The organism is Lacrimispora sp. BS-2 (genome assembly GCF_040207125.1).
In the GTDB taxonomy this organism is placed as follows: Bacteria; Bacillota; Clostridia; order Lachnospirales; family Lachnospiraceae; genus Lacrimispora.
Map to the genome: position 1 here is coordinate 1784000 of NZ_CP157940.1, position 115343 is coordinate 1899342.

At 45.2% G+C, this 115343-nt stretch carries 108 protein-coding genes, 2 pseudogenes and 2 other annotated features (2 of these 112 running past the window's edge); of the genes and pseudogenes, 28 read left to right on the top strand and 82 right to left on the bottom strand.

The genetic code is table 11. From position 1 onward, the window contains the following. The 3 genes in view from dcm to ABFV83_RS08455 are tightly spaced (each overlapping or abutting the next) and all read right to left on the bottom strand, a layout consistent with a single transcriptional unit that may run on beyond the window. Positions 1–567, bottom strand: partial view of a DNA (cytosine-5-)-methyltransferase gene (dcm, locus tag ABFV83_RS08445; RefSeq protein ID WP_349948894.1) — the start only. Its footprint begins 741 nt before the window's first position; the window shows 567 of its 1308 coding nt (coding positions 1–567); the start codon lies at positions 565–567; its stop codon lies beyond the left edge, outside the window. Then, positions 554–1810 (bottom strand): site-specific DNA-methyltransferase, encoded by a 1257-nt coding sequence (locus tag ABFV83_RS08450; RefSeq protein WP_349948442.1) that lies wholly within the window; start codon positions 1808–1810, stop codon positions 554–556. Before ABFV83_RS08450 ends, dcm begins: the two co-directional genes overlap by 14 nt. Continuing rightward, on the bottom strand, positions 1791–2240 hold the full coding sequence (locus tag ABFV83_RS08455) for an RNA polymerase subunit sigma-70 (protein ID WP_349948443.1): 450 nt from the start codon (positions 2238–2240) through the stop codon (positions 1791–1793). The genes ABFV83_RS08450 and ABFV83_RS08455 overlap by 20 nt, the downstream gene beginning before the upstream one ends. Positions 2241–2629: 389 nt before the next feature. Between ABFV83_RS08455 and ABFV83_RS08460 the strand changes: the two genes are divergently transcribed. After that, positions 2630–2866, top strand: coding sequence for a SymE family type I addiction module toxin (locus ABFV83_RS08460; RefSeq protein WP_349948444.1), 237 nt, complete (start codon positions 2630–2632; stop codon positions 2864–2866). Between the two features lie 152 nt (positions 2867–3018). On the opposite strand, the gene ABFV83_RS08465 is transcribed toward ABFV83_RS08460, so the two are convergent. The 21 genes from ABFV83_RS08465 to ABFV83_RS08565 form a co-directional block, all read right to left on the bottom strand. Next, entirely contained in the window at positions 3019–3372 is a 354-nt protein-coding gene (locus ABFV83_RS08465; protein ID WP_349948445.1) for an HNH endonuclease signature motif containing protein, read from the bottom strand. Positions 3373–3556: 184 nt separating this feature from the next. Further along, positions 3557–4042 (bottom strand): hypothetical protein, encoded by a 486-nt coding sequence (locus ABFV83_RS08470; RefSeq protein ID WP_349948446.1) that lies wholly within the window; start codon positions 4040–4042, stop codon positions 3557–3559. Next, complete coding sequence (locus ABFV83_RS08475) at positions 4020–5387, bottom strand: DEAD/DEAH box helicase (RefSeq protein WP_349948447.1); 1368 nt, start codon at positions 5385–5387, stop codon at positions 4020–4022. Before ABFV83_RS08475 ends, ABFV83_RS08470 begins: the two co-directional genes overlap by 23 nt. Continuing rightward, positions 5368–5652, bottom strand: coding sequence for a VRR-NUC domain-containing protein (locus ABFV83_RS08480; RefSeq protein ID WP_349948448.1), 285 nt, complete (start codon positions 5650–5652; stop codon positions 5368–5370). The genes ABFV83_RS08475 and ABFV83_RS08480 overlap by 20 nt, the downstream gene beginning before the upstream one ends. A 260-nt stretch (positions 5653–5912) precedes the next feature. After that, positions 5913–8294, bottom strand: coding sequence for a virulence-associated E family protein (locus ABFV83_RS08485; RefSeq protein WP_349948449.1), 2382 nt, complete (start codon positions 8292–8294; stop codon positions 5913–5915). Between the two features lie 13 nt (positions 8295–8307). Next, complete coding sequence (locus ABFV83_RS08490) at positions 8308–10248, bottom strand: DNA polymerase (protein ID WP_349948450.1); 1941 nt, start codon at positions 10246–10248, stop codon at positions 8308–8310. Between the two features lie 66 nt (positions 10249–10314). Continuing rightward, positions 10315–10866 carry a DUF2815 family protein gene (locus tag ABFV83_RS08495; protein WP_349948451.1) on the bottom strand — a complete coding sequence of 184 codons (552 nt, stop codon included), beginning with the start codon at positions 10864–10866 and terminating at the stop codon, positions 10315–10317. 5 nt (positions 10867–10871) lie between these two features. Next, positions 10872–12002 (bottom strand): DUF2800 domain-containing protein, encoded by a 1131-nt coding sequence (locus tag ABFV83_RS08500; protein ID WP_349948452.1) that lies wholly within the window; start codon positions 12000–12002, stop codon positions 10872–10874. Continuing rightward, on the bottom strand, positions 12002–12328 hold the full coding sequence (locus tag ABFV83_RS08505) for a hypothetical protein (RefSeq protein ID WP_349948453.1): 327 nt from the start codon (positions 12326–12328) through the stop codon (positions 12002–12004). The genes ABFV83_RS08500 and ABFV83_RS08505 overlap by 1 nt, the downstream gene beginning before the upstream one ends. Then, the gene (locus ABFV83_RS08510) at positions 12329–12712 is read right to left on the bottom strand and encodes a hypothetical protein (protein ID WP_349948454.1); all 384 of its coding nucleotides are present in this window, start codon (positions 12710–12712) and stop codon (positions 12329–12331) included. It abuts the gene before it with no gap. Further along, positions 12675–13031, bottom strand: coding sequence for a DUF4406 domain-containing protein (locus tag ABFV83_RS08515; protein ID WP_349948455.1), 357 nt, complete (start codon positions 13029–13031; stop codon positions 12675–12677). The genes ABFV83_RS08510 and ABFV83_RS08515 overlap by 38 nt, the downstream gene beginning before the upstream one ends. After that, positions 13028–13174: a hypothetical protein gene (locus tag ABFV83_RS08520; protein ID WP_349948456.1), complete on the bottom strand. Its 147-nt coding sequence runs from the start codon at positions 13172–13174 to the stop codon at positions 13028–13030. The genes ABFV83_RS08515 and ABFV83_RS08520 overlap by 4 nt, the downstream gene beginning before the upstream one ends. 75 nt (positions 13175–13249) lie before the next feature. After that, a complete protein-coding gene (locus tag ABFV83_RS08525; protein WP_349948457.1) occupies positions 13250–13660 on the bottom strand; it encodes a sigma-70 family RNA polymerase sigma factor in 411 nt (136 codons plus the stop codon). 147 nt (positions 13661–13807) lie between these two features. Further along, complete coding sequence (locus ABFV83_RS08530; protein WP_349948458.1) at positions 13808–13987, bottom strand: hypothetical protein; 180 nt, start codon at positions 13985–13987, stop codon at positions 13808–13810. A 118-nt stretch (positions 13988–14105) separates the two neighbouring features. Continuing rightward, complete coding sequence (locus ABFV83_RS08535) at positions 14106–14897, bottom strand: hypothetical protein (protein ID WP_349948459.1); 792 nt, start codon at positions 14895–14897, stop codon at positions 14106–14108. 7 nt (positions 14898–14904) lie between these two features. Beyond that, positions 14905–15294 (bottom strand): helix-turn-helix transcriptional regulator, encoded by a 390-nt coding sequence (locus ABFV83_RS08540; protein ID WP_143321006.1) that lies wholly within the window; start codon positions 15292–15294, stop codon positions 14905–14907. Between the two features lie 213 nt (positions 15295–15507). Continuing rightward, complete coding sequence (locus ABFV83_RS08545) at positions 15508–16446, bottom strand: HTH domain-containing protein (protein WP_349948460.1); 939 nt, start codon at positions 16444–16446, stop codon at positions 15508–15510. Between the two features lie 374 nt (positions 16447–16820). After that, positions 16821–18179 (bottom strand): 23S rRNA (uracil(1939)-C(5))-methyltransferase RlmD, encoded by a 1359-nt coding sequence (gene rlmD, locus ABFV83_RS08550; protein WP_349948461.1) that lies wholly within the window; start codon positions 18177–18179, stop codon positions 16821–16823. 154 nt (positions 18180–18333) lie between these two features. Beyond that, on the bottom strand, positions 18334–18627 hold the full coding sequence (locus tag ABFV83_RS08555; protein WP_054791834.1) for a hypothetical protein: 294 nt from the start codon (positions 18625–18627) through the stop codon (positions 18334–18336). A 217-nt stretch (positions 18628–18844) separates the two neighbouring features. Beyond that, entirely contained in the window at positions 18845–21133 is a 2289-nt protein-coding gene (pcrA, locus tag ABFV83_RS08560; protein ID WP_349948462.1) for a DNA helicase PcrA, read from the bottom strand. 34 nt (positions 21134–21167) lie between these two features. After that, positions 21168–22028 carry a patatin family protein gene (locus ABFV83_RS08565; protein WP_349948463.1) on the bottom strand — a complete coding sequence of 287 codons (861 nt, stop codon included), beginning with the start codon at positions 22026–22028 and terminating at the stop codon, positions 21168–21170. 138 nt (positions 22029–22166) lie between these two features. Here ABFV83_RS08565 and ABFV83_RS08570 point away from each other — a divergent pair, with 138 nt between their 5' ends. Continuing rightward, entirely contained in the window at positions 22167–22274 is a 108-nt protein-coding gene (locus ABFV83_RS08570; protein ID WP_349948895.1) for a hypothetical protein, read from the top strand. Here the strand turns inward: ABFV83_RS08570 and ABFV83_RS08575 are convergent. From ABFV83_RS08575 to ABFV83_RS08620, 10 genes are all read right to left on the bottom strand, one after another. Beyond that, the gene (locus ABFV83_RS08575; protein WP_349948464.1) at positions 22251–24026 is read right to left on the bottom strand and encodes an ABC transporter ATP-binding protein; all 1776 of its coding nucleotides are present in this window, start codon (positions 24024–24026) and stop codon (positions 22251–22253) included. The genes ABFV83_RS08570 and ABFV83_RS08575 overlap by 24 nt on opposite strands. Then, complete coding sequence (locus ABFV83_RS08580) at positions 24002–25744, bottom strand: ABC transporter ATP-binding protein (RefSeq protein ID WP_349948465.1); 1743 nt, start codon at positions 25742–25744, stop codon at positions 24002–24004. The genes ABFV83_RS08575 and ABFV83_RS08580 overlap by 25 nt, the downstream gene beginning before the upstream one ends. A gap of 482 nt (positions 25745–26226) precedes the next feature. Further along, the gene (locus ABFV83_RS08585; RefSeq protein WP_349948466.1) at positions 26227–27714 is read right to left on the bottom strand and encodes an aldehyde dehydrogenase family protein; all 1488 of its coding nucleotides are present in this window, start codon (positions 27712–27714) and stop codon (positions 26227–26229) included. Between the two features lie 446 nt (positions 27715–28160). Further along, positions 28161–28400 (bottom strand): hypothetical protein, encoded by a 240-nt coding sequence (locus tag ABFV83_RS08590; protein WP_349948467.1) that lies wholly within the window; start codon positions 28398–28400, stop codon positions 28161–28163. A 52-nt stretch (positions 28401–28452) separates the two neighbouring features. Further along, the gene (locus tag ABFV83_RS08595) at positions 28453–28815 is read right to left on the bottom strand and encodes an MmcQ/YjbR family DNA-binding protein (RefSeq protein WP_349948468.1); all 363 of its coding nucleotides are present in this window, start codon (positions 28813–28815) and stop codon (positions 28453–28455) included. A 23-nt stretch (positions 28816–28838) separates the two neighbouring features. Continuing rightward, positions 28839–29252, bottom strand: coding sequence for a DUF3788 domain-containing protein (locus ABFV83_RS08600; RefSeq protein WP_349948469.1), 414 nt, complete (start codon positions 29250–29252; stop codon positions 28839–28841). Next, on the bottom strand, positions 29219–29485 hold the full coding sequence (locus tag ABFV83_RS08605; protein ID WP_349948470.1) for a VOC family protein: 267 nt from the start codon (positions 29483–29485) through the stop codon (positions 29219–29221). Before ABFV83_RS08605 ends, ABFV83_RS08600 begins: the two co-directional genes overlap by 34 nt. A 51-nt stretch (positions 29486–29536) precedes the next feature. Then, positions 29537–29866 carry a cupin domain-containing protein gene (locus ABFV83_RS08610; protein ID WP_349948471.1) on the bottom strand — a complete coding sequence of 110 codons (330 nt, stop codon included), beginning with the start codon at positions 29864–29866 and terminating at the stop codon, positions 29537–29539. Between the two features lie 35 nt (positions 29867–29901). Beyond that, positions 29902–30210: an NUDIX domain-containing protein gene (locus tag ABFV83_RS08615; protein WP_349948472.1), complete on the bottom strand. Its 309-nt coding sequence runs from the start codon at positions 30208–30210 to the stop codon at positions 29902–29904. 149 nt (positions 30211–30359) lie between these two features. After that, positions 30360–30719, bottom strand: a complete 360-nt coding sequence (locus ABFV83_RS08620) for a heavy metal-associated domain-containing protein (RefSeq protein WP_349948473.1) — start codon at positions 30717–30719, stop codon at positions 30360–30362. A 657-nt stretch (positions 30720–31376) separates the two neighbouring features. Between ABFV83_RS08620 and ABFV83_RS08625 the strand changes: the two genes are divergently transcribed. From ABFV83_RS08625 to ABFV83_RS08655, 7 genes are all read left to right on the top strand, one after another. Continuing rightward, positions 31377–32588 (top strand): helix-turn-helix domain-containing protein, encoded by a 1212-nt coding sequence (locus ABFV83_RS08625; RefSeq protein WP_349948474.1) that lies wholly within the window; start codon positions 31377–31379, stop codon positions 32586–32588. Between the two features lie 14 nt (positions 32589–32602). Further along, complete coding sequence (locus tag ABFV83_RS08630) at positions 32603–34408, top strand: heparinase II/III family protein (protein WP_349948475.1); 1806 nt, start codon at positions 32603–32605, stop codon at positions 34406–34408. Positions 34409–34552: 144 nt separating this feature from the next. Beyond that, the gene (locus ABFV83_RS08635; protein WP_349948476.1) at positions 34553–35083 is read left to right on the top strand and encodes a DUF4489 domain-containing protein; all 531 of its coding nucleotides are present in this window, start codon (positions 34553–34555) and stop codon (positions 35081–35083) included. A gap of 158 nt (positions 35084–35241) precedes the next feature. Continuing rightward, on the top strand, positions 35242–35820 hold the full coding sequence (locus tag ABFV83_RS08640; protein ID WP_349948896.1) for a DUF4489 domain-containing protein: 579 nt from the start codon (positions 35242–35244) through the stop codon (positions 35818–35820). Positions 35821–35831: 11 nt separating this feature from the next. After that, positions 35832–36569, top strand: coding sequence for a hypothetical protein (locus ABFV83_RS08645; protein ID WP_349948477.1), 738 nt, complete (start codon positions 35832–35834; stop codon positions 36567–36569). A gap of 555 nt (positions 36570–37124) precedes the next feature. Continuing rightward, the gene (locus tag ABFV83_RS08650; protein ID WP_349948478.1) at positions 37125–39935 is read left to right on the top strand and encodes a hypothetical protein; all 2811 of its coding nucleotides are present in this window, start codon (positions 37125–37127) and stop codon (positions 39933–39935) included. A gap of 819 nt (positions 39936–40754) precedes the next feature. Then, positions 40755–42623 (top strand): collagen-like protein, encoded by a 1869-nt coding sequence (locus ABFV83_RS08655; protein WP_349948479.1) that lies wholly within the window; start codon positions 40755–40757, stop codon positions 42621–42623. 729 nt (positions 42624–43352) lie between these two features. Here ABFV83_RS08655 and ABFV83_RS08660 read toward each other — a convergent pair. From ABFV83_RS08660 to ABFV83_RS08675, 4 genes are all read right to left on the bottom strand, one after another. Next, the gene (locus ABFV83_RS08660) at positions 43353–43622 is read right to left on the bottom strand and encodes a helix-turn-helix domain-containing protein (RefSeq protein ID WP_349948480.1); all 270 of its coding nucleotides are present in this window, start codon (positions 43620–43622) and stop codon (positions 43353–43355) included. A 10-nt stretch (positions 43623–43632) separates the two neighbouring features. Then, entirely contained in the window at positions 43633–44505 is an 873-nt protein-coding gene (locus ABFV83_RS08665) for a hypothetical protein (protein WP_349948481.1), read from the bottom strand. 389 nt (positions 44506–44894) lie between these two features. Next, entirely contained in the window at positions 44895–46445 is a 1551-nt protein-coding gene (gene cls, locus ABFV83_RS08670) for a cardiolipin synthase (protein WP_349948482.1), read from the bottom strand. Between the two features lie 165 nt (positions 46446–46610). Further along, on the bottom strand, positions 46611–47894 hold the full coding sequence (locus ABFV83_RS08675; protein WP_349948483.1) for an aminotransferase class I/II-fold pyridoxal phosphate-dependent enzyme: 1284 nt from the start codon (positions 47892–47894) through the stop codon (positions 46611–46613). A gap of 147 nt (positions 47895–48041) precedes the next feature. On the opposite strand from ABFV83_RS08675, the gene ABFV83_RS08680 reads away from it, so the two are divergent. Beyond that, positions 48042–49148 (top strand): DUF362 domain-containing protein, encoded by a 1107-nt coding sequence (locus ABFV83_RS08680; RefSeq protein WP_349948484.1) that lies wholly within the window; start codon positions 48042–48044, stop codon positions 49146–49148. A gap of 58 nt (positions 49149–49206) precedes the next feature. Here ABFV83_RS08680 and ABFV83_RS08685 read toward each other — a convergent pair whose 3' ends face one another. The 6 genes from ABFV83_RS08685 to ABFV83_RS08710 form a co-directional block, all read right to left on the bottom strand. Then, entirely contained in the window at positions 49207–51135 is a 1929-nt protein-coding gene (locus tag ABFV83_RS08685; protein ID WP_349948485.1) for a sulfatase-like hydrolase/transferase, read from the bottom strand. A gap of 179 nt (positions 51136–51314) precedes the next feature. Next, positions 51315–51803: a zinc ribbon domain-containing protein gene (locus ABFV83_RS08690; RefSeq protein WP_349948486.1), complete on the bottom strand. Its 489-nt coding sequence runs from the start codon at positions 51801–51803 to the stop codon at positions 51315–51317. A 72-nt stretch (positions 51804–51875) separates the two neighbouring features. Beyond that, positions 51876–54053, bottom strand: a complete 2178-nt coding sequence (locus tag ABFV83_RS08695) for a DUF6449 domain-containing protein (RefSeq protein WP_349948487.1) — start codon at positions 54051–54053, stop codon at positions 51876–51878. Beyond that, entirely contained in the window at positions 54028–54927 is a 900-nt protein-coding gene (locus ABFV83_RS08700) for an ABC transporter ATP-binding protein (protein ID WP_349948488.1), read from the bottom strand. The genes ABFV83_RS08695 and ABFV83_RS08700 overlap by 26 nt, the downstream gene beginning before the upstream one ends. Further along, positions 54893–55318 (bottom strand): GntR family transcriptional regulator, encoded by a 426-nt coding sequence (locus ABFV83_RS08705; RefSeq protein ID WP_349948489.1) that lies wholly within the window; start codon positions 55316–55318, stop codon positions 54893–54895. Before ABFV83_RS08705 ends, ABFV83_RS08700 begins: the two co-directional genes overlap by 35 nt. Before the next feature lie 88 nt (positions 55319–55406). Continuing rightward, positions 55407–56282: a DUF4397 domain-containing protein gene (locus tag ABFV83_RS08710; protein WP_349948490.1), complete on the bottom strand. Its 876-nt coding sequence runs from the start codon at positions 56280–56282 to the stop codon at positions 55407–55409. 315 nt (positions 56283–56597) lie between these two features. On the opposite strand from ABFV83_RS08710, the gene ABFV83_RS08715 reads away from it, so the two are divergent. Beyond that, positions 56598–56939: a DUF805 domain-containing protein gene (locus tag ABFV83_RS08715; RefSeq protein WP_349948491.1), complete on the top strand. Its 342-nt coding sequence runs from the start codon at positions 56598–56600 to the stop codon at positions 56937–56939. Positions 56940–57117: 178 nt separating this feature from the next. Here ABFV83_RS08715 and nifJ read toward each other — a convergent pair whose 3' ends face one another. After that, on the bottom strand, positions 57118–60657 hold the full coding sequence (gene nifJ, locus ABFV83_RS08720) for a pyruvate:ferredoxin (flavodoxin) oxidoreductase (protein ID WP_349948492.1): 3540 nt from the start codon (positions 60655–60657) through the stop codon (positions 57118–57120). A 197-nt stretch (positions 60658–60854) separates the two neighbouring features. Then, the gene (locus tag ABFV83_RS08725) at positions 60855–62585 is read right to left on the bottom strand and encodes a VanW family protein (protein WP_349948493.1); all 1731 of its coding nucleotides are present in this window, start codon (positions 62583–62585) and stop codon (positions 60855–60857) included. A 182-nt stretch (positions 62586–62767) separates the two neighbouring features. Here ABFV83_RS08725 and ABFV83_RS08730 point away from each other — a divergent pair, with 182 nt between their 5' ends. Continuing rightward, positions 62768–63622 carry a PHP domain-containing protein gene (locus tag ABFV83_RS08730; RefSeq protein ID WP_349948494.1) on the top strand — a complete coding sequence of 285 codons (855 nt, stop codon included), beginning with the start codon at positions 62768–62770 and terminating at the stop codon, positions 63620–63622. A 24-nt stretch (positions 63623–63646) separates the two neighbouring features. Here the strand turns inward: ABFV83_RS08730 and hemB are convergent, their stop codons facing one another. Beyond that, entirely contained in the window at positions 63647–64630 is a 984-nt protein-coding gene (gene hemB / locus ABFV83_RS08735) for a porphobilinogen synthase (RefSeq protein WP_349948495.1), read from the bottom strand. A 235-nt stretch (positions 64631–64865) separates the two neighbouring features. Between hemB and ABFV83_RS08740 the strand changes: the two genes are divergently transcribed. After that, positions 64866–65120, top strand: a complete 255-nt coding sequence (locus tag ABFV83_RS08740; protein ID WP_349948496.1) for a hypothetical protein — start codon at positions 64866–64868, stop codon at positions 65118–65120. Here the strand turns inward: ABFV83_RS08740 and ABFV83_RS08745 are convergent. From ABFV83_RS08745 to ABFV83_RS08755, 3 genes and pseudogenes are all read right to left on the bottom strand, one after another. Next, entirely contained in the window at positions 65117–65293 is a 177-nt protein-coding gene (locus tag ABFV83_RS08745) for a P1 family peptidase (RefSeq protein WP_349948897.1), read from the bottom strand. The two genes, ABFV83_RS08740 and ABFV83_RS08745, sit on opposite strands and share 4 nt — an antisense overlap. A gap of 64 nt (positions 65294–65357) precedes the next feature. Continuing rightward, a pseudogene (locus ABFV83_RS08750) lies at positions 65358–65468 on the bottom strand (S58 family peptidase); the annotation flags it as partial. After that, positions 65468–65629, bottom strand: a complete 162-nt coding sequence (locus ABFV83_RS08755) for a hypothetical protein (protein WP_349948497.1) — start codon at positions 65627–65629, stop codon at positions 65468–65470. The pseudogene ABFV83_RS08750 and the gene ABFV83_RS08755, both read right to left, overlap by 1 nt. Before the next feature lie 165 nt (positions 65630–65794). Here ABFV83_RS08755 and ABFV83_RS08760 point away from each other — a divergent pair, with 165 nt between their 5' ends. From ABFV83_RS08760 to ABFV83_RS08770, 3 genes are all read left to right on the top strand, one after another. Beyond that, entirely contained in the window at positions 65795–66034 is a 240-nt protein-coding gene (locus ABFV83_RS08760) for a hypothetical protein (RefSeq protein WP_025232640.1), read from the top strand. A 223-nt stretch (positions 66035–66257) separates the two neighbouring features. Next, entirely contained in the window at positions 66258–66818 is a 561-nt protein-coding gene (locus tag ABFV83_RS08765; protein ID WP_349948498.1) for a PadR family transcriptional regulator, read from the top strand. Further along, on the top strand, positions 66815–68395 hold the full coding sequence (locus ABFV83_RS08770) for a flavodoxin family protein (RefSeq protein ID WP_349948499.1): 1581 nt from the start codon (positions 66815–66817) through the stop codon (positions 68393–68395). The genes ABFV83_RS08765 and ABFV83_RS08770 overlap by 4 nt, the downstream gene beginning before the upstream one ends. Before the next feature lie 48 nt (positions 68396–68443). Here the strand turns inward: ABFV83_RS08770 and ABFV83_RS08775 are convergent, their stop codons facing one another. Both ABFV83_RS08775 and ABFV83_RS08780 read right to left on the bottom strand, forming a co-directional pair. After that, complete coding sequence (locus ABFV83_RS08775) at positions 68444–69580, bottom strand: AI-2E family transporter (protein WP_349948898.1); 1137 nt, start codon at positions 69578–69580, stop codon at positions 68444–68446. Positions 69581–69592: 12 nt separating this feature from the next. Further along, positions 69593–70747: an alanyl-tRNA editing protein gene (locus ABFV83_RS08780; protein WP_349948500.1), complete on the bottom strand. Its 1155-nt coding sequence runs from the start codon at positions 70745–70747 to the stop codon at positions 69593–69595. A 152-nt stretch (positions 70748–70899) separates the two neighbouring features. On the opposite strand from ABFV83_RS08780, the gene ABFV83_RS08785 reads away from it, so the two are divergent. The 3 genes from ABFV83_RS08785 (at position 70900) to ABFV83_RS08795 (ending at position 72340) form a co-directional block, all read left to right on the top strand. Next, positions 70900–71154 (top strand): hypothetical protein, encoded by a 255-nt coding sequence (locus ABFV83_RS08785; protein WP_349948501.1) that lies wholly within the window; start codon positions 70900–70902, stop codon positions 71152–71154. A 282-nt stretch (positions 71155–71436) separates the two neighbouring features. Then, positions 71437–71994: a hypothetical protein gene (locus ABFV83_RS08790; RefSeq protein WP_349948502.1), complete on the top strand. Its 558-nt coding sequence runs from the start codon at positions 71437–71439 to the stop codon at positions 71992–71994. 58 nt (positions 71995–72052) lie between these two features. After that, positions 72053–72340 (top strand): hypothetical protein, encoded by a 288-nt coding sequence (locus ABFV83_RS08795; protein WP_349948503.1) that lies wholly within the window; start codon positions 72053–72055, stop codon positions 72338–72340. A gap of 72 nt (positions 72341–72412) precedes the next feature. Here the strand turns inward: ABFV83_RS08795 and leuS are convergent, their stop codons facing one another. The 7 genes from leuS to ABFV83_RS08830 form a co-directional block, all read right to left on the bottom strand. After that, complete coding sequence (gene leuS / locus ABFV83_RS08800) at positions 72413–74827, bottom strand: leucine--tRNA ligase (RefSeq protein ID WP_349948504.1); 2415 nt, start codon at positions 74825–74827, stop codon at positions 72413–72415. 104 nt (positions 74828–74931) lie between these two features. Continuing rightward, positions 74932–75175, bottom strand: a binding site (T-box leader). Positions 75176–75221: 46 nt separating this feature from the next. Continuing rightward, complete coding sequence (locus tag ABFV83_RS08805; RefSeq protein ID WP_349948505.1) at positions 75222–76136, bottom strand: CPBP family intramembrane glutamic endopeptidase; 915 nt, start codon at positions 76134–76136, stop codon at positions 75222–75224. A 263-nt stretch (positions 76137–76399) separates the two neighbouring features. Beyond that, entirely contained in the window at positions 76400–78502 is a 2103-nt protein-coding gene (locus ABFV83_RS08810; RefSeq protein ID WP_349948506.1) for an elongation factor G, read from the bottom strand. A 152-nt stretch (positions 78503–78654) separates the two neighbouring features. Then, positions 78655–79575: a BadF/BadG/BcrA/BcrD ATPase family protein gene (locus ABFV83_RS08815; protein WP_349948507.1), complete on the bottom strand. Its 921-nt coding sequence runs from the start codon at positions 79573–79575 to the stop codon at positions 78655–78657. Positions 79576–79596: 21 nt separating this feature from the next. Continuing rightward, positions 79597–79851: a hypothetical protein gene (locus ABFV83_RS08820; RefSeq protein ID WP_349948508.1), complete on the bottom strand. Its 255-nt coding sequence runs from the start codon at positions 79849–79851 to the stop codon at positions 79597–79599. Then, the gene (locus ABFV83_RS08825) at positions 79832–80818 is read right to left on the bottom strand and encodes a reverse transcriptase family protein (RefSeq protein ID WP_349948509.1); all 987 of its coding nucleotides are present in this window, start codon (positions 80816–80818) and stop codon (positions 79832–79834) included. The genes ABFV83_RS08820 and ABFV83_RS08825 overlap by 20 nt, the downstream gene beginning before the upstream one ends. Before the next feature lie 309 nt (positions 80819–81127). Next, positions 81128–82138 (bottom strand): hypothetical protein, encoded by a 1011-nt coding sequence (locus ABFV83_RS08830; RefSeq protein ID WP_349948510.1) that lies wholly within the window; start codon positions 82136–82138, stop codon positions 81128–81130. 482 nt (positions 82139–82620) lie between these two features. On the opposite strand from ABFV83_RS08830, the gene aroF reads away from it, so the two are divergent. From aroF to aroA, 3 genes are read left to right on the top strand one after another with little or no spacing between them, the layout of a single operon-like run. Next, complete coding sequence (aroF, locus tag ABFV83_RS08835; RefSeq protein WP_349948511.1) at positions 82621–83634, top strand: 3-deoxy-7-phosphoheptulonate synthase; 1014 nt, start codon at positions 82621–82623, stop codon at positions 83632–83634. Then, on the top strand, positions 83634–84731 hold the full coding sequence (locus ABFV83_RS08840; protein ID WP_349948512.1) for a prephenate dehydrogenase: 1098 nt from the start codon (positions 83634–83636) through the stop codon (positions 84729–84731). The genes aroF and ABFV83_RS08840 overlap by 1 nt, the downstream gene beginning before the upstream one ends. Positions 84732–84745: 14 nt before the next feature. Continuing rightward, positions 84746–86023: a 3-phosphoshikimate 1-carboxyvinyltransferase gene (gene aroA, locus ABFV83_RS08845; RefSeq protein WP_349948513.1), complete on the top strand. Its 1278-nt coding sequence runs from the start codon at positions 84746–84748 to the stop codon at positions 86021–86023. Between the two features lie 117 nt (positions 86024–86140). Here the strand turns inward: aroA and ABFV83_RS08850 are convergent, their stop codons facing one another. The 3 genes from ABFV83_RS08850 to ABFV83_RS08860 form a co-directional block, all read right to left on the bottom strand. After that, on the bottom strand, positions 86141–86653 hold the full coding sequence (locus ABFV83_RS08850) for an isochorismatase family cysteine hydrolase (protein WP_349948514.1): 513 nt from the start codon (positions 86651–86653) through the stop codon (positions 86141–86143). A gap of 200 nt (positions 86654–86853) precedes the next feature. Beyond that, positions 86854–87954, bottom strand: coding sequence for a hypothetical protein (locus ABFV83_RS08855; RefSeq protein ID WP_349948515.1), 1101 nt, complete (start codon positions 87952–87954; stop codon positions 86854–86856). Then, the gene (locus ABFV83_RS08860; RefSeq protein WP_349948516.1) at positions 87881–88072 is read right to left on the bottom strand and encodes a hypothetical protein; all 192 of its coding nucleotides are present in this window, start codon (positions 88070–88072) and stop codon (positions 87881–87883) included. Before ABFV83_RS08860 ends, ABFV83_RS08855 begins: the two co-directional genes overlap by 74 nt. Before the next feature lie 255 nt (positions 88073–88327). On the opposite strand from ABFV83_RS08860, the gene ABFV83_RS08865 reads away from it, so the two are divergent. From ABFV83_RS08865 to ABFV83_RS08880, 4 genes are all read left to right on the top strand, one after another. After that, a complete protein-coding gene (locus ABFV83_RS08865) occupies positions 88328–89062 on the top strand; it encodes a GNAT family N-acetyltransferase (RefSeq protein ID WP_349948899.1) in 735 nt (244 codons plus the stop codon). A gap of 658 nt (positions 89063–89720) precedes the next feature. Then, positions 89721–89964, top strand: a binding site (T-box leader). Between the two features lie 94 nt (positions 89965–90058). Further along, positions 90059–91129 (top strand): ABC transporter substrate-binding protein, encoded by a 1071-nt coding sequence (locus ABFV83_RS08870; RefSeq protein ID WP_349948517.1) that lies wholly within the window; start codon positions 90059–90061, stop codon positions 91127–91129. A gap of 38 nt (positions 91130–91167) precedes the next feature. Beyond that, entirely contained in the window at positions 91168–92052 is an 885-nt protein-coding gene (locus ABFV83_RS08875) for an ABC transporter permease (RefSeq protein WP_349948518.1), read from the top strand. Continuing rightward, positions 92045–92818, top strand: coding sequence for an ATP-binding cassette domain-containing protein (locus tag ABFV83_RS08880; protein ID WP_349948519.1), 774 nt, complete (start codon positions 92045–92047; stop codon positions 92816–92818). Before ABFV83_RS08875 ends, ABFV83_RS08880 begins: the two co-directional genes overlap by 8 nt. A gap of 75 nt (positions 92819–92893) precedes the next feature. On the opposite strand, the gene ABFV83_RS08885 is transcribed toward ABFV83_RS08880, so the two are convergent. The 4 genes and pseudogenes from ABFV83_RS08885 to ABFV83_RS08900 all read right to left on the bottom strand — a co-directional run bounded on the left by ABFV83_RS08885 (position 92894) and on the right by ABFV83_RS08900 (position 96641). Further along, positions 92894–93919 (bottom strand): sugar kinase, encoded by a 1026-nt coding sequence (locus ABFV83_RS08885; RefSeq protein WP_349948520.1) that lies wholly within the window; start codon positions 93917–93919, stop codon positions 92894–92896. A 72-nt stretch (positions 93920–93991) separates the two neighbouring features. Further along, positions 93992–95024 (bottom strand): annotated as a pseudogene (locus ABFV83_RS08890) (sugar kinase). 97 nt (positions 95025–95121) lie between these two features. After that, positions 95122–95769: a bifunctional 2-keto-4-hydroxyglutarate aldolase/2-keto-3-deoxy-6-phosphogluconate aldolase gene (locus ABFV83_RS08895; RefSeq protein WP_054741795.1), complete on the bottom strand. Its 648-nt coding sequence runs from the start codon at positions 95767–95769 to the stop codon at positions 95122–95124. 110 nt (positions 95770–95879) lie between these two features. Further along, complete coding sequence (locus ABFV83_RS08900; RefSeq protein WP_349948521.1) at positions 95880–96641, bottom strand: IclR family transcriptional regulator; 762 nt, start codon at positions 96639–96641, stop codon at positions 95880–95882. A 215-nt stretch (positions 96642–96856) separates the two neighbouring features. Between ABFV83_RS08900 and ABFV83_RS08905 the strand changes: the two genes are divergently transcribed. Beyond that, positions 96857–97858, top strand: a complete 1002-nt coding sequence (locus tag ABFV83_RS08905; RefSeq protein WP_349948522.1) for a LacI family DNA-binding transcriptional regulator — start codon at positions 96857–96859, stop codon at positions 97856–97858. A gap of 29 nt (positions 97859–97887) precedes the next feature. Beyond that, positions 97888–99291: a glucuronate isomerase gene (gene uxaC, locus ABFV83_RS08910; protein WP_349948523.1), complete on the top strand. Its 1404-nt coding sequence runs from the start codon at positions 97888–97890 to the stop codon at positions 99289–99291. A 116-nt stretch (positions 99292–99407) separates the two neighbouring features. On the opposite strand, the gene ABFV83_RS08915 is transcribed toward uxaC, so the two are convergent. From ABFV83_RS08915 to ABFV83_RS08990, 16 genes are all read right to left on the bottom strand, one after another. Then, positions 99408–100196: an RnfABCDGE type electron transport complex subunit B gene (locus tag ABFV83_RS08915; RefSeq protein ID WP_349948524.1), complete on the bottom strand. Its 789-nt coding sequence runs from the start codon at positions 100194–100196 to the stop codon at positions 99408–99410. A 15-nt stretch (positions 100197–100211) separates the two neighbouring features. Next, entirely contained in the window at positions 100212–100790 is a 579-nt protein-coding gene (rsxA, locus tag ABFV83_RS08920; protein WP_313583106.1) for an electron transport complex subunit RsxA, read from the bottom strand. A gap of 12 nt (positions 100791–100802) precedes the next feature. Then, positions 100803–101597: an electron transport complex subunit E gene (locus ABFV83_RS08925; RefSeq protein WP_349948525.1), complete on the bottom strand. Its 795-nt coding sequence runs from the start codon at positions 101595–101597 to the stop codon at positions 100803–100805. Between the two features lie 11 nt (positions 101598–101608). Beyond that, complete coding sequence (locus tag ABFV83_RS08930) at positions 101609–102220, bottom strand: RnfABCDGE type electron transport complex subunit G (RefSeq protein ID WP_349948526.1); 612 nt, start codon at positions 102218–102220, stop codon at positions 101609–101611. A gap of 1 nt (position 102221) precedes the next feature. Further along, positions 102222–103145 (bottom strand): RnfABCDGE type electron transport complex subunit D, encoded by a 924-nt coding sequence (locus ABFV83_RS08935; RefSeq protein WP_349948527.1) that lies wholly within the window; start codon positions 103143–103145, stop codon positions 102222–102224. Positions 103146–103156: 11 nt separating this feature from the next. Further along, positions 103157–104479 carry an electron transport complex subunit RsxC gene (gene rsxC / locus ABFV83_RS08940; protein ID WP_349948528.1) on the bottom strand — a complete coding sequence of 441 codons (1323 nt, stop codon included), beginning with the start codon at positions 104477–104479 and terminating at the stop codon, positions 103157–103159. Positions 104480–104998: 519 nt separating this feature from the next. Further along, entirely contained in the window at positions 104999–106870 is a 1872-nt protein-coding gene (locus ABFV83_RS08945) for an ABC transporter ATP-binding protein (RefSeq protein WP_349948529.1), read from the bottom strand. After that, complete coding sequence (locus ABFV83_RS08950; protein WP_349948530.1) at positions 106870–108609, bottom strand: ABC transporter ATP-binding protein; 1740 nt, start codon at positions 108607–108609, stop codon at positions 106870–106872. Before ABFV83_RS08950 ends, ABFV83_RS08945 begins: the two co-directional genes overlap by 1 nt. A gap of 4 nt (positions 108610–108613) precedes the next feature. Further along, positions 108614–109117 carry a MarR family transcriptional regulator gene (locus tag ABFV83_RS08955; protein WP_349948531.1) on the bottom strand — a complete coding sequence of 168 codons (504 nt, stop codon included), beginning with the start codon at positions 109115–109117 and terminating at the stop codon, positions 108614–108616. 190 nt (positions 109118–109307) lie between these two features. Continuing rightward, positions 109308–109934 (bottom strand): hypothetical protein, encoded by a 627-nt coding sequence (locus ABFV83_RS08960; RefSeq protein WP_349948532.1) that lies wholly within the window; start codon positions 109932–109934, stop codon positions 109308–109310. 138 nt (positions 109935–110072) lie between these two features. Further along, a complete protein-coding gene (locus ABFV83_RS08965) occupies positions 110073–110258 on the bottom strand; it encodes a hypothetical protein (RefSeq protein WP_349948533.1) in 186 nt (61 codons plus the stop codon). Positions 110259–110420: 162 nt separating this feature from the next. After that, the gene (deoD, locus tag ABFV83_RS08970; RefSeq protein ID WP_349948534.1) at positions 110421–111134 is read right to left on the bottom strand and encodes a purine-nucleoside phosphorylase; all 714 of its coding nucleotides are present in this window, start codon (positions 111132–111134) and stop codon (positions 110421–110423) included. Between the two features lies 1 nt (position 111135). Then, on the bottom strand, positions 111136–112641 hold the full coding sequence (locus ABFV83_RS08975) for a sulfatase (protein WP_349948535.1): 1506 nt from the start codon (positions 112639–112641) through the stop codon (positions 111136–111138). A gap of 41 nt (positions 112642–112682) precedes the next feature. Next, positions 112683–113546, bottom strand: coding sequence for an ABC transporter permease (locus tag ABFV83_RS08980; RefSeq protein WP_349948536.1), 864 nt, complete (start codon positions 113544–113546; stop codon positions 112683–112685). Then, entirely contained in the window at positions 113543–114622 is a 1080-nt protein-coding gene (locus ABFV83_RS08985; protein WP_349948537.1) for an ABC transporter permease, read from the bottom strand. Before ABFV83_RS08985 ends, ABFV83_RS08980 begins: the two co-directional genes overlap by 4 nt. After that, positions 114619–115343: the final stretch of an ABC transporter ATP-binding protein gene (locus ABFV83_RS08990; RefSeq protein WP_349948901.1), read on the bottom strand. The gene runs 790 nt beyond the window's last position; 725 of the gene's 1515 nt are visible here — the last part of the coding sequence; the start codon falls outside the window, past its right edge; it ends in the stop codon at positions 114619–114621. Before ABFV83_RS08990 ends, ABFV83_RS08985 begins: the two co-directional genes overlap by 4 nt.

The following is a 115343-nucleotide window of genomic DNA, read 5'->3' on the forward strand; positions in this document are numbered from 1 at the left end:
CTGTTCAAGAGTTCTTCCGTCTTCTCCGGTGACAGATAATATTTTCCGTCTGCCTCTGCTTCTAAGATTTGCGATAAGGAACACCCTCTCCCGGTTCTGCGGGACTCCGAAATCCTTGGAGTTGAGCACCTGCCATCTTGTGTCATACCCTGCTTCATCCATTTCAGACAAAACAGCGGCAAAATCGAATCCTCCATTAACTGAGAGCAGGTTCTTAACGTTCTCAACAAGTAAGTATGTGGGTTTACCACCTTCTTCTTTGCCTTTGACAAGGTCAATGATGTTGTAATAGATTCCACTTCGCTTTCCACGCAGTCCCCGCTGTTTCCCGGCAACGGAAATGTCCTGACATGGGAATCCGAAGCACCAGATATCTGCGTAAGGCACATTCTCCGGCTTAAGTTCTGTGATATCATCTGCAAACCACTCTCCCTTTGTGTCGTACATGGCTTCATAGGAAGCCCTGGCATATTTGTCATACTCACAGTAACCGATACATTTATGTCCTGCATTTTCCAGCCCAAGCCGGAATCCTCCGATACCTGAGCATAAATCAAGGAAGGTCAACTGCTTCATCAGCTCCACCTTCCCTTTTCAATTCCTCATATTTTATTTTCTGTCCGCTGCGGATGACAAAGACCTGCTCCGCTGAACCGACCTGCTCCACATAACGGCTCACAATAACATCCACGAACTTCTCATCCAGTTCTGCCATATAGCAGATGCGGTTGGTCTGTTCACATGCAACAAGCGTAGAACCGGAACCTCCAAAGGGATCCAGAATGATACAGTTACTCATGCAGGAATTCTGGATTGGATACGCCACAAGTCCCACCGGTTTCATGGTCGGATGATCCTTTGACTGCTTAGGACGGTCAAACTCCCAGATGGTGGTCTGCTTCCGGTCGGAATACCAGTTATGTTTCCCGCCCTTTTTCCAGCCAAACAGAACCGGCTCGTGCTGCCACTGGTAAGGGCTCCTTCCAAGGACCAGACTCTGCTTTTTCCAGATGCAGGTACCTGACAGATAAAATCCTGCTGCCTTGAATGCGCTGCGGAAATTTAATCCTTCCGTGTCGGCGTGGAATACATAGATAGATGCGTCCTGCTCCATACTCGCTTCCATATTTACAAAAGCGGCAAAGAGGAATTGATAAAACTTTTTATCCTCCATGTGGTCATTCTGAATGCTCCCAGCAGTTCCCTCATAATTCACATTGTAAGGAGGATCAGTTACCACCAGATTTGCCTTCTTCCCATCCATCAGCAAATCATACGTTTCCGGCAGAGTGGAATTACCGCATACCAGCCTATGCCTGCCAAGCTGCCACACATCTCCCTGCTTTGCCACTGCCGGTTTCTGCAGCTCCGCATCCACATCAAAGTCATCTTCGGTGATATTTTTGTCATGGACCGTATTAAAAAGCTGTTCAATCTCCGGCGGTTCAAATCCGGTGAACGCCACATCGAAATCGGATTCCTGCAAATCCCGAATCAAGTCTGCCAGCAGTTCCTTATTCCATTCACCCGTAATTTTATTCAGGGCAATATTGAGTGCTTTCTCCTTGGTCTTATCAATCTCCACCACGATACAGTCAATTTCCTCATACCCCAAATCGGATAAAACCGTAACCCGCTGATGACCGCCAATGATGGTCAGGTCAGAATTAACAATGACCGGCTCCACATACCCAAACTCCTCGATGGAACGTTTGATTTTTTCATATTCCTTATCCCCTAGCTTTAGCTTCTTCCTCGGATTATAAGAAGCAGGTACCAGGTTCTTGATTTTAATTCTCTGAAACTCCATTCTCTTCTCCCCTCCAGAACCTGTATTTGATGTAGCAGTTGTGACAGCAGTATTTCCGTTTTCGGTTTCCATAGGAAATAAACTCCCTGTCACAGTGCGCACAGGTCATTGTGTATAATGCGGTATCCTTTTGCTCAGAAATCTCCGGGTGTACCCTCCACCATCTTCTCCGGCAGGTTTCCGAACAGAACTTCTTCGGACGCCCGGTGGCAGACTGCTCTATTTCCTTTCCACAGTACAAGCAGGCTTTGCCCTGGGAAATCTGTTCCGATACATTCTTTTCCAAAGCTGCTGCGTATCCAGCCATTCCTTGGCTCCTGCAGTAATTTCGGACAATGTCACGGGACAGCCCTGCCTCCGTGGCAATCCTCCGGTAGCCTAAACCTTTCAGTCTCAGTTCCCGGATTATGGTTTCCTGCACCTCTGTCATTTCCTTTCGCACCTCCTTACAGAAAAAACCGGGAAAAGCAGATAATTTCTGTCTTTTCTCGGCTTAAAAACATGGATTTCCGGTACTTTTTGGCAAAATCCCCTCTAAGCAATTCAGCGAAAATCATATATTTATGTACAATAAGGCACCTATTATCCTATCCCCCCTGACGGTTTCTGCGAAAATTCCCGTCATGGGGGGCGGCGGTTTCCAGGGGGCGGGGTTCTGGAGATTCGGACTCCCCCTCCCCTTCTTCTCTCCCACAAATTCACAACCTGAACAATTATAACGGATAATATTTGTCTACGTTTCACTCCCAAATTAACTGGATAATTTGTTGTTTTTGATTTACTATGGCTCTACCAAAAGAAAGAAGGAGGAAATACTTTATGAAAACAAAGCAAATGAAAGTTCTTTATGCCAGCCGTTCAAACTCCAAAAGATATACTGGCGGTAATACTTATACCTGCACGCCAAAGATATCTATGGAAGGAAAGTGGCTGGAGGAATTGGGATTCCATATCGGGGACGCAATCCAGGTATTCTATGAGGACAACTGCATCCGCATCGCTCCCGCCATGGTATGTGAAGAACAGGCACAGTACGAAGCAGAGCCGGATAGATGAAAAAGAAGAGATAACATTCAGAACTGAAAGTTCCCTTCTCATATCTCATTTCAAACACCCTGCCCTTTTCACCTTTTCCCGGTCCAAGATACTGCAAAAACAAAAAAACATTCAGATGAGAAGCCCTGGGAACCTCCCAAGGCTTCTCTCTGTCAGTATTTGTATTCCTGATAACGGTCTTCCGTCATCGTCTTTCTGTCATGGCAATTCTTACACAGTGCCTGCCAGTTGGACTCATCCCAGAACAATTCTTCCTTTCCACGGTGCGGAATAATATGGTCCACAACGGTGGCTTTCACCAGCTTCCCACGTTCCCGGCACCGGACACACAGCGGATGTTCTTTCAGATACCTGCGCCTGGCTTTCCGCCAGCGTCCGTTATAGCCCCTCTCTGATGCTCCGGCACGCTCTGTCTGATACAGATAGCTGTGTTCTTCACAATAGGCTGACTCTGTCAGGTTCGGACATCCCGGATACCTGCAGGGCTTCTTCGGCTTTCTCGGCATCTGAATTCACTCCTTCCGTATGTAGTGGCAGGGTGAAAGGATAAGTCCCTGCCAGTGCAACGGCATGAAAAAAAGCCTCATGGAATTAAATCCACAAGACTCTTTACATTTCTTCGCAGCTTAATCATAGCACAGGATCCGGTAAACTTTCAATCAACTCATTGTCTACACTTAGTCTACCCATTCAGCTTAACAAATAGGAATCTGTCTGCTGCCCCCGCAGTTCATAAATCCGGTTCAGTTCCTCCACGGCTTTCTTCCTGTACTTTCCAACCATGGCATGGCTTACATTGTATTTTATCATTAGCTCCTGCCAGCTTGCCTGTTCTATAATCATATCCCATATAATCTCAGGCAGACGACCACTCAGTTGGCGAATAGCATATTCCAGGAAATCCATTTCTTCTTTTATCTGTTTATAACGTCCCAGTAAAAAATCAAACCACTCATCATCCAACCTTTCCTTTACCTGTCTGTAAACCATGGCGGTCATTCCTGTTTTATCGGAAGTACCGCTGGTTTGTACACGCTCACCCTGTGGTTTTGAAAAACACATGCTCTCGATAACGTCCTCATATCGAATTCCCTGGAATCTGCCCAACTCAAATTCTAACAAGATCAGGTTACGTTTCCACTCCCGGTATTCTTTAAAGATTCTTTCCACATCCATCCCGGATACCTCCAATCCTGACCTTTACCGCATCCACCAGTGCGGACTGCCCGGTATTTTTTCTCTCTAAAGAAGCAAACACCTGCTCATCCATGGTACCTTTCGCTATCAGGTGATGAATCACCACCGTTTCTTGTTGTCCCTGTCTCCAAAGTCTGGCATTCATCTGCTGATACAGTTCCAACGACCAGGTCAGCCCGAACCAGATCAGCGTAGAACCTCCTGCCTGCAGGTTCAGCCCATGCCCGGCAGATGCCGGATGAATCATAGCAAGTGGTATCTCACCGTTGTTCCATTTCTTAAAATCCTGTGTGGTGTCCAGTTCCACTGCCTGAAACCGTTCCTTTATCCGCTGCTTATCATGCTTATACCAATACGCCATCAGCACCGGCTTCCCATTTGCCGCTTCCAGTAAATCTTCCAGAACGTCCAGCTTTCGATCATGGATATGCCGCATGTCCCCGTTTTCATCATAAACTGCTCCGTTTGCCATTTGTAACAATTTGTTAGAAAGCCCTGCCGCATTGACTGCATCCACATCCCCGGCTTCAAAAGGAAGAAGCATCTCCTTTTCCAGTTTCCGGTACAGGTCATATTCTTTCTTACTCAGATTCACCTCCACCCGGTTATAAACACACTCCGGCATTTTTAGATAATCGATAGCCTTCATACTGATAGCGATGTCGGAAATCAACCCATAGATTTGTTCCTCTGCTCCATCTTTTAACTTATAGGAATATACCATATCCCGGCTCCGCCTATCCGGCAGAAAGAACCGCTCCCGGTATGCCCCGATAAACCTTCCAAGTCTCTGCCCCATGTCCAGAATACCAATTTCCGCCCAAAGGTCAATCAGACCGTTTGGAGCGGGAGTTCCGGTCAAGCCCACAATCCGGTGTGCCTTCGCCCTTACTTTTCTGAGAGCTTTGAACCGCTTTGCCTTGTTGGATTTGAAGGAGGACAGCTCATCGATAATAATCATATCAAAATCCCAGTTGCCCTGCCCTACCAGCCATTCAACATTCTCCCGGTTGATCACATACACATTCGCCTTCCGGCTTAATGCCGCTTTTCTCTCTTTCTCCGAGCCAAGAATAGGAGAAAACATCAATCCATTTAAATGATCCCACTTCTCATACTCCCCAGGCCAGGTATCCCTTGCCACACGCAAAGGTGCAATTACGAGAACCCGCCTGACTTCAAAGTAATCCAACAGCAGCTCCCAAAGGGCGGTCAGTGTGACCACAGTTTTCCCTAACCCCATGTCTAAAAGAAGCAGGCTCACCGGATGCTCGATGATGAATTCCTTTGCGTAATCCTGATATTCATGTGGATTGTATTTCATCCAGTACACCTCCAATCATCTCAGTTCTGTCTATGCAGTAAACCGGAAAGCCCAGGGCTTCCAGTTGTGTTCTCCTTTTCTCCTGCAGAGGACTTAGCTTTTTTCCGGGAGCCTTCAGCTCCACAAAAGCACATCTCCCGCCCGGCAGAAGCACCAGACGGTCCGGCACCCCAGCAAAACCCGGAGAGGTGAATTTCACAGCCCTGCCACCACGCTTTTTTGCCTGCCGTTGCAGAGCCATCTCTATCTGTCTTTCTTCTGCCATAATTTTCAGCCTCCCTTCCAAATGTTCTGCTGCCAGTTTGCTGTTCTTATGTGTATATAACGAAAACACGCATTTGCACTACATTTGCACTACATTTTCCTCTATCCTTTTTTCGTTTCATAAATATAAGGTGGTATCAGCAACAACAGCAACATATACCCGCTAACGCTCATCATTACTGGCTTTACGCTGTTGCTCCTCTGATTCATTTAAGGCAACTATCTCGGCAACAGCAACTGTTTTCTTTGTTGCCCACCCGGCTAATTGTTGCCTTTTGCTGCCGTAACACTCTCCTCTCGGCAATATCCTCTAACTACACCATAAATGGGAAACCGGATTTTTGCATCCGACTTTCTCCAGCCATCTATATTTGCCATAATTGCCGTAATCTCATTGGCATCCTGGCGTTTGAGATTCGAGCGTTCTTTTCCAAAGCACTCACACCATATTTCCATATTACACACACGCTCTCGCTTTTTCAGACCTCTTTCCAGCTGTTCGCCGAACTCAGTACCATTCACATAATTCCGGCGGTCATAAAGTTCCATGCTCTCCCAGTTCTCCGGCAGCAGCTTTTCTAGGTATTCCTTCACAATGCCTTCCCGCTCGTCAACCTCCATGGCAATCTTCTGCTCCTTGATTGCCATCTGTTCCACCGCTTTATCCAGACACAAGGATTCCCCTGCTTTGTAATATGACAATGCCTCAGCCCAAATCTGGTGGACGTCCTCCTCGGTCAGTTCCCAGGATGACTTCGCTGCATCACCGGGTATTTTCACCGGCCAGAACCTCCGGTTACCTGCGGTATCCCGAAGATATCCGTTCTCCGCATTTGTTGTTCCAATAAAGATACACTGCCTTGGATGCGGCGTTGCCCTGCGTCCAAAGGATGCACGGTAAATGTCAATCTGCCTGGAAAGGAACCCACGAAGTGTTTCAATCTCCGTTTTCTTCAGACCGGCCAACTCTCCGATTTCCAAAATCCAATAACCCTGCAGTTTTTCCGCAGCGGTCTTATCCCTAGTGTCATTTAATAGCAAAGAGTCATTGAACCATTCCCCGCTCAGCTTCTCAATCAGCGTAGACTTTCCTTTCCCCTGCGGACCGTTCAGTACCAGCATGGTGTCAAATTTACGTCCTGGATTCATCACTCTGGCTATCGCTCCGCATAATGTCTTTCTGGTCACCGCACGCACATAGGCATTGTCAACCGCACCCAGATAATCCACTAAGAGAGTATCTACCCTGGGTATTTTATCCCATTCCGGCAGGGAGCTTAAGAATTCCCTGACCGGATGATAGGATCGGTCATCCACCACCTTCGTCACAGCAATGTCATAGTTCCTGGCAGAGAAATTCCCATAGTTTAAATCTACATAGGAAACAAGCTGGGAATCATCCGCATCCCTCCAGAACTTTCCCGGATGTTCCCAAGGCACCTCCCCTTTAATCTCCATACCATCACTAAACTGGTTAAACACAATGGACTTCAGTTTTTCATCATGGTTCAAAATCATCAGGAGATTTTTCAGGTTGTTGACAAGCACGCCCTGGCGGTTGTATTCCAGTCCCAGCCTCCAATCTTTTTCCGCAGCAAACTCTCTTTTTACTGCCTGTTCTTTTTCTTCCAGTAGTTCCAGTTTTACCTTGTCATCAGATACGGCGAACTCGCTCATAGCTTTGAAGGACGGCAGCTTACTGCTCTCCGAATCCTCATCCGCCTTTTTATCCAGTTCCCCGAATTTATGAATCCGAACCATGTCAAAGGCATTCATAAGCTGACCGCAGGCCGGATCCGTGGCATGATGGGAATAGGCGAACTTTCCCGCATAGATTACAACACCTGCTTGGGAATCCGCCGAGACGTAGTCATACCGTCCCGGTATCTCGCTTGTAGTATAGATGTCGGAAAGAAAGGCTTCGATGGCATATTCAATGGAGTACGCCCGGCAGAATGCCCCGATGGTTCCTTCCTTAGTAAGAGGATCCGCCTGCTTTTTCATTTCCCGCTGTACAATGGTCTGCTGACGGCTGCTCACTGGCCACTGGGAAGAATCATGCCAATTCTCATATTTCTGCAGAACAGTATCCGGATTCAGAATCTCACCTTCAATCACCCGGAATATGAACTCTCCATCTGCGGAAGTGCTTGGCCAGTACATCAGCCGGAAAGGTTCATAGGTGGTATCATCAAATAACTCCATACCGATTTCTTCAGCCATTTTCCTTGCCACTGCCTGGTACTCATCCGGTGTGACATTCCTGGAAAGCGGAATCACCAGCCGGAACCTTGGTTTCTCCAGGGTATGTTTATGTGTGGAGTATAAGTAACAGTGAAAATCATGAAATAGTTCAAGCTGGACTGCAATATCTTCGGAAGCATAATCCATATCCAAAGTCAGCCCGGAACGGAACACCACACAATCCTTCTTCCTCCGGCCGCCCTTCAGCTTCCCAAGCACAAAACCGCCCACATCTTTGATATCATCCTGCCTTGCCCTGGACAGTTTCCTATACCGCTCTACTGTTTCCGAGGTTCGGATAGTTGTGGCAATCCGTTTCCTGAATTCCTCCAGTTCCATATCCATGCCATTCCACTTTTTGTCTTTCCTGGAATTACCCACTGAGACATACAATTTCATTTTCCCAGCCTCCTCAATCTTTTTTATAAAAACTACACTCATAACCGTCCGCCCGGAGTGGCAGACCATCTGCCCATACTGGCGGTACTGCCATAAGCCTGCACAGTTCTTCCACGGAGCCGCTTCCTTCCGGTGCTTCTGCTATGATCTCATCATGACAGTGCATGATAATTTCATACCCTGCTTTATCCACCCTCAGCATAGCTTCCGCCAATAAATCCCTGGCAGTCCCCTGCACGATGTTCTCAACCAGCTTCGGTCCATAGGTTTCTATCCGGCACCATTTCTTGCTCCCGCCGATTCCCTCATAGGTCAGTCCTCTCCGGTCAAACTGATTCATTTCCATTCTGGGTTTTACATAGGACAGCTTCCTGCCCGAAGGAAGAATGACAAAAAGAATCCCGCTACGGTATTCAAACGCAATCCTTCCTGCCTGCGTCCTCTTTTTCTCGGTGGCTGCCTGGATTGCAGCCTTATCCACCTCCCACCAGAATTGTGTGATATGGGGATTGGCTTTTCTCCAGGTTGAAACCAGGGATGAAAGTTCTTCTTCCTTAATCCCCATGTCCAGCGCTCCCATGGAGATAAGCGCACCTGCGGCTCCACCGTAACCAAGAGCCAGCTCCGAAATTTTCCCTTTCTGACGCAATGGGGAGCCTTTCGTAACCTCCTCCATCGGCACATGAAACATGGCGGAAGCGGATGCCTCGTAAATCTTGCCATGCGAGGCAAACACTTCCAGTCTCCACTGCTCCCCCGACAGCCATGCCAGCACTCTGGCTTCAATAGCAGAAAAGTCCGCTACCAGATACCGACAGCCCTCCTTTGGAATAAAAGCGGTGCGGATAAGTTCTGACAGCACATTTGGTATAGACTCATATAAGAGCTCCACCTCTTCAAACCGCCCATTCTTCACCATCTTCCTTGCAAGTTTCAAATCAGGGAGATGATTCTGAGGGAGATTCTGTACCTGCACCAACCGCCCAGCCCAACGGCCGGTACGGTTCGCACCGTAAAACTGCAATAACCCATGTACCCTTCCGTCTGAACATACGCTGCGCTCGATAGCTTCATACTTTTTCACTGAGGTCTTTGCCATCAGAAGCCGTAGTTTCAGCAATTCCTGCACTTCCCCTTCGGACTCCTGAATCAGTTCCTTGACCGCCTTTTTCGCCAGGCTTTCCACCTCCACTCCCTGCTCATTCAGCCATTCCTTCATCTGTGCAACGGAATTGGGATTTTTCATTCCGGTCAATTCATATGCCCGATTCGTCACCAACTCCTTATGGAGCAAATCCCCGGATACTGCCTGCCTCACCAGTTCCCTGTCCACCAGAACACCCCGGTCATTGATTTTCTGATCCAGACGATAAAGTTCCATCTCACGTTCAGGAATAGGAAAGTTTTTCAGTTTATTCCTGATTGCGTATTCTACATCCACATCCCGGATACAGTAGGTTTTGAATAATTCCCACTTCTCCGGTGCATGGATTGGAAGATTTCTGGTTCTGTCCCCATTACTTTTCTTTGGCTTGCAGGGAATGCAAAAATAGCGGATTAAATCACTGCCCTCTTTTAGCTTCTGCCTTTCCAGCCCCAGTAGCGCCCCAACGTCCTCTAAAGACCGGGGAAGGGCAAGCAGTGCCGCCTGAACCGCACTGCAGTGCCAGAAATACGGCGACAAACGGACTCCGAAATAATTACTTAGACAAGTCCGCTCAAAGTTGGCATTAAAAGCAGTTTTTACTACAGCAGCATCAAACACCGCTGCCTTTACTTCCTCCGGCAGCTCCTCCCCCTGAGCCAAATCTACAATCCTGGTGTCTTCATCATCAAATTTATAAGCAAACAAAAGGACTTCAAATGCAGGGCTGTCCGCATACGCATAAGCTCCGCATTTTATCAAGTCCACATCGGAATAAGTCTCTATATCAATCGCCAGTGTCCGTTTCATCTGCATCACTTCCTTTCCTGGTTCTCCCTATGTAACCGGGCGGATACTCCGTCCACCCGGTACCATTTATCCAAGAAAATCTCCCTCTTCCACAGCTTCAAAGTCATCTTCCGCATTCGTTCTGCCGCCAAGAGGTTCTCCGTCCTTTAACTTCTGGATATTCCCAAGACCTGCGGCAATGCCGCGGTTTCCATTATTGTTGAATCCATAGAAGTTGACGGAAATCCTGCCGTAACAGCCGGAGTACACCTCGGACTGGTCTAGGATTGGCTGCACGTTCTTATCGACCACCTGGGGAGCCTGTCTGGAATTGGCATTGAAGAAATAGCTGTCTGCATAAGCTTCATCCTCTAGACGGTCAATGTTACCGTCACGCAAAGGCAGTTTCAAATTGGCAGGAATCTTCCCTCCCCACTTGGAAAGGGAATCCTTCGTTGCCTGCTCAATGGCTATTTTGATTTTCTCAATGGTTTCCGTATCCGATTTCGGAATAATGGCTGATACGGAATACTTCGGTTCCCCGCCATCTACTGCATTCGCCTCCCAGCAATGCAGATAAGAAAATCTGCAAGGTACGATTACTTTTGTGATTGGTGCATTTTTATTCTCAACGTTCATATGGTTTACTCCTCCTTAAAATCCGCTTCTGCGGCTGCTGTTTCCACCGGCTGTCTTTTGTCCGACTCCGGTGCCAGTGTAAGCTTGCCCTGTGGCTTATACACAAATTTTCCAAGTATCTGGACAAACTTCTTTTTCCCCATCAGCTTTTCCATCTCCGTAATACCAATGAGTGCCTGTTTATAAATATCTGTATACCCGGCTGCCTTTGCAGCTTCCGCTGCTTCCTCATCACTGCTGTACTTCCGGTTGCTCCTGCCCTCCACCAGCTTGAACCCATTCCAGTGTTTTCCATGGGTGATTGCCTCATCCTGGGCATAGGCATAGATATCTGCCGCCCATTTGGCAAGCTCATCTGCTTTTTTCAGTACTTCTGCAATTTCTTCATCGGTTAGCAGGGGTGGCTGGCGAAATTCCATTTGCGCCAGTTCCAGGAAGTTCTCCGCCCTGGCCCTGCACTGATTCCTTGCTTTGCAAAACCTGCACCAGGAACCGGAGACAAATTCGCCCTGTCCTTCCTTTGCCAGTGCTGCTCTTGGAATCAGGTATTCTTCTGCCCATTTTTTCAAACCAGCCACCGTAATCTCCCAGGTACTGACAGATTCCAAACGGGGCTGATGAATAGTAAGGCTGACTCTTTCAATATCATAAATGGCATCGAATAGCTCCAATGCCCCCAACGCATACAGCATCATCTGGGGATTTTCCTCCGCTTCCACGGCAATGCCTTTTCCATACTTTAAATCAATGATGAACAAGGTTCCGTCCGCCACAATCACTAAATCCCCAGTACCAAACCCTTCTGGTACATACCGGGAAAAGTCCAGATGCTGTTCAATAAGAATGACGGGGGCCTTGCAGGACTGTTTCGCCTTCTCAATCTGTTCCATGGCAAAGGAAACATATTCATCTGTACAGTCTTCCATCTCATCACAGTCATAATCAGATACCGGACGCCTGGAACGTTTCTTAAGCAGACGTTTCAGCTTATGCTCCGCCAGAGCATGGGCGGCGGTTCCTTCTTCCGCATAAATACTTCCTCCGTCCTCTGGGAACTGTTGCTCCAGCCTTGCAGACGGAGTACAGTTCAGCCATCGTCTGGAAGAAGATGCGGATAGCAAAGCATGCTGTCCCATTACAATTTCTCCGCATCGGCAAGCAGTGCCGAAAAATTTTTCTCTTCCACGGCAGACAGCTTCACAGCACCATATTTTTTCAGAAGTTCTTTAATCTGTGCTGTCTTTCCGTCCTGGGATTTCTCCGCCAATACTGCCCGGATCTGCTCTACGGTCACTTTCTTTTCTTTGGTATCTGTTTTTGCAGTATTTGCCTGCTTCTCCTGCATTGTATTCTCTGCTCTATCTGTACATGGATTTGCCATCTCTGTCTGCCCGGCAAGCATCCGAAGACTCTCTGCTACCATGGAGAATCCTTCTGCCATCTTCAATAATTCACTGCTCATCTAACATTCCTCCATTTCTTCCAATCGTTCCATTATTTCCTCAGAGAACATGGTACACAGCAATAATTCCTCTCCGATTTCTCTTGCATCAAAGTATTTCGCCCGACTGCCATATTCCAGGCAGGCTTTCTCTATCAGACTGCGTTTTTCTTCCTCTTTTTCATTTCCAAATACCCATATCTCGTCCACCTGTTTTGCCAGCCTTAAAGTCAGCAATTGTTCCACCGCGGATCCAAGTTCATCCATGAAAATGTTATGGAAATTCAGATAAGAGCTGATGGGCAGGACTCCCTTATGGGCGGCAAAACGGCAATATTCCAAAGCCCTGGCCCGGTCATTTTCCTCATTACCTGTTATCTTTGTTACAACCATTACCAGCTTCATCCGGCATTCCTCCTTCCTGTGTCTCTTTGAACCAGACCGGGATCCCATGCTCTACGGCAAACTTCACTTCCTGCGCCATGCCCTCCGTTGTCTTTCCATATACCCAGACTTCATCACACTCCTGCATCAGTTTCATTCCCATGGAAATCCCATCCGTTCGCTCTTTGAGACTACCCTCATTCAGAAATTGAGGAAACATAAGATGCGGGGCAATCGGGAGACAACCTTCCTCATATGCCTTTCTACAGTACCTTGCAGCTTTTTCACTGTTCCCTTTTAAATCTCCACGAAAGGGGCTGCATATAAAAATCTTTTTCATCTTTTCCTGCTATCCTTTCCGCACATGGCTGATGACTTCTTTTTTTCTGAAAGAAACGACAGGAATCCCTTTTTGGTTTTCTCATTCGTTACCATAATTCTTGAACAATCCTCTCCACTTACAATAATCCGCACTATCCTCATGGCTAAAAACCTCCTTTCCTTTTGAGACATTTTCAAAGCCTCTATCTTATAGCCACGGGAAAGTGATCTTTTAAACTAATCCAACAGTTTTTTTATCTTATCCGGGATTTTTTTCAGTCTCTTGGATACGGCCATTGCTGTAATGCCTAATTCTTTTCCGATTTCTACCATGGTCATATCCTCAAAATAATATTTCTGAACGATTATGGAATCCTTACTATTCAGTTTCTGAATGGCCCGGTGCAGCCTTTCTTTCTCATCCGAATGAATGATGATTTGTTCTACATCCGCCCTATTGTCAGCAAACTGCATTGGACAATACCCATCACGGTTTTCCTGCATGAATTCCAGAGAATTATGCCGTCTCGTTTCGGCACGGTTCCTCCTGGACTGCATTTTCTCCATTTCGATGATAACTTCACCAATATTGTCATCCACTTCTATTTCAAACTTCTCTCCGGTTATAAACTCATAACTGATTCTCATGCTGCTCCTTTCTTTACCCGTGAGTAAAGCGGTAGCAGCAGATATAGAAAAACAGGCAAAAAAAATAGCCGGAGTAAGCTGGTATTCCGCTTTACTCCGGCTATTTGGTGTCGCGCTTATGCGGACCCTTTGCTCGGTAGATTTCTTTTAATATGTTACGAATTCTTCTTTCATTTTCTCTTTCTGAATACTGCAAATCCTGTAACGAACCTGTATGATATTCCTGCAATGGGGACACTTCAGTTCTACCCATATATCCCCTTTTGCAGATGAGCATATATCAAATGCCCGCTTCCGGCATATAGGGCAGTTCATTTTCTCCTTCATCCTGGTATAGCTCCTTTCCTGTCAATGAGTTAGTTGACATATGGTACAAAAAAATAAGCCGTATAAAAATGCCAACTATGTACCTGACACGCTCCCTTTAAAATCAGCACTCTGTCTTTCACAGAGTGCCTGGCATCTGCCGGAATATGTTAAGCTGTCTTTCATCATGAGTATTTGCGTTCTTGCCTGCATATTGGGTGAATCCCAACTGTGATAACCGGATACTGGCAGAAATGGGTGATACCTGAAATATCCCTGAAAGTTTCTCTGCTAAATCTGATTCATTAAAATAAAGGGTGGCAGTCAAGTCTGATACTGCATTGATAAACGGTGTTTTCGGCATCAATATAGCGGCACTGAAATATTTCGCATGATGTTCCAGCCAGTCTATATCAGTAACCAGCCTTTTCTTCCCGACTATCTCCAATCCACCCTCAATATCTGTCTTTTTACATCCTACGATTCCTGATGCTGTTATTTTTTTCTGGCTATTTCTGCTTTTGGCATATGCATAAAAGTCCGAATGAAATACCCAGTGCCCGCATTCATGTCCTATCGTGGAGCGGAGCCGGTACTCCTTCCAGTCTTCCAACACTGTATTGTCGATGAGCATGGTACCTCTCTTTGCATACAGATAATCTGCACATTTTTCTTCTGGAAGATAAATAGGGACCCTTTCTGTCTCCTGGAATACCATCCTGCCTAAAATCAACCCGCAATGGGAAAGGTACGTATAATCCAAGGTCAAGTCCAGATAAAATTCTGCAAATTCTTCCATGTTTACCGGCTGTGGGATCTTTAATACGGAAGGATTGTAGTCTTTTAAAAATTCTTCTGCATGAGCATCGATCTCTCCATTACACATGATGGGAACACCATTTCTTTTTTTCCTTAACTTTGCTTGGTACATAATCGGTTCACCCTTTCCTTGCCTTTAATTCATTCAGCAGAACCTGCCACTCTTTTTCCCCTGCACCAGTTTCCATCGACAACCGCAATGCTTCTATCACATAGGAATTGCAGAGCATATAATCTGCACAGTCCTGGGGTGTTGTAATATCATTAGATGACCGAGATTCTGCTGCCATATCATAAAGTGTATGGGTTTGCTCATCGTCCAGCATTAAAAAATATGCCAGTGATTTCAGCCTTTCTGAGGTAAAGGTGCTGCTTCTCCCTTTCTCCACCTCGCTGTAGAACTGTGGCGATACTTTTATGGCTTTCGCCGTTTCCCGTAGAGATTTTCCTTTGCTTTTTCTAAGTGTCTCTACGTATTTTCCAAATCTTAATCTATGGTCTGTATTCATTGCCTTTCTCCCTATAAAGAATTTTATATGGTAAGCATTGCCATGAATACAAACATCTATTCGTCAACTTGTTAATTGACAAAAAATTTTTGTTGGTATTGGTATTTTGAATTTGATAGACAACGTCAGATTAAAAAATCCCCTGCTGCCTGCTAAATATTAAGCTGACAGTGGGGATATAGGACTTGAATTAGAATTGTTACTGGCAGAGATTCAAGACAGGATTCCGCATTTTAAAGCATACTGGCACATCTGCTCTTCTTCGGTGTAGGTTTCATCATATTTACTCTTAATCTTTCCTACTTTAATATCTTCCATTAAGTCATCCAGGAACTTCTTAAAGTCTGGATTGCTGTCGACCAAACGGTTAATGGTATCCCAGTCAAGGGATTCCTTTTCTTTTGCTGAGAACAGGATTTCACTTTGCATGAAATGCTCCGCATCTAACCGGATTACTCCAATCCCAAATGCATTGTTTAAACGGCGCATTTCATCCATTAATTCGGGATTCTCCGTAATATGTAGTGCTACTAGATAGCCTTCGTGCGCCCAACTGGAATTGGATACCGCCTGGAAATAATACTCCCGGAGGTTGGCAAGATTCACGTTGATTTTCATTTCAAAGGAATACAGCTTATAAGGATTTACTTTTAAAATATCAAATAGCTTAAGAGTATTTGGTGTATAAGATTCAAAAGGGAAATGTACCCCTACAAGATCCGGGTGCAGCCATTTGTTCTTACCGCTCTTTTCACGCTTAGAGACTTCATGGTAAATGGTTTTTGTCGAGCATTTAAAATGTTCATCAGAATTTACAAAACTGGAAAGCAGGATGTGTAAGTCCCGTTCTGCAAATTTAAGTCTCTTTGCTGTCCGTTCCTGCCTGTCCTCATACTCCTGTAATCCTGCCGTTTGACCTTTCAGGAAGAACTTTGCCGGGCGTTTACTTACCTGTTCAAATATCGTATCCTGGTTATTCTTGATATCTACATAGATTCTGGCTGACAAGGTACGGATAGGGGTCTTGCCGGAGGAAGAAAGTTTCTCCAATAAGCCATATCTGCCCGCCGCTTCCCACATCTCCTCAACTGACAGCGGTATGTTTTCGTGTTCTAATACATCTTTTGCTAAATCTAAAAAGCTATAACCCATAAATCAAATTACCCCTTTCGTATTTCTATATTAATTTTCTAATTGTAAATATTATTGTTTTTGGAAATATTGAGAGAATCCTCGATAAGAATATGCGTGATTAAAAGTACTTTTATTTTATACCAAAGGTATACCAATATCAAGTGCCCTCTGCCAAAAAAGTAATCTATCTGGTTAAATGTTTTTATCTTTAAATAAGGATTTCGCTAATTTATATGTACATTTCAGCGAAACCCCTATACGTTTTGGCAAAAGCAGTACTTTTAACAATCTGGCATTACCCCATCCCCATGAAAGAAAATATAAATTTATCTTTGCCTATATAATAACACAGGTTCATTTTTTACTTGATATTCCCTCAACACCGCATAAAATCAAGATTTTCTTGAAAGCAGACAAACGATTTCCACATTCGCCGTCGAAGGAAACATATCCACACAACAAACCTTCTCCACCCGATACCCTCTCTCCTGAAGAGTAACCAAATCCCTTACCAAACTGGTAGGCTTACAGGAAACATACACCAACCTGTCCACGCCAAAATCAATGATCTTCCCCAACGCCTTAGGATGAATCCCATCTCTAGGCGGATCCAAAATAATCAAATCCGGCTTATCCACCAATTCATCAATAATCTTAAGTACATCCCCGTCAATAAATTCACAATTCTCAAGACCATTCAGTCTTGCATTCTCCCTTGCCGCTTCCACCGCTTCTTTCACAATTTCCACGCCCACAACCTTTTTGGCAACCGGAGCAATAATCTGAGCAATCGTACCTGTTCCGCTGTATAAATCGAACACTACCTTATCCTTTGTCTCTCCCACATATCCTCTGACCGTCTCATACAGGACTTCCGCTCCAAGGGAATTCGTCTGGAAAAAAGAAAACGGAGAAATCTTAAATTTCAGCCCTAAAAGCTCCTCATAAAAATAATCCTGCCCATATAAAATCTCAGTCCTGTCACTCTTAACCACATCTGCAAGACTGTCATTTAAAATATGAAGAATTCCCACAATCTTTCCATTTAAAGAAAGCCCCAACAGCAAATCCGTAAGCGGCTTCAAGTCCACTTCTTCCTGTGTTGTAGTAACCAGAGCCACCAAAATCTCACCAGTATTCACAGCCCGGCGTACCAAAAGATGACGCAGATATCCCGTATGCTGCATCTTCTTATAAAAACCGGTTCCTAATTGTTCGAAATACGCCTTTACTGCCTTTAGGATATTACAGAAGTCCGGATTAACAATCCTGCATTCCGTAGTCGTCACCACGTCATAAAAACTTCCCCTCTTATGCATTCCCAAAGCCAGGGGACCATCCTTGTATTCATCCCCAAAGGAAAATTCCATTTTATTCCGGTATTCCGCTTCCACAGGGCTTGGCCGTATCCCTTCAAATTCATAATCCTCACAGACTCCGTCTATAAGATCCTTTACCTGCTGCTCTTTGATCTTAAGCTGCTCCTCGTAGGGAATTGTCTGATAAACACAGCCTCCGCAGCTGCCAAAATGAGGGCAGGGATTCTCTGCCGATTCCAGGCTTGAATGCTCCAATACTTCAAGAATCCGCCCCTCACAGCGTCCCCCTCTTTTTTTATTTATCATAACCCGGACCTTCTGGCCGGGAAGTGCATGCTTTACTGTGATTTTCCCTTCCGGGAGTTCAATAATTCCTTTATCAGGAAAATCAAATCTTCCAATCCTACCTTCGTATATCTCACCCTTTTTCACTATACGTGCTCCTCTTCTATCTTTATTTCTGCAAGCAATAAGCCAGGCGCAGGAATGTTTGCATTCCATTCCTGCATCTGGTAAACGCCATTCCATTCGAGCAAAAAAGCGTGTCTCACTGTCTGAGGCACGCTCTCTCTTTATAATGCCGATCTTACTCTTCAGAACCTTCGCCCGGTTTGTCGTCTTCAAAGAAATCGTCATCGAAATCATCATCAAAATCGTCTTCGAAATCTTCTAAATAGTCCGGTGTGAAGAAACGGTATACGGTATAGGCAATTCCTGCCACCGCTGCCACTGCACCTATGATAGCCAGTATCCAGAGGATACAGTTTTTCTTCTTTTCTTCCTGTTCCCTTCTATGAAGCAATTCATTCACTCTGCTTGAACTCATAAGATCTTCCAGCTTACTCATGGCTTCTTTACTCATTGCATCAAATCTGTTCATATCTCCACGTCCTTTCTGAGAGCCCTGCTTTTTTTATGCCCATTTTTTCAGGGCAGAGCCCACCCCGCTTTATTGGGTGTAAAGGTATGCCTGTAAGGCAATTCCTTTAAATCTTCCGGCTAGGTTTTAGTCTCTCTGCCTGTTGCAGTTATTATACCATTATATTGATTCTTTTACTATCATTTTTGCTTTTTTTTAATAAATTATGTATTTTACATCAAACTCGTACAAGTTTCAGCTTTGCAAAGGAAGCAAACATTTTTTTGATGCCTGCCTGATCAAAACGGACGGTGACTTCAAAATCCCTGCCTCCATCCTTGATCTCCAATACCTCGCCTTCCCCAAACTTCACATGGCTGACCCGGTCCCCTTTTTTATAGTTTAAAGAAGCTGCCTTTTCTACGGTAAATGCTTTGCCAAAGCCAGGTGTTGACGCAGGGGCTGCGGTTTTTGATGCATATGCATTGTTCCCAGGACCAAAGCTGCTGACACCTGCCTGCCGTCCAGCTGATTTTGCTTTTCCCCATGGCAGACTGCTGTCATCGTAATCAACCGTACGGCCAGAAGACATCCTTGGTTCCAGCTTACTTGAATCCAAAAGCCCGCCAGGAATTTCATCTATGAAACGGCTTACCTTGGAATATCTGGTTTCTCCATTGACCATACGCTGCCTTGCCGCCGTCATCATCAGGAAATTCTGGGCTCTTGTAATTCCCACATAGCAAAGCCGGCGCTCTTCTTCCACATCTTCTTTATCATCTGAGGAAATGGACATCATGCTTGGGAACAGCCCGTCTTCCATGCCGCTTAAATACACTCTTGGAAACTCAAGTCCCTTGGCGCTGTGCAGGGTCATAAGAGTCACTCTGTTTTCTGAATCATCCATCCGGTCTACATCAGCCACCAAAGCGACCTCTTCCAGAAATTCATTTAAGTTAGGGTGCTCGTGCTCCCCTTCAAAGCTGACCGCTTTATTAATAAGCTCTTCTATATTTTCCAGTCGTGTCTGGTACTCAATTTCACCCTCTGACTCTAATTCCTTTAAGTAGCCGGTTTCATCCAGAAGGTCTTCAATCAGTTCATGGATAGAATACGTCTCTTCTTCAAGCCTTTTCCGGAAATCCTCGATCAGCTCCGTAAACTTAAGGACCTTGTCCGCCGTTTTTCCAAGTCCAGGCACAGCCTTTGCCCGGCAAAAGGCACTATAAATAGAAAACCCATGTTCAGAAGCAAAGGCCTGCACTCGTCCCAGGCTGGTGGCTCCAATTCCCCGCTTTGGCACATTGATAATCCTTAAAGAGGATAAATCATCCTGTCCGTTGGAAATGGTCTTTAAATAGGCCAAAACGTCCTTGATTTCTTTTCTCTGATAGAAATTCACGCCTCCCACCATACGGTATGGAACATTGTGTTGAAGGCATTTTTCTTCAATCAGACGGGACTGGGCATTAGTTCTGTAAAGAACGGCGCAGTCCTGGTAATCAGAAGAGCTGTTTAAAATGTCCCGGACAATGGCATCCGCCTCTTCCGGAGCGTTTTCAAATTGCTTAAACTGTACCAGAGGGCCTTCCTCATTGGCGGTCCACAGGGTTTTGTCCTTTCGTCCCCGGTTATGGCGGATCACCTCATTGGCTGCATTTAAAATGCTCTGGCTGGAGCGGTAGTTCTGTTCCAGCTTAATCACCCTGGCCCCTGGATAAGCTTTTTCGAAGTTTAAGATATTTTCAATGTTAGCACCGCGGAATTTATAGATGGACTGGTCATCATCTCCTACGACACAAAGATTCCTGTATTTACCTGCCAGCAGGCTTATAAGCTTAAACTGGGCCGTATTGGTATCCTGGTACTCATCCACCATGATGTATTTAAAACGTTCCTGGTAATAATCCAGGATTTCCGGATTATTCTGGAACAGCTGCACGGTTTTCATGATCAAATCATCAAAGTCCAGGGCATTGTTCTTTTTTAACTGGTTCTGGTATTCTTTATAAATCAGCGCCACTTTTTTCTGCCTGAAATCACCGCCGGCATTCAGTTCAAATTCCTGGGCCGTCACAAGCTCATTTTTTGCCGTGGAAATAAATCCCAGCATGGCCCGATCCTTATAAATCTTCGGATCCATATCAAGGCCCTTTAACACATGGCGCATCAGAGTTTTCTGGTCATCGGAATCATATATTGTAAAATTCGTCGAATAGCCAAGGCTTTCAATGTGCCTCCTGAGAATGCGCACACAGGATGAATGAAAGGTGGAAACCCAGATGCTGTCCGCACCAAAGCCCACCAGACGGTCTACACGCTCCCGCATCTCACCCGCCGCTTTATTGGTAAAAGTGATGGCCAGGATATTCCATGGATTGATATTCTTCTCCTCTATTAAATAAGCAATACGGTGCGTTAAAACTCTGGTCTTACCAGACCCCGCTCCTGCCAGCACAAGAAGCGGTCCCTCCGTATGGAGTACCGCTTCCTTTTGCATTGGATTTAATGTATCATAAATACTCATAAATTATACCGTACTTTCCTTTCCGGACATTTCCTTACTCTTTAATCTCCAAATACTCTTTCAACTTCCCCATATGTTCTTCCGCCAGACGCCGCCCTTCCTCGTAAAGGGCCTCCAGCTTTCGCTTATCTTTTTCAGTTCTCTGGACCGTAACATGCTTATCAGGACGGATGACATAGATCTTCCCTTCTTCTTCCAACCGGTCAATCTCCTCCTGCATCCGGTTATACCGGTCCGGGACCTCTAACAAGGCTTTCAAAAACTCAGGCAGCGGAGCAAAATATCGTTCATATCCTCTTTTCGTCCACTTATCAAGCTGAGGTTTCCGATACCCGTGCTCCCTGGTAAGTACCACAACGATCTTTCCATATCCCAGATCAATGGCTCTCTGATATGCAATAGGCAAGGCACAGCCCCCATCCAAATACTTTTTCCCTTTTATAGGAATCATGCTGGACATAATGGGAAGGCTGCTGGAAGCCTTTATAGCGTCAATAAAATCATCACAGGAACTCTTTTCAAAGTATTCCGGTTTTCCTGTCTTGCAGCGGGTGGCAACCACCTCAAAGGTCTGCTGGGACTTCCAAAAGGTATCATAATCAAAGGGAACCAGCGTATCACACAATTCCCCGAACAGGAAATCAAAATTAAAAATGGAGCGGCTTTTCACCATATTCCGAAAGCTTAAAAACCGTTTATCATTGACATAGTCCAAATCCACTTTAATGGTACGGCCGATCTGTTTGCTTACATAGCTCATGCCGCACATAGAACCGGCTGATACTCCGTTTACATAGGACATCTCAATCCCCTGTTCCATGAATACATCCAAAACCCCGGCCGTAAATACGCCCCTTAAAGAACCTCCTTCTAAAACCAATGCTCCTTCTGTCATCTTATCTCACCTCGCCTTCTATTCTATTGCATTTCCACAATCCGGTCAATCCTTTTTCCAAACTATGGCATATCTGAACGCTCTTTACTCAACCTGCAGGCCCCACTTTGGGGTATATTTGCCCCAAATTCAGTTTGCATAGTCCACTACTTCTCCCTTCATTTGAAACAAATCGCCCACAAAGTATACGCCCATCTTGGGAAGAGCATTTTTCAGACGCACCTAGGAAAACTGGCTCTGGTGTAGTTTATAGTAGGCGCCTTTTAATTCCATCAATTCCTCATGGCTTCCTGACTCCATGATATTCCCCTGGTCAATGACAAAAATGCGGTCGGCCTTGCGGATCGTAGAAAGGCGGTGGGCAATGACAAAGGATGTTCTGCCCTTTAAAAGGGCGTCGATTCCTTTCTGTACCAGAAGCTCAGTATGGGTATCAATGCTGGAGGTGGCCTCATCAAGAATCAAAATCCCGGGCATTGACACCATGGTTCTTGCAAAAGCCAGAAGCTGCCTCTGTCCGATGGACAGGCCTGCCCCTCTCTCGCTGATCACCGTATCGTATCCATTTTCCAGCTTCATAATGAATTCATGGGCATTGACTGCTTTGGCCGCCTCCATTACTTCCTCATCAGACGCTTCCAGACGCCCGTATTTGATGTTATCCCGTATGGTTCCGGAAAACAGGAAATTATCCTGGGTCATGATTCCCATCTGGCTTCTTAAGCTTTTTAAGGTCACTTCTTTGATTTCATGACCGTCAATAAAAATTTTTCCATCGGTTGTTTCATAAAAACGGCTGATCAGGTTTACAATGGTAGTCTTTCCTGCGCCTGTTGGGCCTACCAGTGCAATGGTTTCCCCTGGCTTAACAGAAAAATTCACATCATCAAGAATCAGCCGGTCCGGCTCATCCCCATAAGCAAAGGATACGTGCTCAAAGACCACCTCACCTTTAATCTCTGGTAAGGGCACAGCGCCCTCCTGATCCGTTATTTCTGCTTCCGTGTCAATAATATCAAAAATACGTTCTGCAGCGGAAATGTTAGTGGTCAGTTTATTGTAAAAGTTAGCCAGATTCCGGATAGGACTCCAGAACATGGCGATATAGGTCGAGAACGCGAGTAAGGTACCGATTCCGATTTTCTCCACTCCAACGATCCGGATTCCTATGAAATACAACAGGAAACCGCCCAGGCCCCAGGTTATTTCTACCAGCGGGCCAAAGCCGTCCGCCACTATGACCGCATCCATGAAGGATTTGTAATGCTGGTTTACCAGATCATGAAATACCTCTTTTGTCTCCGGTTCCGCTGCAAAGCTCTGTATGATCCGGATGCCGGATAAATCTTCATGAACATAAGCATTTAAATTTGATGTTTTTTTACGGTAGATCTGCCACCTTTTATGAACCGTGGTTTCAATCAGGAACATGCCCACTGCCAATATGGGAAGAGTCAGCAGTGCCGCCATTGCCAGGCGGTAATTCTTTACCAGCATGATGACCGCCACACAAACGACTGTGAGAAGGTCCGGTATCAGCTGGGTCACACTGTCTGACAGTACATCCTTTAAGGAATTCACATCTCCAATAATCCTTGCAAGCACCTTTCCCGTAGGCCGGCTGTCGAAAAAACCAAAGCCAAGGGTCTGAATATGCTTATAAAGCTCTTCCCGGATATTCAAAAGCACCCGGTTGGACACATCCGCCATAATGCGCATACGCATCTTGGTTCCGGCAAGGAATAAAAGAAACAGCACCATTGCACCAGCCCCCAGCCATAAAAGACCTGCCATATTCTTTTTAGCCACGCATGAATTGATGGCATATTCCATCATAAGAGGTGCCGACATGCTGATGGCTATAGTTCCGGCCATGATAAAAAGAACGATGACGATCTGCTTTTTATAATCCAGGAGATACCGGTACAGGCGAAGCAGGGTATCCTTTTTGAATACTTCTTTCTGATCCTCATCTATTCTGCTTGAATTGACTGCCATTTCATCTCCTCCTCTCCATACTGTACCTGATAGGTTTTATAATATTGCCCCCGCATTTCCATAAGCTCCTCATGGGTCCCCCGTTCCACGATCCGTCCTTCATCCAGGATCAGGATCTCATCGGCACGGCGCACCGCTGAAATGCGGTGGGCGATAATGACTTTTGAACTGTCCTTTAATTCTGTAAGATGGGCCTCAATCTCCTTTTCCGTCTCCATATCAAGAGCCGAGGTGGAATCATCAAGAATTAAAAGAGGTGTTTCTTTTGCAATAGCCCTGGCTATGCTGATCCTCTGCTTCTGACCTCCGGAAAGCCCGACTCCCCGCTCCCCGATTACCGTATCATACTGTTCTGAAAGCTTCTGGATAAAGCCGTGGGCTCCTGCCGAGATGGAGGCCTGCTGCACACTTTCCCATTCTGTTGCATCCTTATTTCCTGTCTTAATGTTTTCCGTAATGCTGTCTGAAAACAGGAATACGTCCTGCATGACCACCGATACCTGACCCCTTAGGAATGCCAGAGGAAGATCCTTTACATTAATCCCGTCTAAAAGGATCTCTCCTTTTGTTACGTCATAAAAACGCTCGATCAAATTGACAATGGAGCTTTTGCCGGAACCGGTCACGCCCATGATGCCAAGGGTCTTTCCCTTTGTTAAAGTAAAATCAATGTCGCTTAAAATGCTCTTCCCGTCCAGTTCAAAGTCCACATGGTGAAAGGCCAGTTCTCCCTGGATAGTTTCCGGCAGGACCGGGTTTTCGGGATTGCAGATGACCGGCTGCTCTTCCATGATCTTTTTGATCTTCTTATTGGAGGCCACAGCGGCTGCAATATCGTTGCTGAGCCAGCCCACCATTTCCATTGGCCAGATAATATTATTAGCGTACTCGGAAAATGCGCCCAGATCTCCAATGGTCATCTTATCGTTAATGACCAAAATACCCCCTATGACAATGACTGACATTAACAGCACCTTTGACAAAAAGGATATGTTTGGCTGGTAACGGACGATCAGTTTGGCCTGCTGCATATTTAGATTATAATACTGCTTGTTGTGCTTCTTGAATTTCTCAATTTCATAATCTTCTCTTGCAAAGGCCTTCACGGTACGGACTCCTGCCAGATTCTCCTGTGCCACCGTGTTTAATTCAGCGGTCTGCTCACTGATCTTATCGTAAACATCTCCCAGGCCGTTTTCCATTTTGACCGCATACCAGGCGATCAGGGGGAGAATCACCAGCGGAATCAGGGTAAGACTGGGGCTTAAACGGTACATGCAGACAATAACGATGACCGTATGAATAGAACATTCCAAAACCAGCATTCCCACAAATCCAAAGGCGTTCCAGATACGTTCCGCATCATCCTTGATCCTTGCCATTAATTCCCCTGTGTTGTGGTTGTCAAAATACCCCATGGACAGGGTCTGGATATGGTTAAATAAATCCTTCCTTAAACTGCAGCCGATCCCGGATGCAGCATAGTCAAAAATAAATTCCTTTGTATACTGAAGTACCGCTCTTCCAAGTCCAATTCCCAGAAGCCCTAAAAGCAGCCTCATGAGAATCTGCATCTGTCCCCCCACAATGACATCATCAATTATATGTTTTGTGATCTGGGGAGCCATTGCATCCAAAAGGATGCTGACGACCATGGCCACAATCGCCAAAACATACAAGAAACTGTACTTCTTTCCATACTTCCATAGATTTTTCATACTTTTCCTCCTTTACTTACTGCAAGCATGAATGGGTTATCAGCCCTTTTATGTAAAAAAAACCGAAAAAAACTGCATAGTGCGGTCTTTTCCGGTAAATTGCAAAAAAATAACCGCAGTCCATCCAGACTGCGGAAAAAACTCATGGAAGCAGCTCCTGATTAGAGCCGTTACTCATCCCATGACACCTATGATCACGAGATTCTATCTTCACTGAGGCAGACTGAATTAATATAAAATAACTTTCCTGCTTTATTCATTCTAATTGCGCTATAGTTACGTTTCATAGTTTCTGCCTCCTTTTCTTAGAATTATTGGTATTTATTGTACAATTACTAGAATACTGCCAATTTTTTATTTTGTCAAGCAATATATCACTTTTCTTTATCTATTACATTTCTTCGATCCGGTTAACCTTTTTCCCATGCAAAAAGCAGCTTTGGAACTATGTACTCCAAAACTGCTTTCTGCCTGCATTCTATCTATTTGACCGGATAAAAACCTGAAGGAGATTCACTTAAATTAATCAAGATATTCTTTGTCTGGGTGTAGTGTTCCAGAATGACCTTATGTGTCTCACGGCCGATTCCCGAGGTCTTGTATCCGCCAAAAGGAGCTCCCTCAGGAATAGAATTATAGGTATTGACCCACATACGACCGGTCTCCACCGCTCTGGCAACCCGTATTGCCCGATTGATGTCCCTGGTCCACACTGCTCCGCCCAGTCCGTACTGGCTGTCATTGGCCATGTCCACAACCTCATCCTCTGTCTTAAACTTAATAATACATGCCACAGGTCCAAAGATCTCTTCCTGTGCCACCCTCATGTCGTTTGTCACATTGCCAAGGAGTGTAGGTCTTAAAAAAGCTCCGTTTTCCAGTCCGTCCTCCAGAATCTGCTCTCCGCCACAAAGTACAGCAGCTCCTTCCGATTTTCCTATCTCTATGTAGCTTAAAATGTCCTTCATATGCCCTTTGCTGATCTGACTTCCCATCTGGGTGTTTTCATCCCACGGAAGGCCCACCTTTACCTGGTTAAACCGTTTAACCGCTTCTTCCACAAACTTGTCGTAAATGCTTTCCTGCACAAAGACCCTGGAACCCGCACAGCACACCTGGCCCTGGTTAAAGAGAATACCCAGCTGTAAACCATCCATGGCCATCTCCCAATTACAGTCCTCAAAGAAAATATTGGCTGATTTGCCGCCCAGCTCTAAAGTAGCCGGAATCAGCTTTTCCGCTGCTGCAAGGGCCACGTTCTTTCCTACTTCCGTTGAGCCGGTAAATGCCAGCTTCCGGAAACCTTCGTGTTCCAGAATATACTGCCCGGACTTGGAACCTGCTCCGGTAATAACATTGAACACCCCTGCCGGGATCACATCCTGGATCAGCCTTGCCAGTTCCAGAACGCTGAGAGAAGTGGTGCTGGAAGTCTTAAAGACGGAACAACAGCCGCTTGCCAGTACCGGTGCCAGCTTCCAGGCCGCCATCAGGAAGGGAAAATTCCAGGGAACGATTTGCCCAACCACGCCGATAGGCTCTTTGAGGATCAGACTCAGGGTATTTTCTCCCAGCATATTGGCACTGCCCTCTTCCCCAAGAATGCAGCCTGCAAAATAGCGGAAATGCTGAGCTGCCAGAGGTATATCGACCGCCATTGTTTCCCTTATGGGTTTCCCGTTGTCCAGGGTTTCAACCATGGCAAGATATTCCATATTTGCATCTATGATATCCGCAATCTTATTCAGAATGACAGCTCTCTGGTTTACCGATACATGCTTCCAGGTCTCAAAAGCCTTCCATGCTTCCCGGACCGCCTCATCCACATCCTCCTTTGTTGCCTCGGCGCACTCAGTCAGCATCCTCCCATCGGCCGGACAGATACTTGGAAATGTTTTTCCATCGGAAGCATCCTTCCACTGTCCACCTATGAATAACTGATATTTCTTTTGAAGCTCTACGTTCTGCATAATTTTAACTCCTCTCCTTTTATTTTCTTTGGTTCCAATATCTTTATTTATGTAACCATTATAACCTCGGATTTTAATCTGTCAATTTAAATATTATTTTAACATTATTGATAATTAATTATCTTATAATGTCTATTTTTTAACATTATTTGATATTTTTGCTTATTAAATAAATTCATTTAGGAACCTATATTTTCAAACAGGATTCAATTTATCAGTGTTGTTGAATTTTTTTCTATCCCAATCCGAGTTAATTTTATTTGATAATTTGATATCTTTTTCACATTTTAGTTTTTTCAGCATAAGATTTCTTTAAGGTATTTTCAATAAAAAAAACCGCAGTTCAGCCAGACTGCGGTCTAAAATTTATAGAAGCGGCTCCTGATTAGAGCCGTCACTCATCCCACCAGGCCCCCCATTGCCAGATCTTTGATCCTGGCAATATGCTATAAAACTAATGCCATGGTTTCATCCTTTCCAGTTGGCATGATGGCGTACTCATCTGCCTTTCGATCTCCAAGAAGTCTGTCCACTTCATTTTCTTCCCCTTCCGACACTTCTGAAAGGTGAAGCTCCCTGTGCAGGTCTAAAAAAAGAGTTTTTGCCTGCTTGATTTCATCTTTCTTACGTATTATTTTACTTAAAGCTTTATGCACACCGCTTAAGCCTTCTCCAAAATATTTCAAATGTTCCACCTGTATTCCACACTTTGTTCACTGGGGAATCCTATAGAAATATCTACTCTCCCACCAATTCTTTTTGTTTCTTCTTCGGCAGCCCGGCTAATACCAGACGATATGATTTTTCCAGTAAATCCTTCAGCAGATCATCAGGAACGTTTCCATCTGCTTTTATGGAATTCCAGTGAACCTTATTCATATAGTAGCCGGGGATAATATCTTCATACTGCTGCCTTAAAAACTGTCCTTCTACCGGCTCCAGCTTTAGTGTGATCAAAGAATCCCTGCCCTGGTCATCCTTGCACACCGCCGCAAACATCTTATCACCAAGAAGATACCTGGTCCAATTCCATTCCTCCTTGAAATCACTGGATACACCATTCATTGATTTCAAGTATTCATCAATCCAATGATACCTCATATGCTTCCTCCGAATCGTTTTAATTACTTTTTATTGGGCCTTCTCTTTATCTTTAATAGCTGGATCATATCATCAAATAAGGATTGATCCTTGATATGAAACATCATCCATTTTCCATCGTGGTAGGTTGTTGATTCATCGTATACTTTCCTGACCTCCGGGGAATAATTCTGCCGTTCCCGCTCAAAGAGTTCCCGTTCCCCTTTTCCCATAATCACCATGAATCCAAAGCAGTTCTCTTTCGCATACAACGCGCAAAGAGTTTTTCCGCCTCTGCGGTATTTATACTCGTATTTCCATGCTTTTCCGCCGTTATTCCACTGGCATTCCATATCATATTTCTCTTCAATTCTTTCACAAAGGCTTTTCCATAACTCAGATAAAGTCTCCCCCATCAGGGAAGTCATTTTTTCTTGTGATGGTATATTTTCCAGCATAAAATCCCCTCTTTTAACATGTTTTCTGTACATAGGTTACCGGTACGTCCATTCGCTTTGCTGTTTCTTCCATAGTCAGTCCACTGTCCGGAAATCGTCTGCAGGGCTATGCCCCCAGTCAGGGTAACATTAGCTCCTAAATCCATGGTCACATTTAACCCCAAAACCTCTTTATAGAATGTTTTTGATTTTTCCAAGTCTGTTACTACCAGCAAAGGACATTGAAGCTTCATAGCTCCTCCTTTTCTTTGGAATTATACCATCCCAAATATGACAACAGTATGTCACTGTTGAGGAACAACTGCAAAGAAAATCAAATCAGCCTTACTATCATTGACCAGGCTGTGAGCATATCCTTTGGGACAATAGTGACACATTCCTGCCTGTATGGCTTCCTCTCCGCCGTCAAAAAGCATTTTTCCTGATCCCTGTAGGAAATATATGATTTCACTGCTTGTGTCGTGGGTATGCATTCCTATGGATGCGCCTGGCTCCAGTTTTCCGTAGAGAATCTTATTGCTTTTATCTGCAAACATTTTTGCCTTAAATTCCTTTTCTCCGCCATTAAAGTGGGGGAGTATGGTTTCCTCTATTCCTTCAAAATTAATAATCATTTTTTTCTCCTTTTTTTAACTTCATTCTCCCTGTCTTAGCGCCTTTTCTTCCCGGCCATTAAAGAGGATAACTCTATTGAATGCTCCCCGTTCTCATCAAAATTCCGAACCGAATACCCGCTGACCTGCTTCAGGGTATATTCTGCTGCTCCTGTCTCCTCATATAGTTCCCTGTTTGCGGCGGCTGCGATATCCTCCTCTTTTTCCCGGTGTCCTCCCGGAAATTCAAGGGTGTTCCGGTCCTTGTGCTTACAAAATATCCATTTATTCCGGTAACGGGAAACAATAACTGCAAAATCCAGTAAATGATTCTCTACGGAATCATAAAATGTAACTTTTATCATCAGATCCCCTCCTATCTGTTATCAACTTACCATGTATGAAAAGGAAAAACAATCCATTCTTTTAAAATATTTGGAAAATAAAAAAGCAGCAGACAATAATGGATTTGCAATAAAACCATCTTTGTCCGCCGCTTTCTTTAATCAACTCTTTACTTGATCTTCCCGGGAGTGTATCCTGCTTTTCTCACCATCTCTTTCAGTTCATCCTCCGGCATCTGCTCTTTCATATGTATGACTGCCAGTTTTCTCTTTAAATCCACGGAAGCATATAATCCTTCCCGGCTATTAAACTCATTCTCCACTCTCTGTTTGCAATTGCCGCAGGTCATTCCCTCTACCTCCATGATCCGCGTATAAGGATAATGGGAAATATTTTTATCAGCAGCTTTAATTTTCTTCATTTCACTGCCGCCGCTTCCGCAACAGCCATATTTTGTTCTCTTTATGGTGCTTTTTAATCCAAAGTAGCAAATAACAATTAAAATTACGCAAATAATTGCAGTAGACATCCTGTATCCTCCTCTATTCTTTTTCTTTATTTTGCATATAAATGAATCTTAAAGATATGCCTGTACAGCCAGTTGACGCCCGATGAAGCAGGGCGCGCTGTTCACAAACTCAAGATTGAAAGATTTGTTCTTTCAATCTTCCCGGCTTTATCTACACTTTCTGCAACTCATTCTGCTTTCTGCCGGTTCAATTCTATTATAATACAATATCATGGAAAAGGTATGAGATTTCCTGATTATTTTTATCAACAACTTGTATTTCCCGTTCATTAAAAAAAGCGGCAGACCGTAGAGTTTTTAAACTCCTGCCGTCTGCCGCCTGCATTTATGATATTCCTGTGATTTACACGATTAAATTATAACGCCTGACCGGGGCTTTAAAAATGGAATTTATCTTTCATAATATTCACTTTTTATTCACACTTCTTTACTTTTTGTTAAAACATGCACTTTTTTATGATAAACAGCAATATTTTTCTTTTGTATACAAATTGACTGTTTGTATATAAAAACCAGCCGGTTTTTCATTGACATTTTATATGAAATGGGATACCTTTGTAAATATTAAAACCATTATCACAGGCTATCCAGTGAAAGAAGGGATCTTATTTTATCATGTAGAACAAACTCATCCCAAAAACCATACGGGATAAAATCATGGTTCTCACGACAATTACCCTGCTCATCACCATTCTTGCCACAACGGTCTGTTTCTCGATTTTCCAGTCCTTTTTAAGGAAAAACCAGATTCAGTCTGTGGAATTAAATGCAAAGGCCCTGGAGGAGGCAGTTAAAAAGGCCCTCTCCCGCTTAGAGAGCCTTCAGGTCTCCATGGAATACAAGAATTCAGGGCGCCCTTTACTGCAGAGCTATTACGAAAAATTCTTTATGCGGCTCTTGCATAACCTCTTTGACAGCGAGGAACAGTTTGAGCTGCAGACCAGAGATTTAAGGCTGGATTTTACGGAAGCCTGTTATTTTACCGCTCTTTGCCAGATCCGGGAGGAAGCCGGCAGGGATATGGATTATGGCAAACTCATGAACCTTTATAACAGTGCTCTGCAAATGGCAAAGGAAATTATCGGCAGGCATCTTCCCGCCTATGTGGTAAGTCTGGATATGAAGCACTTTGCAGTGGTATTTCATCTCCCTGAATTAGAGGACTATCGGGAAGAAGCTGTTTTTGATGCATTACAAAACGCTGCAGATATGATCCGGAACTATTTTAATGTAACGATTCTTACAGGAGTCGGAACTCCGGTCAGCCAGCCTTTAAAAATAAGCGAATCCTACCAGGAAGCCCATCCCCTGCGTTTTTCCCAGGCAGCAGACGGAGCCTGCAACATCCTTTACCTGGCTCTTTCCCTTCTTCCAGACGGGGAGGAGAATATGGCAGAGATTTTTTCTTCCTACAGCGACGGTTACCGCTCCATTTACCGTTTTACCAATGTAGAGCAGATCGCCGAATGGATGACAATTTTCCGTGACGGCCTTTGTAAGGTACTGAAGTCAAAACGGAAAACCTACAAAGCTCATGTCATAACCAATGTGCAAAAATACATCAACAACCACATATCGGAAAAGCTGACCTTAAACGAGGTGGCAGGTGTATTCGGCTTAAGCCCCAATTATTTAAGCATCCTGTTTAAGAAAAACTGCCCGATGGGTTTTTCTGAATACATTGCCCAGGCAAAAATCAACAGGGCCAAAGCCCTCCTATTGGAACAGGATATGAAAATCTATGAAGCTGCCGACCGGCTGGGCTTTGAAAGCGCCTTTTATTTCAGTAAAGTTTTTAAAAAAGTCACCGGGCTTTCTCCCCGTGAATTTATACAGCAAAATACCGCCAATCCTGACGAAGACAAATAAGGAGCATGCATGCCATGATTACAGAACTTACAAATGAACAAAAGAAACCTTTATCCTGTTTTTCACCCTTTCCCCATGCCTCAGACCGGAATTCCTGGGATTCACTGCCAAAGGATCTGACAGGACGTCTCATAAAAAACGGAGAAACTTATCTAAATTTTGATTACCCTTCTTTAGCTGCCGCAGATTACATGGAGTTTACCAGAAATGGAAACAGAAGCCGTTTTCAGGATAAGCTGTTTTTAAGAAGAACCGCCCTTAATTCCCTGGTCCTGGCTGAATGCGCGGAATATAAGGGACGCTTTCTTGATGATATCATCAACGGGCTTTATCTGATATGTGAGGAAAACGCATGGCAGCTTCCTGCCCATAACTCCTACATCCGCGACACACCTCCCTTTATCCTTCCTGATGTCACCCGCCCTGTCATTGATCTGTTTGCAGCGGAAACGGCCTCTGTACTGGCCGTGGCAGAGTATCTTTTAAGGCAGGAGCTTGATTCCGTCACCCCCTTCCTCTCAAAGATGATCAATAAAAACCTTGAGGAACGGATTTTTACCCCTTATCTTAACGAACACTTCTGGTGGATGGGCGACGGGGTCAGCCCCATGAACAACTGGACTGTCTGGTGCACCCAGAATGTGCTTCTCTCCGCCTTTACAAGAGAACTTCCACAGATCAAAAAGGAGGAAATATTTAAAAAGGCGTGCAAAAGCATTGACTATTTTCTGGCGGAGTATGGGGAAGACGGCTGCTGCGATGAAGGTGCCCAGTACTACCGCCACGCAGGATTATGTCTGTTCAACTGCCTTGAGGTTTTAAATGGAATTTCAGACAACGCCTTTCTTCCTGCATACGAAATCGAAAAAATCAAAAACATAGCCTCCTACATCCTGACCGCCCATATTCATGATGTCTATTACGTGAATTTTGCCGACTGCTCTCCCATTGCCGGACGGTGCGGAGCCAGGGAATTCCTCTTTGGCAAGCGGACGAAAAATGAGGAGCTTATGTCCTTTGCTGCAGAAGATTACCAAAGCAGCGAGGATCCCTTAACCCTAGAAGAACATAACCTGTTTTACCGTTTACAGACCGTCTTTACCCACAGGGAAATGACTTCCTTTGCCAAATCTCCCATTGTCCACCGGGATTTCTGGTATGAAAGCGTGGGACTTTTCATAGCAAGAGATGATCATCTTTATCTGGCCGTAAAAGCCGGGGATAATAACGACAGCCATAACCATAACGACACAGGAAGCTTTACCATTTACAAGGATGGGAAACCCATGTTTATCGACATTGGGGTGGAAACGTATACAAAAAAAACCTTTTCAAAAGACCGCTATGACATCTGGACCATGCAGTCCCGGTATCATAACCTGCCAACCTTTTTTGACGGAGAGACCCAGATCATGCAAAAGGATGGAGCCGATTACCGGGCGGAAAACGTGGTCCATCAATTAGGAGACTCAGTCTGCCGGATTTCCATGGACTTAGGGGCAGCTTATCCGGATGAACGGATCAGATCCTATACCAGGAACGCTGTACTGGAAAAGGGAAAAGAAATCACAATATCCGATCATTACGAAGGAGATCTCCCATCCCCTGTATTATCCCTTATGTTTTACGAGGAGCCTATTGTAAAGGAAGATACCGTGCAGATCGGAGATTTGGGCAGTCTTCTCATTGAAGGTGCATCGAGGATACAAAAAGAAGTAATTCCAATTATTGATGAACGTTTGAAAAATTCATGGAAACATGATGTATACCGGTTACTGATCACCATGGAAAACAAAAATCTGACCTTAAGAATCCAATAATTGCAGAAAATGGGGCAAAGAATGACAGTAAGACAAATATTGTCTAGTGAGTTGTAGCATATTTTCTTCTTGATAATATAATGTAGTATACCATGATGGTATAACGAAACATTCCTAATTATTAAGCAAAATGGAGGTCACATCATGAATGATCTTGATATGAGAATATGTGAATGCGAATGTGATGAATGTGAGGACTGTACGTGTAACTGCACATGCGAACGGCCCAGAAAGCACTTAAAACCCAACAGAACAATATTAAAATGCGGCAGTCAGGGTGGAGTAACTCTACCTGCATTAACAGTTGCAGGTGCTGCGTTTACTGTGGCTACTGTAAACGTAGATTCCAAAGGTTTAAAAAACCCGTGCATTAAATTTGAATTTGCAAGTAATATTGTAACAACCGGTGCTGTTATCTCCCTGAATTTCCAGGTATTCAAACAGTGCAAAGGCATATTGACTCCTATTCCAGTAGGACCAATCTGGACTTTCTCACGGCTTGTAGCTATTACTGATGGCAACACCTTCTCCTTCTTCGTTTGCGATTGCGATGTGTGCAACGATGACTGCTGCACTTACAGTGTAGTTGCTACGGTTGCCGGCGTTGCTACAGTTGGTGTTACTGCCATTAACAATGCAACTCTTTCCGCAATTATCGTAGATAACGACTGTTAATTTCAGTTTTAAATGGCGGGTACAAGGGATGTATGCCAATAGCTGCATAAAATAACTTTCTATCATAGATAGAGTGTTTGGCCGAACCCGGCCGAACGCTCTATCTATGAGCATTCAAATAAGGAGCTGTGGTCATTATGTATAACCGTTTATTCGGTATGTCATGCCGTCCCAATTGTCCATATCGCAGTACAGCCAATAGGAATCCACAGCCTATCCAGTCTACCCAGCCCAAAAACCTTGACCAAAGCCAGTGTTTACAAAATAATCAGAAGAGTTCCTGCGATTCACCTCCTGCAAACCAGGTTTTAATAAAGAGTTCTGCTGCGGGAGGAATCATTTTACCCGAACATACAGACAAAAACGCTACATATAACGTAGCTTCAGTTAATATAGATACTTTCAGCTACAGGAACTTTTTAATTCATTTTAATTTTTCCTGTAATATCCTTACCATCAACGCCCGTATGCATCTCAAGTTTCAACTGTTTAAACAAGGAAACGATCAGACGGCTCAGACTCCTGTCAGTTCCAGCCTGGTTTACAGCCGAAATGAGAATAGCAAAGAAACAAATACCTTTTCTTTCATGGCATATGATCATGACTCCATAGGGTACAAATGCTGCAATTACAGTGTATATGTTGAAATTATGGGCTTTGATACCATGGGCACCATTATGATTACAAATCCAGTTCTCATTGCATCTATCATTGAAAATAATAGTGGAATTGTTTAGAGGAGAGATTCATGACAAATCAAACGAATATAAGATTTATAGACTCTACCATAACTATTGAAAAAAATACGATTAGATGGGATAATCATATGATCAAAACTGCAAATATTTCTCATATATGGATGGGAAGCTGCGCTGAGAAACCATTTCCTTTCCATTTTGTTCTTATTTTATTACTCATAGCTTTGTCGGGTTCCAGCCCTGCAAGCATCATTGGTATCCTGCTGGCTCTGATCCTGTACCCCATCGCCTGGTTTTACTGGAATCGGAAACAGGAAAGTTTCATAGGTATCAATTTTGAAATCAGTTCCGGTAAAGTTTATTCTTTTATCTGCACTAACAAAGAATTTACCCTTCAGGCCTACGACCTGATCAGCGATCTTATTTCAAAAAACAGTACGGGTTCAAGCCTTCAAATCAGCTTTTTGGGGGATGGAAAGATTATTGATAACTCCGAAACAAAAGAGGAACCTTCTTCCGGCGCCCAAATGATGAACGTCATGACAAGTGCAATAAATGAACCAATCATCAGGGAACTGCAAAAATTAGCTATGCACTATACAAAAAATAGTGAAATTAATAATGAGATTTTGAGTTTGATCGAAAAAACAATCCAATCATTAAATATGAATGATAAAAATGAGGTCAAAAAATTCTTTAGCAGTTTTATCACTATGGGACTTATTAACGATTGCAATGAATTAGGGCTGCATGCTCTGATTGGTCAAATAAAAGAGAATATCTATTGACAGATATTTATTATAAAAGTTTTTTTGCCTTATACCTGAGGAATAAAACAACTTATATATTTACGATAGACAGCTCCTTTTTGATAAGTTTTTTATTATTAAAATTCTTATCGAAAAGGAGTATTTCTTTTTATTATGGTCCTTACTTTCCGAAGTAAAGACCACTGCTCTGCGTGCAGAAAGCTTTTCAGAATTCATGGTGTATCAAATGCCAGGAAAATACATACTCCTTGGAATTCCCGGCTTTATTGGTTAAATTATCTGAAATTATACAGAAACCTCCCAGATCTATGGGGCAAGTTTTGGCTATGCTGACGTCCTTAATCATCTATAAATTCAGTAATCTTCCTACAATTATCCCAGAATATTTCCTTCCGGTTCGCAGTGATCTTAGCATCATTATTAAGTTCAGTTATTTTCTAACAAACTTGTCATTCAATACATATCATAAGGTATAAAGGAGTTCGAAGTTCCTTTATATTCTGATTTTAATCTTGTATAGAACGCTTATAAGCAGAAGATCAAAATATCATACCTTAACGGGAGGGAATCATAATGAATAATTGTAGAAATTGGGACGATAATCGCTGCTGTGATGGATGCGGTTGTTGCCCTGGTCCGCAGGGACCCAGAGGCTGTCCAGGACCCAGGGGACCGCAGGGACCGACCGGACCCAGAGGGCCACAGGGACCAACTGGACCTAGAGGGCCCCAAGGACCTCAAGGACCTCAGGGACCTGCAGGGCCTCAGGGGCCAGTAGGACCTCAAGGACCTCAGGGAATACAAGGACCAACCGGGCCAACTGGTGCGACCGGTGCTACTGGTGCCCAAGGACCTCAGGGACCAACTGGCGCTACCGGCGCTACCGGCGCTCAAGGACCAACCGGACCAACTGGCGCTACCGGCGCTACCGGGGCCCAAGGACCTCAGGGACCACAAGGACCGACTGGACCGACTGGAGCTACCGGCGCCCAAGGACCTCAGGGACCACAGGGACCGACTGGCGCTACCGGCGCTACCGGGGCCCAAGGACCTCAGGGACCACAAGGACCGACTGGACCGACTGGCGCTACCGGCGCTACTGGTGCCCAAGGACCTCAGGGACCACAAGGACCGACTGGACCGACTGGCGCTACCGGCGCTACTGGTGCCCAAGGACCAACCGGACCGACTGGCGCTACCGGCGCTACTGGTGCCCAAGGACCTCAGGGACCACAGGGACCGACTGGACCAACTGGCGCTACCGGCGCTACTGGTGCTCAGGGGCCAACTGGACCGACTGGTGCGACTGGCGCTACCGGGGCCCAAGGACCGACTGGACCTACCGGACCACAGGGACCTCAGGGACCACAAGGAATTCAAGGACCTGTTGGACCGACTGGGCCAACTGGGGCTACCGGCGCTCAGGGACCAACTGGACCGACTGGCGCTACTGGTGCCCAGGGGCCGCAGGGACCAACTGGACCGACTGGCGCTACCGGCGCCCAGGGACCGCAGGGACCTACTGGACCTACTGGTGCGACTGGCGCCCAGGGACCTCAGGGACCGACTGGCGCTACTGGTGCCCAGGGACCGCAGGGACCTACTGGACCGACTGGCGCCCAGGGACCGCAGGGACCAACTGGCGCGACTGGCGCCCAGGGACCGCAGGGACCAACTGGACCTACTGGCGCTACTGGTGCCCAGGGACCGCAGGGACCTACCGGACCGACTGGCGCTACTGGTGCCCAGGGACCGCAGGGACCTACCGGACCTACTGGCGCAACTGGCGCCCAGGGACCGCAGGGACCAACTGGACCGACTGGTGCTACTGGCGCCCAGGGACCGCAGGGACCTACCGGACCGACTGGCGCTACTGGTGCCCAGGGACCGACTGGCCCAACTGGCGCTACTGGTGCGCAGGGGCCGCAGGGACCTACCGGACCGACTGGCGCCCAGGGGCCGCAGGGACCTACCGGACCGACTGGTGCTACTGGCGCCCAGGGGCCGCAGGGACCAACCGGACCGACTGGCGCTACTGGTGCCCAGGGACCGACTGGCCCAACTGGCGCTACTGGTGCGCAGGGGCCGCAGGGACCTACCGGACCGACTGGTGCTACTGGCGCCCAGGGACCTCAGGGACCTACCGGACCGACTGGCGCGACTGGTGCCCAGGGACCGCAGGGACCTACTGGACCTACTGGCGCTACCGGCGCTCAGGGACCGACTGGGCCTACCGGCGCTACTGGTGCCCAAGGACCTCAGGGGCCAACTGGACCTACCGGACCTCAAGGGCCGCAGGGACCGACTGGACCTAGCGGTGCTACTGGTGCTCAAGGACCGACTGGACCTACCGGTGCTACTGGTGCTCAGGGACCGACTGGACCGACCGGTGCTACTGGCGCTCAGGGACCGACTGGACCGACTGGTGCCACCGGCGCTACTGGTGCTCAGGGACCGACTGGACCTACCGGCGCTACTGGCGCTCAGGGACCGACTGGACCTACTGGTGCCACCGGCGCTACTGGCGCTCAGGGACCGACTGGACCGACTGGTGCTACCGGCGCGACCGGTGCCCAAGGACCTACTGGACCTACCGGACCACAGGGACCTCAGGGACCACAAGGAATTCAAGGACCTATTGGACCGACTGGGCCAACTGGCGCTACCGGCACGACTGGCGCTCAGGGACCGGCTGGACCAACTGGACCGACTGGTGCTACCGGCGCTACTGGTGCTCAGGGACCGACCGGACCTCAGGGAACAGTAGGACCTCAGGGACCACAAGGAATTCAAGGACCTGTTGGGCCGACTGGACCTCAAGGAGTAGAGGGACCAACTGGACCTACTGGACCAGCTGGCCTTGCATCAGGATATATTATTCCCTTTGCAACAGGTTATATAAACGCAACTCCTGCCACAGACTCAACCGGTGCATCATCCGCTATTTCGTTAACTGGCTTTGGAGAAAGTGCAACAACATTGACCCTGACATCCGCAACCACGTTTTCAATTAATACAGCAGATGGATGGTATGGCTTTACAATGCCAACCAATGGTACGCTTCAGTCAATTTATGCAAATTTTGCAACGGTTGCAGGATTTACACCTTCTACTAATATAACACTATATGTGGCTATTGCAACCGCCCCATCGAACAGCAATAGTTATACAATTATTACTAGTTCCATTACCCCTGCAACCCAGATTTATGCACAGGGAACTGCTTATCCTATTTATACAACCCGAGCAGGCTTCTCCACCGGGCTGAACATCCCCCTTACAGCAGGAACTCAGGTTGCAATCGTACTGGGATTCACAACAAGCGGCGGTACTCAGACACAAAGCTTGCCTTTCTTCTATTCAGGAGGCCTGTTTATTCAGTAACAAAAGGCAAACGAAAGGAATCCACCCAATTTAACTTCTAATAGTGAAAGTCTCCGCCACCCGTAAACGGTTGCCAGACGAACGGTAATAAGCCTTTATTGCCAGGCCAGCATCTTAAAATGCTGGCCTTCACTTTGTTAAAACCACGATGCATTTGACTTGTCGCAGCTCCTGAAAGGGCATTTGTACTGATTAGCCTTTAACCCATAAAAGAGAGCTGGCATTCTACAATGAATCTGGCGTATAAAACTTTTAATTTCCTGCCTTTACGCCTTGTAGACATTGGTTACTCTTTACATTAAATTCCTTGTTAAATATCTCCTTCCGCCATCCTTGTATCCCATTTCTTAATCCCATCATTTATAAAAAAATATACTCCCTAAATAAATAGTGTTTTTTCTGTCAGCTTAGAAGTTATTACATCACTTAACCAGTGAATCCTGATTTCACATGAGCCCATTTTTCTATTAAGAAACTCCCCATATTCAACAATCTAAAAGTCCATACCAAGAACCGGTCTGAACGACAGAACTTCCTGGGGGGCTGGCACTTGGCATACCGATGGGATTCTATCTCTCACACTACTTACCTACCAGTTTGTTTGCTGTTCCTAAAAAATTCATGAAATATTGATTTGATATAGCAGGAATCAATTAATGATAAATTATACGTAGCCGTTGATTTGTTTCTAACAAACTTGTCATTCAATACATATGATAAGATATAAAGAGGTAAAAAACCCTTTATATACTTTAGACTTTTATAGAAGATTTGTAAGCAAAACATCGCAATATCGCACCTTAACAGGAGGGAATTATAATGAATAATTATAGAAATTGGGATGAAAATCGCTGCTCTGACGGATGCGGTTGCTGCGGCTCAGCAGGATCGCACGAGTTCAGATGCTGCGTTGGACCTACTGGGCCTCAAGGGCCTAGAGGCTGCCCAGGACCACAAGGACCCAGAGGGCCTCAGGGACCGACTGGACCTCAGGGACCTAGAGGGCCTCAGGGACCGACTGGACCTCAGGGACCTAGAGGGCCTCAGGGACCGACTGGATCTCAGGGACCACAAGGACCTCAGGGACCTGCTGGACCTCAGGGACCTGTTGGACCTCAGGGGCCTCAGGGAATACAAGGACCGACTGGACCGACTGGTGCTACCGGTGCGACTGGTGCTCAAGGACCTCAAGGACCTACCGGACCAACTGGTGCTACTGGTGCACAAGGACCTCAAGGGCCTCAAGGACCTCAAGGGCCTCAAGGACCTCAAGGGCCTCAGGGACCTACCGGCGCGACTGGCGCTCAAGGACCTCAGGGACCACAAGGACCTACCGGACCTACTGGCGCTACTGGCGCGACCGGTGCTACTGGCGCTCAAGGACCTCAGGGACCACAAGGACCTACCGGACCAACTGGCGCGACCGGTGCCACCGGTGCGACTGGTGCTCAAGGACCTCAGGGGCCTCAAGGACCTACCGGACCAACTGGCGCGACCGGTGCCACCGGTGCGACTGGTGCTCAAGGACCTCAGGGACCTACCGGGCCAACTGGCGCGACCGGCGCGACTGGTGCTCAAGGACCTCAGGGACCTCAAGGGCCTACCGGACCGACCGGCGCAACTGGCGCAACTGGTGCTCAAGGACCTCAGGGACCTACCGGACCTACCGGCGCGACCGGCGCGACTGGTGCTCAAGGACCTCAGGGACCTCAAGGGCCTACCGGACCGACCGGTGCGACTGGTGCTCAAGGACCTCAGGGACCTACCGGACCTACTGGCGCGACCGGCGCGACTGGTGCTCAAGGACCTCAGGGACCTACCGGACCTACTGGCGCGACCGGCGCAACCGGTGCTCAAGGACCTCAGGGACCTACCGGACCTACTGGCGCGACCGGCGCGACTGGTGCTCAAGGACCTCAGGGACCTACCGGGCCAACTGGCGCGACCGGCGCGACTGGTGCACAAGGACCTACTGGGCCGACTGGACCTCAGGGACCTCAGGGACCGCAGGGAATTCAAGGACCTGTTGGACCTACTGGACCAACTGGGCCTGCCGGTGCTACAGGTGCGACCGGCGCGACCGGCGCTCAGGGACCGACTGGGCCTCAGGGACCGCAAGGGGCCACTGGCGCAACTGGCGCAACTGGCGCAACTGGCGCTCAAGGACCTATTGGGCCGACCGGACCTCAGGGACCGCAAGGACCTGTTGGACCTACTGGGCCTACCGGTGCTACCGGTGCCCAGGGACCTACCGGACCTATTGGCCCTCCAGGACCATTTACCCAATTACGGGGATTTGACCTGCAATTCACTGGAGGTACCTCAGTGGCAAATGGAAGCCCTGTTATATTTAATACCATTTTAAACAACCAGAGTCTTAATATCGCTTATAACACATCAACAGGTGTTGCAACACTTAATGCAGAACAAAATTACTATGTATCCTGGTGGGTATCCACAGAAAGTGCAGGCTCATCTAATTATGTAGAATTTTCATTACAGATAAATGGAAGCAGTGGTATATCTTCAAGCTCGCCGATCGTCAGAGGCCAGTTAAGCGGAGTCGCCTTAATTACTGTGGGCGCAATCCCATCCACGATTGCACTCGTTAACACAACCGGGCAGACCGTAACATACGGTGCGACCCCAGTTATTGCACACATGGTTATTTTTGAAGTATCTCAATAGTAAGCAGCACAAAGTCATTTAAAAGATCTATGATCTTATAAAAATGCGCCGGAAGCATATGCTTCCGGCGCATTTTTGCATAAACAGCAGTATATATTCTCATTACCGCGCGGTAACCTCTGATATGCACATATGCACTTTTCTGTTCAAATTAACCGTTCATTCCGCATAAGATCAGTAGTTAATTTACCTTTTGGGTGCCATTGGGATGTCAATGTAATTATTTTGCAGCCGGTCTACTAACTGTACAATCCTAATTGTTGCGATATCGCAACTGTCAAACTGTCGCTGCCACGCTCCTTGTCTTAATAAAATAGTGATTTAAATTATTTTCGCCGAATTAGATATGTGGGAAAGTGGTTTGCTGACTTGGAAAACAAAGTACGGGTGACTATCCAACCAGCTGACTTAGGCATAGAAATTAATTCATGGTTTTTCACCTTTGTCTCCTTTCACAAACTCTTCACAGATTCATCAAACTCCCGTCACAATTTACAGGTATATTAATAATTATAAAGAGGCCAGAAACCCTTTAAAATAAAACTTTTTTTCATACAGCCGGCAGGATTCCCCCATCTTGCCGGCTCCTCCCTTTTATCAGACAAAGTACATCTGCTCCTGATTCTTTCAATCTTAATTACTTTATATTCCTCTGTTCCACTCCGGCCACAGTAGCCTTTGGTGATCGTCTTAAAAACTACACTAAAAATGCTACTATTTAATTTATTCTTAGCCTTTCGCAGATTCCTGAAGCATTTCCTTTATCTGCGGTATGGTTTTTCCGTTCTGACGCATTTCCCTTATTTCCTCAATGCGAGTAATTGCTTCTACACGTTTGAATCTCCTGGTCAGATTCATTTCTGCCTGTTCAAAAGGCAGCATTCCCTCTTCTGTATAGAACTTTAGGGTACTGTATCTGACATTGGTTAGCCGCACCAATTCTCCAATTGATACATATTCTGATTCCATTATTTTTTCAATTGTTCGTTGCCTTGACATATCCAGCTCCTTACAGATTGTAACGACGTAATCTTACCCCATGAACAGGCATTCTGCCGACGATAGCTTCAGGGATTAGTTCATATTTAATATTATCAATTTTTACAATCGGAACTGCACCTTCTCTAAGTACCTCATATACATGCCCCTGTGAAGATATTCGATCCAATACATTCTTCAATCGCAGCTGTGCGTTTGGAAAATATTCTTCTGTATCGATAAAGATCGATTGTTTTCTTTCAAAGAATGGGAATATGAAATTAAAGCCTTTTCCTGTCTCAGTAGCAGCTGCCTGGCTTTTCAGCCGTAGAAAAACAGCCACTATAGTCCCCCATAAAGAACGTATTTCAATGGGATAAAGTGCTTTTGCCAAGGTGCTTTCATTGCGAAGACCTGCCATACGCGCTGTGATTTTATTCTGTTCATAGACAGAAAAGACCTGATAGAAGCATAGGGACTCTAATAGCAGCCATATCAAAATAGTACTTTCCTCTGAGATGGGTCCTTCTTCTAAAAACTCAGCCCTTAACAAATCTAACTGACATTCAAACTCCCTTGCATCGCTTACATAGGTTTTTAGCTTAATATTTTTATCGTAATATAAATCACAGCCTAGCAAATTAGGAACCTTAGAAAGAAGCTGTTTACTTTGTAAGCGTTCGGCGTAAGTTCGTTCTAATTCTTTTTTATTTGCTTTTTTTATGGCATCTTTCATTCCTTCTTCATTAAAGTTCCATTTATCCGTCGCAAGATTGTAGTTTTCCTCCAAAAATACAGCAGCACCTAATACCTTTAATACATTCTGCTTAGCAGTTTCTCTATGCTCGCTCTCACAACCGTTAAAGCCAATCAGTGCAAAACGTTCTGATAATGTTAAATCCATGATATTCCTCCTTTAACTGCATTTACTTACTACTTACTACTTATTACTTATATTATCACTTTGTGAATAAAGTTACAATATCTTTAGATGTTAATTCCAGATAGTTATTTGAATTATAGGATTATATACATTTTCCCGTTAGAACGCGCCCATGGCACGCAAACCTAAAAAAGTAGCCCCTATAATAGGTGCTACTTCTATTAAAACTTATCCCAAAATTTTTAGAAAAATATCATTTAGACTTTCCCGATCACGCTTTCTGTCATCTGAAATATCTTCCACATAGGCCTTTTTGTCTTCCTGTTTCATCGATAATAAAATCCCTGATAATCGGAATCTGCATAAACACCAGGGTTCCCGAAACTGTTTGTTATTCGAACTCTATTACTCTACATAAGCGGTGCAAACAATCTCAACGCCCGCCCTGCAAACACCTCATACCATGGATAACTTCTGCAATCTTCCATAGTGATTCTACGGCATTGGGCCAGAGTGTCATGAAAATCCCTTTGTATATCCCGTATCACCTCGTTCCGATACAGGTAGACCGCACATTCAAAATGAAGATAAAGACTTCTGAAATCCATATTAATGGTACCGACCACAGCCTTGATATCATCGCTTGCATATACCTTGGCATGGATAAAGCCTGGTATGTACTCATAAATCTGTACCCCGGCCCTTATCAGTTCTCCATAGTGAGACCTTGCAAGCAGGAACGCATATATTTTATCCGGTATCCCAGGCATGATGATAACGACCTCCACTCCCCGCTTGGCGGCAAAAGTAAGAGCCTGGACCATTTCATAATCCAGAATCAGATAAGGCGTCATAATGTGGACATAATGCCTTGCAGAATTTATGATATCCAAATATACCTGTTTTCCAACTGATTCCTGATCTAAGGGACTGTCCCCATAAGGGATCACAAATCCATCCATGCTCAGCTCCAGGGGATAAAAATATTCCGGATCTTTTAAATATTTCCCATAGTCCTCAGGAACCTTTTCAAAAATGTTCCACATTTGCAGAAACATCATGGTAAAGCTAGTAACGGCATCACCTTTCAGCATGACTCCTGTATCCTTCCAATGGCCAAAACGCACGCGCCGGTTGATATATTCATCTGCCAGGTTTACTCCTCCGGTAAAAGCCGTAAGGCCGTCCACAACCAATATCTTTCTATGATCCCGGTTATTCTGGTAAGTGGTAAATGCAGGCTTAATGGGAGAGAACATCTTTGCATTAATTCCCTTTGCATGTAATTCCTTTGGATAGCTAAAAGGAAGCAGGGCCAGGGAACACATCCCATCGTACATGAACCGTACTTCCACCCCCTCTTTTGCTTTTCTCTCCAGGATCTCCAATATGGCATCCCACATTTCCCCTCGTTCCAGGATAAAGAATTCCATGAAAATAAACCGCTTTGCGCCCTCCAGCTCCTTCTTCATCTCTTTAAACATGGTTTCGCCCAGCGGAAAATACTGTACATTGGTGTTTTTATATGCCGGGTAATGACCTGAATTTTTGATATAGTAAGCCAGATTGGCATTCCGCCTGCTGATTCTGGACAAATCCTCCATGACCTTAGGACTTTGAGCCAGATAGGTTTCCGTATTTTCTATATTAGCCCGCAGCCTTTTATTTGCCAGCTTTCCCACAATCTGCAGCTCCACAAACAGATAAAAAAGCGTTCCAAACACAGGAATCGCTGCAATCGGGACCATCCAGGCCAGCTTAAAGCTGGGATTTTCCTCTTTATTCAGAATATAAATGATAACAAATGCACCGAGCAGAGCAAAACCACCGTAGAAATAGGCAAGGTAGCGGCTCAAAAAGCGGTAGGCCGTAAAAAGAATAGCCACTTGTACGATAAGAGAAACGACCGCAAACGTAGTCCGGCCAAAAATAATTCTCAGCATCCTCCTGATCTGTTTCATCCTGTGCACCTCCCATGCTGCCAATTCAATGAATCATATCTTTTTAATTATACAGCCTGTCTCTTTTTCTTGCAACCTCAGAGGCCCTGTATTCTTTTCAAAGATGTTAAAAACAACGGGAAAACCGCTGATACCGCAGTCTTCCCGCCGCCTCTTTTTCTTCTCTTACCGTTCCAATGCCTGCCCAATATCTTCCATAATATCCTCTGCACTTTCGATGCCAACACTCAGACGGATCATGGACGGGTCAACCCCGGCTTCAATAAGCTGTTCATCAGTCAGCTGTCTGTGGGTATGGCTGGCCGGATGCAAAACAGAAGTACGGGCATCTGCCACATGAGTCACAATAGCCGCCAGCTTCAATCCATCCATAAATTTAACCGCAGCTTCCCTCCCTCCCTTTAAACCAAAGGAGATTACGCCGCAGGTGCCATCAGGCATGTATTTTTTTGCCAGTTCATAATATTTGTCCCCTTCCAGTCCCGGATACTTGATCCACGCCACGTCTTCCCTGGAGTTTAAATACTGCGCCACCTTTAAGGCATTTTCACAATGACGTGGAATCCGAAGATGAAGGGTCTCCAGACCAAGGTTTAAAAGGAAGGAGTTCATTGGAGAAGGAATAGCTCCCAGATCTCTCATTAACTGGGAAGTTGCTTTCGTAATATAAGCTTTTTTACCAAACTTTTGGGTGTATACAATGCCATGGTAGGATTCATCAGGCGTGGTAAGCCCCGGATATTGTTCTGCATGGGCCTCCCAGTCAAAATTTCCGCTGTCAACGATACAGCCGCCTACGCTGGTAGCATGTCCATCCATGTATTTCGTAGTAGAATGAGTTACTATATCCGCTCCCCATTCAAAGGGGCGGCAGTTAATGGGGGTTGCAAACGTATTATCCACGATCAGAGGAACGCCGTGCCTGTGTGCAAGCCTGGCAAACTTCTCAATATCAAGAACAACAAGAGACGGATTGCCGATGGTTTCCCCAAATACTGCTTTTGTATTGGGCTTAAACGCCTTCTCAAGCTCTTCTTCCGTAGAATCCGGATCCACCAGAGTGGATTCAATTCCCATCTTTTTTAAGGTTACGGTAAACAGATTGGTAGAGCCGCCGTAAATCGTCGCAGAACTGATTACATGGTCACCCTCCTGGCAGATGTTAAGCAGCGCATAAAAATTGGCAGCCTGTCCGGAAGAAGTCAGCATAGCCGCCTCTCCGCCTTCCAGCTCACAGATTTTAGAAGCCACCGCATCGTTGGTAGGATTTGCCAGCCTGGTATAAAAATACCCCTCATCTTCCAAATCAAACAGCCTTCCCATCTTATCGCTGTCATCATACTTAAATGTTGTGCTCTGAAAGATCGGAAGCACCCTGGCATCGCCGCTTTTCGGCTGCCAGCCGCCCTGTATGCAAACCGTCTCTCTGGAACGCCCGTTCTGACCCATCTTTTTTCCTCCTGTAAACCTTAGTCATATGCTTCTCCTAGTTTAGCATAAATGAGGCTGGAAATAAAGTCCTAATTGCCTTATTGAATTCCCTGTTTGTTTACAGTATAATAGGCGGTATCATATAACTCATTAAAGGAGACCGTAATGGAAAAATCAAAGGTTTACTATACAAACTTCCATGCTACCTTTCGGGAAAACCTTCCTCAAAAACTCAAAAGACTGATAAAAACCGCCGGAATGCTGGAGCAGATTGATTTTCAGAACAAATATACTGCCATCAAAATACACTTTGGAGAGCTGGGAAACCTGTCTTTTCTCCGTCCCAATTATGCCAAAGCAGTGGTAGACCTTGTAAAATCCCAGGGCGGTAAACCATTTTTAACGGACTGCAACACCCTGTATGTGGGAAGCCGCAAAAATGCCCTGGACCATTTAGATACCGCTTATGAAAACGGCTTTTCCCCCTTCTCAACCGGCTGCCACGTTTTGATTGCCGACGGCTTAAAAGGAACTGACGAAAGCCTGGTTCCCATTAACGGGGATTACATAAAAGAAGCAAAAATCGGACGGGCTGTTATGGATGCTGATATCTTTATTTCTCTTACCCATTTCAAGGGCCATGAGAGCACCGGCTTTGGCGGAGCATTGAAAAACATTGGTATGGGCTGTGGCTCACGGGCAGGAAAGATGGAGATGCATAACTCTGGAAAACCTCATGTAAGCGAAGAAACCTGTATCGGCTGCCATGCCTGTGAAAAGAACTGTGCTCACAGTGCCATCTCTTTCCAGAATAAAAAGGCCTCCATTGACCATAACAGGTGTGTAGGCTGCGGCCGCTGCATCGGAGTCTGTCCTGTGGATGCCGTTGAGACAGACTTTGATGAGTCCAACGACATCCTGAACTGCAAAATAGCAGAATACACCCAGGCAGTTCTTGAAGACCGGCCGCATTTCCACATCAGCCTGGTCATGGATGTATCTCCTTACTGCGACTGCCATTCCGAAAACGATATCCCCATTATCCCTGATGTGGGCATGTTTGCTTCCTTTGACCCGGTTGCTCTGGATATGGCCTGTGCAGATGCCGTGAACCGTCAGCCGGTTATGGCAGGAAGCATACTGGAAAAGCGCGGCAGCCATCACCATGACCATTTTAAAGACACCCATCCTGGCACGAACTGGAAATCCTCCATTGAACATGGGGTGAAAATCGGTCTGGGAAATGCGGAATACGAACTAATTACACTTTAATGCGGATCATAAAAGGGAGAGCACATCATTTTTGTGCCCTCCCCTTTTGTTTCCCTGCTCAATTTAAAGCCCTGATCCGGCCAGTCCTGTAACGGGTTATATCTTCTCCTAACGGTACCTTGTCCCTTCCAATCTGCCAAACGGAAAGCTCTGAATCCTTCATCTTCTTTTCGGGAACATTTTTGGCTATAATAAGCTCCGGCCAGACAAAGGTGGTTTCCACCGCCTTTCCCTCAAAACAGATCCTGGAATAAGGAGTAAAATTCTCTCCGTAAACCAAAACATTGGAATCATTGTACACCACATCATCAATAACGATATCATCAATTCCCATCTTAAGGTTTGTGGACTGGTAAGGGCTTTCTCCGCCGTACACTTCACGCCCTCCGTAGAGAATATCATATTCCAGAGTCTTCATATCTTTTAAATAGCTTTCTTCCTCTGTTTCAGGGCTGCTGAAATATTTCTGATGAAACCTCATCATAGTCCCCTCATGAATGTCAAGCATGTCCAATACATGAGCTGCAAGCTGATAAGCCTCCACATTCTTTTTCTCCACAGGAAGATTCATGTTATTCCAGACCACATATTCGGTCTGAAACAGGGATCGGTTCTTCATCTCATCCTCTGACCACTCAAATCCAGGCAAATGATCCCCGTACATGACCAGAATAATAGGCTCCTTCCTGGTCCGCAGGGTATTGACAAGGGAACGGATAAACTGGTCCATTTCCCCGATCTGCTGGCAGTAATACTCAAAGCTTGGATATTTCCCATGCCCCTGAACGGAAATGGTATAGATAAAATCAGGGCCTTCCGTGGAATCCAATGTTCTGATGATCTCTCCGGTGAGAATTTTGTCCTTACACCAACCCGTAGGATTTCTTTCTATGTTATTCATATATTCAATGGGGGTAAAGGTATCAAAGCCAAGCTGGGAAAAGACCCTGTTCCGGTCGTAAAAAGTGGCTTCATTGTTATGGATTGCATGAGCGCTGTAACCTAAGTTTTTTAAATCAAAGGCCACGCTTTCACAGGGAGTTTTCTTTAATACGGTTTTATACGGATATTCTCCCGGACCGAAAAAATCCAGATTCATGCCTGTAATCGATTCAAATTCCGTATTAGCAGTACCTGCACCGACAGAAGGCACGCTTAAATAGCCCCCCGGATAATTTTTCTGAAGCTGATGGAAAAACGGGATCGGATCATAATTTACGGGGTTGTTTTTCCATAAGGCAGGGTCAAAAAAGGATTCCAGCTGGATCATGATCACATTAGGCTTTGTGTCCTCAGACAGAGCATAGGTATTATCCGGAACCAGCTCCTCATCCCGAATCTCTTCCATTGTCTCAGTCCCATATCCCTCCGGCTTGGAAATTCCGGTGTTAAACAGAGAATTGGAAAAGCAGTATGGAAATCCATAGCTTTTAAACGCCTCTCCAATATTGCCGAAATGAACTGCCACTAATCCTGTTTTCATAGCAGCGCTTGTCAGTCCCAGCACCATCACCCCGCTTATGGCTATAAGCCCTGCTCCAATGCCGTACCGGATCTTTTCCTTCGAAATGGGCGCCTTGCGCCAGACTGCGGCCAAAAATATAACTGCAGACACAATACCGGCCCCAATGAATATAATCTGCATCCAGGTAAAGTAAACCGTTGCCAGACTGACCGCATACTTCACCAGGCGGAAATCAGCCGCAGTAAAAGGAGTGGTTCGGAAAATGAGCAGAATACCGTTTACCACTCCCATAAAAAGCCATATCAATGATATGGTAATGCATGTAAAAGCCTTGCGCTTCGTCACAAATACAATCGTAAAGGGAAGGGCGATGATCAGGGTGTTCAATATAAAAACCGGAAAGCTTCTCCAGATATAAGAGCCAAAGCTTATCAGAGATTTCCTGCCAGCCAGTTCAATAAACACATTTATCATGGCAGAAAGCGCGAAAATCCTCCCAAGCCATTTGACATATAGTTTCATGGTATACCTCGTTGCACCTTTTTTCTTTTCAGAGTCGGATTTAGTCTATCACATTTTGCAGAAAATTTACATACTTTTTTAAGCGGAAATAACAAAACAAATACCGACACTGCTCTTCGTGGACAGTGCCGGTATTGTTTTCTTATGTCAGCGGTCCCTAAGGCCGGCCTTTTAAGTAATTATTCCTGTTCTTCTGTAGGTTCAAATGCGTCTTCACTAACCGTATTAATTCCAGCTGTCGGATTTACTTCCTCTGCAGGCGCTGCCTGTTCCATTTCTTCCACATTCTCATCTTCTGTATCATCCTTCTGAGATGCTTCCTTTACAGTTGCTCCGCACTTTCCACAGTAAAAGGAATTCTTTGGAACCTTGGCTCCACACTCCGCACAGATATGGGTTCCCTCGCTTTGGCTAAGTTCAATCTCCAGAGCGGCAATTCTTTCCCGGCTGGCCCTGACAGCTTCATAAGCCTTTGCATAGGCTTCCTCCGGCTCGCTGTTCGCTTCGTAGTATTGTTTACCGATGACCGCATAAGCTTCTTCCAGCTTCGTTTTTTCCACACTGATCTGCGTCTTTAGCTGTATCGTCTCAGTCAGCGCTTTTGCCTTGGTTGCAACCTCTTTGCCGGTACCACTAAGTGTCTTTCCCAGCTCTTCAAAAAATGCCATCTGTGATTCCTCCTTTGACTTATGCTCCTACCATTTTAACTTCATTGGAAGAAAAAGTCAATGAAAGACTGTTTACACATCTTTTTTTATCTTCTCGATCTCACTTTTAACAGACTCCGGCAATTGATTAAATGGGATGGTACAGGAAGTCTCGGTTCTTCTTCCGCCGGCTTCTACAACAGCAGAAAAGCTGACCCGCCTCTCTCCCCTGCCGCCATAAGGATTCATGTTGGAATACTCATCGATCGCCCCGTGACTCATGATCTGCCTGATGTCCTCCTCATCGGTAATTGTCAGGTATTGGGAGTCTTTATCCCCATATGTGGATTGATAGCCATTGAACTGATAGGAATCAATATTGATCTCTTTTATATTTTCCAGGCTATTCCAGCCTTCTACGTCGACCTGACACTCTTTTAGCAGCTCCAGGGTGTGTGTAAAGGAAGGATAGACCGGATAATACCCTCTTGAAGTAATCTCACTGTATTTCCAGGAGCTTTGGATTTCTTCCCGCTTTGTTTCCGCCTCTGCCTGCATTTTCGTTAAAAACTGTATGGTAGCTATTGGATTTTCTTTTTGCATGGTTTCCACTTTTAAGCTTTTTAAATCCTCCTGATAAGCAAGGAGTAATTTTTCAGTCATGGCTTTCTCTGTCCCGTTTCTGTCACGGCTGACAACATTGGTCTGCTCTCCCCTGCTCACCCTTACCCAGGCAGTCTCTTCTGGGGTCTGGACAAGGATGGGATATACCGCTTTCATAAACTCCTGGTTCTCAAAAATCTCTGCGATCTCCGGCCGCATTTCATCTCCGGACAAATGATAGGAGCGGTAAATATTCTTGCCGTTTTTCAGCGTATATTTTATGGAAAAATTATAGCTTATGCTTCCATCGTCCCAGGTCTCATAAAAATCATTATTATGATGCAGCTTCCGGTTTCTGGCTACCGCATCACGCACCAGAGCCAGGACCGGCGCCGTATCCGTAAGCTTCATATGGCTAAATATATATTCGTCAGAATCCTCATACTGCCAGTAATATTCACCCATGGAATTCTGCTGTGCGCTTCCGTAAGAGACCCAGTAATTCACATCCGGCATGGATACTGCAACGGATTCAATGGAGTCTTCAGACGGTATATATCCGTCATACCCAAACAGATCATATCGGAAGCCACAGAATATCACTGCCGCCAATAAGGCGCAGGCCACCATCTGTTTCCAATGGGAAAACAGCCTTCTGAATTCGAAATGATAAATGATCTCAATGACGCAATGTGACAAAAACATTCCGCAAATCAGTCCGAACACCCCCCAGCCTATGCTGGAATGCATGGACCAGAAGAAAATGCTTCCGCTAAGAGACGACAAAACCACAATGGGAATCCGGATTACCGGCATACTGATCTTAAAAGCCATGGCCCTTCCCGCCGCCTCTGAGCCTCTCTTTTTGTATAGCCAGAAAGATAGTAGGGTCAATACGATTGTCACGGCCAAAACCGCCAAGATCCTGACAGCCTGGGTTCTTGCCGGAGCCCCCGGCTGCAGACGTTCCATATTCATCATGAACAGGACAAATGCCGAGCATTTATCCATGAAGCGGTTAAATATATTTCCGCCTCCCCGGTAGCTGGTATAAAAAAAGTTGGTGTGGCAGAATTCCAGGACTCCTATCACACATATAAAATAAAATTGCAGTACCAGGTTTCCAAGAATACCGACCAGAACATTTCCTGTAAGAATCATGGATATCACAGTCACGGAATACATCATGCAGTAATGGATCATAAACAGCAGGAATCCCGTAATGGCCGTTTTCCATACCTCCCCAGGAGAAATGCCGTTTACTGCAATCACTCCCATGGCAATAACTAAGTTCACCCCATATACGGCCGCTGGAATAAGAATCCCATTAAAATAATTCACCCAGAACAAATGCTTCCTGTTTACAGGAATGCCATGATAGAAATCCACCTTCTGCCTGGAGTGAAGATAAGAGAAGCTGGTTACTCCCATGATAAGGGACAGTAATATAATCAGTGCCGCCATCCAGCCGTTCTGAAAGCCCAGCCAGGATTCCAGAATGGATACAATATACGTATAATCAATATTTTCTCTCACCCGTTCACTTAAGGAAAGAGCAATCCCCACCGGAAAGGTAAAGAAAAACACTAAAAATGACAGTGCCATGGACCAAAGGCGTCTTTTTCCATCTTCTCTTAATAAATTATAAAATAAGCTTTTTGATGTCATATCCTGCCACCTCCGTCTCACTAATAAATATTTCTTCCAGAGATAATGGGATGATTTCATAAAATACCGGCTGGTACGATTCCATCAATCCTTCCACTTCTTCTCTGGTTCCTCTTACTGTTATGGTATAGAGTTTTCCTCTTGCTTCTGTCTTAATGCGCTGCAGAGCCGTTAAGTCCTCAGCAGTCATTCCATCCTTTAAAACGCACTGCAGCTTATGGATGTTAAGCTTCATATCATCCAAATCCCTGGAAAGGAGTATGCCTCCCCTGTGAAGAAGGCCCACATGATCGCAGATATCCTCTAACTCTCTCAAGTTATGGGAAGCAATGATAGGAGTTAAATTTCTCTCAGACATATCATTTGCAAAAATGCTCTTTACCGCCTGGCGCATCACCGGATCTAGCCCGTCAAAGGTCTCATCGCAGAAAAGGTAGTCCGTATTGGCACATATCCCGCATATTACGGAAAGCTGTTTTTTCATGCCCTTTGAAAAGGTGTGGACCTTTCTCCGGGCTTCAAGCCCAAAGCTTCCTAAAAGATTGTGAAAGCGTTCCTTGTTAAATTGAGGATAGATCCTGCTGTAGAACTCCATCATATCAAGGGGCGAAGCGTTGTTAAAATAGTACTGGTCATCGGAAATATAAAAAAACCGGCTTTTTACCCTTTCATTTTCAAAAATCTGTTCTCCATCAATGGTAACGTTTCCTTCATCAGACTTTAAAATGCCGCTCAGCATTCTCAGAAAGGTACTCTTTCCCGCTCCATTGGTTCCAATAAGGCCAAATACGCTTCCAGGCCGTATCTGCGCGCTTACATGATCCACTGCCACTATATCGTCAAATTTTTTTGTCAGATTCTCTGCTTTTATCATCCTCTCTCTCCTCCCCTGTCAAATATTCCTGTCTTACCCATTCCTCAGCAACCCATGTATGAGCCTTATCCTCTGTCAGGCCTGCCCGTTTTGCTTCCTGGATCCAGCTTACAAGATCCTTTTTCAGCTCACTGTTCTTAAGCGCCCGAATGGAACTGGTATCCGCCACAAAGCTGCCTCTTCCTTTGACGGAATAGATGAACCCTCTTCGTTCCAGCTCCGCATAGGCCCTCTGTATGGTATTGGGATTAATGGATAAATCGGTTGCTAAAGCACGGACAGACGGCAGCTGCGCATCCTGTTCCAATACGCCGCATATCATAAGATCCTTTAGCTTTTCCACAACCTGCTCGTATATTGGCCTGCGGTCTTTATAATCAAGCAATATCATGTTCCACCTCCTATTCTGTATTAACACTCTTAATACACTTAGTATAACAAAGAACCTCTGATCTGTCAATCAGAGGTTCCATTTTTTTCTAATTTCTTCGGTCTTCAACTATCAGGATACGAATGGCATCCTCTACATTTCTCCAGTTAAATACGTATAAAGTATAGGAGGCATTGCCCCGTATATATATATTAGAGGTTAAAATAATGCTTCCGCTATAAGCATCACTGTTGGATACAGCAACCAGATAAAGGCCCGCTAATGTATACTGGAAACTAGTTACTTCCTTATAATTCACATCAAAAAACGTTACCACTCCACCGTTCAGCACCACATGAACCTTACGGTTTGTTATGGATAAATTGCATGCACGGAAACAGCCTGATTTAATACCTCCATTGCAATACACATCCTCAATTTCCATTAAATCCAGTCCATAATCCGTATTGATGATTGCAACAGTGACTGCACGGTCAACTAAAACCGTAATCTGCTTTTCAAGATAAACATATCCGCTCTGCCCGCCTACGGTTATGGTCTGTTTCCCGCCGGAAACCCGGCCATACTGGCTCATTTCTCCGTTATCCAATCCATTTACTGCCAGCTGATTGCTTATATAAATTAAGAACGGATTATAGCCGGCTGCTGCATTTAAAAAGCGGACAAGGCCATTTTGATTGTTTTCACAGAGATAGCATGGGATGATTGGTTTGGGAAATACCGTAATAACAGAAGTCCCTGTGTCGCCAGGGCCTTCATTCGTAATAGGGAAATCGGAAACAGGCTGTTCCTTTTCAAGATTGAGCGGAGGTGCATTCTCGCTATTTTCTTCTGGCGGCTGCTCTCCTGTTTCATCTGTATTGTTTCCGTTTTCTTCATCTATTGGAAACCCGTTTTCTTCCGGATCTGTCATCGGATTCGGCTCCATATCCATATCATTTTGTGTAAAAGATAAAATTTCCATAGAAACCCTCTTTTATGATAGTTTATATAGTAAGTTTATTCCCGCATAAATGCCCAGTGCCTGTCTTGTTTTAAATGTTCATGTCTTTTTGTGGAAGAGTCTGTGAAACCACAAAAAGTTTGATCTTCCTCAAAACATCTTGTTGTATCTATCAGTAAAAAATATAGTAGTATTATTTAAATCAACAAATCATAAAACAATATAAATTTATTCTAAATAAAGCTTATGTTGTTATAAAATTACCATATATTTTATTAATTTTTTATGATATAATGAATATGCATAGTACAAAAGAAAAGAAAGGTAACAAAAATTATGAATGAATATGCGGCAATGTGGAAAAATTATTTTAACTTCAAGGAGCGCACAACAGTAAAGGGCTATTGGATGGCTGTATTGTTCAATGTCCTCGTTATATTACTATTAGCAGTGCTGGGTAACATTTCGGATATATTAGGATTACTCTCTACTATTTATGGTATTGCAGCCCTGATTCCTGGTATCGCTCTTGGAATACGCCGGCTTCACGACATTAACAAATCAGGTTTCTGGATACTTATTGCATTTGTTCCCTTTATAGGAGCCATTCTTCTTATCGTCTGGTATTGCTCTCAGAGCGTTGACGAAGACAATCGTTTTGGTACAGAACAGGTTTAATTACATATTTTTAGGAAACTATGCATCAAAAGGCGCTCCCCTGACAAACGTTTCTTCCTGTCAGAGGGAGCGCTTTTTTCTTGTAATTTCTTTACAATTCAAAAATCCAAATTTTGTATTTCCCAAAAACAGGCCCGGATGGTTCATCCGGGCCTGTATCTTATTACATGAAGATCAATTAATCATTACCGTATAAGGTAACCAGCTTCTGCAGGTATTCATACCGCTCTTTAGCATCTGCTTCATTCTTTGCAAATAATTCAGTTGCTCTCTCAGGATTCTTCATAGCCAAGGATGCATAACGAACCTCGCCCTTTAAGAATTCCTGATATCCTTCTAATGCAGGAGCCTTGCTGTCTAAAGTGAACTTCTTCTCAGCAACAGGATTGTAACGGAAGTTGTTCCAGTAACCGCACTCAACTGCCAGCTTCTCTTCTGTCTGAGCCTTGGACATGCCCTTCTTGATACCATGGCTGATACATGGAGCATAAGCGATGATCAGAGATGGTCCCGGATATGCCTCTGCCTCAGAGATTGCCTTAACAGTCTGTGCATAATCAGCACCCATAGCGATCTGTGCTACATACACATAACCATAGCTCATGGCAATGCTGGCAAGATCTTTCTTTCTTGTTTCTTTACCGCCTGCTGCGAACTGTGCAACAGCACCTGTCTTGGTAGACTTTGAAGACTGTCCGCCGGTATTGGAATAGATCTCTGTATCAAATACCATAACGTTAATATCTCTGCCGCTTGCAAGCACGTGGTCAACACCGCCGAAGCCGATATCATATGCCCAGCCGTCGCCGCCGAATATCCACTGAGATTTCTTAGCCAGGAAATCCTTGTCCTTAAGGATAGACTTGCAGGTATCACACTCAATGCCTTCTAATGCTGCAACTAACTTATCGGTTGCTGAACCATTGGTTGCACCTGTCTCAAAGGTATCCAGGTATTCCTTGCAGACTGCCTTGATTTCATCAGAAGCCTTTTCGGAATTCATAATCTCTTCAACCTTTGATTTTAAGCCGCCTCTGATGGCAGTCTGAGCCAGCATCATACCGTAACCGAATTCAGCATTGTCCTCAAATAAGGAGTTAGCCCATGCAGGACCCTGTCCTTTGGCATTTACGGTATAAGGTGTGGATGGAGAGGAGTTACCCCAGATGGAGGTACATCCGGTTGCGTTTGCAATATACATTCTGTCACCGAATAACTGGGTGATCAGTTTTGCATAAGGTGTCTCGCCACAGCCTGCACATGCTCCTGAGAACTCAAGAAGAGGCTTCTTGAACTGGCTGCCCTTAACGGTATTTTCTTTAAATTTGTCGATAACTTCCTGCTTGATAGGAAGTGTCTGGCCGAAATCATATACTTTCTGCTTGTCTTCGCAGTTTTCTTCCATGCCAACCATAACAAGAGCCTTCTCGCCCTTCTTTCCTGGACATACGTTTGCGCAGGAACCGCAGCCTGTACAGTCAAATGCGGATACAGTCACAGCGAACTGATATCCTGGCATGCCTGTCATTGGAAGAGTCTTCATTTCTTCAGGCTTTCTTGCTGCTTCTTCCTCAGTCAGAGCCACAGAACGGATAACTGCATGAGGACATACATAGGAACAGAAGTTACACTGGATACAGTTTTCAGGAACCCAGCCAGGAATAGTAACTGCAATACCGCGCTTCTCAAATGCAGCAGATCCGGATGGTGTGGAACCATCGACATAATCGCTGAATGCGGATACAGGCAGGGAATTTCCTTCCTGTGCATTTACCTTGGACTGAATGTTATTAACGAAATCAACAACATCCTTTCTGCCTTCCTTGATAACCTTGTAATCAAGGCCTTCATCCTCGCAGTTTTTCCAGCTTTCAGGAACATCTACCTTAACAACGCCCTTTGCACCAGCATCGATAGCTGCCCAGTTCTTCATAACGATTTCTTCGCCCTTACGTCCGTAGGTAGCCTTTGCAGCCGCCTTCATCAGTTCGTTTGCTTTCTCAGAAGGAATGATTCCGGTCAGTTCAAAGAATGCGGACTGAAGGATGGTGTTGATACGTGTCTGGCCCATACCGGTCTCAATACCGATCTTCACACCGTCGATGGTGTAGAACTTAATGTTGTGGTCAGCGATGAACTTCTTCACCTGCCCTGGTAAATGCTTCTCAAGACCAGCCGCATCCCATGAACAGTTCAATAAGAAGATTCCGCCGTCAACCAGTTCCTGAACCATGTTGTACTTACGGATATAAGACGGATTGTGGCATGCCACAAAGTTAGCCTGACGGATCAGATACGTGGATTTGATCGGCTTGTGTCCGAAACGTAAGTGAGACATGGTAACGCCACCGGACTTCTTGGAGTCATAATCAAAGTAAGCCTGAGCGTACATATCCGTGTTGTCACCGATGATCTTGATGGAGTTCTTGTTGGCACCTACCGTACCATCTGCACCAAGACCCCAGAACTTACAGTTTGTGGTTCCTTCCGGAGTTGTAACGATTGGTGCGCCTGTCTCAAGAGAGAGATGAGTCACATCATCCACAATACCGATGGTAAACGGAGTTTTCTCCTTGTTGCCATAAACAGCAACGATCTGAGTTGGTGTGGTGTCCTTGGAACCTAAGCCATAACGTCCGGTTAAGATCTTAACCTGATCGAACTTTGTTCCCTTAAGGGCTGCAACAACGTCAAGATATAAAGGCTCGCCTAAGGAACCTGGCTCTTTTGTTCTGTCTAATACGGAAATAGTCTTAACTGTATCCGGGATCGCATCAATGAAAGCTTTTGCAGAGAACGGACGGTATAAGCGGACCTTTATCACGCCTACCTTCTTTCCTGCTGCCATCAGATAGTCAATGGTTTCCTCAATGGTATCGTTTACGGAACCCATGGAAATGATTACATGGTCTGCATCAGCAGCTCCGTAGTAGTTGAATAATTTGTAATCAGTTCCGATCTTTGCATTAACCTTGTCCATATATTTCTGAACAATTGCAGGCAAAGCGTCATAATATGGGTTGCATGCTTCTCTTGCCTGGAAGAAGATGTCAGGGTTCTGAGCGGAACCTCTTAACTCCGGATGGTTTGGATTTAATGCACGGCGACGGAATTCGTCAATGGCATCCATACTTACCATCTCTTTTAAATCCTCATAATCCCAGGTTTCGATCTTCTGGATCTCATGAGATGTGCGGAAACCGTCGAAGAAGTTGATAAATGGTACTTTGCCCTCGAGTGCTGCCATATGAGCAACCGGAGTCAAGTCCATAACTTCCTGTACGCTGGATTCGCATAACATAGCGCAGCCTGTCTGACGGCATGCGTATACGTCGGAGTGGTCACCAAAGATAGATAAAGCATGGCTTGCAACTGCACGTGCGGATACGTTGATTACACCTGGTAACTGCTCGCCTGCGATTTTATAGAGATTCGGGATCATGAGTAAAAGACCCTGAGAAGCTGTATAGGTGGTGGTCAACGCACCTGCTGCTAAGGAACCGTGTACTGCACCAGCTGCACCTGCCTCAGACTGCATCTCCGTAATCTGTACTTTCTGACCAAATATATTGGTTCTTCCGTCTGTCGCCCATTCATCTGTTGCTTCAGCCATGGGTGAAGATGGGGTAATCGGATAGATAGCCGCTACATCAGTAAATGCGTATGACGCATGAGCTGCTGCATGGTTACCATCCATGGTTTTCATTTTTCTTGCCATTCTTGATTTCCTCCTGCAAATGTGAATAATGTATAAATTGGTTCCCGTATAGGGAAAGTGACCTGACATTATTATAACAATTATTCAACAAATTGCAAATATTAAAACAGGAAAATAAAGTATTATTTTCAAAACAATCCGATAAAAAGGGACTGGAAAGAATATTCTGTCCAGTCCTGTCTGATTTTGTGTAGTTTTTAATTAAAAGGGTTGGGAGGAATGACATTCTGGCCACCCTCACCGCCAGCTGCTTCTGTGGTAGAAGATGGTCCCTGAGGCTGGGTAGGCTGGGTTTCCGGTGTTCCCGGCTTTTCACCCGGTCCCTGAGCCCCGCCGGAATTCCCGGTTGTCTCTTCATTGTGAGGTGCAGTGGTCTCTGTATTTCCCTGGGAACCTGCCCCACTGCTTTCAGGGGCGGAACTTTCCGGATTTGTGGGCGGAATGACCACTCCTGACTTGTTCCGCTTGATGGTCGCCGGTTTTCCACGGTACGTACTGTTATGGAAAAACTCATCACTTACCACAACGCCATTCTTCTTGGTAACCAGGTTGGTGACCCAACGGCTTCCCTTTGTCTCCGCCTTAACGATTTTTTCTTCAGTAGGCTGAAGCGTCTGGTCTTCCTCGTAGACTGGTGCCGGAGCATCTAACTCCGCTGTTTTCTTCGATGTCATGGATAATGTAACGCCTTCCTCCAGAATCGGAATTCCCACAATGGAGATTTTCAGCTTCCGGTCGGCAAAGCTGCTCCTGATGGCTACGGCAGTGGAAGAATTATTGACGAACTTCATATCAGGTCCGCCGTAGCTTACCATGGCATCCTCACCTGGTGTTACATAAGAAGGCTCGTAGCTGTGGGCATGGCGCTCAGTCGTCGAAAGACCTGCAAACACCACCGCATTATATAATGTGGAGGACACCTGGCATACGCCTCCGCCTGGCTCTTCTACTAATTCTCCGTTCAAATATGCGCCTGCCGGACGGTATCCCTTTGCAGGAGAACGCTCCCCTGTGGCTTTATTGAAGGAAAACTCTTCTCCCGGCTGCAAAATCAGGCCGTTTAAAGCGTTGGAAGCCAGTTCAATATTCTTATTCCTGGCACTGTTAGCCGTGGTGGTTGTTGAATAAGTGCCTATGACCTTATACATTTCCTTTGCCTGGGCCTCGGTTATCTTAGGGGCAACTGCCTTTCCATCCACCTGGATAACTGCCTGGAAATTCTTAGCCTTAAGCTGGGTTAAAATGTCTGATGCCAGCTTATCCTGATCAATCACTACTCCGTTCTTCTCTCCGGAATAAACAAATTTCCCGGTATCTTTGTCAAATCCTGATATAGAACCGTTCTTGGCTGCAACATCCCATTTTCCTGCAATGGCTTTTACCTCTGCCTGAACGTCCTCATCCAGTCCGTCAAAATCGAGTGTATAGCTTTCCTTTGGTTCCCCTGAATAGATCTCTTCAAGCAGGGGGTCTATCTTTTTGTCCAGCAGATTCTTAAGTTCGTACTGGTCTTCATGATAGGTGACCTTCATCTCCCATGGGTACTTCTCTTCAATGGCAGCCCGGGCTTCTTCCCTGGACATGCCGGTGATGGTGATTCCATCCACTTTAACTTCTTTCTGTAATTCCGGCTCTGAAACGGTTGTGGGATTTACCTCCGTCTCCTTTGCCTTATGGCCTCCAATAAGCTTAACAGCCGCCATAACACAGATAAAAGCAATAACAGCCAAAATGATTCCCAAAAGTATCTTTGTGATGTTATACTGAGGCCCTTTTTTTCTTCTCTTTCCCCGCCTTTGCTGATAGGAGCCGCCTGTTCTGTAGGCCTGTCCAGTCCTGCGGCTATTTTCCGATGCACTTTTGCCGCTTCCATTCCGGGAAGAATAGGCTCTTCCCCCACCTTTTTGTCTGTTATCTATTTGATTCATTTACTTCACCTTTTTACATGATTTTGTATCTTTACATTGAGTAGTATACCATACTTTGTGGGAAATGCTATTACGATTTTATGAATTTTCTTAATTATTTTTCGCCTTTTTTCAACATTTTACAGAATGGAAAAAACATGTTACTATAGTGTTACCAAACTATTTCATTTTGGAGGTTTTTTATGAAATTTGTCGATTTGCATGTTCATTCCAATGCTTCGGATGGCACGTTCACTCCCTCTGAAGTAGTAACCCTGGCCGCAGAAAAGGGACTTGCGGCCATTGCACTGACCGATCACGATACCATTGACGGTCTTTTAGAAGCACAGGCTGCCGCCGCCGGACTTCCAATTGAAATCATTCCTGGAATTGAACTCTCCTGTGTGTACCAGGGAGAAGAAATTCACATTCTGGGGATTTATGTCGATCCCACGGACCGGGAATTTATCTCTGAAACGGATGCTCTTAAAGAAATTCGAAAAAAAAGGAATGAAGAAATGATACGCCGCTTCCAAAATGCCGGCATTTCCATCACATTAGACGAGGTAATGGCAGGAAATCCTGACACTGTCATAACCCGTGCCCATTTTGCCCGGATCCTTTTTGAAAAGGGCTACGTAAAGAACATGGACCAGGCATTTAAAAAATATCTGGACCACAGTGGTCCTTACTGTCCCCGGAAAGAGAAAATCACCCCGGAGCACGCCATGAAAATCCTTACCCGATGTAAGGCTTCCCCTGTTTTGGCCCATCCATACCAGTATCACCTGGGTGATAAAAGGACGGAGGAGCTGGTCCGCTATTTAAAGGACTTAGGGCTTCACGGTCTGGAGGTCTACCACTCTTCCAACAATCAGTATGAAAGCGGTAAATTAAGAAAACTGGCAAGGCTTTACGACCTTTTTCCCACAGGCGGCTCTGATTTTCATGGGAGCAACAAGCCTGATATCAGCTTAGGAGTCGGACGGGGAGGCCTTCGGGTAACCGCGCTTCTTCTTGACGACATTAAAAGGATACGGCGGGAGAAGGGTCTTTGACCCCTTCCAGGCCGTCGGCTTCCATCAGCCGATTTTTCCCTCGTCCATAAAACGGGCAAGCTCTATTGCGTAATATGTAATAAGGATATCCGCGCCTGCACGGTATATACTCACCGCCGACTCGCATATAATCTTTTCTTCGTCAATAAAACCGGCTTTGGAAGCCGCTTTTATCATGGCATATTCACCGCTTACGCTGTATGCTGCCACAGGAAGGTCATGGCGGTCCGCCACTTCCCTTATGATATCCAGATAAGAAAGAGCAGGCTTTACCATTACGATGTCAGCACCTTCCGCCACATCTAACTCCACTTCCCTTAACGCTTCTTTCCTGTTATGGTAATCCATCTGATAGCTTTTCCGGTCTCCAAAAGACGGGGCAGACCCGGCGGCCTCCCTGAATGGTCCGTAAAATGCGGAGGAATATTTGGCTGAATAAGCCATGATCGGCACATTCACAAAGCCTGCCTCATCAAGGGCCTGTCTCATGGAACCGATCCTGCCATCCATCATGTCGGAAGGGGCCACCATATGAGCTCCTGCTTTTACATGGGATAGGGCTATCATGTTCAAATATTCCAGGGTCTTGTCATTATCAACCGATTCTCCGTCAAGGATTCCACAGTGTCCATGGGATGTATATTCACACATGCACACATCCGTAACAATGTATACCATAGGATAATGTTCCCTGATAAAGCGGATGGCGCGCTGTACGATTCCCTCTTCATCATATGCCTGGCTTCCACAGGCGTCTTTATGAGCCGGGATTCCAAACAAAAGGATTTTTTCCACACCGGCCTTTACCAGCCGGTCCATAATCTGAGGGAGCCGGTCCACGCTGTAGCGGTATTGGCCTTCCATGGAAGGGATTTCTTCCACAATTTCTTTTCCATCCACCACAAACAGAGGATAAATAAGAGATTCCTTTGAAACTCTGGTTTCCCGTACCATCTTTCTCAAGGTATCTGATGCTCTTAATCTTCTGGGTCTGTATATCAAATCCATATCCAATCAATCCCTCCATTTTATTTCTGCTGGCAATGATCCAGGCGCAAAAATGCCTGTATTCCTGCATCTGGTAAATGCTGCTGGGGGCAAATATCCTGTCGTTTCCTGCGAGATTTTGACCCTGTCCTATTATACACCCTCTCAAAGAAGATTCAAGTAATTCTTGCAGCAATGGAAAAGATTGCTTATAATAGTATTCATATAAAATGAATCAGAAACGAGGTACTGCTTTATGGAAGAATTCTATCAGGCAATCGAAGGAACCATCCGCATGACAGGCTATAAAGGCCCGGTGGACGGAAAAGAAATCTACAACGAGATCAGCGACGAAATTGAGGACAAGGAACCGGGAGCCTATGTATTTATGTCTAAGAAAACGGATGACACTTTTTTCGAATACAAAATACAGATTTTCGAGGACCAGTTTAATTTAAGTGCCATTGACATCCACACTCCTGATCAGGTTTACCACGCAGACTTTGATTAAGGCTGCCCTTTAGAAAGCCACAGGTCCGTCAGGGAATGTACCACATTACCTTTGCAGCTTGTGGTTGTTTTTGCCATGGCAAGAGAATTGAGGACCGCTTCCTCCGTCGCTTCTGCCGCAGCCGTGAAAGCCGTCTCCAGAGCACTTTCTTTTAGAATGCGGATGGAAAGCAGTTCTTTTTCTGCCTGTTCTGGAAAGCCCTACACCGGCCCGCTTTATAATTCTCTTTAACTGACGGTCTGAGACAGGAAGTTCCGTAGCTATGACGGTCATGATAGAGCCTCTGTCCAGAACCTGCGGCTCTGTTATCCGGGCAATTTCCTCTCCAACAGTCCGTCCGCCTATCATCAGGTTCTCGGTGCTTCCATCTGAATCAGTCCCTGGCTTTTGCCAAAACCATTATGAATATAAGCCGCTGCCACCAGAACGCCTTCCACATCCGTGATTTTATCAAGGGGTCCCGGAGCCAGTCTACCCGTAATGATGCCATATTCCCGTATCCTCTTCATGATCCTATTCTCCCTTTTCACATTTATGTTCTTATTATACATAATAAACAGTAGTTTGACTTCCTTTTCTTGTTTTTTCCATATTGTACCAGAGAAAGAACACTGCTATAATAAGGACGTAGGAAATGACATTCATTTCACGGACATTTCAGAGGAGGGATTCACATGAAAATTCAAAATATCACAGACGTAGAAAAATTTTTCAAGGTAATCGAGCAGTGCAAAGGCACCGTTGAGCTGGTTTCCAAGGAAGGTGACCGGATCAACTTAAAGTCCAAATTAAGCCAGTACTTATCCATGGCCACCATTTTTTCCAACGGCAGCATCATCAATGAACTGGAGTTGGTTGCTCATGACCCGGAAGATGTAGAAAGACTCATTAAATACATGTATCAGGGAGAATAACAAAAAAAAAGAGATTATGTTTCTGATAAAAACCGTAGGATCATTGTGTCCTGCGGTTTTTATCTTGCTCTAACCCCTGCCCTTTTTGCGCTCTGACAGACATAAGATCATGCACGCCTCATAGTTATCTGAAAAAGCGTGAAAAACAGCAGGTTGAACTTGACACTATACCCCCTTTGTTATATAATCAACTTGTTGAATATATAACAAAGGGGGTATATGTATGTCACTGAAGCATGGTCTGCTTGGATTGCTGAATTATGGCTCAATGACGGGCTATGAGCTGGATAAGGCATTTAAGGATTCTCTTTCGTTTTTCTGGCAGGCAAAGAACAGCCAGATTTACCGTGAACTGGATGCCATGGAGCGTTGCGGCTGGCTGACCAGCGAGCGTGTGATCCAGAACCAAAAGCCGAACAAACGGGTGTATAGCATAACAGACAGCGGAAAAGAGGAACTTGGCAACTGGCTGTCCTCGCCGGAATCGGATATTGCCGACGCAATGCGTATAAGAAGTGCATTTCTGATGCGCGTATTCTTCGCTGGAGAGACAGATATCGATCAATCATTGGAAATGCTCCGCACCTATCGCAAACAATGTATGGAAAGCAGCAAGGAAATGAGCGCCGCCCATGATATAATCTCTGAATATGGAGCAATTGTCGGCGACGAACGAAAATCAAAATATTGGGAAATAGTAGCGCTTTACGGAGATGTGTTTTTCGACGCCGGACTTAACTGGGCAGACAAGGCGATTGCTATGTTAGAGGAGATGAAACGATGAAAATTTTAGTTTTGAATGGTTCTCCCAAAAGTAAAAGCAGCAATACCATGTACCTTACCCGTGCATTTTTAGAGGGAGCCCAATGGGAAGATGCAGAGATTATTGACGTAGCAAAAGCCAACATAAAGAGCTGCCTGGGATGCTTTGCCTGTTGGAGTAAAACACCGGGAATGTGTGTCATAAACGACGATATGAGTGAAATTCTCGCCAAAATGATTTCAGCCGATGTGATCATCTGGTCTTTTCCGCTGTATTATTTCGGCGTTCCCGGCGATTTAAAAAATCTCATTGACCGGCAATTGCCACTGAATTTACCTTTCATGGCTGAGGGAAATGAAAGCGGAAATCATCCGGCAAGGGTTGATTTGACCCATCAAAAACACCTTGTTATTTCAACTTGCGGCTTTTGGACTCAAAAAGGTAATTATGACGCCGTTATAGCCATGTTTGACCACTTATGCGGCAAAGGCACCTATACGTCAATTCTTTGCGGGCAGGGAGAACTGTTTCATTTTCAGGAATTAAAAGACCGCACGGATGCGTATCTGGATATCGTCCGCCGTGCCGGGGCGGAATATGCCGCCGGTGGAATCCGTTCCGGGACACAGGCAGAGCTTACGGAACCTTTATATCCCCGGGATGTGTTTGAAAAAATGGCTGATGCCTCCTGGGGTATTTCTAAAAATGATGATACTGGTACGGAAGATGACAGCTTAAATTTTACGATTCAGATGTCGGCTCTATATAGACCGGACGGCGTGGAACGTGTACTGGAGTTTTATTATACCGACATTGATAAAACCTATCAGATCATGCTGACAAAACAAGGGGCCGAGGTCATAACGGACGGTTTCAAACCTTATACCACAAGGATTGAAACGCCGTATTCCCTCTGGCGTTCTATCTCCCGGGGTGAAATTTCCGGACAGGATGCGTTATTTAAACGGCTTTATAAAATACTCGGCGATTTTAATCTCATGATTAAGTGGAATGAGTTGTTTGGTACACCGCCATCAAAATCAACCAGCAAAATACCGCAGCGCAAAACCAACATGATGACCTTTCTCCTACCCTGGATTGTCATTTGGACAACAATAGCCATAAATCCCACGATCGGTGCTGCAGCCGGCATTGTCGCGGCTGCGTCTGTGACCTTATTATGGTTTGTGTTTCAGCCTGTTATCTATGAGCAAATCAGCATCCCGATTGTAACCGGACTTTCGCTGGCAGTCTTATTCGGCGCAGATACGAGGCTGGTCGTTTCCGGCAGCTATTTGATATTCGGATTGATATGGATCATCGGTGCTTTTCCCAAAATACCACTGACCGCCTATTACAGCGCAGCGCACTATGGCAATGAAAACGCATTTTCAAATCCGCTGTTCATGAGAACAAACCGCATTTTGACCGCTGCCTGGGGAGGCTTATATGTAATTACTCCGATTTGGACCTATATTCTGATGGGTACTGATTACTCATCTTATATCGGTTTAATCAATTCCGCTTTGCCTGCGTTTATGGGTGCTTTTACCGCATGGTTCCAGAAATGGTATCCGGCGCGGTGGGCGAGAGGATAAGAACAGAAAGCTGCCCTGCTGGCCGATAGAACCAGCAGGACAGCTTTTTTATTTTTTGTTTTTAGACTTCTTCTGCTTTTCCAGCCTTTTATTCACGATTTCCCGGAGAATGGCATACACCACGGAACAGAGAGGAATAAAAATCAGCATTCCCACAATTCCCATGGCGCTGCCGCCGATGGTGACTGCAACCAGGACCCAGATGGATGGAAGTCCCACGGAATTTCCCACTACATGAGGGTAGATAAAGTTTCCTTCCACCTGCTGAAGCACAAAGAAGATGATTAAAAAAATAAATGCATCCAATGGCCTTACCATCAGCATTAAAAACGCCCCGATGGCACAGCCGATAAATGCTCCGAACATCGGGATCAGGGCTGTAAATGCAATCAAAACGCCGATAAGTATCCCATATGGAAGGCCAAAGGCCGTCAGGGTCAAAAAAAACATACTCCCAAGAATGACTGCTTCCATGCACTGTCCCGTAAGGAAATGGGAAAAGGTTTCAGAAACCAGCGTTAATATCTCAAGCGTCCGCAAGGATACCTCTTCCGGAAGAAATGCCTTCATCAGCTTTTGTATCTGCCGTGAAAGAGTTTCCTTCTGAAGAAGAATATAAATGGCAAAGACCAGGGCGATTAAAAAGGCGGTCATCCCACTGATAATGGAAAGAGCGGCCGACACGGTGGAAGAAAGTACCGAACCCGCTCCGGCGGATAAAAATCCAACCACCTTTTCCAGAAAGGATTTCCAGTCAATCTCAATGCTGTTGATATAATCCGTGATTTCAGGGTTCTGGACAAACAACCTCTCCGCTTCCTCTTTAATACCTGCAAGAAACGCCGGAATGCTGTTTTGCAGGCTTATAGCGGTATCAATAAGCTGAGGCAACACAACAAAAATAACAAGCAGCAGGAGTCCAATTACAAACACAAGGGTAAGGCAAAGGCTTAATGGCCTGCGGATTTTGTTATCTTTCCTTACCGGCAGCAATTGTTCGATCCTGCGCATCGGCACATTGAGGATAAAAGCCATAACGCCTCCCAAAAGAAAGGGCGAGATAAATCCCACCATCTTCATCGCCAGGGCAAACAGGCTGCGATAATTCCAGCCTGCCACCACAACGATTACGGCAAATACGATCAGGCCCCGTATTTTTTTAATTGTACTGTCATTAAATTCCATCATACTCTCCTTTTATGACTCCTCTTCAAAAGCTTGTCTGATATCTTTCTGTAAGGCCTGAAAGGTGCCCTGGGCCATCAGGGAGCTTCCACCTCCCCGGCCATTTAATCTTCCATTTAATGCTTTGCTCAACACTCTCATGTCCTTCTGACCGCTTCCAAGTGCATACTGAAAGACACCCTCATCTCCGGAACATGCCAAAACAACGCTTCCCTTCCCTCCTTCATACAGCATCGTGCAAAACTGTCTCAGCTGTACCGGGGATAAGTCACGTTCAAAAACCAGAAGAGGCGCATCCTGTTCGGGATAATCTTCGGCCTTTCTTTCTAAAAGTTCTTTGGAAAGCTGTCCGATTCTTCCATCCTTTTTCTGCCCTTCTTCTTTCAATCTGTCAACTGCCTCCAGGAGATGATCCGGTTTTGCCGACAGCAGGACGGAAATTCCGGACACTGCCTTCTGTTTTTTGCGGTAATCTTCCAGAGCCATCCTTCCACACAGCATGGTCACCCTGACACCGCCCTTATAATGAATCATCCCGGTCACTTTCAGAATGCCGATTTCTCCTGCAGTCATCACGTGAGTTCCACAGCAGGCACACACATCACCTCCCGGGAATTCAATCAGCCGGACTTGTCCGGTCAATTCCTTTTTGCTCCGGTAATCGATGGTTAAAAGCTCCTCCTTTGACGGATAAGATTCAAGAACCGGAATATTCCGCCAGATGAGTTCATTCACTTGTGTTTCTGCCGCTTCTATCTGTTCCATGGTCAGGATTCCGTTAAAATCAACGGTCACCTCATCCTTTCCCATGTGAAACCCTACGTTATCAAGGCCATAATTCTTATGTACGATTCCCGACAATAAGTGCTCTCCGGAATGATTCTGCATGTTGCAGAACCTTCTCTCCCAGTCTATGATTCCAGTCACCCTGCTGCCCGCCTTTAATGGCTTATCCGTAATATGGACAATGCCTTCCGGCCTTTCCCTGACATCAAGGACTGCCGCCTCCCCAAGAGTTCCTATATCAGCCGGCTGGCCGCCGCCCTCAGGGTAGAAGGCTGTCCGGTCCAAAAGCACTTCAAATAAACTGTCCTTTCCCTGCCTGCAGCCAGTTACCTCCGCTTCAAATGTTTTAACATAAGGTCTGTTATAATATAATTTTTCCATCTTTTGCTCCTTATTTCTCTGTTGTACTAATTATACACAACAATTGGATAAGTTCAATCATAACAAATCTAAAATTTTAAGAAAAAATGGAAACAGTGGCAAGCTGACATTCATACACTTACATTGTAAACAAATTATTTGGAGGAACCAATATGAGTGATCTGGCAGCAACTAACTGTGGGTGCGGATGCGATTGCAACACCGGAGGCAACAGCGGATGTGGATTTAATCTAATTTGGATTATCCTTATCCTGTGCTTCTGTGGCGGCGGCAGCGGCGGTTGCGGCGGCGGTTGTGGCGGTTGCGGCGGCGGTTGCGGAAATGATGGATGCAGTTGGATTTGGATCATCATTCTTCTGTGCTGCTGTGGCGGCGGCGGCTTTGGCGGAAATAACTTCTGCTGCTAAGCGAAACATAAAACAGGGCCCGATCTTTTCACAGATCGGGCCTTGTTTTTATTTGCTAACGACTCTGACCATTATTTTTTACAGGCCTTTGAAAAGAGCTCTGGCTGTTTACTCCTTTTAAAGGGCTCCTGTTCTGTTTCTTTTTCATACAATCCTCATCAATTTCATATACTGCATTACCATCTATGATCAATCGGCTTTTCATATCTAAATCACTCTCCTGTAATACTAATATATGCAGACGCATATATTGTCAACAAGAAAAGTAAGGAATCTTATGCCATGAACAACGAGCAAAATGTACGTGCAAATGATCTGGACTCCCTTATCGGCGATAATCATCTACAGATGGTGAAGGCTGCCCTGCCTTATATGAATGTTCCCCAGCAGCGTTTTATGTCCTACTTCGTTAAAATAAACGAGCTGCGCCGCACCGTTAATCTTTTTGAAGAAGGAGAAGTCGCTGCCATGGGGCTGGGTTCTTCCGGGGAGAATGACCGGGCCAACGACCCCATTGACATGCTGAATACCATAAAGCCCTTTGCAAATCCGTCGGAACAGGATTTCATTGACCTTATCATCAACTTCTCTCAGGGCCTTCGGATGGCTAACTCCTACCCGGACCCAGGCCCGGTACCAAGTTCCACCATTCCGGTTCAGGCCCAGGCCCAAACCCAATCCGAAACACCTCCAAACAAGCCTGCGGGTAACCACCGGCAGAATAATAACCCATTTGGGCGGATACCTCTGGACCAGCTCAAGAATTTCATGCCGCCGGACCAACAATCCCGTTTTGAAACCATGCAGCTTATGATGTCCGCCATGCAACAGATGAATTAATCCATATTTTTTCCCTGGCTCCCTTACCAAATCCCATAGAAAGGAAGAAAAATAATCCATGAACTTCAACTGGAAACAAGACCCCAGACTAAGAAACATGAATCCGCAAAAGCTTTCCATGCTGTCTGAATTTGCAAAGCGGGTAGAATCCACTCCAAAAGACCAGCTTGTTCCAACCCTTCTAAACTTAAATGCGGAAGCAAGCCGCAAAGGCATTCAATTTAATGATGAAGAAACCGACCTTCTCATCTCCATTATGAGCGCAAACATGAGTGCTAACGAGCGGAAGCGAATAGAGACCATGCGGATGCTATCTAAAAATTTCATGAAGCGCAATACAAAATGATAATAAGGACATTATGGGCGATACCAGTGGGGCTCCGCCATAATGTCCTTACTTTGCGCAAGCAGTCAAAAATTATTTGCAAACAATATTCACAATTCTTCCAGGAACATAGATTTCCTTAACAATCGTTCCGGTTATCTTATCCGGGATCAAAGCCTTACCTGCTTCAATGGCCTCTTCCTTTGATACGCCTGCAGGAAGCTTTACCACTGCTCTGGTCTTTCCGTTTACCTGGACTGCAACCTCGATCTCATCATCCTTCATGGCCTCTTCATCGCATTCCGGCCACTGTGCGTGGAATACGGAAGTCACGCCGCCAAGCTGCTGCCACAGCTCCTCGCCAATATGAGGAGCAAAAGGCGCAACCAAAACCACAAAAGCCTTTAAAGTTTCTTTGTCAATGCCGCCGGTCTTTTTAGCCAGATCGATCAGTTTATTGTTATATTCCATGAATCCAGAAATTACCGTATTTAAGTTAAACTGGTTGAAACGCTGTTCAATATCAAAAATCAGCTTGCTGCGCAGACGAAGCATTTCCCTGGTAGCTTCCACATCCTTATTGCTGCTTTCCACAACCAGATTCCAGAAGCGGTGTAAGAAACGGCTGACGCCTTCGATTCCTCTGTCATCCCACTCTGCATCTAACTCCGGCGGCCCTACGAAGAGCTCATACATACGGAGAGCATCGCAGCCATAGTCACGCACCAGATCATCGGGAGATACCACATTTCCCTTTGACTTGCTCATTTTGATTCCATTTTTTCCGTTGATCATACCCTGATTGAACAGCTTGGTAAATGGCTCATCAAAGTCTACCACACCGATGTCGTTTAAAAACTTGGTATAGAAACGGGAATACAGAAGATGAAGTACAGCATGCTCCACGCCGCCGATATACATATCCACGGGAAGATACTTTTTCGCTTTTTCCTTGGATACCAGTTCATTTTCGTTTTGGCTGTCCACATAGCGGAGGAAATACCAGGAGGAACCGGCCCACTGAGGCATGGTGTTGGTCTCTCTCTTAGCAGGAGCGCCGCACACCGGACATGTGGTATTCACCCATTCCTCAATATCTGCCAGTGGAGATTCTCCCGTACCGGTAGGCTGGTAGCTTTCTACTTCCGGAAGGGTAAGAGGAAGCTGGTCTTCCGGAACCGGTACGTTGCCGCAGTGCGGACAGTGGATAATAGGAATAGGCTCTCCCCAGTAGCGCTGTCTGGAAAATACCCAGTCACGAAGCTTAAAGTTTACGGTTTTCTTTCCAAGGCCTCTTGACTCGATCATTGCAGGAGCCTCTTTTTTAAGGATGGAGGATTCCATTCCGTTCCACTCACCGGAATTGATCATGGTTCCGCTGGCATCCGTGTAGGCTTCTGTCATGTTTTCGATTTCCTTGCCATCCTTTGAGATAACCTGGATAATAGGAATGTTGAACTTCGTCGCAAACTCAAAGTCCCTGTCATCATGGGCCGGCACGCACATGATGGCACCGGTACCGTAATCAGCAAGCACATAATCGGACAGCCAGATGGGTACCTTGGCACCGCTTAAAGGATTTACCGCATAGCTGCCGGTGAATACGCCGGTCTTTTCCTTATCCTGAAGGCGGTCCACGTTTGATTTCATGGAAGCATCGTAGATATATTTCTCAACGGCTTCTTTATTTTCAAGGGTAGCGAGGCCAGCGGCAAGAGCGTGCTCCGGCGCAAGTACCATAAAGGTAGCCCCGTATAAGGTATCAGGTCTGGTGGTATAGACTGTGATGCTCTCTTCTCTTCCGTCCACCTTAAAATCGACCTCGGCTCCATAGGATTTTCCAATCCATTCCGACTGCATCTTCTTGACCTTTTCCGGCCAGTCAAGCTTATCCAGATCATTTAACAGACGGTCTGCATAAGCAGTAATTTTTAACATCCACTGTCTTAAATTTTTCTTTGTAACACTGGTTCCGCAGCGCTCACAGCAGCCGTTTACCACTTCTTCGTTTGCAAGTCCTGTCTTACAGGATGGGCACCAGTTGATAGGGAATTCCTTCTCATAGGCCAGTCCCTTTTTAAACATCTGAACAAAAATCCACTGGGTCCATTTATAAAACCCGGGATCCGTGGTGTTAACTTCCATATCCCAGTCATAGACGGCTGCGATCTCATTGATCTGACGCTTGATGTTCGCTACGTTTTCCGCTGTTGATTTTGCAGGATGAACTCCCATTTTGATGGCGTAATTCTCTGCAGGAAGGCCGAAGGCATCCCAACCCATGGGATGAATCACATAATGTCCCTTTAAAATCTGATATCTGCTCCACACATCGGAGATTACGTAACCTCTCCAGTGGCCTACATGAAGGCCGCTGCCTGACGGATATGGGAACATATCCAGACAGTAGTATTTCTCTTTCTTCCCATCGTCAACATTGATGGGGTTCTTTGCCCAGTTCTCACGCCACCTTTTCTCAATGGCGCTGTGGTTGTAGGATGCTGCCATAACAAATTTCCTCCTTTTGCAAAAGGGATTCTCCCTGTTTCAAATGTGTTATCTGGCTCATTGGCCGTAAAAATAAAAAATGCGCCTCCGACCGTTAAAACGGCCATAGAGACGCAGGATCTACCGCGTGGTACCACTCTATTTCATACAAGGTTCGTATGCTCTCACTGGATATGGCAAAGCATATCCGCCCGCTTTAACGGTCGGGACACCGGCAATGCCTACACAGAAGCTTCCTTCAGCACGCTACTCAAAGGCCAGTTCAGCCGCCATCCCCAACCGGCTTCCACCCTCCGCCGGCTCTCTGTATGTTTCAGACAGCTTACTACTCCTAATCAAAGTATTTTTGCTAACTACAAATGTAACATAATTGGCGAAATGTGTCAACCGTCTTTTACGAAATCTCCGAAATAACAAAGGTTACGGCAGAAACCGCAAAAAACAGGATCATTCCAAGATTTAAAAAAAGTACTTTAAAAGCCCCTTTGCCCCAGGTCTCCACAGGCCCCGGATGGAACACCAGTTTTTTTTGACTGGTAAAAAACAAAGCGGTTCCGGCAAAAACTGCTCCAAGCATAAATATGGAATAGCCTATCGTCAGCATCAGATTCTCTCCGATTTTAAGCGCCACAACAGAGCCGAGAAAATTGATTGCCATGTGAAAAATAATGGTATAGCGAAGTCTTCCCGTCTTAATATAAATATATGCAAACACCAGGCCAATTCCAAACGCATAAAAGAACTGATAGAAATTCCCATGACTCAGGGCAAAGACAACACTTGATACCAGGATCGCCGCCTTGTCTCCATAAAGCCGGATCCGGTCGATCAAAATTTTGCGAAACAAAATCTCCTCACAAACAGGAGCCATTATTACCATGGTGAGAAAAATCGCCCAGGTGCTTAAGCCCTTCATCACCTCCTCTACCGGGTTGATCATAGGCTTTCCCAAAAGGGTGCTTACAATGGCCATAAGGGCCCGGCCAATGAGATTTCCGAAAAACAGGGCGCTCATGCAGATCAAAAATCCAGAAACAAGCATTCCTGCCCTGGCCTTTTGTACCTGGGGCCTGCATAAAACCGGCATATCCTTCACAATGATATAGGCAACAATTCCTCCCACAACGTAATTAGCCAGGGATACAATCAACATATACCAGTTACCAAAGGTTATTTCTATTCCAATCCTGGACAATGCAAGAGCAATGACCCCTATCTCAAGCTGTATCACAAGCGTCACAAGGAGGAATGCTCCGTAACCGATGCCCACTCTTGTAAATGCTTTCCACGCATTTCTTTTATCTTCCACAATTTCATACCTCCTGCCAGTAGGTATCAGTTTATCACAGATCAGAGAAAAGCGCAATTATTCCAGAACCCACATTCTGACGAAATAAGAATCTGCTTTGCAGGCTCCCGCGCCGAAGCGCGTTTGCTTTTTCAGCCATATTTCCTTATGACGGGGTGCGCATCCCGAAGAGTTTTTATATCATAGGACGCACTTTCTATAATATAAAAAAGACCCGGAAGAAGCTCGGTAAAATACCTGCCCCTCCGGGTCTTTCCTGTCTTTTAAGATTCTACTCTGTCAATCTTGGAAGCCCGCTCCTCTATTTCTCTCTTCTGAACATCTCCTGGAGCCAGTTCATAGCGGCTGAATTCATACTCATAGGTTCCAATGCCTCCGGTCATAGAACGAAGATCTGTATTATAGCCGAACAGTTCGGACATAGGTACATCCGCCTCAATGATCTGCTTTCCATTGTGGTTGGAATTCATTCCCAGAACACGGCCTCTTCTGCGGTTTAAATCTCCCATAACATCTCCGGTGAATTTATCCGGGACCGTAACCTTAAGGGAAGCAATGGGTTCAAGCAGAACCGGATTGGCATCCATAAATCCCTTTTTAAAAGCAAGGGTCGCAGCCATCTTAAAGGCAAGCTCCGAGGAGTCTACCGGATGGTAAGAGCCGTCGGTCAGCGTAGCCTTTAATCCCACTACCGGGTAAGCGGCAAGAGGTCCTTTTAAGACGCACTCTGCAATACCCTTTTCAACTGCCGGGAAATAATTTCTCGGCACAGCCCCGCCAAATACGCATTCATCAAATACATAAGGAGTTTCCAGATCACCGGACGGCTCAAAGCTCATCTTAACGTCACCGTACTGTCCGTGTCCGCCGGACTGCTTCTTATACTTGCCCTGGACTTCCACTTTCTTACGAAGGGTCTCCCGGAAAGCAAATTTAGGTTTGCTCAGTTCAATGTCAACCTTATAGCGGTTTAAAAGCTTGCTTACAACCACATCAAGCTGCTGGTCACCAATGGCATAAAGGAGAGACTGGCGGTTTTCCGTATCATTGACTACCTTTAAGGTCCAATCCTCTTCCGTCAGCTTTGCAAGAGCAGTTGAAACCTTATCATCGTCGCCTTTTGTCTTGGTTTTATAACGCATATACGTATATGGAGTGGATATCTCCGGCTTATGATATACGATGGGAGCAGAACGGAGGGCAATGGTATCACCGGTCTGGGTCACGTTGAGCTTTGACACTGCTCCGATATCTCCTGCCTTTAATTCCGTAACTTCGATGGCATCCTTTCCTCTTAAAACGTAAAGCTTTCCGACTTTTTCCTCTGTGTCCTTATTCACGTTAAAAATAGCGGAATCAGGCTTTAAGGTGCCGGTACAAATCTTAAGCAGGGAATACTTTCCGATAAACGGGTCCACAATGGTCTTAAATACACGGGCAGACAGGGATACATGATCGTTATATTGGGCTGTAAAGCGCTCCCCTGTGGAAACATCCACGCCGATGCACTCAAAGTAATCGGGGGATGGAAAATACTTATCTATGGCCTGAAGCACCATCTTGGCGCCCTGGGCGTTGATTCCGGATCCCAGCATGACCGGAACAATGTTTCCTTTTATCACATGTTCCCGAAGAGCAGAAGAAATCTCATCAATGGTGAACTCGTCACCGGAGAAATAGCGCTCCATATATTCCTCGCTGGTTTCCGCCACGGCCTCCATAAGAGCTTCACGGGCAATTCCCAGGTTCTTCTGGCTATATTCAGGAATCTCACATTCTTCATAATCACTATTAACGGTAAAACGCCGGCCTGCCATCTTTACAACATTAACAAAACCTACGAACTTTTCGTTTTCACGAATGGGGAGGTGGAACGGCGCTATCTTTCTTCCGAATTCTTTATCAAGCTTTAATAACAATTCACGGAAACTTGCATGATCGTCATCCATATTTGTCACAAAGAAAAGTCTGGGTAACTTGTACTTTTCGCACAGTTCCCACGCTTTTAATGTTCCAACTTCAATACCTGCCTTACAATTTACAACTATTACTGCTGCATCCGCAACACTGATGGCTTCTTCAACCTCGCCAACAAAATCAAAATATCCGGGAGTATCAAGCAGATTGATCTTGATCGGTCCATCCTCTCCTTTATACTCCAAAGGAATCAGGGTAGTAGAGATGGAGAACTGTCTCTTGATCTCTTCTTTGTCATAATCGCTGATGGTATTGCCATCGGTAATTTTTCCCATTCTGCTGATGGCTCCGGTAATCAACGCCATAGCTTCTGCCAGGGTGGTTTTACCGGCGCCCCCGTGCCCAAGTAAGGCGACGTTACGGATCTGTTTGGTTCCATACACGTTCATAAACATTCCTCCTGTTCGGTATTTAAGTCTATAAGGATATTTTACTAAAAATGTCGTATAATTGCAAGCAAAAGGTGCAATTTGCACAAATATTTTTTACACATTTTTCCAATTACGCAAAAGAAAAGAGAGGCAAGCCCTCCCTTCTTTTATTACAGTGATCTGGCCGCCTTAAGTGCCGTATCCAGGGCACTCATCTTTGGTATCCCGATCTCAGTACCCGGCATCCCTTCCCGGACTTTCTCTTCCACTATACTGTGGATCATATCATTTTTAACCAGAACACTGCCCCAGAGCCAAAGGTTTAGCTTATCCGCCGGACTCTTTAAATCCATCTTGGCAAAGGTATCCCGGATAAGTCCCCACAAAGCCGCCCCGCATTCCCGGTGAATGCGGATGGCTTCACGATCGCCCTGGGAAGCTGCCTGAAATGCAAATAAGGATAGTCTGGCGATCTCCGACTTTTCCATAAGATTGGCGTTGATAAAATCGTCTATTTTTTCCAGCGAATCAAGCCCTGTTTTCTCTATAATAAGAGGTGTGAGAACGGGACATTTGATTCGTCCGGACAGCTCATCTCCTACTGCTTTTAAGACTTTTAAGCCCATATCAAACCCACTTCCCTCATCGCTGATGATGTGGTTCCAGCCGCCGGTCCGGTATATACTTCCTTTTTTATCTCTCCCAAAGCATATCGAACCAGTCCCTGAGATGACTACCAGGGCCGGTTCTTCCGTCATGTGAAGGAACACCTGGCAGTCATTTAACACCAGAAGCCTTTCATGAGGAAATCCCATCTCTTCAAAGCTGGACTTACAATCATGCTCATCTGACGGAGAATCGATCCCGCTGGCTGCTACACAAATCCCCAGACAACAGCCGGGATCCAGTTTTAACTCATCAAGCGCCGGGAGCACCAGACTACGGTATCGAAGCCGGCTTTTTTCTATTCCATCCGTATTGAGGCTGCATCCCGGTGCCGTAAATTCTCCAAGTACAGCCCCATCCGGATCACAGATTTTTAGCCGCCCGTTAGTTCCACCAATATCCAATCCTGCATAATATCCTTTCATGATACTTTCCTCCTTATAGTTTTACTTCCATGGCAGAAAACCTGCCGTAGTAAACATCTCCTTCCCTTCCAGAAGATGGTTTTTTAACGAAATTTGCTGCGAGGTGCTGCACGGGTAATTTTCCATTTTTTCTATGGAACAATCAAATCCCATGACCCGTTCCAGAATCTGTGGACGTTCAGCCTTTAAGGGCATTTTGTAAAAACGCTCCATAAAGCTTACATAAGTCTCTGATTCCCTGTTAAGGCTTCTTCGATCATTCTGATTTCCTGCCAAGTACAGCCAAAAGCTTTTGCTCCGCTTCTTTAAACCACTGATCCTCAGGATTTATCAAAAGGACATACTGTATTCTTCCTATAAGAGAAACAAGATACTGACTCTCCGGAACCCGCAAATCACTTTTGCTCCTCTCCAGGTGGGACTTTACCCCGTATTTCAGGCAGTAAAAAATCTCCTGCCGCAGCTTTCTTCTGTAATCCCCCGAAACCTGTAGTTTCTCATTGACCACGATACCCGTGACAGACTGTCTTCCGTTGCGGTATAGAATCCTGGTCTTCGTTTCATTGAGTTCAAACCCCATGGCATTTAAAAAACCGGAGACCTTCCGGATAACCAGGCCCGGGTTAAAATCACCGGAAAACGTCATATCATCACAGTACCTGGTATAGGAGATTCCTTTATTCCCGCACCATTTGTTTATGAATTCATCAAAATCCTTCATAACCAGGTTGGAAACTGCGGGCGATGTGGGAGCCCCCTGAGGCAGAAATTCGTTGCAGCAGCATAAGGCAGTCAGCATGGTTCCTACCGCAGGAGGGAAATACCTGACAGGAAAAACGCTTTTTAACACCATGGGAAATGAAATACTTCCGAAAAAATCTTTTATATCCAGTTTTACCACCACATTTTTTCCTGTATGGCCCCTGGCATTGGACACCACTCCTGCACCTTTGTGGTAGGCTGTGGCACAGCCGGAGACCGCATATCCGTCCAGGATATGATGCAGGATATTTCTCTGTATTCTCATCAGCATGTAATCCGGCACCGTAAGACTCCGCGTTCTTCCGTCTCTCTTTGGAATACGGACGGTATGATAATGGCGTTCCGTATGGTTGCTGAAAGCATAAAGACATGCCATTATCTTCTGGTCCGGCCAACTGGTGTTCCCCAGAAGTCGGAAAGATAACAGCATGTCCCTGCAATACTCCGGCGTACAATATTTCCATAAATCTGTCTTATACATCGGCTCCTCCATACCAGTTATATTTTAAAATTCTTCCTTATTCCTGAAAAAACAGCAGAAGCAATACAATCAAGATGCCGTAAGATGCGAAGATGTACAAGCCGCAGGTGTAAGCACATGCAATGTGCGGAAGTACCTCGCAGCAGATTACGGCCTTTTCCTATACCATGAAAATCCCGGCAGCGACTCGCTGCCCGGCCGTAGGTCCATTACCTGCAGAAATACTATTGCTTCTGCTGTTATGTTTATTATTCTATCACAACTCTCAAATATTTATAAGACCTATTTGTGATTTACCAACTACGAGATTTACAAACCAAGTACCTCTTTAATACCGCTGTAATCCGGCATAAAATCAGGATTGATAATATCAGTCACAATCTTATTAGAATCAGCAACATCAAATGTTTTTTCAAATACGGGAGGTGTTAAAACTTCAACATAATAATTTGAGAGTTTTGCAGACAGATCATTCACTTCCTTTGCATAGCCGGCATTTGAAATTTGTCCGCGGATAAGAAGATTATCCAATTCATTCTTCTTTTCTGCTATTTGTATATCTGTCTCGGCAATCGCAGGAACAGCTGAAGATTCAAGGGGCAAAATCGAAAAAATCAATTTTTTACGCATATCTCCAAGATTTTCTCCAGACAACTGTTTTTTCAGTCCCAAAACAGTAGAAATATGTAAATCTTCGTGAATGGTTTCCAATTCTTTATGTGCCGGACTCAATTCTGCTGCATCGGCAACGGAATCTGACGGATAATTATAATAAGTCTTATAAAATAAAACTAAAGAATGAACATAACTTCCAATCTCTTTATCATGCCCCGTCCCTCTATTACCGTAAAAGAACCGTGAAGAATTGAATGAAACCGGCCAATTCACTCCTGCGTTAACAGTATCATTAAAATTTGTTGCACTTGCTATTGTATTGCACATTTGATGGCAAACTCCGGTAACTCCATAAACAATTCCTGAACAATCACCAAGATTTGACCACCCACCGTTCTTTCGGTTATATTCTGTACGATTAATATCATCATCGCTGCTGCCGTTGCCCCACATTGCTAAACGTCTTGCGATTTTCGAATGGCAGCTAAGTTTATAACCTAATTTTCTGGAATCTTTTTCCCAAAATGTTGGTGTCCAAAAATTAACGGGGTAGTGATTGCTGCTATCACTACAGCCGCCATAGCACGGAAAGTACACCGTCATATTTGGGTGAAAATCATTCTCTTCCATAATGGCATAGGTGTGCTCTGACGTGTTGTTGCAGATTGGATACCAACCTACCTGAAGCGTAGAATTTAGTTTCATAGTATTCTCCTTTACTATTGACCACCGCTAAAACTACAAGTTCATTTTCTATTATTAAATTATAACAAATCCCAGGCTCGTAGTAAATAACACATTTCGCAGTATATTCAACGACGTTTTATATAAAAATAATTGGTATAGATGCCATATTTATGATTTTACATATTATTTATCTTGTTTTTTTACCTGTTAAATTTATTCGTACCGTTTTAGTATCAAAACCATGTATTGTTTGGTAAATCCCGGCTATATTAAGGTTTCCAACGCCACCCCCAGCCTCTTGATAGCTGTAACATATCAAACTGCTACAATCATAATGGTTTCAAATATGCCACTGTTTTGCTTTGCTAAATATCCCTGAAATCCTTTCTAAATAATAATTTACGTTAATGCGTCGAAGTTTAACGTGCAAAAGCGTTGACAACTCCCATTCAATAGATTACAATGGGGATTAAACATTTGCAAAAGAAAGGTAGAAATATATGATCATCATTATGAAAGCAAATGCTTCCGAGGAAGCAGTAGATAAAATCAAGTACTTAATCGAATCAAACGGACTTCAGGCCCATTTATCAAAAGGGACGGAAGTAACTATAGTAGGCGTTGTAGGAGATAAGACAAAGCTCCAGGGCACAAACATCGAGATGCTGGAAGGTGTTGACAAAATCGTTGCCGTGACCGAAACCTACAAGCTGGTGAACAAAAAATTTCATCCGGAAGATTCCGTCATAACCATTGGAAACGCAAAAATCGGTCCGGGCCATCTTACCATGATGGCCGGTCCATGCGCCATTGAAAATCACGATATGGTCCTGGAAACTGCATTTGCAGTAAAAAAAGCAGGCGCCCAGTTCCTGCGCGGCGGAGCCTACAAGCCCAGGACCTCCCCTTACGCATTCCAGGGCCTGGAAGAGGAAGGGCTGAAATACATGAAGGAAGCCAGGGAAGCCACCGGGCTTAATATCGTTTGTGAGGTCACAAGCCTGCGTGCTCTTGAAACGTCTGTAAAATATGTGGACATGATCCAGATCGGCGCACGGAACATGCAGAATTTCGAGCTTTTAAAAGAAGCTGGAAAAGCCGGTATACCGGTTCTATTAAAAAGAGGACTGTCCGCCACCATTGATGAATGGCTGAATGCTGCAGAATACATCGCCTCCGAAGGAAATCCAAATATCGTTCTTTGCGAACGAGGCATCCGTACCTACGAAACTGCCACCAGAAACACTCTGGATATCAGCGCCGTACCGGTTATCCGCGCCAAGAGCCACCTTCCTATCATCATTGACCCAAGCCATGCCACCGGAGTAAGGGCTTATATTGAGCCGATTTCCAAGGCTGCCATAGCAGTAGGAGCCGACGGCCTGATTGTGGAAGTCCATCCCTGCCCATCCTGCGCCCTGTCCGACGGCCCCCAGTCCCTGACCTTTGAACAGTTTGAGAATCTGACAGAAGAATTAAGGCCTTACGCCAAGCTTGCGGGGAGGACGTCTTAATGAGTGATGCCGCTATTGCCTTTATCGGGCTTGGTCTCATCGGCGGCTCTATCGCCAGAGGGATCAAGCGTGAAGAACCTGATACAAAAATCATGGCCTACATGCGCACCCGTTCCAGGCTTTTGCAGGCAAAAGATGACGGGATCGTGGATGTTATCTTAGAGGGAATCGGAGAAGAGCTCCGTGAATGTGATCTTATCTTCCTCTGTACTCCTGTGGAGTACAACGCAAAGTATCTGTCGGAAATCCAGCCCTTCCTAAAACCGGGAGCAATAATCACCGACGTAGGAAGCACCAAGACAGACATTCACGAAGAGGTAAGCCGTCTTGGCCTGGAAAGCCGGTTTGTGGGAGGACACCCGATGGCCGGTTCGGAAAAGACCGGATATGAAAATTCCACCGACCATTTACTTGAAAATGCCTATTATATCATTACCCCCACCGCGTCTTCCACAGAGGAACAGGTAAACCGCCTGGTGCGGATCGCAGGCATGATCGGCTCCATTCCCCTTGTTCTCGATTATCATGAACATGACTTTATTACAGCCGCAATCAGCCATCTGCCCCATATCGTAGCCTCCAGCCTGGTGAACCTGGTAAAGGCTTCTGACAATAAAGAGGGGCTTATGAAGCGGCTCGCAGCCGGAGGCTTTAAGGATATTACAAGAATCGCTTCCTCCTCACCGGAAATGTGGGAGCAGATCTGTATGACAAACAGCCGGAATCTTTCCGTGATTCTGGAACGATACATTGCTTCCTTAAGCCAGATCCTGGACGAGCTTAGGGCAAATGACAATCAATATATTTACCAGCTTTTTGAAACTTCCAGAGATTACCGCAACTCCTTTTCTGAAAAGGTTCCGGGTCTCATTGCACCGGAGTATTCCTTTACCGTTGACATGGCTGACGAAGTAGGCGCCATTTCTACCTTATCCGTCATCCTGGCCGCTAAGGGAATCAGTATTAAGAATATCGGCATCAACCACAACAGAGAACACGGAGAAGGAACCTTAAGGATTGGGTTTTATGACAAAGAAACCATGGATAACGCATGGAAGCAGCTGGAACGGTACCATTATGATTTAATTTCAAATTAAAAGAGAGGATTCCTATGAAATTCACAAAAGCCTCCCCTTTAAAGGGCGAAATAACCATACCAGGTGACAAATCCATCTCTCACCGCAGCGTGATGTTTGGTTCCATTGCAAAGGGAACCACGGAAATCAGCCACTTTCTCCAAGGAGCCGACTGCCTTTCCACCATCTCCTGCTTCAGGAAAATGGGAATACAGATTGAAAACAGCAATGACACCGTTATTGTCCATGGAAACGGACTCCGGGGCTTAAAAAAACCGGAAACCATCTTAGACTGCGGAAACAGCGGTACCACCACACGCCTGATCTCCGGCCTTTTAGCTGCCCAGGATTTTGACGTAACCATAACCGGTGACGAATCCATTCAGAAACGTCCCATGAAGCGCATTATGGAGCCGTTATCCCTGATGGGAGCTGATATAAAGAGCGTAAAGGAAAATGGCTGCGCTCCCCTTTCCATAACCGGTAAAAAGCTTCACGGCATCCATTATACCAGCCCCGTGGCCTCTGCCCAGATAAAATCCTGCATTCTTTTAGCCGGACTGTATGCAGAAGGCGAGACAAAGGTTACGGAACCCTATGTGTCCAGAAATCATTCTGAAATCATGCTGAAGTACTTTGGTGCCAGTGTGAATACGGAAGGAACCACCGCATGTATTTCTCCTGCGGAAGAGCTCTACGGCAATAAAATGATTGTTCCGGGAGACATCTCTTCTGCTGCTTACTTTATTGCGGCAGGACTGATGGTTCCGGATTCTGAAATACTGATAAAGCATGTAGGCATTAACCCCACCCGGGACGGAATCATTCACGTTTGCCGGGATATGGGAGCAGATATCACCCTTTTAGAGGTAAATACGGATTCCGGGGAACCTACTGCGGATATTCTGGTAAAATCCGGCACTCTCCATGGCGTTACAATCGGCGGAGCTATCATACCTACCCTCATCGACGAGCTTCCCATGATCGCTGCTATGGCTTGTCTGGCAGAAGGGGAAACCATCATCAAGGATGCGGCCGAATTAAAGGTAAAGGAATCCAATCGTATTGAGGTCATGGTGAAGAATCTGTCTGCCATGGGAGCCGATGTCGCGGAAACAGAGGATGGCATGATCATCAGAGGGGGAAAGCCTCTTCACGGCGCTGTCATAGACAGCAGACTTGATCACCGGATCGCCATGACCTTTGCTGTGACCGGGCTGTGTGCAGAAGGGGAAACAGAAATTTTAGGCGCAGAATGCGTGAATATCTCTTATCCGGGTTTTTATCAGGATCTGAAGCGATTGATGAAATAAAATAAATCAGTGATGCATTTTATATCTGATTACCAAAAGAGGGTGTTGCAAAAAGCATCATTGCTCCACAGATGATTTTTCATCTATTTTGCAACGCCCCCTTTTTATTGATTGATTTTATAAAACCTCGATTTGGCACATCTTCATAGCCTCTAACGCATTCTCATGGCTTTTTAAAGTCACACCGGCACAGCAGGAGGAGTCCACCATAACTGGAATCTCCGGAAGAAAGGCTTTGACCAGCAGGGCATTGGATATTACGCAGATGTCCGTACATAAGCCCACCAATTCAATGGATTCATACTCTCTTTCTGCCACATATTCTCCAAGCACCGAGCTTCCAAAGGTGTTTTTTTCAAAACGCATTCCCTGAAACTCTTTTAAGGAATCATCAAGCTCCCAGCCGGCAGTTCCCCTGACACAATGAGCGACCGGAAGCTTTTTCCCTTCCTGAGAATTAAGATAAGTCTCCTCATGGGTATCCAGGGTGAAGATCACCTCATCTCCGGCTTCCTGATATTCCTCTATTTTTCTTTTTACATTAGGAACGATAGACACCGCCTCCGGTGTTCCCAGAGAGCCGTCGATAAAATCCTTTTGCATATCTACAACGATCAATAACTTCTTCATGGACAAACCTCCAATAATAAATAGTATTTATAGTTTATCACAATTTGTACGCATAAGCATATTATTTTTCATCACATTTTTGCTGGAATTATTGTCCTCACCTGATCCTTATAATTTATTGAATACACGAAAGCTGTTGCAGGTGCAATGATTGTAGCTTAGTTACTATCTGTATAGAAAGTCCACGACTTCTTATCTGATCAATCAGAAAATCTATAAATATTTAGGTTCCCATCTTGACCTATATAACCTATTGATTTTCCATTCGCTCTGATAGGATTGCTATTGGCTATTTTCTCATAAACCTTTTTACCAATATCGATTAAATAGATATCATTTAAGGTTTGCAATGCAACAACTTTATTGTTAATTCGATATGCCTGTATTATATCATTCCCTGATTCAATGTCAGGAATCTTCATATCTATGTATTTTCCATTTTCTAATATATAAATAGTTCCTACATCATTTAAAGGCATTTCTGAAGCATAATCGGATGTTATAACACAGTTAATATCCCCTGTAACATACAGTAACTTTCTTGGAAGCTTAATCGGCAGTTTTTGAACATGTTCTTCTATAAAATCATAATAAAATAATTCAGGTTTACCAGTTTCATCCGGATTAATGTCCTCATCATTAAAACTGATGATTTCAAATATTATTCCATTATCAAACCCGTCCGCTGCCTGCAGCAAATTACCATCATAATTTCCTTTTTCGTTTTTAAAATACGAATAGCTGCCAATTACCTTGCTCACTTTGGTTTTTAGATTATATAAAATTAAAGGCTGCTCTACAGTACCATCATTGTATAGTCCATAATTTACCAATAGGCAATCTCCTATTACCTCTATCGTTGGCATACCGCTGCAATTTACGCGGAATAGTATTTCCTCATATCTTCTGCCTATTTGTTTAATTATAAAAGACATTTGTTCTTCTGCAGAGAACTCACATATGATTAAACGATCTCCATACATTTGATTGCATAATATAGCGGACGCATGAGATGTATAAATAGGGTTGGTAACCCCATTCTCAGTTATATAATATTCGTACCCATCTTCCAGGGACTTAAAGGAATAAATGATTCCATCTTTGTATCCGCCCAGGCCGAAGGAGGCAATGCTGTTTTTACTTTCTTTACCGTTCATTTCCATTAGGGCCTCTTCATAATTAATAGATCCCGGACGAAGGCGATATGTTTTATTCCTTTCATTAAAATTAAGAACTATCACAACTGTAAGTATTAAGAATATTCCAATTCCAACATAAATGCTGCTTTTTTTCTTCATCATTGCTATCTCTCCATTTTACTATATGCCTTTCTTTACTTGTTCCTATATAAGTTTTTGTAATATCTACCGTTCCTGTTTTATTGATTGCCCAGGAAGAAGCTGTTTTCTTTACTTTCATAAAAAATCCTCCCTGTAGTTTTTTAGGTTTACATCTATATAACGTACAAGGAGATAAAACGGGACAATTTTTTCATTTTTGTAATAATATTTCATCTTCTCCATTCCCACTTTCAAGAAGTATAATTTTCGCAGCAATCAAAAGAAAAGAAATGTATGGATGGATGGCAATTAATATAGTATAATTTTCGATAACAATGAAAGTTGATATAAAGATAATTTATATTAGCTTTACTCAGAAAGTAAGGTGAAGAAAATGCACAGCCATGTTGCAGCCATGTTTCATGATTGGGAAGAAGCTTTAATTTGGTCATGTTTGCAAGGTCATATGGGAAATATTATCTTAGATAATGAAAAAAATCCCGCGTCTGCAATGATTCAAATCGGTGACTTCTGCTTTATTGCAGGCCAGCCAAATACCGCCCTGTTTCATGATATAGAAGGAGAAAAGCTGCTCATACCGAAAGATAAAGCCTGGGAAGCACTGATCGAGGATTTTTTTGATAGCCGGGTAAATAAAATATTTCGCTATGCAATTAAAAAGGAACCAGATGTTTTTGATAATGCAAGACTGACTTCTTTCATTAATGGCCTCGATGATTGTTATGAGCTTCGGATGATAGACAGAGAAGTATATGAATTGGCTCGAAAGGAAGCATGGTCTGTGGATTTATGTTCTCAGTTTAATGATTATGCCGACTATCAGCGCTGGGCATTCGGTGTATCCATTTTACACAATGGTAAATTGGTGGCAGGCGCTTCCCCTTATGCTGTTTATAATAATGGTATTGAAATAGAGATAGATACAAGGCCCGATTATAGAGGCAAGGGATTGGCGACAGTGTGTGGCGCCAAATTGATACTTGAATGCCTGGCACGAAATCTTTATCCAAGTTGGGACGCTCATGACTTACGTTCTGTTGCCTTAGCGGAAAAACTCGGTTATCACCTTTCCCATCCATATGTGACATATGAACTGAAGGGCAGGTAGGCGAATGAACATAAAGCGGTTTATCGGTATTTTTAGTATCGAAACCCGCTTTTTTATGTTCTATTATTAACAATATTTTAATTTATTTTTATACCTTCTGCAACTTTAAAAATCTCATTTCTATCGACATTTCCATACACAACAAAGTAATAGCCATGGCTGCTTCCGTAGATATATCCAGTATTTTCCAATTGCCTCATATCCCATTTCATTTGCATATCTAAGATGTATGAATATCCGATCTTCCATTGTAAACTCGGATAATAGCTCTGTCATCTCTTGTATTTCTGCCGTATTTATGTTTTCCTCTTCCGGACTATTCACCCGTCCGCAATGCTGAGCTTCAAAAGTATCAACGGAGATAAGCCTTTCTGATTCTCTAATGACATCCATAGATGCATTTTTCACTATAGTAACGCAGAAAGCCATCATTTGGGGACATGGTAAGCTGAAAATTTTTTCAATATTATCCATAATTTTTAGAAAGGCAGACGATACGGTATCATTGTAACCCAGGGAAAGTGAAAAAACAACAGTCAGGTGCAGAACGAAACCCTGCCACCACTCCTTCCAGGCGGACAGGCAATTCCTGTCTTTTTTAAATTAACAGTTGACAAATCCATACATACGTATTAATATACTGTTTAAATGAAATAATAATAAACCGTTGAAAAAGAAGAGTAAGCTTTGCATGCGATATTTCAGAGAGCCGCCGTTGGTGTGAGTGCGGTATAAAGCTGATAGCTGAATGGACTTTTGAGGGCGGCCCCGAACCATTGTTTCAGTAGGGGCTGACGGAGACCACAACCGTTATTTATCGTGGCATATATGTTAGTATATGAAAAGTGGGCTTTTATAAAGTCAATTTGAGTGGCACCGCGGATTGTTGATTCGTCTCAAGTACGTTTTTTAGCGTACTTGGGACTTTTTTTATTTTCAGGATATCCGCTCACTCCCTCATCCTGTCAACGGAAACCATTTTAAGGAGGAAATATTATGAAAAAATCAATCAAAACCCTGTTACTGGCAGCCCTGGCTGCTGCCGCACTCTCCGGCTGTTCTTCCAAGGCAGCTCCGGAAAAAACTGCTGATAATAATTCCACCCAGGCTTCTTCCAATGCAGAGGCAGGGAGTGAAACTACCAAGGACGGCACATCCTATACCATCGGCATCGGACAGTTTGCAGAGCATGGTTCCCTTGACAACTGCCGGATCGGCTTTTTACAGGGCCTTGCAGAGGAAGGGATCGAGGAAGACAAAAACTTAACGGTCATGTACGAAAATGCCCAGGCTGACGGAGGCACCGCAAGCCAGATCATAAACAACTTTCTTTCCAAAAAAGCGGATTTGATCTGCGCCATTGCTACCCCAATGGCCCAGTCCGCCTACAGCGGTGCAAAGAAAGCCAATGTTCCTGTCATTTTCACGGCAGTTACGGATCCAACAGCCGCAGCCCTGGCAAAAGAGGACGGAAGTCCGGTGGGTGAAATCACCGGAACCAGCGACAAGCTTCCAGTGGAAAAACAGTTGGAAATGATCCGCAAGATCCTTCCCGATGCCAAGACCATCGGAATCCTTTACAGCACCAGTGAAGTGAACTCAGAAGCAGCGATCAGGGAATATAAAGCCGCTGCCGCTTCCTATGGCTTTGAAATCGTAGAAGGCCCTGTATCCGCAACCGCTGATATCCCTCTGGCAACTGACAGCATTCTGGAAAAGGTGGACTGCTTAAACAATTTAACAGATAACACGGTAGTAAGCTCTCTTCCGCTAATCCTGGATAAGGCCGGAAAGAAGAACATCCCCGTATTCGGAAGTGAAGTAGAGCAGGTAAAAATCGGCTGTCTTGCCTCCATGGGGCTTGATTATGTGGACTTAGGCAGGCAGACCGGTATCATGGCCGCAAAGGTATTAAAGGGCGAAGCAAAGGCAAGCGAAATGAACTTTGAAGTGATCAGGGAAGCCGCGTTCTACGGAAATTCTAAGGTTGCCGAGAGCCTGGGAATCACCCTGCCGTCAGAGCTTACCGGCTCAGCCGCTGAAATTTTTACCGATATTACCCACTAGTATTAAAAACAAGGAATATAATTGGAGGAAGTTAAACCATGTCAATCATACTTGGCGTTTTGGAAGAAGGCCTGGTCTATGCCATTATGGCACTGGGCGTTTACATCACTTATAAGATTCTGGATTTTCCGGATCTTTCTGTGGATGGAACCTTCCCTTTGGGAGGCGCAATCACCGTTACCCTCATCCTGGCCGGACTAAACCCGGTGGCAACGCTTTTAATTGCCTTTGCCGTCGGAGCCCTAGCCGGATGCATCACCGGCTTCATCCATGTAAAATTAAAGGTACGGGATCTTCTGTCAGGTATCATTGTCATGACTGCCCTCTATTCTGTGAACCTAAGGGTGGCCGGAAAATCTAATGTTCCGTTTTTTAACAGTGACACCATTTTCGAAAACAGCTTTGTATACGGTCTGTTTCCCGAAAAGTTTGCAGATATCAGCGTGGTGATCATACTGGCTGTCATCGTGGTGATCGTTAAGATTTTACTGGACCAGTATCTAAAGACCCGCTCCGGTTATTTATTAAGGGCTGTGGGGGACAATGAAACCCTTGTCACCTCTCTTGCCAAGGACAAAGGCATGGTAAAGATCATCGGCCTTGCTATTGCAAACGGTCTGGCCGCTCTGGCCGGTTCCGTATACTGCCAGCAGAAAGGCTTTTTTGAAATCAGTATGGGAACAGGGACCATTGTCATCGGCCTTGCTAATGTGATCATTGGAACAAAGCTGTTTAAAAAGATCGGGTTTGTGAAATCCACCACTGCAGTTATTATCGGCTCTATCATTTACAAAGCCTGCGTGTCATTTGCCATTTATCTGGGAATGGAAGCATCGGATTTAAAACTGATCACATCCGTGCTGTTCCTGGCCATTCTGGTACTCAGCAACGGCAGGGAAAAGAAGGTGAAACATCATGCTTGAACTACAAAATATCAATAAATATTACAATCAGGGAACGGTCAATGAGATGTGCCTGTTCCAGGACTTTAATCTCACCATTAAAGACCGGCAGTTCGTATCTGTGGTAGGAAGCAACGGCTCCGGCAAGACTTCCATGTTAAATATCATCTGCGGAAGCATTCCTTTGGACAGCGGTTCTATCCGGGTGGGCGGCACCGACATCACCAGTATGCCGGAATTTAAGCGCCAGCGCCGCATCGGAAGAGTCTACCAGAACCCTGCCATGGGCACATGCCCTAATATGACCATCCTTGAAAATATGGCTCTGGCTGATGCCAAGGGAAAACCCTTTAACCTTCTTCCGGGGACTAACAAGCAGCGGATATCCTATTACAGGGAGCAGCTTCGTTTTCTTGGCCTTGGCTTAGAGGATAAGCTCCATGTAAAGGTGGGAGTACTTTCCGGCGGCCAGAGGCAGGCCATGGCCCTTCTCATGTCCACCATGACTCCCATTGAATTTTTGATCCTTGATGAGCACACTGCTGCCCTGGATCCAAAAACAGCCGAGAACATTATGGAGCTGACGGATAAGATTGTAAAGGAAAAGCATCTTACCACCATTATGGTTACCCATAACCTTCGTTATGCCATAGAATACGGAAACCGCCTTCTGATGATGCATCAGGGAAATGCCATCATTGATAAAGAAGGGGAAGAAAAAACCAATTTAGATGTAGATTACATTTTAGAGAAATTCAATGAGATCAGCATTGAATGCGGAAATTAGAGAATTATTCAATCGGAAAGCGAGGCGGGAATTTAAGAAATCCTGCCTCGCTTTCCGGTATTGCGCTTTTTTATTTTATCTGCTCATCTCGCTCTGAGGTCCGTTATTATTATGGTCTTTTATAACGGTATTGACTTCGCTTAAATCAGAAGTAGGAAGATCTCCTGGTATGGTATTCTTTAAGGCTGATGCCGCATTGCCGTACCGGACTGCCTTCATGCAGTCGCCTCCGCTGCTTAAAAGGCCATAAAGTGCGCCTGCAATATAAGCATCTCCGCTTCCGATCCGGTCTACAACATCTATGTTATGGTAGGGTTCTTCCTCGTAATATTCCTTTCTGGAAGCATCGTAAATTACGGAACCAAAGGTATGGCTCTTTGGACTGTGAACGATCCTCTGAGTGGAAGCCACAACGGAAATGGGATACTCCTCTGTAAAGCTCTTCATGATCTCCTTAACGGTCCCCTCCTTCTTAAAGGTCAGTCTGGCCGTTTCTTCTGAGCAGAAGAAAATATCCACATAGGGAAGAATCTCTTCAATACATGCTCTGGCTTCCTCCCCTGTCCAGAGATTACCGCGGAAATTCACATCAAAGGAAATAATGGTTCCTGTCTGCTTGAACTTTTTGATCATATCAATGGCTGTCTTCCTGGTATTCTCACATAAAGCCAGGGTAATCCCTGTGGTGTGGAAACAGGTCGCCGCCCGATACATCTCCTCCGGGAAGGAAGAGGTGCTGATCTGAACAAAAGAACTGTTCTTTCTGTCGTAAATGACCTTGGGTTTCCTTGGATATGCTCCGTATTCATAATAATAAAGCCCCAGCCTTGCACTTAGACTGTTATCATAAACAAAATAGTCATCGCTGATTCCATAAGAACGGACTTTATTCTTTACAAAATTTCCTATATCATTAAAGGGAAGCTGGGTAACCACGCCGGTATGAAGCCCTAAAAGAGCTGCGCCTACTGCAACATTTAATTCCGCACCGCCTACCTGTTTTTGAAAGGAATCTCCCCTGACAAGCCGCTCCACGCCTTCCGGAGACAGGCGTAACAGCAGCTCACCCAGGCTCAGTAAATCAAAAGGTCTGTCACTCATCTTGAACTTACCTCCATAATTTTTAAAAGGGGAGTCATTGCCCAATGACTCCCCATCTCTGTTTCTTATCGATTATCTCTGAACACGGCCTGAACCGTCGCCGCCGGCCAGAGTATCCACGTCTTCTCTGGTTACCAGGTTGAAGTCTCCAGGAATGGTATGCTTTAATGCGGATGTCTGCAACACCAAATTCCAGAGCGCTCTTAAAGTCCTTGCCGTCAACCAGCCCGCAGATCACACCTGCTGCAAAGGAATCACCGCCGCCTACACGGTCAACGATAGGGGTAACGCGGTATTTTCTGGAGTGGTAGAACTCACGGGTCGCGCCATCCATGATGCATGCAGACCAGCCGTTGTCGGAAGCTGAGTAGCTTTCACGCAGGGAGCTGATCACATATTTGAAGTTAAACTTATCGATCATCTGATTGAAGATGTCCACATAGCCCTGTAATTCCAGCTCACCGGAAGTTACATCGGTATTGCCTGGCTTAAAGCCAAGAACCTTTTCTGCATCCTCTTCGTTGCCGATGCATACATCAACATACTGCATCAGGTTTGTCATAACTTTCTGAGCCTTCTCAGAAGACCATAATTTCTTACGGAAGTTTAAGTCTACGGAAACTGTTACACCATGAGCCTTAGCTGCCTTTAAAGCTGCCTCGGTCAATTCTGCTGCTTCATCGCTTACTGCCGGTGTGATTCCTGTGAAATGGAACCAGTCTGCATCCTTGAAGATCTCGTCAAAATTAAAGTCAGCTGCAGTTGCCGTAGCGATGGAGGAATGCGCCCTGTCATATACTACTGCAGACGCTCTCATGGCAGAACCTGTCTCTAAATAGTAGATACCAAGTCTTTCACCGCATTTTGCAATGTGCTTTGTTCCTACGTTGTATTTTCTTAAAGCAGCTACCGCACACTCACCGATGGGATTCTTAGGAACTGCTGTTACAAACTCAGTGTCATGTCCATAGTTTGCCAGGGAAACAGCCACGTTAGCTTCACCGCCGCCGTAGTTTACATCAAACTCATCTGCCTGAATGAACTTCTCATTATTTGGGGTAGATAATCTTAACATGATCTCGCCCATGGTTACTAATTTTGCCATTTTGTATTCTCTCCTAGAATTCTATTATTAATTTTTATTATTAGTTTTTCTTAATTGCGTGCTCCAAGGGGGCCTTCTCTTCCGGCTTCTCCGTCATTTACCTTGCTGCTGCCACTGCCTCAACGAATTCTTTTGCCTTAGCTGTTACTGCTGCAAAATCACCTGTCTTAGCACCCTTTGTTAAGCTGCTTCCGGTACCAACGGCATAGGCTCCTGCCTTGATCCACTTATCAACGTTGTCAACGTCAACACCGCCGGATGGCATGAAATCACCCTGGGGAAGGGGTCCTTTAAATGAGCTGATCGCTTCCGGTCCCATGATGTTGCCTGGAAAGATCTTGATGACGTCACAGCCGCACTCCAATGCGGTGATCGCTTCGGTAGGTGTCATAACGCCTGGAAGCATAGGCACTCTGTAACGGTTGCAAAGCTTGATGGTCTCAACATTTAAGCCTGGGCTTACTACGTAATTAGCGCCTGCAAGGATTGCTGCTCTCGCTGTTTCCGGATCAAGAACAGTACCTGCTCCAATAACAACATCTTCATTTTTTCTATATTTTTCAGACATTTTTGCGATGAATTCAATTGGATTTCCTTCATCCATGGTCATTGTGATTTCAATAAAATTGATGCCGCCTGCAATGATGGCGTCAACTACCTTTTCGCCCTGTTCAAAGTCCTTTGCACGAACAACAGCTACCAGACAGTCTTTTTTCATCTTAGATAAAACCTGTTCTTTTTTCATCATCCTTCAACTCTCCTTCTTCATTTTCGTATATACGAATTAATTTCATATTTACGATTCCTATACTTGAAATATTAATCGTTTCCAGCCATTTTGTCAACAGGTATTCCTTATATTTTTCCAAGAAAGCCTAACAAACGGGAAACCTCCATGCTCTTTTCAGAAACCAGCTTTCCCAAGGCCTCATAATCATTAGAAGGCTTATAAAGACTGGACACGCTGATGGCTCCAAGCACATTGCCATCCCGGTCAAAAACCGGGGCTCCCACACACTGCATATGCTCCTCCATCTCCCTGGCATCGAAAGCATAGCCTCTCTCCCGGACCTTTTTCAGTTCTTCAAGAAGCTGCCCCTTGTTCCTTATGGTCCTCTCAGTGTACTGGGTGAATTTCAGCCGGCTGATCATCTGCTCTCTGGTCTCATCATCGCTGTAGGCAAGAATCACCTTTCCAAGGGAGGTACAGTACATGGGATTTTTGGAACCAACGGTTGCTGTGGTGATAATAGGGTTTTCCGGTTCGAACTTACATATGTATACCACATGATGATCCGACGGAATTCCAAAGAAGACTGTTTTTCCCACTTCCTTTGAAAATGCCTTGAGTACCGGCTCTATGATCCCGATAAAATCCAGATTATTGGTATAGTTAATGCCGATGCGGTAGGCCATCAGGCCTATGGTATAATTTTGCTTTTGTCCCCTGGCCACATTTACCATGCCCATCTCAGCAAGGGTTGTTACAATATCGTAGGCGCTGGTCTTGGGAAGGTTCAGCTTTTCACAGAGATCATCCAGAGTGGCTCCTTCCGGTGTTCTGGATATCAGTTTTAATATTTCTACAGTTCTTTGAGTCGTTCTGTTCAGTTTCATGGCTTGGCCTCCATTTCTATGTCCTAGTATACTCCGAAAAACCGGAAAAAAGCAAGGTTATTTTCGTATATACGAAACATTTGTAAGTATTTACAAAATGATGGGGATTTTATTGGATATTTTGCTAAAACAATAAATCAGGGATTGTAATACTCATCATAAGTATGTATAATGAACTGGGTATGTAAATACTTACAATTACGGAGGTGATGCTTTTGAATATCTATGATGTTTCCGAACATGCTCACGTATCGATTGCCACTGTTTCCCGCGTCATCAACGGAAATCCCAATGTCAGCGAAAAAACCAGAAAGCGGGTTCTCGACGTCATGGAGGAACTGGGGTATACCCCCAATGTATTCGCCAGAAGCCTGGGGCTGAATACCATGAAGACCATCGGAATCATGTGTGCCGATTCTTCTGACCCATGGCTTGCAGAGGCCATCTACTATCTGGAAAAGGAATTAAGGGGCAATGGTTATGATTCTCTTCTCTGCTGCACCGGCTATCTTCCTGAAACCAAGAAGAAATATCTGGAACTTTTGCGTTCCAAACGGGTGGATGCCATCATCCTGACCGGTTCCCATTATATAGAAACAAAGCCAAAGGATAATGCCTATCTTCTGGAGGCAGCAAAGGATCTTCCCATTATGCTGGTCAACGGTCAGCTTGAGGGGGAACAGATCTACAGCACGGTCTGCGATGACCACGCCGCAGTCTACGATGCCACCTTACGGCTTTACCGTTCCGGCCGTTCTTCGGTGCTCTATCTTTATTCCGGAAATTCCTTCAGCAATTTTCACAAGCTTTCCGGCTACCGGGATGCCGTAAGAGATGCCGGTTTTATGATCCGGGACGAACTTATGGTGCTCTGCAATAAGGACTTAGAAGCTGCCACGGAACGCCTTAACATGGTTTCCCGTTCCGGTGTCCATTTTGATGCTGTTCTGGCTTCCGAGGATATTCTGGCTGTTGGAGCTGTTAAATATGCAGACAAGGCGGGACTTAAGATTCCTCAGGATTTGAGCATCATCGGATACAACAATTCCATCCTGTCCAGGTGCACGACTCCGGAAATTACTTCCGTGGACAATAAGGTGGAAGCCCTTTGTACCACCACCGTAAACACCCTGATGAAGGTGCTTGAGGTGGGAAACGTGCCCGTAAAGACCACCATCACTCCGGAGCTGATAAAACGAGGTACCACTAATTTTTAATTACACATATTCAAGGAGGATTCTCTAACATGAAACAGTTTATGGACAAGGATTTTTTACTGTCTACCGATTCGGCGAAAAAGCTTTATCACACCTATGCAGAAAACATGCCTATCGTAGACTATCACTGCCATATCAACCCTCAGGAAATCTATGAAGACCGCAAGTTTGATACCATTACCCAGGTATGGTTAGGCGGCGATCATTACAAATGGCGTCAGATGCGTTCCTGCGGCGTGGATGAAAGATATATTACAGGGGATGCTTCCGACCGTGAGAAATTCCAGAAATGGGCAGAAATCCTGCCAAAACTGATCGGCAATCCACTCTACCACTGGAGTCATTTAGAGCTTCAGAGATATTTCGGCTATACCGGCCATTTAAACGGCAATACAGCGGAAGAGGTATGGAATCTGTGCAATAAAAAGCTTCAGGAAGATTCCATGAGCGTCCGCAGCTTAATCAGACAGTCAGGTGTCAAGCTGATCTGCACCACCGACGATCCTGCAGATACCCTGGAGTGGCATCAGAAAATTGCCGCTGATTCAGCCTTTGAAGTAAAGGTGCTTCCTGCCTGGAGACCTGACAAGGCCATGAACATCGAAAAACCGGATTTTGCAGCCTATATGGCAAAGTTATCTGCTGTCAGCGGCGTGGAAATCAAGGATTTCGCTTCCTTAAAGACCGCTTTAAAAAACCGCATGGAATTTTTCGCAAGCCAGGGCTGCGGTGTATCCGACCATGCCCTTGAATATGTTATGTATGTTCCTGCTGATGAGGCAGAGCTTGATACGATCTTTGCAAACGGGCTTTCAGGAAAGACGATCTCAAAAGAGGATGAGTTGAAATACAAGACCGCCTTCATGCTGTTCGCTGCAAAGGAATACAACCGCATGGGATGGGTGATGCAGCTTCATTACGGATGCAAGCGTGACAACAATGCCATGGCGTTTGAAAAACTGGGACCTGACACTGGTTTCGACTGCATCAACAACTACGCTCCTTCCGCCCAGATGGCTGATTTCTTAAACGCATTGAGCGCAACCGATGAGGTTCCAAAAACCATCATCTACTCCTTAAATCCCAATGACAATGCCTCCATCGGCACCATCCTTGGCTGTTTCCAGAGTAAATTCCCCGGAAAGATCCAGCAGGGCTCCGCATGGTGGTTCAACGATCACAAGACCGGCATGACCGAGCAGATGATCTCCCTGGCAAACTTAGGATGCCTTGGTAACTTTATTGGAATGCTCACCGATTCCAGAAGCTTCTTATCCTATACCAGACACGAATACTTCCGCAGAATCCTCTGCGAGCTGGTCGGCGGATGGGTGGAAAACGGAGAGTATCCGGATGACCAGGATTCCCTGAAAGAAATCATTGAGGGAATTTCCTTTAACAATGCGATAAAGTATTTTAATTTCGAAATTTAATCCCAGGGACTGGTGCCGCAGGAAGCTGCGATGAATCTTTTTACAGTGAGCCTGCCTGAATAGTAAAAAAAGGGAGTTCGATCCTTTCCAAAAAGATCGAACTCCCTTTTTTTATTTTACTGAATCACCTTCACAGGACATTTTGCAGCGCATTTACCGCAATTTGTGCATTTCTCATAATCGATGATTGCAACATTGTTATCCATGTGAATGGCATCAAATTCACACTGCTTTGTACATATCATACAGCCAATACAGCCAACTTCACATTTAGCCTTTACATCTTTGCCCCTGTCATGGGAATTGCATTGAACCAGATGCTTTGACTTGTATGGAACCAGGTCAATCAGATTGTTAGGACAGGCAGAAACGCATTTGCCGCAGGCTACGCATTTCTCCTTATCCACTACTGCAATTCCGTCAACCACATGGATGGCGTCAAATTCACAGGCTTTTACGCAAGAACCGTATCCCATACAGCCATAGACACAGGCCTTTTCGCCGGAGCCGGGGACCACCGATGCCATCCGGCAGTCATCAATTCCGTAATAATTGTACTGAACCTTTGTCTTATCGCAGGTTCCTTTACATTTTACAAATGCAACCTTCTTATCCGTGGAACCTGCCGCAACTCCCATGATTTCACCGATCTTTTCAGCTACTGCTGCGCCGCCAACCGGACAGGCAGAAACATCTGCCTGGCCTAATGCAATGGCCTTAGCCAGAGCATCACAGCCTGCATATCCGCAGCCGCCGCAGTTGTTACCTGGAAGCTCGTTACGGACAAGGATCTCTTTTTCATCAACTTCTACTTTAAACTTTTCGCTGGCAATTCCCAGGAACACACCGATCAGAATTCCGATGATGCCCACAACGGCTGCCGCAAATATAATACCTGTTACCATTCTTTCGTCTCCTCCTTATTTAATTAATCCGGAAAATCCGAAAAATGCGATTGCCATCAGGCCGGAGGTAATCAGGACAATGGGAGAACCCTTAAAGGAATAGGGAACATCATTGTTTTCGATTCTCTCGCGGACACCTGCCAGCATAACAATGGCAATGGTAAAGCCTACGGAAATACCCACACCGTTGATAACACTTTCCAGAATGTTATATTCCTTCTGCACGTTGGTCAGGGCCACGCCCAGAACCGCACAGTTGGTTGTGATCAAAGGAAGATACACACCCAGCGCCTCATAAAGAGCGGGCATGGATTTCTTTAAAAACATTTCTACAAACTGCACCAGAGCTGCAATAACCAGGATAAACACAATGGTCTGTAGGAATTCCAGATGAAGCCCCACTAAAATACCCTTATAAATGACACTGGTTGCAAATGCTGCAATGGTAATTACGAAAATAACGGCTGCGCCCATACCGGCAGAGGTCTTCACATTTTTGGAAACTCCAAGGAATGGACATAGGCCAAGGAACTGGCTGAGCACTACGTTGTTGACCAATGCGGAGCCAATGGCTATCAATAATAATTCTTTCATCTATCCATCCTCCTATTCATCTTTCCTGGAAGCTGCGTTTTTGGCTTCCGCTTCTTTTTTGACTGCCTGTGCCTTCTTTGCTGCCAGTGCTTCCTCTTCCATCTGCTTCTTTTTAGCCTGAAGGACCTCATGATTGGACATGCAGGAGGAACCGGTACAGGAAGCACAGTTGCCGCCGCAGGCTAACTTAGACGGAGGAACAGAACCGTTGGTAGCGGATGGTGCCTTAAACTTATTCTGAAGCGCCGTTAAAACAGACAGCACAAAGAATGCACCCGGAGCGAGGACGAAAATGGAGATATGAAAATCCTCCGGAATAAAGGTATATCCAAATATAGCTCCGGAACCTAACAACTCACGGACAAGTCCGATACAGGTAAGAGCGATGGTAAAACCAAGTCCCATACCGATTCCGTCAAAGGTAGATTCCATGACACCATTCTTGGAAGCATAGGATTCTGCACGGCCTAAAATAATACAGTTTACAACGATAAGAGGAATGTAAATTCCAAGTGCAGAATAAAGGCTTGGTACATAGGCCTGTAAAAGGAGTTGCACAATCGTAACCAGAGTCGCAACGACAACGATATAGGCCGGAATTCTCACCCGGTCCGGAATGATATTACGAAGGGCAGAAATAAGCATATTGGAAAACAGCAGCACCACGGTCGTGGAAAGCCCCATGCCCACACCGTTCACCGCCGACGTGGTAACAGCCAGAGTCGGGCACATGCCAAGCATCAGGATGAAGGTCGGGTTTTCTTTTACAATACCGTTAAATAAACGTTCCATACATTTCTTGTTCATCTTCCCACCTCCTAACGGTCAATATTGTGCACGTAATACAATGCGGCATTGACGGCATTGGTTACTGCGCTTGATGTAATGGTAGCTCCGCTGATGGCATTGATCTCTCCATCACCGGCATTGCCGGATTTAGTAACGGTAAGGGATTCCTGGTTTTTTCCTGCATACTGACCCTTAAATGCCGGTTCCTTTGCCTTTAAGCCAAGACCCGGGGTATCACTGATCGCAAGAAATTCAATGCCGTTAATGGATCCATCTTCTTTGATACCAACGGAAATTTGTACAACTCCGCTGTAGCTGTCATCGGAATGAGAGGTAATCACATAACCCTGGACACTCCCGCTTCCATCTACTGCTTGAAAAGCATTGTCCACGCCGACTTTTCCAAAATTCTGGGAAAGCAGTTCTGTGTTACAGGTTTCTATCGCCGCTTCCATCTTTTCATCCGATATAAAATCAGCCGCTTCCGGAAATACCTTCTTATATGCCGCCAGATTGGCTGCCTCAGTTGCTTTATCAATGGGATCCTTTGTAATCTGATAAGCGCCGCCCAGCAAAAAGCCGGAAATCAGAGTGATCACAAACAAAATCAATGCGTCCTTCATATATCCGCCGTTTTTCATCTTACTTTCCCTCCTTTCCAAATGCTACCGGAATAGAGATCTTCTCAATCAGAGGCACCAGAATGTTGCCGATGATGATGGCATAGGAAACGCCTTCCGCAGAACCGCCGAAAAGACGGAATAATCCGGTCAGCACGCCTAAAAGAACGCCGAAAAGGATCTGTCCCTTTGGAGTGATGGGGCTGGTCACATAATCGGTAGCCATGAAGAATGCACCGAAGATAAGACCGCCGCCGCATAAATGAGTCAGCACGAACATGAGATCATGCTGGCCGAAAATAAATACGAATGCTGCAAAAGTGATCAGATAAGCTGCCGGGATCTTTATGGAAATCACTTTTCTGAACAAAAGGTAAGCTGCACCCAAGAGCAGGGCAATCACAGATACCTCACCAATGGTTCCTGAAATTTTCCCGATAAACATGGATGTTATATCAACTGCTTCTCCCGCCTTTAATGCAGCAAGGGGAGTAGCCCCTGAAACTGCGTCACTATATGTAAAGTCAGTCATCTTACCTGCAAAAGAAATAAGCAGGAAACATCTTGCTGCCAGGGCCGGATTCATAAAGTTCTGGCCCACGCCGCCGTAGAGCTGCTTTACCACGATAATGGCAAATACACCGCCCAGAAACGGAATCCATAAAGGAATGGCCGGAGGCATATTAAGGCCCAGGATCATTCCTGTCACCAGGGCACTTCCATCGCTCACGGTAATGGGTTTTCCCATAAGGAATTCAAATACATATTCACTAAGAACACAGGATAATACACTGATCAGTAAAATCAGCGCCGCTTTCACCCCGAACTGATATACACCATACGCAGACGCAGGAATCATGGCAATGGCAACATCCAGCATAATATTCTGTGTTGTAACCTGATCCCTGACGTGAGGTGATGATGATACGTTTAACAATTTACTCATGCTTCCTCCTCCTACGCTTTCTTTCTGCTTGCCGCAACTTCTCTGCGCATTTCTTTAAATGCCTGGGTAAGAGGTCTTCTGGCCGGGCAGATATATGCACAGCAGCCGCATTCGCAGCATTCCATGCCATTTAATTTTACAAACCGTTCCATGTCAGACCGTTCCGCCGCATCCATAATCATCTGCGGAACAATATTGCCCGGACATACCTTTACGCATCGTCCGCAGCGGATGCAGGCGCTAGGCGCATTACATGCCACCTCGTCTATTGTCAGACAGGTAAGGGCTGAGGAAGTCTTTGTGACAGGAATATTAAAGTTAAACAAAGCCTGCCCCATCATAGGGCCTCCGGAAATCACCTTTTCAGGTTCCGTCTTAAAGCCGCCGGAAGCCTCTAAAAGCTCGGTGTAGCTGGTCCCGGTCCGAACATTATAATTCTGGGGATTTGCTATCGCATCACCGGTCACCGTAATGATACGGCGGATCAGAGGAATGCCCTTTGCGACCGCATTATAAATAGAAATCACCGTATCCACATTGTCTACCATGCAGCCTGCATCTGCCGGAAGCATGGTGGAATTAATCTTTCTTCCTGTTACGGCATAGATCAGAGTACGCTCACCGCCCTGGGGATATTTGGTTTGTAAAGGACAGACAGTAATCCTTGGTTCGTCCTTTACAAACTCTGTCATGAGTTTGATCGCTTCCGGTTTGTTGCTCTCAATGCCGATCACGCCCTTTGCATTGTCAAACAACTGAAGGATTATGTTAAGCCCTTTTATGATGCTCTCCGGCTCTTCCAACATCATCCGGTAATCAGAAGTTAAGTACGGCTCGCATTCCGCACCGTTGACAATGATGGTGTCGATCTTTGATTCATCCTTTGGCGTCAGCTTCACATGAGTTGGAAATCCGGCGCCGCCAAGACCTACAACTCCTGCTTCTTTTACAAGATTCCTGATCTCTTCCTTTGATAAGGTCTTCGGATCACGCTCTTTGCCGAATCCGTCCACCGTCTGATACTTCCCGTCGTTTTCAATGATAATCGACGGAACCATAGAGCCATTAGCAACCATTCTTGGTTCAATGGTTTTTACCGTTCCTGAAACAGAACTGATTACGCAGGCAGAAATAAAGCCTCCCGGCTCCCCGATTTTCTGTCCAACCAGCACCTGATCTCCTGCCGCCACTAAAGGTTTCGCAGGCGCACCGATATGCTGGGATAAGGGGAACACCATCTCGCCTTTTGGCTGCAGCACTTGTACAGGTTTATTTTCCGACAGTTCTTTTCCTTCATAAGGATGAATGCCGCCTTTAAATGTAGCCAGACCCATTTAACTAACCCTCTTTCTCTACAATTCTTTGTCTCTCCTGGCAAAATTTCAGCATTTTGCCACCTAAAACAGTATAACATAATTCGCAAACCGAAACAATGCATAAATACATATTGTATACTGTGTTCTATATACAATTCTCTTTATTTATCAGTACTATAACCTGGTTGAAAGCCCTATTATTTCGTTAATTAAATAACAATTTTTCAAAAAACAGATCCCATAATGTTTTCATAAAAGCACAATTATTTTGCTTGTCATTTTGTAATTCCTGATAATCAGCCATTTTTTAACAGTGTTTTTAATTTTATACACTATTCTTTGTTAATTTTTTGTTGAATTTTTATGATTTATAAAAGCCTTTTGCCTGTTTCTATAGGTTAATATTGCCATCTCTCTTTTTATTTATTAGAAACTTTAATAAATAAAAAGGAGCATTGTGAAAACGAAATTATGACTGACGCCATATCGCCGTTTTCTCCAATGCTCCTCCTATGGGTATGCAGACCGTTTTTTTGTTTAATCCAGTTCCACTGCCCCGGTATAAAGCTGATAATACCTGCCTTTTTGTTTTAAAAGATCTTCATGGTCTCCCCGTTCAATGATCTCCCCGTTTTCCAATACCATGATGGCATTGGCGTTGCGCACTGTAGACAGGCGGTGGGCGATCACAAACGTGGTCCGGTCCGCCATAAGGCGGTCCATGCCCCGTTCAATATGCTTTTCCGTTCTGGTGTCCACGGAACTGGTCGCTTCATCAAGGATCAGAACCGGGGCCTTTGAAATAGCGGCCCTGGCAATGTTTAAAAGCTGCCTCTGCCCCTGGCTTAAGTTGGCCCCGTCGCCTTCCAGCACCGTGTCAAAGCCGGCAGGAAGCCTCATGATAAAGGAATAAGCAGAAGCCGTTTTGGCTGCCTGGATCACCTCTTCATCCGTTGCATCAAGCCTTCCGTAACGGATGTTTTCCATCACGGTTCCTGTAAACAGATGGGTATCCTGAAGGACCATGGCAATATTACGGCGCAGATTTTCCCTCTTAATATGACGGATATCCACTCCGTCAATGGTAATCTCACCGCTCTGAATATCGTAAAAACGGTTCAAAAGATTTGTGATCGTGGTTTTGCCTGCTCCCGTAGAACCTACAAAAGCGATCTTCTGCCCTGGCTTTGCATAAAGGCTTATATCCTTTAAAATCACTTTGCCGGGATCATAACCAAAGGTCACATTCTTTAATTCTACATATCCATTCATCGGCTCCAGCTCCACCGCAGCTTCGCCATCTGCAGGCTCCGGATTCTCATCCATAATAGCAAATACCCGTTCTGCTCCCGCAAGGGCGGAGAATACATTGGTCACCTGCATGGACATCTCGTTGATCGGACGGCCAAACTGCCTGGAAAAGGTCAAAAATACGGTCAATCCGCCCACATCAAAGCCCTTGAGCACACAAAGAAGTCCTCCGATGCATGCGGTCAGGATATAATTCAACTGGCTTAAATTTCCCATGACCGGCATCATCACGCCTCCGAAAAACTGTGCATGGATCATGTTGTTCCTTAAATCTTCATTGAGGATCTCAAATTCTTCTTCTGCCACGTCTTCATGACAGAACACCTTTACCACCCTCTGGCCGCTGATGATCTCTTCAATATATCCGTTTACGGCACCAAGGGAGCTTTGCTGGGCTGAGAAAAATTTCTGGCTTCTTGACGCCACAAAACCGCCTAGCTTCATCATAACAGGTATCATGATCAAGGTCACCAGAGTCAGCCATATATTTGTATAGATCATAAGTACCAGGGTACCGATAATGCTCAAAGCTCCGGTAAAAAGCTGGACCAGGGTGCTGCTTAACATCTGGCCGATGGTATCCACATCATTGCTGAACCGGCTCATGAGATCACCGGTGTTATTGGTATCATAAAACCGTACAGGCAGAGTCTGGATCTTGGCAAATAAATCATCCCTTATTTTTTGCAGGGCATTTTGCGCAACCGTCAGCATGATTCTGGATTGGATATAGTTGGCAATTACACTGATGAGATAAACGGTACCCATTATCCCAATGCCTTTTGCAAGGCCGATAGCGCTTCCCATTTCGCCGGACGGCGGCGCAATGTACTGATTAATGATGGGACGCAGCATATAAGAGGCGGCTAACATCGCAAGCGTACCTGCAATGACGCAGAAAAATGATGCTCCCATCAATAGTTTGTATTCATTTAAATATGACATGAGACGCCGAATGGTCGCCTTGGCATTCTTTGGAAGGCCGCCCTTTATCTGCCTGCCTCCTCCATGTCCGCCTGCGGGCCCCCGGTTCTTTGCCGGCTTAGAAGAGCGGCCATAACGCTTTTTTAAGCTTTCTATCCTTTTCTGCTTATCCATTATGCACCCGCCTCCTTTTCCTGGTCTCTCTGGGAATAATAAATTTCCTGATAAGCCTCGGAGGACTCCAGCAGTTCTTCATGGGCCCCCATGCCTACGATCTGTCCGTCATCAAGGACGATGATCTTATCCGCATTTTCCACGGACCCGATGCGCTGGGCAATGATGAATTTGGTAGTATTCTTTAAAGTAGTCTGAAAGCACTGGCGGATACGGGCTTCCGTTGCCGTGTCCACAGCAGAGGTGCTGTCATCCAGAATCAGTATTTTCGGTTTCTTTAGGAGAGCTCTGGCAATACAAAGTCTTTGCTTCTGGCCGCCGGATACATTGGAACCTCCCTGGCCCAAATCCGTGTTATATCCAGCCTCAAAGTTAGAAACAAAGCCATCGGCCTGGGCGCTTTCCGCCATAAGGGCTATTTCTTCCATAGTGGCATTTTCGTCTCCCCAACGGAGATTTTCTTCAATGGTTCCTGAAAAAAGGACATTCTTCTGTAAAACCATTCCAACGCCTTCCCTTAGGTTTCTGATGGAATAATCCCTTACGTCAATGCCATCCACCAGAACTTGTCCTTCATCCGCATCGTAAAGACGGGGAATCATCTGTACAAGAGAGGTCTTTCCGCTTCCTGTGGAGCCAATGATTCCAACGGTTTCTCCAGGCTCCGCCGTAAAATTAATGCGCTTTAAGACCATTGCATCCATTCCCTTTATATACTGGAAGGAAACATTCCGGAATTCCACTTTTCCTTCCGTGACCTGGGCGGATTTTTCTGTTGCATCTTCATCGGTCAAATCGATTTCTGTATCCAGAACCTCTTTGACACGCCTTAAGGAAGCCATGGCTCTGGAAGCCTGCAAAAATACCATGGATAAGAGCATCAGGGACATAAGAATCTGGACAATGTAGGTGGTAAACGCCGTAAGATCACCTACAGGCATCTTTCCTGCGATAATGAGATTCCCTCCATACCACACCACTGCAAGGGTCGTGGCATTCATGGCAAGCATCATCACAGGCATGCTGGCTACGACGATCTTCATGGCCTCAAGGCTGCCTTCCTTTAAATCCCGGTTAGTTGCCTGAAATTTCTTTTCCTCAAAATCTTCCCTGACAAAGGATTTAATGACGCGCACATTGGTCAAAGCCTCCTGCACGCCGGAGTTTAAGCGGTCGATCTTCTTTTGCATTGCCTCAAAACGCGGAAAAGCCGCCTTTAAAATAATAAAGATGATCAGGATCAGTAATGGAATCACCGCCAAAAGTATTACCATCAACTGGCGGTTCATGAGATAGGCCATAATAAGGCCCCCGATCAGAAGGCCAGGAGCCCGGAACATCAGACGCAGGCTCAGCATCACCACATTTTGAATCTGCTGGATATCATTGGTCAGCCTGGTAACCAAAGATCCTGTGCTGAAATCATCAATATTTTTAAAGGAAAACTGCTGGACTTTATGAAATACATCCTTTCTCAAGTCCGTGCTAAAGCAAATGGAAGCCTTAGAGGAAAAATAGGATGCCCCGATTCCTCCTGACGCCATAATAATAGCAATGGCGACCATTTTTCCTCCCATTTGTAAAATGTATCCTACATCTCTTGTGGCGACTCCGTTGTTGATGATCATGGACGTCAGCCTGGGAAGCATGATCTCACCAAATACTTCCGTAAGCATTAAGAGGGGCGCCAGTATAAAGGCTCCCAGATACGGCCTGATATATTTCCAATATCGTTTCAAGTTATCAATCCTCTCTTTCTGTCATGTCCTTTTCCAAAGGAATCTGTGATAAATTATCATAAATACGGTCCAGATATTGCCCCATGACAGCCAATTCCTCCTTTGAAAAATCACGGAACATACGTTCTTCTGCGTTGTGAAAAAATTCCCGGCTGTGCTCTACCATGTGTTTTCCTTTTTCCGTCAGGCAAAGCTTATTCATCCGGTTATCTTCCTGATCAACTGCCCTGGTGATGTATCCCCCTTTTTCCAGCTTCTTTACCGATACCGCTATGGTGGCAGTGGATACATAAAGGCGTTCTGCAATCTCCTTCTGGGATATATTGGAGTGGTCGGAAAGCATCATAAGAATCTGATGCTGGCTGCGGTATACTCCTGTCTGTCTCAGACGCTCATCTAGGATATAACGGTACAGCTTCATGATCCTCATATATCTCACTATCACGCTGTGGGTTAGTGATAGCTCTCCCTTCAATCCTTTATCCCGGAACGGGCACATTGGTCTCATTTGCAAACAGTCTCCTCTCTGTTAGCCTCCTAACAATTAGCTAATTAACTATATAGGAGTATATCACCCCGTACCCCGGTTTGCAACCAAAAAAGTTTGAAAATTTTGTGAATTTTCTTACTATCATTTCCCATTTTTAAGCTTCCATTCCCATGTCCCAAAAACTTTTGTGCCTTCCTGTCCATAAGATTCACTTCACCCGTTCTATTTCTTTTGGAATCTCCATGGAATTGGACAACTTAAGCATCTGATTCCCCAGTTCCAAGTACTCCCTGCTGCTTAAGTCCTTGATCGGCCTTTGCTTTTCATATAACTCATGCATTTTCCCATTCTTTACTGAAAAGCTTTCCGGTGTATGATACTGTAACTCAAAAATCTGGCCGTCAGGTGAGCGTAAGGTGGTGTTGATTCCCTTATAAGGACTCTGCCTGTCAAGCCAGTAATTTTTAATTTCTATGGTTTGATATCCTAATTCCCAATAAAGCTCCATTGCTGTTAATGCTTTCCCTGCAAGCTCTTCTGCGGAAGCCGTATAGGTATATCTCAATATGTCTTTTATCTCATACACCTGGAAGCCCCTGCCATATTTTCTTTGAATCTTTTCCAAATAGGAATCCCTGGATTTTATGCGGTTTTCCTCACCTGCCATATCCATTCCTGCCCGCCTTGCCATTGCCCTGACCTGCCTTGTAATTTTAGGTTCACATTCCGCAGCCCTGTAGTAACAGTACATTCCTTTTATCCGAGGCCTGATGACCCCATAATCATACCGCTTTTCATACGGAAGACGGTTCCGCCATATTTTCTCCCCGCGCATTGCTCTGAATTTCCTTTGACATTTTTTATCATATCATTCAGTATATGCCCCATCCCCCGAAATTGTTCCTGCATTATCACCTGGCCAGGCAAAAAACTGCAGCCGGATATTTATGTAAAAGCGAAGGCCTGAACCTATTCAGACCTCCGCTCTCCTATCTCTATTCACAATTATCTTCTTCATTGCCCCAGCAGCAGTGACAGCGGGGATCATTACACCCAGCTCTGAAACCGGCACAGAACGCTCTTCTTCTTTCCTCTTCACATGCATCGCGTACACCTTCACAGTCGCGGCAATTGCATCTACATCTACAGTTACAGCCACAGTTACATCTGCAGTTACATCTGCAGTTATTCCAGCAGCCTCCGAAAAAACAGCACATATTCACACCCCTCTTTTCTTTAATTATACTATATTATATGGGACACATAGACAAGGTGTGAAATCCGCCATTTCACGGTTATTCTGGTTTAAAAGATCCTGACTTTACTCTACTCCCGCGGCCGTATTCAGTGCCAGTTCCATCATCCTGGAAAAACCGGTCTGGCGTTCCTCCGGTGATATGGAAAGTCCCTGGAGAATATGATCAGATACCGTCAGGATGCATAAAGCCTTTTTACCCGCACGGGCTGCATTCATGTAAAGTGCTGCTGACTCCATTTCAACTGCCATAACCCCCATCTTAGCCCAAGAATTATTGACCCATGGGTCAGCATTGTAAAATACGTCGGAAGATAGAACATTACCCACAACAGGTGTGATTCCCAGACATTCAGCCTCCTTTACCGCTCTTTCAAGAAGCCGGTAATCACCAATAGGGGCAAATGTTCCCTTTAAACCATACTGATATGCATAATTTGAATCGGTGCAGGCACCCATTGCGATTATAATATCGCGAACCTTTATCCGATCGGAAATAGCTCCTGCTGAACCGATTCGCATAATCTGATCCACATCATAGTGATTGAACAGTTCATAGGAATAGATGCCTATAGAAGGCATTCCCATTCCTCCTCCCATAACAGATATACGCTTTCCCTTATAAGTCCCTGTATACCCGAACATATTCCTTACTGTATTAAAGCATACAACATCATCCAGATATGTCTCTGCAATAAATTTGGCGCGCAGGGGATCCCCAGGCATTAAAACCGTCTTTGCAATATCCCCTTTTTCTGCTCCGTTATGTGGTGTTCCCATATTATTTCTCCCTTCCCCATTTCCTGCGTTCCAGTCCCAGCCTTATATATTGTTCCTCCGGTGCGTCATTTTCCTTCATCATACGTATCATATGTTCTATCATGCGTTCCTCCACCTCCTGGTTCTCCATAGGCTGAAGCTGATCCGGATCCTTCTCTAAATCATATAGAAGCGTGCCGAATTCTATCAAAGATTTGGGAGGGAATCCCAATGTTCTGATTCCATAACCACCGCGGATTCTGAACATCGGACATCCTTTGGTAAATGAAAAACCCGGATAGAATTCGGCTGTTCCCATTTCTTCTGCAGTAATGGAGCCAGGGTAACTGGTGGGCTCTATAATATAGTTATACATCTCCTGCTCTCTGCCAGGCTGCGGGCATCTCATATACACATATCTGCCATCAGTAATGTTCACATGAACACCGTGCTGGCCAAAAAGAGCATAATCTCTGACTTTTTTATCATTTTCAATGGTTTCTCTAAGAGGCTTCCCCTCCATATCCTTCGGTATATCCTGACCAAAATACTCAAGAAGCGTTGGGGCCAAATCTATGGTCTGAACAAGGGCCTGTCTCTTCTCGCCTGCGATCCCTGTTCTCGGATCCCAGATAAACATGGGAATCCTGGCCAGTTCACTGAAGTATGGCATCATCATTTTGCCCCACCAGTTGTGCTGGCTCAGCATAAAACCGTGATCCGTATTGACAATGAGCATCGTATCCTTCCACATATCATATTCGTCCATCATATCCAGTACTTTACCGAGATAGGTATCGCACATGGTAACAATCGCCTTATACTCGTTAATACAATGTTCCACCTGTTCCGGAGTCTCCACCACTTCATGGTATCCCGGCCAATCAAACATAACTCCTTCATAGCCATCCTCATAGGGTTCTTTGTATTTTTCCGGTGTGAAGAACGGCTCATGAGGATCATAGTTTTCCAACTGAAGGTACCAGTTATCCGCCTCATGGTTATCACGGATGAATTCCAGACCATTGGAGAAATTCCGCACAATGGATTGATTGTCCTCCTCCCGCATATAATGACGATTGATATACTCCTGCCTTCCGCAGGCATCCTTCCTGCCGCCCAGATGCTCCGGAATATCCCATTCTATTCTTCCCTTCCACGGATCGCCTTCCTGGCCTCTTACAATTTCGTATGTATTGTATTTGGTCATATAATTGTCTCCGCCCTCTTCCCAATAATGCCAGTGATCCGTAGTCAGATGGGTGTAAATACCGTTTTCTTTTAGAATTTGGGGCATGGAATCATCATATGGCTCCAAAGGCCCCCAGCTTCTGTGAAGAAAGTTATACCGTCCTGTATGAATTTCTCTTCTTGCAGGCATACAAGGCAGACTTCCTGCATAGCAGTTGTCAAATGTTACGCTCCTCTGTGCCAGTCTCTTGAAATTAGGAGCCTTCACATCTTCGTATCCATAAGGAGGAAGCATGTGCCGGTTGAGGGAATCAAACATCACCATGATCGCTTTCATAATTGATCTATAACCTCTTTTCTTCCATATTTTATAATGCGTTATTCATCATCATGCATTCCAACGCCTGCAGGCGGAGTTATATGACGGACACCGAAAGCCAGAACGAACAGTGTCACCATGTAAGGAATCATAGCCATGATCTGAGGCGGTACGCCATACCCCTGAAAATTAATCTGTAATGCATCACAAAATCCAAAAATCAGCGCACAGAACAGAACCATTACAGGATTGTATTTTGCAAGAATCATAATCGCCACAGCAATATATCCTCTTCCTGCCGACATATCCCTCACATACATATTCAGCTGGTCAATGGAAAGATATGCTCCCCCAAGCCCAGCCATAATTCCGCAGGCTACCACGCCGATATATTTTATTTTATGGACTGGAAGTCCCACAGTAGCTGCCGCCTTAGGATTCTCACCCACCATGCGAAGCCGTAAGCCAAAGCGAGTCCGAAACAGGAAGATATACTCCAGGAAAACTGCCGACAGCATGATGTATGTAATGGGTGATGTATATACACTGGCATTGATAGACGATACCTGAGGAGATGACCCTTTGTTATCCCAAAGAAGCTGCATCAATAGAGTTGTCTCTGCCACTGCCAGAAGATTAAGTCCTATGCCGCTGATGACCTGGTTCACCTTATAGCGCACACTTAAAACAGCATGGCATAGTCCTAACAGAGCACCGCCTGCCATGCCTGCCAGTACAGCAACATAGATATTGCCTGAATAGTAGGAGCCCAGCACTGCGCAAAATGCCCCCATAGTCATCATGCTCTCCAGCCCCAGAGCCATGACACCGCTTCTAACAGAGATAACACCGCCCAGTGCGGCCAGAATCAGCGGTACCGACATGCTGAGAGTTGACGTAACAATTGATAAAAGCTGATTCATCCCCTTTTTCCTCCTTTCCCTCTGCCTGCATTTTTTATCCTAAGAATTTCCTTCACAAGAAGAGGAGCGGCCACAAACAGGATGATAAGCGCCTGAATGACATCGATAAACTCAGTGGGAATGCCGGTGGTACGGTTGAGTACCATACAGCCCGCCCTCAAAGCACCAAAGATAATGCCGGAAAGAATCACACCTACAGGATTATCTGCCGCAAGGGCTGCAACCGCGATTCCATCAAATCCATATCCAGAAGAAAAATCTGCAATCAGCCTGTGATCTACCCCCAGAACATGGCTTCCCCCTAAAAGTCCGGCAATTCCGCCGCTGAGCAGCATGGCAATTACCATAATTCTTCCAATCCTGATCCCGGCAGTTTCCGATGCCTTTAGGTTAAACCCTACACATTTAATCTCATAGCCGATTACCGTTCTGTCAAAGAGAAGCTTTACGAGGATACAGGCTATCACGGCAATGATAATTGCTGCTGTAAGCTGAGTTTTCTCTAACAGCTTCGGTATCCATACTTCTTCTGTAAACTTTGCAGTCTGAGCCATGGATTTCCCCTGTTCTTTCAGCGGGTAGTTGACCATATAAGCCACAAAATTAACAGCTATGGTGTTAAGCATCATGGTGGCTATAACTTCATTGGAACCGAATTTAACCTTCATAAATCCAACAAGTCCCGCATAGAGGCCACCCAACAGCACACCTGCCATAAGAGCCAAAGGAATCCATACCACTTCCGGAAGCCTAAGAGGCATCAATGCTACAACGGAAGTTCCCAACGCTCCCATATAAAGCTGACCTTCAATGCCCAGATTAATCAGATTCGCTCTCTTGGCTACCGTATACGCCAGGCCTGCAAAGATCAAGGGAGTGGCCTGTACAAGTGTTTGACAAACAGCCTTTTTCCCAATAAATGCCCCCTTTAATATGGATGTATACGCTTCAACAGGGTTGTATCCACAAATCAGCATAATTAATCCGCCCAATACCAGAGCCAAAATTAAGGCAACAGCAGACATATTCTTTTCCAGAATCTGCTTTATATTTAATTCCGCCTTTTTTACATTCATGTCCTCTGTCCCCTTTTTCCTGCTGCTCCTGTCATTAAAAGTCCCAGCTGCATATCATCAAACTCTTCCGGGACTCCTTCCACAACGAGTTCACCGTTATACATCACTAAAAGTCTGTCGCTTAGATTCTTCACCTCATCTAAATCAGCGGATATCAGCAGGATTGCTTTTCCTTCATCCCTTAGTTCCAATAGGCGCTCATGGATATACTCAATAGCTCCGATATCCACTCCCCTGGTAGGCTGCGCTACTATAATGACATCCGGATCCTCACTGAACACCCTGGCAATAACGATTTTCTGCTGATTTCCTCCGGAGAGGGCATTACACTTGACAGATGTATTGGGCGCTTTTACCTGAAATTCCTGTAAAAGCCTGTCAGAAAAAACCTTAATCCTCTTCCTGTCCAGGATTCCCCTGTTTTGAAAGCGTTTCTGATAGCCCAGAATCATATTTTCCAGAATAGAAAGCTCCAGTACCAGTCCTCTGGTCATTCGATCCTCCGGAATATGTCCGATTCCCTGTCCGATAAAATCCCTTGGGCTACCCGTTACCTTCTGCCCGTCCTTTACCATATCCAAAACATCCGGCTGGCAAATACCGGTCAGACATTCAATCAGTTCCGTCTGTCCATTGCCCTCAATTCCGGCAATCCCCAGGATTTCTCCTTTCTTAAGCTCAAACTGAACTTTATTTAAAACGATTCTGTCTTTGTCTTTTA

Excerpts from the sequence above, each read along its gene's own strand:
- ABFV83_RS08870 (WP_349948517.1), top strand. The coding sequence starts at position 90,059 with ATGAAAAAATCAATCAAAACCCTGTTACTGGCAGCCCTGGCTGCTGCC.
- ABFV83_RS08650 (WP_349948478.1), top strand. The coding sequence starts at position 37,125 with ATGAATAATTGTAGAAATTGGGACGATAATCGCTGCTGTGATGGATGC.
- ABFV83_RS08770 (WP_349948499.1), top strand. The coding sequence starts at position 66,815 with ATGAAAATTTTAGTTTTGAATGGTTCTCCCAAAAGTAAAAGCAGCAAT.
- ABFV83_RS08860 (WP_349948516.1), bottom strand. The coding sequence starts at position 88,072 with ATGAAAGTAAAGAAAACAGCTTCTTCCTGGGCAATCAATAAAACAGGA.
- ABFV83_RS08685 (WP_349948485.1), bottom strand. The coding sequence starts at position 51,135 with ATGAAACTATATGTCAAATGGCTTGGGAGGATTTTCGCGCTTTCTGCC.
- ABFV83_RS08830 (WP_349948510.1), bottom strand. The coding sequence starts at position 82,138 with ATGAAACTAAATTCTACGCTTCAGGTAGGTTGGTATCCAATCTGCAAC.
- ABFV83_RS08850 (WP_349948514.1), bottom strand. The coding sequence starts at position 86,653 with ATGAAGAAGTTATTGATCGTTGTAGATATGCAAAAGGATTTTATCGAC.
- ABFV83_RS08755 (WP_349948497.1), bottom strand. The coding sequence starts at position 65,629 with ATGAAGAGGATACGGGAATATGGCATCATTACGGGTAGACTGGCTCCG.
- ABFV83_RS08865 (WP_349948899.1), top strand. The coding sequence starts at position 88,328 with ATGCACAGCCATGTTGCAGCCATGTTTCATGATTGGGAAGAAGCTTTA.
- ABFV83_RS08915 (WP_349948524.1), bottom strand. The coding sequence starts at position 100,196 with ATGGTAACAGGTATTATATTTGCGGCAGCCGTTGTGGGCATCATCGGA.
- ABFV83_RS08600 (WP_349948469.1), bottom strand. The coding sequence starts at position 29,252 with ATGCTGGAAAATATACCATCACAAGAAAAAATGACTTCCCTGATGGGG.
- ABFV83_RS08760 (WP_025232640.1), top strand. The coding sequence starts at position 65,795 with ATGAAAATTCAAAATATCACAGACGTAGAAAAATTTTTCAAGGTAATC.
- ABFV83_RS08475 (WP_349948447.1), bottom strand. The coding sequence starts at position 5,387 with ATGAAATACAATCCACATGAATATCAGGATTACGCAAAGGAATTCATC.
- ABFV83_RS08825 (WP_349948509.1), bottom strand. The coding sequence starts at position 80,818 with ATGTATAAGACAGATTTATGGAAATATTGTACGCCGGAGTATTGCAGG.
- ABFV83_RS08520 (WP_349948456.1), bottom strand. The coding sequence starts at position 13,174 with ATGAGGATAGTGCGGATTATTGTAAGTGGAGAGGATTGTTCAAGAATT.
- ABFV83_RS08490 (WP_349948450.1), bottom strand. The coding sequence starts at position 10,248 with ATGAAACGGACACTGGCGATTGATATAGAGACTTATTCCGATGTGGAC.
- ABFV83_RS08510 (WP_349948454.1), bottom strand. The coding sequence starts at position 12,712 with ATGAAGCTGGTAATGGTTGTAACAAAGATAACAGGTAATGAGGAAAAT.
- ABFV83_RS08615 (WP_349948472.1), bottom strand. The coding sequence starts at position 30,210 with ATGATAAAAGTTACATTTTATGATTCCGTAGAGAATCATTTACTGGAT.
- ABFV83_RS08810 (WP_349948506.1), bottom strand. The coding sequence starts at position 78,502 with ATGAACGTGTATGGAACCAAACAGATCCGTAACGTCGCCTTACTTGGG.
- cls (WP_349948482.1), bottom strand. The coding sequence starts at position 46,445 with ATGAAACAGATCAGGAGGATGCTGAGAATTATTTTTGGCCGGACTACG.
- ABFV83_RS08540 (WP_143321006.1), bottom strand. The coding sequence starts at position 15,294 with ATGAATACAGACCATAGATTAAGATTTGGAAAATACGTAGAGACACTT.
- ABFV83_RS08495 (WP_349948451.1), bottom strand. The coding sequence starts at position 10,866 with ATGAACGTTGAGAATAAAAATGCACCAATCACAAAAGTAATCGTACCT.
- ABFV83_RS08470 (WP_349948446.1), bottom strand. The coding sequence starts at position 4,042 with ATGGATGTGGAAAGAATCTTTAAAGAATACCGGGAGTGGAAACGTAAC.
- ABFV83_RS08740 (WP_349948496.1), top strand. The coding sequence starts at position 64,866 with ATGGAAGAATTCTATCAGGCAATCGAAGGAACCATCCGCATGACAGGC.
- ABFV83_RS08900 (WP_349948521.1), bottom strand. The coding sequence starts at position 96,641 with ATGAAACTGAACAGAACGACTCAAAGAACTGTAGAAATATTAAAACTG.
- ABFV83_RS08980 (WP_349948536.1), bottom strand. The coding sequence starts at position 113,546 with ATGAATCAGCTTTTATCAATTGTTACGTCAACTCTCAGCATGTCGGTA.
- ABFV83_RS08855 (WP_349948515.1), bottom strand. The coding sequence starts at position 87,954 with ATGATGAAGAAAAAAAGCAGCATTTATGTTGGAATTGGAATATTCTTA.
- ABFV83_RS08790 (WP_349948502.1), top strand. The coding sequence starts at position 71,437 with ATGAACAACGAGCAAAATGTACGTGCAAATGATCTGGACTCCCTTATC.
- uxaC (WP_349948523.1), top strand. The coding sequence starts at position 97,888 with ATGAAACAGTTTATGGACAAGGATTTTTTACTGTCTACCGATTCGGCG.
- ABFV83_RS08785 (WP_349948501.1), top strand. The coding sequence starts at position 70,900 with ATGAGTGATCTGGCAGCAACTAACTGTGGGTGCGGATGCGATTGCAAC.
- hemB (WP_349948495.1), bottom strand. The coding sequence starts at position 64,630 with ATGGATTTGATATACAGACCCAGAAGATTAAGAGCATCAGATACCTTG.
- ABFV83_RS08555 (WP_054791834.1), bottom strand. The coding sequence starts at position 18,627 with ATGAACAGATTTGATGCAATGAGTAAAGAAGCCATGAGTAAGCTGGAA.
- ABFV83_RS08680 (WP_349948484.1), top strand. The coding sequence starts at position 48,042 with ATGGAAAAATCAAAGGTTTACTATACAAACTTCCATGCTACCTTTCGG.
- ABFV83_RS08780 (WP_349948500.1), bottom strand. The coding sequence starts at position 70,747 with ATGGAAAAATTATATTATAACAGACCTTATGTTAAAACATTTGAAGCG.
- ABFV83_RS08635 (WP_349948476.1), top strand. The coding sequence starts at position 34,553 with ATGAATGATCTTGATATGAGAATATGTGAATGCGAATGTGATGAATGT.
- aroF (WP_349948511.1), top strand. The coding sequence starts at position 82,621 with ATGATCATCATTATGAAAGCAAATGCTTCCGAGGAAGCAGTAGATAAA.
- ABFV83_RS08925 (WP_349948525.1), bottom strand. The coding sequence starts at position 101,597 with ATGAACAAGAAATGTATGGAACGTTTATTTAACGGTATTGTAAAAGAA.
- ABFV83_RS08700 (WP_349948488.1), bottom strand. The coding sequence starts at position 54,927 with ATGATAAAAGCAGAGAATCTGACAAAAAAATTTGACGATATAGTGGCA.
- ABFV83_RS08675 (WP_349948483.1), bottom strand. The coding sequence starts at position 47,894 with ATGGGTCAGAACGGGCGTTCCAGAGAGACGGTTTGCATACAGGGCGGC.
- pcrA (WP_349948462.1), bottom strand. The coding sequence starts at position 21,133 with ATGAGTATTTATGATACATTAAATCCAATGCAAAAGGAAGCGGTACTC.
- ABFV83_RS08585 (WP_349948466.1), bottom strand. The coding sequence starts at position 27,714 with ATGCAGAACGTAGAGCTTCAAAAGAAATATCAGTTATTCATAGGTGGA.
- ABFV83_RS08610 (WP_349948471.1), bottom strand. The coding sequence starts at position 29,866 with ATGATTATTAATTTTGAAGGAATAGAGGAAACCATACTCCCCCACTTT.
- ABFV83_RS08985 (WP_349948537.1), bottom strand. The coding sequence starts at position 114,622 with ATGAATGTAAAAAAGGCGGAATTAAATATAAAGCAGATTCTGGAAAAG.
- ABFV83_RS08645 (WP_349948477.1), top strand. The coding sequence starts at position 35,832 with ATGACAAATCAAACGAATATAAGATTTATAGACTCTACCATAACTATT.
- ABFV83_RS08730 (WP_349948494.1), top strand. The coding sequence starts at position 62,768 with ATGAAATTTGTCGATTTGCATGTTCATTCCAATGCTTCGGATGGCACG.
- nifJ (WP_349948492.1), bottom strand. The coding sequence starts at position 60,657 with ATGGCAAGAAAAATGAAAACCATGGATGGTAACCATGCAGCAGCTCAT.
- ABFV83_RS08460 (WP_349948444.1), top strand. The coding sequence starts at position 2,630 with ATGAAAACAAAGCAAATGAAAGTTCTTTATGCCAGCCGTTCAAACTCC.
- ABFV83_RS08710 (WP_349948490.1), bottom strand. The coding sequence starts at position 56,282 with ATGGAAATTTTATCTTTTACACAAAATGATATGGATATGGAGCCGAAT.
- ABFV83_RS08515 (WP_349948455.1), bottom strand. The coding sequence starts at position 13,031 with ATGAAAAAGATTTTTATATGCAGCCCCTTTCGTGGAGATTTAAAAGGG.
- deoD (WP_349948534.1), bottom strand. The coding sequence starts at position 111,134 with ATGGGAACACCACATAACGGAGCAGAAAAAGGGGATATTGCAAAGACG.
- ABFV83_RS08625 (WP_349948474.1), top strand. The coding sequence starts at position 31,377 with ATGGTTCTCACGACAATTACCCTGCTCATCACCATTCTTGCCACAACG.
- ABFV83_RS08565 (WP_349948463.1), bottom strand. The coding sequence starts at position 22,028 with ATGACAGAAGGAGCATTGGTTTTAGAAGGAGGTTCTTTAAGGGGCGTA.
- ABFV83_RS08960 (WP_349948532.1), bottom strand. The coding sequence starts at position 109,934 with ATGCGCGGGGAGAAAATATGGCGGAACCGTCTTCCGTATGAAAAGCGG.
- ABFV83_RS08485 (WP_349948449.1), bottom strand. The coding sequence starts at position 8,294 with ATGAAATTGTATGTCTCAGTGGGTAATTCCAGGAAAGACAAAAAGTGG.
- ABFV83_RS08660 (WP_349948480.1), bottom strand. The coding sequence starts at position 43,622 with ATGTCAAGGCAACGAACAATTGAAAAAATAATGGAATCAGAATATGTA.
- ABFV83_RS08840 (WP_349948512.1), top strand. The coding sequence starts at position 83,634 with ATGAGTGATGCCGCTATTGCCTTTATCGGGCTTGGTCTCATCGGCGGC.
- ABFV83_RS08640 (WP_349948896.1), top strand. The coding sequence starts at position 35,242 with ATGTCATGCCGTCCCAATTGTCCATATCGCAGTACAGCCAATAGGAAT.
- ABFV83_RS08595 (WP_349948468.1), bottom strand. The coding sequence starts at position 28,815 with ATGAGGTATCATTGGATTGATGAATACTTGAAATCAATGAATGGTGTA.
- ABFV83_RS08885 (WP_349948520.1), bottom strand. The coding sequence starts at position 93,919 with ATGAGTGACAGACCTTTTGATTTACTGAGCCTGGGTGAGCTGCTGTTA.
- ABFV83_RS08455 (WP_349948443.1), bottom strand. The coding sequence starts at position 2,240 with ATGACAGAGGTGCAGGAAACCATAATCCGGGAACTGAGACTGAAAGGT.
- ABFV83_RS08620 (WP_349948473.1), bottom strand. The coding sequence starts at position 30,719 with ATGTCTACTGCAATTATTTGCGTAATTTTAATTGTTATTTGCTACTTT.
- ABFV83_RS08875 (WP_349948518.1), top strand. The coding sequence starts at position 91,168 with ATGTCAATCATACTTGGCGTTTTGGAAGAAGGCCTGGTCTATGCCATT.
- ABFV83_RS08945 (WP_349948529.1), bottom strand. The coding sequence starts at position 106,870 with ATGGATAAGCAGAAAAGGATAGAAAGCTTAAAAAAGCGTTATGGCCGC.
- ABFV83_RS08450 (WP_349948442.1), bottom strand. The coding sequence starts at position 1,810 with ATGGAGTTTCAGAGAATTAAAATCAAGAACCTGGTACCTGCTTCTTAT.
- ABFV83_RS08465 (WP_349948445.1), bottom strand. The coding sequence starts at position 3,372 with ATGCCGAGAAAGCCGAAGAAGCCCTGCAGGTATCCGGGATGTCCGAAC.
- ABFV83_RS08880 (WP_349948519.1), top strand. The coding sequence starts at position 92,045 with ATGCTTGAACTACAAAATATCAATAAATATTACAATCAGGGAACGGTC.
- ABFV83_RS08775 (WP_349948898.1), bottom strand. The coding sequence starts at position 69,580 with ATGGAATTTAATGACAGTACAATTAAAAAAATACGGGGCCTGATCGTA.
- ABFV83_RS08500 (WP_349948452.1), bottom strand. The coding sequence starts at position 12,002 with ATGGGACAGCATGCTTTGCTATCCGCATCTTCTTCCAGACGATGGCTG.
- ABFV83_RS08930 (WP_349948526.1), bottom strand. The coding sequence starts at position 102,220 with ATGAAAAACGGCGGATATATGAAGGACGCATTGATTTTGTTTGTGATC.
- aroA (WP_349948513.1), top strand. The coding sequence starts at position 84,746 with ATGAAATTCACAAAAGCCTCCCCTTTAAAGGGCGAAATAACCATACCA.
- ABFV83_RS08530 (WP_349948458.1), bottom strand. The coding sequence starts at position 13,987 with ATGAAGGAGAAAATGAACTGCCCTATATGCCGGAAGCGGGCATTTGAT.
- ABFV83_RS08535 (WP_349948459.1), bottom strand. The coding sequence starts at position 14,897 with ATGTACCAAGCAAAGTTAAGGAAAAAAAGAAATGGTGTTCCCATCATG.
- leuS (WP_349948504.1), bottom strand. The coding sequence starts at position 74,827 with ATGGCAGCATCCTACAACCACAGCGCCATTGAGAAAAGGTGGCGTGAG.
- ABFV83_RS08505 (WP_349948453.1), bottom strand. The coding sequence starts at position 12,328 with ATGAGCAGTGAATTATTGAAGATGGCAGAAGGATTCTCCATGGTAGCA.
- ABFV83_RS08655 (WP_349948479.1), top strand. The coding sequence starts at position 40,755 with ATGAATAATTATAGAAATTGGGATGAAAATCGCTGCTCTGACGGATGC.
- ABFV83_RS08605 (WP_349948470.1), bottom strand. The coding sequence starts at position 29,485 with ATGAAGCTTCAATGTCCTTTGCTGGTAGTAACAGACTTGGAAAAATCA.
- ABFV83_RS08955 (WP_349948531.1), bottom strand. The coding sequence starts at position 109,117 with ATGAGACCAATGTGCCCGTTCCGGGATAAAGGATTGAAGGGAGAGCTA.
- rsxA (WP_313583106.1), bottom strand. The coding sequence starts at position 100,790 with ATGAAAGAATTATTATTGATAGCCATTGGCTCCGCATTGGTCAACAAC.
- ABFV83_RS08630 (WP_349948475.1), top strand. The coding sequence starts at position 32,603 with ATGATTACAGAACTTACAAATGAACAAAAGAAACCTTTATCCTGTTTT.
- ABFV83_RS08705 (WP_349948489.1), bottom strand. The coding sequence starts at position 55,318 with ATGATATTGCTTGATTATAAAGACCGCAGGCCAATATACGAGCAGGTT.
- rsxC (WP_349948528.1), bottom strand. The coding sequence starts at position 104,479 with ATGGGTCTGGCTACATTTAAAGGCGGCATTCATCCTTATGAAGGAAAA.
- ABFV83_RS08895 (WP_054741795.1), bottom strand. The coding sequence starts at position 95,769 with ATGAAAAAAGAACAGGTTTTATCTAAGATGAAAAAAGACTGTCTGGTA.
- ABFV83_RS08695 (WP_349948487.1), bottom strand. The coding sequence starts at position 54,053 with ATGACATCAAAAAGCTTATTTTATAATTTATTAAGAGAAGATGGAAAA.
- ABFV83_RS08545 (WP_349948460.1), bottom strand. The coding sequence starts at position 16,446 with ATGGGTTATAGCTTTTTAGATTTAGCAAAAGATGTATTAGAACACGAA.
- ABFV83_RS08480 (WP_349948448.1), bottom strand. The coding sequence starts at position 5,652 with ATGGCAGAAGAAAGACAGATAGAGATGGCTCTGCAACGGCAGGCAAAA.
- ABFV83_RS08975 (WP_349948535.1), bottom strand. The coding sequence starts at position 112,641 with ATGAAAGCGATCATGGTGATGTTTGATTCCCTCAACCGGCACATGCTT.
- ABFV83_RS08765 (WP_349948498.1), top strand. The coding sequence starts at position 66,258 with ATGTCACTGAAGCATGGTCTGCTTGGATTGCTGAATTATGGCTCAATG.
- ABFV83_RS08795 (WP_349948503.1), top strand. The coding sequence starts at position 72,053 with ATGAACTTCAACTGGAAACAAGACCCCAGACTAAGAAACATGAATCCG.
- ABFV83_RS08580 (WP_349948465.1), bottom strand. The coding sequence starts at position 25,744 with ATGAAAAATCTATGGAAGTATGGAAAGAAGTACAGTTTCTTGTATGTT.
- ABFV83_RS08935 (WP_349948527.1), bottom strand. The coding sequence starts at position 103,145 with ATGAGTAAATTGTTAAACGTATCATCATCACCTCACGTCAGGGATCAG.
- ABFV83_RS08725 (WP_349948493.1), bottom strand. The coding sequence starts at position 62,585 with ATGAATCAAATAGATAACAGACAAAAAGGTGGGGGAAGAGCCTATTCT.
- ABFV83_RS08690 (WP_349948486.1), bottom strand. The coding sequence starts at position 51,803 with ATGGCATTTTTTGAAGAGCTGGGAAAGACACTTAGTGGTACCGGCAAA.
- ABFV83_RS08715 (WP_349948491.1), top strand. The coding sequence starts at position 56,598 with ATGAATGAATATGCGGCAATGTGGAAAAATTATTTTAACTTCAAGGAG.
- ABFV83_RS08665 (WP_349948481.1), bottom strand. The coding sequence starts at position 44,505 with ATGGATTTAACATTATCAGAACGTTTTGCACTGATTGGCTTTAACGGT.
- ABFV83_RS08575 (WP_349948464.1), bottom strand. The coding sequence starts at position 24,026 with ATGGCAGTCAATTCAAGCAGAATAGATGAGGATCAGAAAGAAGTATTC.
- ABFV83_RS08815 (WP_349948507.1), bottom strand. The coding sequence starts at position 79,575 with ATGAAAGGATATTATGCAGGATTGGATATTGGTGGAACTAACGGGCGG.
- ABFV83_RS08525 (WP_349948457.1), bottom strand. The coding sequence starts at position 13,660 with ATGAGAATCAGTTATGAGTTTATAACCGGAGAGAAGTTTGAAATAGAA.